This window comes from Paenibacillus caui, from assembly GCF_019904135.1.
Taxonomy (GTDB): Bacteria; Bacillota; Bacilli; order Paenibacillales; family Paenibacillaceae; genus Fontibacillus; species Fontibacillus caui.
The window spans coordinates 115343-230685 of record NZ_JAIOGQ010000002.1; the positions used below are offsets into that span (position 1 = coordinate 115343).

At 50.4% G+C, this 115343-nt stretch carries 105 protein-coding genes (2 of these 105 running past the window's edge); 17 read left to right on the plus strand and 88 right to left on the minus strand.

The annotated features are described in order from the left end of the window. The 4 genes from K7397_RS01725 to K7397_RS22125 all read right to left on the minus strand — a co-directional run. Positions 1-665, minus strand: partial view of a 3D domain-containing protein gene (locus tag K7397_RS01725; protein ID WP_223066216.1) — the 5' portion only. 10 nt of this gene lie to the left of the window's left edge; the window shows 665 of its 675 coding nt (coding positions 1-665); it begins with the start codon at positions 663-665; the stop codon falls past the left edge of the window. A 232-nt stretch (positions 666-897) separates the two neighbouring features. Continuing rightward, on the minus strand, positions 898-1620 hold the full coding sequence (locus K7397_RS01730; RefSeq protein WP_223066217.1) for an amino acid ABC transporter ATP-binding protein: 723 nt from the start codon (positions 1618-1620) through the stop codon (positions 898-900). Further along, positions 1607-2269: an amino acid ABC transporter permease gene (locus K7397_RS22120; RefSeq protein ID WP_223066218.1), complete on the minus strand. Its 663-nt coding sequence runs from the start codon at positions 2267-2269 to the stop codon at positions 1607-1609. Before K7397_RS22120 ends, K7397_RS01730 begins: the two co-directional genes overlap by 14 nt. A gap of 106 nt (positions 2270-2375) precedes the next feature. Further along, positions 2376-3227, minus strand: coding sequence for a transporter substrate-binding domain-containing protein (locus tag K7397_RS22125; protein ID WP_420488740.1), 852 nt, complete (start codon positions 3225-3227; stop codon positions 2376-2378). 232 nt (positions 3228-3459) lie between these two features. Between K7397_RS22125 and K7397_RS01745 the strand changes: the two genes are divergently transcribed. Further along, positions 3460-5205 carry an alpha-glycosidase gene (locus K7397_RS01745; protein WP_223066219.1) on the plus strand — a complete coding sequence of 582 codons (1746 nt, stop codon included), beginning with the start codon at positions 3460-3462 and terminating at the stop codon, positions 5203-5205. 125 nt (positions 5206-5330) lie between these two features. On the opposite strand, the gene glgA is transcribed toward K7397_RS01745, so the two are convergent. Together glgA and glgB are read right to left on the minus strand one after the other, a co-directional pair. Then, positions 5331-6764, minus strand: coding sequence for a glycogen synthase GlgA (glgA, locus tag K7397_RS01750; RefSeq protein WP_223066220.1), 1434 nt, complete (start codon positions 6762-6764; stop codon positions 5331-5333). Positions 6765-6837: 73 nt separating this feature from the next. Further along, positions 6838-8856: a 1,4-alpha-glucan branching protein GlgB gene (gene glgB / locus K7397_RS01755; RefSeq protein ID WP_223066351.1), complete on the minus strand. Its 2019-nt coding sequence runs from the start codon at positions 8854-8856 to the stop codon at positions 6838-6840. A gap of 206 nt (positions 8857-9062) precedes the next feature. Between glgB and K7397_RS01760 the strand changes: the two genes are divergently transcribed. After that, on the plus strand, positions 9063-10283 hold the full coding sequence (locus K7397_RS01760; RefSeq protein ID WP_223066221.1) for a glucose-1-phosphate adenylyltransferase: 1221 nt from the start codon (positions 9063-9065) through the stop codon (positions 10281-10283). Positions 10284-10374: 91 nt separating this feature from the next. Here K7397_RS01760 and K7397_RS01765 read toward each other — a convergent pair whose 3' ends face one another. From K7397_RS01765 to K7397_RS01785, 5 genes are read right to left on the minus strand one after another with little or no spacing between them, the layout of a single operon-like run. Then, complete coding sequence (locus tag K7397_RS01765; protein ID WP_223066222.1) at positions 10375-10911, minus strand: GNAT family N-acetyltransferase; 537 nt, start codon at positions 10909-10911, stop codon at positions 10375-10377. A 50-nt stretch (positions 10912-10961) separates the two neighbouring features. After that, positions 10962-12389 carry a HAMP domain-containing sensor histidine kinase gene (locus tag K7397_RS01770; protein ID WP_223066223.1) on the minus strand — a complete coding sequence of 476 codons (1428 nt, stop codon included), beginning with the start codon at positions 12387-12389 and terminating at the stop codon, positions 10962-10964. Beyond that, on the minus strand, positions 12386-13084 hold the full coding sequence (locus K7397_RS01775) for a response regulator transcription factor (protein ID WP_223066224.1): 699 nt from the start codon (positions 13082-13084) through the stop codon (positions 12386-12388). The genes K7397_RS01770 and K7397_RS01775 overlap by 4 nt, the downstream gene beginning before the upstream one ends. Positions 13085-13108: 24 nt before the next feature. Beyond that, the gene (locus K7397_RS01780; protein ID WP_337926663.1) at positions 13109-14365 is read right to left on the minus strand and encodes a hypothetical protein; all 1257 of its coding nucleotides are present in this window, start codon (positions 14363-14365) and stop codon (positions 13109-13111) included. Positions 14366-14375: 10 nt separating this feature from the next. Then, on the minus strand, positions 14376-15101 hold the full coding sequence (locus K7397_RS01785; protein WP_223066226.1) for a phosphonate ABC transporter ATP-binding protein: 726 nt from the start codon (positions 15099-15101) through the stop codon (positions 14376-14378). A gap of 222 nt (positions 15102-15323) precedes the next feature. Between K7397_RS01785 and K7397_RS01790 the strand changes: the two genes are divergently transcribed. Both K7397_RS01790 and K7397_RS01795 read left to right on the plus strand, forming a co-directional pair. Continuing rightward, the gene (locus K7397_RS01790; protein WP_223066227.1) at positions 15324-16241 is read left to right on the plus strand and encodes a winged helix-turn-helix domain-containing protein; all 918 of its coding nucleotides are present in this window, start codon (positions 15324-15326) and stop codon (positions 16239-16241) included. A 59-nt stretch (positions 16242-16300) separates the two neighbouring features. Continuing rightward, complete coding sequence (locus tag K7397_RS01795; RefSeq protein WP_223066228.1) at positions 16301-17068, plus strand: HAD family hydrolase; 768 nt, start codon at positions 16301-16303, stop codon at positions 17066-17068. A gap of 106 nt (positions 17069-17174) precedes the next feature. Here K7397_RS01795 and K7397_RS01800 read toward each other — a convergent pair whose 3' ends face one another. The 8 genes from K7397_RS01800 to pdhA form a co-directional block, all read right to left on the minus strand. Further along, positions 17175-19421 carry a type IA DNA topoisomerase gene (locus K7397_RS01800; RefSeq protein ID WP_223066229.1) on the minus strand — a complete coding sequence of 749 codons (2247 nt, stop codon included), beginning with the start codon at positions 19419-19421 and terminating at the stop codon, positions 17175-17177. Positions 19422-19739: 318 nt separating this feature from the next. Continuing rightward, a complete protein-coding gene (locus K7397_RS01805) occupies positions 19740-21227 on the minus strand; it encodes a glutamate synthase subunit beta (protein ID WP_223066230.1) in 1488 nt (495 codons plus the stop codon). A gap of 121 nt (positions 21228-21348) precedes the next feature. Beyond that, complete coding sequence (locus K7397_RS01810) at positions 21349-21834, minus strand: dihydrofolate reductase (protein ID WP_223066231.1); 486 nt, start codon at positions 21832-21834, stop codon at positions 21349-21351. Between the two features lie 29 nt (positions 21835-21863). Beyond that, positions 21864-22658, minus strand: a complete 795-nt coding sequence (thyA, locus tag K7397_RS01815) for a thymidylate synthase (RefSeq protein WP_223066232.1) — start codon at positions 22656-22658, stop codon at positions 21864-21866. A gap of 217 nt (positions 22659-22875) precedes the next feature. Then, positions 22876-24291 (minus strand): dihydrolipoyl dehydrogenase, encoded by a 1416-nt coding sequence (lpdA, locus tag K7397_RS01820; RefSeq protein ID WP_223066233.1) that lies wholly within the window; start codon positions 24289-24291, stop codon positions 22876-22878. A 4-nt stretch (positions 24292-24295) separates the two neighbouring features. Then, entirely contained in the window at positions 24296-25915 is a 1620-nt protein-coding gene (locus K7397_RS01825) for a 2-oxo acid dehydrogenase subunit E2 (RefSeq protein WP_223066234.1), read from the minus strand. A 29-nt stretch (positions 25916-25944) separates the two neighbouring features. After that, positions 25945-26925: an alpha-ketoacid dehydrogenase subunit beta gene (locus K7397_RS01830; protein WP_223066235.1), complete on the minus strand. Its 981-nt coding sequence runs from the start codon at positions 26923-26925 to the stop codon at positions 25945-25947. 139 nt (positions 26926-27064) lie between these two features. Continuing rightward, positions 27065-28132, minus strand: coding sequence for a pyruvate dehydrogenase (acetyl-transferring) E1 component subunit alpha (gene pdhA, locus K7397_RS01835; protein ID WP_223066236.1), 1068 nt, complete (start codon positions 28130-28132; stop codon positions 27065-27067). Between the two features lie 253 nt (positions 28133-28385). On the opposite strand from pdhA, the gene K7397_RS01840 reads away from it, so the two are divergent. Next, positions 28386-29126, plus strand: a complete 741-nt coding sequence (locus K7397_RS01840) for an alpha/beta hydrolase (protein ID WP_223066237.1) — start codon at positions 28386-28388, stop codon at positions 29124-29126. Positions 29127-29219: 93 nt separating this feature from the next. Here K7397_RS01840 and K7397_RS01845 read toward each other — a convergent pair whose 3' ends face one another. Beyond that, entirely contained in the window at positions 29220-29861 is a 642-nt protein-coding gene (locus K7397_RS01845) for a trimeric intracellular cation channel family protein (RefSeq protein ID WP_223066238.1), read from the minus strand. Positions 29862-30026: 165 nt separating this feature from the next. Between K7397_RS01845 and K7397_RS01850 the strand changes: the two genes are divergently transcribed. Then, positions 30027-30671, plus strand: a complete 645-nt coding sequence (locus K7397_RS01850) for a thiamine diphosphokinase (RefSeq protein ID WP_223066239.1) — start codon at positions 30027-30029, stop codon at positions 30669-30671. 278 nt (positions 30672-30949) lie between these two features. Then, on the plus strand, positions 30950-31468 hold the full coding sequence (locus tag K7397_RS01855; RefSeq protein ID WP_420488742.1) for a C40 family peptidase: 519 nt from the start codon (positions 30950-30952) through the stop codon (positions 31466-31468). 81 nt (positions 31469-31549) lie between these two features. Here the strand turns inward: K7397_RS01855 and K7397_RS21960 are convergent, their stop codons facing one another. The 19 genes from K7397_RS21960 to metH form a co-directional block, all read right to left on the minus strand. Beyond that, a complete protein-coding gene (locus K7397_RS21960; RefSeq protein WP_223066241.1) occupies positions 31550-32245 on the minus strand; it encodes a winged helix-turn-helix domain-containing protein in 696 nt (231 codons plus the stop codon). Between the two features lie 255 nt (positions 32246-32500). Beyond that, on the minus strand, positions 32501-34051 hold the full coding sequence (locus tag K7397_RS01865; protein ID WP_223066242.1) for an ABC-F family ATP-binding cassette domain-containing protein: 1551 nt from the start codon (positions 34049-34051) through the stop codon (positions 32501-32503). A gap of 182 nt (positions 34052-34233) precedes the next feature. Continuing rightward, positions 34234-35223 (minus strand): hypothetical protein, encoded by a 990-nt coding sequence (locus tag K7397_RS01870; protein WP_223066243.1) that lies wholly within the window; start codon positions 35221-35223, stop codon positions 34234-34236. Then, the gene (locus K7397_RS01875; RefSeq protein WP_223066244.1) at positions 35210-35770 is read right to left on the minus strand and encodes a hypothetical protein; all 561 of its coding nucleotides are present in this window, start codon (positions 35768-35770) and stop codon (positions 35210-35212) included. Before K7397_RS01875 ends, K7397_RS01870 begins: the two co-directional genes overlap by 14 nt. 17 nt (positions 35771-35787) lie before the next feature. After that, on the minus strand, positions 35788-36195 hold the full coding sequence (locus K7397_RS01880; protein WP_223066245.1) for a hypothetical protein: 408 nt from the start codon (positions 36193-36195) through the stop codon (positions 35788-35790). A 14-nt stretch (positions 36196-36209) separates the two neighbouring features. Then, entirely contained in the window at positions 36210-36695 is a 486-nt protein-coding gene (locus tag K7397_RS01885) for an ABC transporter permease (protein ID WP_223066246.1), read from the minus strand. Positions 36696-36717: 22 nt separating this feature from the next. Then, positions 36718-38646, minus strand: a complete 1929-nt coding sequence (locus K7397_RS01890) for a hypothetical protein (RefSeq protein WP_223066247.1) — start codon at positions 38644-38646, stop codon at positions 36718-36720. Positions 38647-38776: 130 nt separating this feature from the next. Next, a complete protein-coding gene (locus tag K7397_RS01895) occupies positions 38777-40588 on the minus strand; it encodes an ATPase, T2SS/T4P/T4SS family (RefSeq protein WP_223066248.1) in 1812 nt (603 codons plus the stop codon). Positions 40589-40590: 2 nt separating this feature from the next. Next, the gene (locus K7397_RS01900) at positions 40591-41418 is read right to left on the minus strand and encodes a hypothetical protein (RefSeq protein ID WP_223066249.1); all 828 of its coding nucleotides are present in this window, start codon (positions 41416-41418) and stop codon (positions 40591-40593) included. Further along, on the minus strand, positions 41403-42128 hold the full coding sequence (locus K7397_RS01905) for a hypothetical protein (protein ID WP_223066250.1): 726 nt from the start codon (positions 42126-42128) through the stop codon (positions 41403-41405). The genes K7397_RS01900 and K7397_RS01905 overlap by 16 nt, the downstream gene beginning before the upstream one ends. A gap of 33 nt (positions 42129-42161) precedes the next feature. Beyond that, positions 42162-43094, minus strand: a complete 933-nt coding sequence (locus K7397_RS01910; protein WP_223066251.1) for an SAF domain-containing protein — start codon at positions 43092-43094, stop codon at positions 42162-42164. An 8-nt stretch (positions 43095-43102) separates the two neighbouring features. Further along, complete coding sequence (locus tag K7397_RS01915) at positions 43103-44584, minus strand: serine/threonine-protein kinase (protein ID WP_223066252.1); 1482 nt, start codon at positions 44582-44584, stop codon at positions 43103-43105. A 192-nt stretch (positions 44585-44776) separates the two neighbouring features. Further along, entirely contained in the window at positions 44777-45874 is a 1098-nt protein-coding gene (locus K7397_RS01920; RefSeq protein WP_223066253.1) for an SAM-dependent methyltransferase, read from the minus strand. A 38-nt stretch (positions 45875-45912) separates the two neighbouring features. Next, complete coding sequence (locus tag K7397_RS01925; protein ID WP_223066254.1) at positions 45913-46275, minus strand: cyclic-phosphate processing receiver domain-containing protein; 363 nt, start codon at positions 46273-46275, stop codon at positions 45913-45915. A 39-nt stretch (positions 46276-46314) separates the two neighbouring features. Beyond that, the gene (locus K7397_RS01930; protein WP_223066255.1) at positions 46315-47172 is read right to left on the minus strand and encodes a deoxyribonuclease IV; all 858 of its coding nucleotides are present in this window, start codon (positions 47170-47172) and stop codon (positions 46315-46317) included. After that, complete coding sequence (locus K7397_RS01935) at positions 47162-47977, minus strand: Fpg/Nei family DNA glycosylase (RefSeq protein ID WP_223066256.1); 816 nt, start codon at positions 47975-47977, stop codon at positions 47162-47164. The genes K7397_RS01930 and K7397_RS01935 overlap by 11 nt, the downstream gene beginning before the upstream one ends. A 3-nt stretch (positions 47978-47980) precedes the next feature. Continuing rightward, on the minus strand, positions 47981-48781 hold the full coding sequence (locus K7397_RS01940) for a TIGR01457 family HAD-type hydrolase (protein ID WP_223066257.1): 801 nt from the start codon (positions 48779-48781) through the stop codon (positions 47981-47983). 266 nt (positions 48782-49047) lie between these two features. Beyond that, a complete protein-coding gene (gene rnz, locus K7397_RS01945; RefSeq protein WP_223066258.1) occupies positions 49048-49983 on the minus strand; it encodes a ribonuclease Z in 936 nt (311 codons plus the stop codon). A gap of 82 nt (positions 49984-50065) precedes the next feature. Then, positions 50066-53503 carry a methionine synthase gene (gene metH / locus K7397_RS01950; RefSeq protein WP_223066259.1) on the minus strand — a complete coding sequence of 1146 codons (3438 nt, stop codon included), beginning with the start codon at positions 53501-53503 and terminating at the stop codon, positions 50066-50068. A 191-nt stretch (positions 53504-53694) separates the two neighbouring features. On the opposite strand from metH, the gene K7397_RS01955 reads away from it, so the two are divergent. Then, a complete protein-coding gene (locus tag K7397_RS01955) occupies positions 53695-54237 on the plus strand; it encodes a cupin domain-containing protein (protein WP_223066260.1) in 543 nt (180 codons plus the stop codon). A gap of 103 nt (positions 54238-54340) precedes the next feature. Here the strand turns inward: K7397_RS01955 and K7397_RS01960 are convergent, their stop codons facing one another. The 4 genes from K7397_RS01960 to K7397_RS21795 form a co-directional block, all read right to left on the minus strand. Then, the gene (locus K7397_RS01960) at positions 54341-55135 is read right to left on the minus strand and encodes an HAD family hydrolase (RefSeq protein WP_223066261.1); all 795 of its coding nucleotides are present in this window, start codon (positions 55133-55135) and stop codon (positions 54341-54343) included. A 37-nt stretch (positions 55136-55172) separates the two neighbouring features. Beyond that, positions 55173-55691 carry a hypothetical protein gene (locus K7397_RS01965; RefSeq protein ID WP_223066262.1) on the minus strand — a complete coding sequence of 173 codons (519 nt, stop codon included), beginning with the start codon at positions 55689-55691 and terminating at the stop codon, positions 55173-55175. Positions 55692-55734: 43 nt separating this feature from the next. Next, positions 55735-55911 (minus strand): DUF896 domain-containing protein, encoded by a 177-nt coding sequence (locus K7397_RS01970; protein WP_223066263.1) that lies wholly within the window; start codon positions 55909-55911, stop codon positions 55735-55737. A gap of 123 nt (positions 55912-56034) precedes the next feature. After that, a complete protein-coding gene (locus tag K7397_RS21795) occupies positions 56035-56409 on the minus strand; it encodes a LysM peptidoglycan-binding domain-containing protein (RefSeq protein WP_223066264.1) in 375 nt (124 codons plus the stop codon). Positions 56410-56589: 180 nt separating this feature from the next. Here K7397_RS21795 and lexA point away from each other — a divergent pair, with 180 nt between their 5' ends. Together lexA and K7397_RS01985 are read left to right on the plus strand one after the other, a co-directional pair. Beyond that, on the plus strand, positions 56590-57216 hold the full coding sequence (gene lexA, locus K7397_RS01980) for a transcriptional repressor LexA (protein WP_223066265.1): 627 nt from the start codon (positions 56590-56592) through the stop codon (positions 57214-57216). Between the two features lie 267 nt (positions 57217-57483). Then, complete coding sequence (locus K7397_RS01985) at positions 57484-58323, plus strand: YitT family protein (protein WP_223066352.1); 840 nt, start codon at positions 57484-57486, stop codon at positions 58321-58323. A 189-nt stretch (positions 58324-58512) separates the two neighbouring features. On the opposite strand, the gene glnA is transcribed toward K7397_RS01985, so the two are convergent. The 20 genes from glnA to K7397_RS02085 form a co-directional block, all read right to left on the minus strand. Further along, entirely contained in the window at positions 58513-59841 is a 1329-nt protein-coding gene (glnA, locus tag K7397_RS01990; RefSeq protein ID WP_223066266.1) for a type I glutamate--ammonia ligase, read from the minus strand. 114 nt (positions 59842-59955) lie between these two features. After that, the gene (locus tag K7397_RS01995) at positions 59956-60366 is read right to left on the minus strand and encodes a MerR family transcriptional regulator (RefSeq protein ID WP_223066267.1); all 411 of its coding nucleotides are present in this window, start codon (positions 60364-60366) and stop codon (positions 59956-59958) included. Positions 60367-60450: 84 nt separating this feature from the next. Next, positions 60451-61704, minus strand: coding sequence for a methionine gamma-lyase family protein (locus K7397_RS02000; RefSeq protein ID WP_223066268.1), 1254 nt, complete (start codon positions 61702-61704; stop codon positions 60451-60453). A 90-nt stretch (positions 61705-61794) separates the two neighbouring features. Continuing rightward, entirely contained in the window at positions 61795-63081 is a 1287-nt protein-coding gene (gene hflX / locus K7397_RS02005; RefSeq protein WP_223066269.1) for a GTPase HflX, read from the minus strand. A 44-nt stretch (positions 63082-63125) separates the two neighbouring features. After that, positions 63126-64115: an AAA family ATPase gene (locus K7397_RS02010; RefSeq protein WP_223066270.1), complete on the minus strand. Its 990-nt coding sequence runs from the start codon at positions 64113-64115 to the stop codon at positions 63126-63128. A gap of 165 nt (positions 64116-64280) precedes the next feature. Next, on the minus strand, positions 64281-64949 hold the full coding sequence (locus K7397_RS02015) for a YdcF family protein (RefSeq protein ID WP_223066271.1): 669 nt from the start codon (positions 64947-64949) through the stop codon (positions 64281-64283). Continuing rightward, positions 64946-65518, minus strand: coding sequence for a ribonuclease FAU-1 family protein (locus K7397_RS02020; protein WP_223066272.1), 573 nt, complete (start codon positions 65516-65518; stop codon positions 64946-64948). The genes K7397_RS02015 and K7397_RS02020 overlap by 4 nt, the downstream gene beginning before the upstream one ends. A gap of 158 nt (positions 65519-65676) precedes the next feature. Further along, positions 65677-68277, minus strand: a complete 2601-nt coding sequence (locus tag K7397_RS02025; RefSeq protein WP_223066273.1) for a transglycosylase domain-containing protein — start codon at positions 68275-68277, stop codon at positions 65677-65679. 134 nt (positions 68278-68411) lie between these two features. After that, positions 68412-68645 carry an RNA chaperone Hfq gene (hfq, locus tag K7397_RS02030; RefSeq protein ID WP_223066274.1) on the minus strand — a complete coding sequence of 78 codons (234 nt, stop codon included), beginning with the start codon at positions 68643-68645 and terminating at the stop codon, positions 68412-68414. A gap of 24 nt (positions 68646-68669) precedes the next feature. Then, entirely contained in the window at positions 68670-69653 is a 984-nt protein-coding gene (miaA, locus tag K7397_RS02035) for a tRNA (adenosine(37)-N6)-dimethylallyltransferase MiaA (RefSeq protein ID WP_223066275.1), read from the minus strand. Beyond that, positions 69643-70422: a class I SAM-dependent methyltransferase gene (locus tag K7397_RS02040; protein ID WP_223066276.1), complete on the minus strand. Its 780-nt coding sequence runs from the start codon at positions 70420-70422 to the stop codon at positions 69643-69645. Before K7397_RS02040 ends, miaA begins: the two co-directional genes overlap by 11 nt. Before the next feature lie 15 nt (positions 70423-70437). Beyond that, complete coding sequence (mutL, locus tag K7397_RS02045; protein WP_223066277.1) at positions 70438-72489, minus strand: DNA mismatch repair endonuclease MutL; 2052 nt, start codon at positions 72487-72489, stop codon at positions 70438-70440. Positions 72490-72552: 63 nt separating this feature from the next. Continuing rightward, positions 72553-75375, minus strand: a complete 2823-nt coding sequence (gene mutS, locus K7397_RS02050; protein ID WP_223066278.1) for a DNA mismatch repair protein MutS — start codon at positions 75373-75375, stop codon at positions 72553-72555. 84 nt (positions 75376-75459) lie between these two features. Then, positions 75460-76968, minus strand: coding sequence for a putative amidoligase domain-containing protein (locus K7397_RS02055; RefSeq protein WP_223066279.1), 1509 nt, complete (start codon positions 76966-76968; stop codon positions 75460-75462). 172 nt (positions 76969-77140) lie between these two features. Next, positions 77141-77689: an outer spore coat protein CotE gene (gene cotE / locus K7397_RS02060; protein WP_223066280.1), complete on the minus strand. Its 549-nt coding sequence runs from the start codon at positions 77687-77689 to the stop codon at positions 77141-77143. 83 nt (positions 77690-77772) lie between these two features. Beyond that, the gene (locus K7397_RS02065; RefSeq protein WP_223066281.1) at positions 77773-78753 is read right to left on the minus strand and encodes an aromatic acid exporter family protein; all 981 of its coding nucleotides are present in this window, start codon (positions 78751-78753) and stop codon (positions 77773-77775) included. Between the two features lie 121 nt (positions 78754-78874). Next, on the minus strand, positions 78875-79705 hold the full coding sequence (locus K7397_RS02070; RefSeq protein WP_223066282.1) for an ABC transporter permease: 831 nt from the start codon (positions 79703-79705) through the stop codon (positions 78875-78877). A 20-nt stretch (positions 79706-79725) separates the two neighbouring features. Beyond that, the gene (locus tag K7397_RS02075) at positions 79726-80493 is read right to left on the minus strand and encodes an ABC transporter ATP-binding protein (protein ID WP_223066283.1); all 768 of its coding nucleotides are present in this window, start codon (positions 80491-80493) and stop codon (positions 79726-79728) included. A gap of 26 nt (positions 80494-80519) precedes the next feature. Next, a complete protein-coding gene (locus tag K7397_RS02080; RefSeq protein WP_223066284.1) occupies positions 80520-81518 on the minus strand; it encodes an ABC transporter substrate-binding protein in 999 nt (332 codons plus the stop codon). Between the two features lie 208 nt (positions 81519-81726). Then, a complete protein-coding gene (locus tag K7397_RS02085) occupies positions 81727-83244 on the minus strand; it encodes a carboxypeptidase M32 (RefSeq protein ID WP_223066285.1) in 1518 nt (505 codons plus the stop codon). Between the two features lie 119 nt (positions 83245-83363). Between K7397_RS02085 and K7397_RS02090 the strand changes: the two genes are divergently transcribed. Together K7397_RS02090 and K7397_RS02095 are read left to right on the plus strand one after the other, a co-directional pair. Further along, a complete protein-coding gene (locus K7397_RS02090; RefSeq protein WP_223066286.1) occupies positions 83364-83699 on the plus strand; it encodes an iron-sulfur cluster biosynthesis family protein in 336 nt (111 codons plus the stop codon). Between the two features lie 48 nt (positions 83700-83747). Further along, entirely contained in the window at positions 83748-84323 is a 576-nt protein-coding gene (locus K7397_RS02095; RefSeq protein WP_223066287.1) for a beta-class carbonic anhydrase, read from the plus strand. A 429-nt stretch (positions 84324-84752) separates the two neighbouring features. On the opposite strand, the gene K7397_RS02100 is transcribed toward K7397_RS02095, so the two are convergent. The 4 genes from K7397_RS02100 to K7397_RS02110 are packed head-to-tail and all read right to left on the minus strand — an operon-like array spanning position 84753 to position 88238. Beyond that, complete coding sequence (locus K7397_RS02100) at positions 84753-86048, minus strand: MFS transporter (RefSeq protein ID WP_223066288.1); 1296 nt, start codon at positions 86046-86048, stop codon at positions 84753-84755. 26 nt (positions 86049-86074) lie between these two features. Then, positions 86075-86743 carry an MFS transporter gene (locus tag K7397_RS21250; protein WP_237690596.1) on the minus strand — a complete coding sequence of 223 codons (669 nt, stop codon included), beginning with the start codon at positions 86741-86743 and terminating at the stop codon, positions 86075-86077. Then, entirely contained in the window at positions 86682-87131 is a 450-nt protein-coding gene (locus K7397_RS21255; RefSeq protein WP_237690597.1) for an MFS transporter, read from the minus strand. The genes K7397_RS21250 and K7397_RS21255 overlap by 62 nt, the downstream gene beginning before the upstream one ends. A gap of 42 nt (positions 87132-87173) precedes the next feature. Beyond that, entirely contained in the window at positions 87174-88238 is a 1065-nt protein-coding gene (locus K7397_RS02110) for a pyridoxal phosphate-dependent aminotransferase (protein ID WP_223066289.1), read from the minus strand. A gap of 111 nt (positions 88239-88349) precedes the next feature. Here K7397_RS02110 and K7397_RS02115 point away from each other — a divergent pair, with 111 nt between their 5' ends. Both K7397_RS02115 and K7397_RS02120 read left to right on the plus strand, forming a co-directional pair. Then, positions 88350-88847 (plus strand): LysR substrate-binding domain-containing protein, encoded by a 498-nt coding sequence (locus K7397_RS02115; RefSeq protein WP_223066290.1) that lies wholly within the window; start codon positions 88350-88352, stop codon positions 88845-88847. Positions 88848-88863: 16 nt separating this feature from the next. Next, positions 88864-88998, plus strand: coding sequence for an IS3 family transposase (locus K7397_RS02120; protein ID WP_223066291.1), 135 nt, complete (start codon positions 88864-88866; stop codon positions 88996-88998). 254 nt (positions 88999-89252) lie between these two features. Here the strand turns inward: K7397_RS02120 and K7397_RS02125 are convergent, their stop codons facing one another. Continuing rightward, positions 89253-89597: a winged helix-turn-helix transcriptional regulator gene (locus K7397_RS02125; protein WP_223066292.1), complete on the minus strand. Its 345-nt coding sequence runs from the start codon at positions 89595-89597 to the stop codon at positions 89253-89255. Between the two features lie 168 nt (positions 89598-89765). Here K7397_RS02125 and K7397_RS02130 point away from each other — a divergent pair, with 168 nt between their 5' ends. Continuing rightward, positions 89766-90272, plus strand: a complete 507-nt coding sequence (locus tag K7397_RS02130) for a dihydrofolate reductase family protein (protein WP_223066293.1) — start codon at positions 89766-89768, stop codon at positions 90270-90272. Positions 90273-90441: 169 nt separating this feature from the next. Here the strand turns inward: K7397_RS02130 and K7397_RS02135 are convergent, their stop codons facing one another. Next, complete coding sequence (locus tag K7397_RS02135; RefSeq protein WP_223066294.1) at positions 90442-90636, minus strand: hypothetical protein; 195 nt, start codon at positions 90634-90636, stop codon at positions 90442-90444. Positions 90637-90790: 154 nt separating this feature from the next. Here K7397_RS02135 and K7397_RS02140 point away from each other — a divergent pair, with 154 nt between their 5' ends. Continuing rightward, on the plus strand, positions 90791-92596 hold the full coding sequence (locus tag K7397_RS02140) for an ABC transporter substrate-binding protein (RefSeq protein WP_223066295.1): 1806 nt from the start codon (positions 90791-90793) through the stop codon (positions 92594-92596). Here K7397_RS02140 and K7397_RS02145 read toward each other — a convergent pair. Beyond that, a complete protein-coding gene (locus K7397_RS02145) occupies positions 92553-93317 on the minus strand; it encodes a quinone oxidoreductase family protein (RefSeq protein WP_223066296.1) in 765 nt (254 codons plus the stop codon). The two genes, K7397_RS02140 and K7397_RS02145, sit on opposite strands and share 44 nt — an antisense overlap. 86 nt (positions 93318-93403) lie before the next feature. Further along, entirely contained in the window at positions 93404-94261 is an 858-nt protein-coding gene (locus K7397_RS02150; RefSeq protein ID WP_223066297.1) for a helix-turn-helix transcriptional regulator, read from the minus strand. A gap of 294 nt (positions 94262-94555) precedes the next feature. On the opposite strand from K7397_RS02150, the gene K7397_RS02155 reads away from it, so the two are divergent. Then, positions 94556-95014, plus strand: coding sequence for a GNAT family N-acetyltransferase (locus K7397_RS02155; RefSeq protein WP_223066298.1), 459 nt, complete (start codon positions 94556-94558; stop codon positions 95012-95014). Positions 95015-95083: 69 nt separating this feature from the next. Here the strand turns inward: K7397_RS02155 and K7397_RS02160 are convergent, their stop codons facing one another. The 17 genes from K7397_RS02160 to K7397_RS02240 form a co-directional block, all read right to left on the minus strand. Further along, a complete protein-coding gene (locus K7397_RS02160; protein WP_223066299.1) occupies positions 95084-96895 on the minus strand; it encodes an ABC transporter ATP-binding protein in 1812 nt (603 codons plus the stop codon). Continuing rightward, on the minus strand, positions 96892-98637 hold the full coding sequence (locus tag K7397_RS02165) for an ABC transporter ATP-binding protein (protein WP_223066300.1): 1746 nt from the start codon (positions 98635-98637) through the stop codon (positions 96892-96894). Before K7397_RS02165 ends, K7397_RS02160 begins: the two co-directional genes overlap by 4 nt. A 303-nt stretch (positions 98638-98940) precedes the next feature. After that, a complete protein-coding gene (locus K7397_RS02170) occupies positions 98941-99807 on the minus strand; it encodes a tetratricopeptide repeat protein (RefSeq protein ID WP_223066353.1) in 867 nt (288 codons plus the stop codon). Positions 99808-99839: 32 nt separating this feature from the next. Then, entirely contained in the window at positions 99840-100799 is a 960-nt protein-coding gene (locus tag K7397_RS02175) for an ATP-binding protein (RefSeq protein ID WP_223066301.1), read from the minus strand. A 271-nt stretch (positions 100800-101070) separates the two neighbouring features. Then, on the minus strand, positions 101071-104049 hold the full coding sequence (locus tag K7397_RS02180; protein WP_223066302.1) for an AAA domain-containing protein: 2979 nt from the start codon (positions 104047-104049) through the stop codon (positions 101071-101073). A 664-nt stretch (positions 104050-104713) separates the two neighbouring features. Beyond that, positions 104714-105040: a DUF6092 family protein gene (locus tag K7397_RS02185; protein ID WP_223066303.1), complete on the minus strand. Its 327-nt coding sequence runs from the start codon at positions 105038-105040 to the stop codon at positions 104714-104716. Positions 105041-105109: 69 nt separating this feature from the next. Further along, positions 105110-105541, minus strand: a complete 432-nt coding sequence (locus tag K7397_RS02190) for a nitroreductase family protein (protein WP_237690598.1) — start codon at positions 105539-105541, stop codon at positions 105110-105112. 23 nt (positions 105542-105564) lie between these two features. After that, positions 105565-106425 carry an NADPH-dependent oxidoreductase gene (locus tag K7397_RS02195; RefSeq protein WP_223066304.1) on the minus strand — a complete coding sequence of 287 codons (861 nt, stop codon included), beginning with the start codon at positions 106423-106425 and terminating at the stop codon, positions 105565-105567. Between the two features lie 52 nt (positions 106426-106477). Continuing rightward, a complete protein-coding gene (locus K7397_RS02200; RefSeq protein WP_223066305.1) occupies positions 106478-107431 on the minus strand; it encodes an aminopeptidase in 954 nt (317 codons plus the stop codon). 35 nt (positions 107432-107466) lie between these two features. Further along, positions 107467-108138 (minus strand): AroM family protein, encoded by a 672-nt coding sequence (locus tag K7397_RS02205; protein WP_223066306.1) that lies wholly within the window; start codon positions 108136-108138, stop codon positions 107467-107469. Between the two features lie 67 nt (positions 108139-108205). Beyond that, positions 108206-109150 carry a DUF1177 domain-containing protein gene (locus K7397_RS02210; RefSeq protein ID WP_223066307.1) on the minus strand — a complete coding sequence of 315 codons (945 nt, stop codon included), beginning with the start codon at positions 109148-109150 and terminating at the stop codon, positions 108206-108208. A 51-nt stretch (positions 109151-109201) separates the two neighbouring features. Continuing rightward, positions 109202-110260 (minus strand): S-methyl thiohydantoin desulfurase domain-containing protein, encoded by a 1059-nt coding sequence (locus K7397_RS02215; protein WP_223066308.1) that lies wholly within the window; start codon positions 110258-110260, stop codon positions 109202-109204. A gap of 12 nt (positions 110261-110272) precedes the next feature. Continuing rightward, a complete protein-coding gene (locus K7397_RS02220; RefSeq protein WP_223066309.1) occupies positions 110273-111883 on the minus strand; it encodes an OPT/YSL family transporter in 1611 nt (536 codons plus the stop codon). A 78-nt stretch (positions 111884-111961) separates the two neighbouring features. After that, a complete protein-coding gene (locus K7397_RS02225) occupies positions 111962-112846 on the minus strand; it encodes a DMT family transporter (protein WP_223066310.1) in 885 nt (294 codons plus the stop codon). Positions 112847-112870: 24 nt separating this feature from the next. Beyond that, the gene (locus tag K7397_RS02230; RefSeq protein ID WP_223066311.1) at positions 112871-113518 is read right to left on the minus strand and encodes an aspartate/glutamate racemase family protein; all 648 of its coding nucleotides are present in this window, start codon (positions 113516-113518) and stop codon (positions 112871-112873) included. A 208-nt stretch (positions 113519-113726) separates the two neighbouring features. Continuing rightward, a complete protein-coding gene (locus K7397_RS02235; RefSeq protein WP_223066312.1) occupies positions 113727-115265 on the minus strand; it encodes a PucR family transcriptional regulator in 1539 nt (512 codons plus the stop codon). Positions 115266-115289: 24 nt separating this feature from the next. Further along, positions 115290-115343: the end of a LysR family transcriptional regulator gene (locus tag K7397_RS02240; RefSeq protein ID WP_223066313.1), read on the minus strand. 834 nt of this gene lie beyond the right edge of the window; only the last 54 of its 888 coding nucleotides appear in the window; its start codon lies beyond the right edge, outside the window; it ends in the stop codon at positions 115290-115292.

Below are 115343 nucleotides of genomic sequence, written 5' to 3' on the forward strand. Positions count from 1 at the left end.
ACGTACAATTTGATATCCTGGATGCCGAAGGTGCGGACCTTGCTCGGGGAACCGGGAATGAAAATGTCGATCCGATTTCCTTTAATGGCGCCCCCTTGATCCCTGGCGGTAGCCACAAAGGCATTTTGGGGCAGGCCCGAGAACTGATGTCCCGTTACCAGCACCTTGGTTCCCATAGGGATTACCTTCGGATCAACGGCAATTGTACCGAGCTGAAGCGGATTGCCGAAGTAATCGACAGCTCCCCATTTTCCGTTCTCGCTTGCCGCCGAAGAATAGGCCGTAGCCTTCACATTGATCGTTTTGGAGTAGTTAAATGTCTTGCCCCAGGCTTGTACCACATTGTTATCGCTAAAAACTTTTAGTGAGGAAATATTGGCTAGCGGGGCTGTAGTGCCTGTGCCTGCAGCTTGTCCGGGAATGGTCAGCTTCAGCCCTTCATAAATATTGGTGGGCCGGACGGAAGGATTGGCCTTGACCAACGCATCGACTGACATGCCGTAACGTTTGGACAACAGGTAAAAAGTATCGCCCTCTTTTGCCGTATAATTCGATCCGGCGTATGCCGGCATCGCCTGAAGCGAGACCGAAATGCCGAGCACGAGTGCTGCCGTTGTTCCAATAAATGATTTACGGGCTTTTGCGAAAGTGGAAATCCATGACATGAATATGTAACCTCCTGAGCCTGCGGAACATTGATTCTTATGCCCGCTTTAAGCATGACAATAGAAATATATCACAATTTTGTAACCAATGGATAAGAAATTGTTACCATTTTGAAATAATATGATCAGGTTGTGTATATAATTTATATTATGTAAACTTAAAGCGCACAAAAGACGACCCGACTAGGAAAGTCGGATCGCCCATTTGCGTGCGAATGCTTTTATACGATTTCTACAGCACCTTGCTTAGAAAATCGCGGGTGCGCGCCTGCTGCGGATTCCCAAACAGCTGCTCCGGCGAGCCCTGTTCGATAATTTTGCCCCCGTCCATAAACAGGATCCGGTCGCCCACTTCTTTGGCAAAGCCCATCTCATGGGTGACAATCACCATGGTCATGCCCTTTTCGGCCAGCTTCTTCATCACGTCCAGCACTTCTCCGACCATTTCCGGGTCAAGCGCCGAAGTCGGCTCATCGAAAAGCATCACATGCGGTTCCATAGCCAGCGCTCTTGCGATCGCGATCCGCTGCTTTTGTCCCCCGGACAGCTGGGAAGGATAAGCATCCTTCTTATCTTCCAGTCCAACCGTCTTGAGCAGATCGAGCGCGATTTTCTCTGCCGTGCTCTTGTCCATCTTTTTTACCTTGATGGGAGCCAGTATAATATTCTCCATTACGGATTTATGCGGGAACAAGTTGAAATGCTGAAACACCATCCCCATTTTTTCCCGCGACTTGTTGATGTCGTACTTCTTGTCCGTGATCAGTTGATCTTCGAAGCGGATTTCGCCCGAAGTCGGCACCTCCAGCAGATTCAGACAACGCAGAAAGGTGCTTTTCCCGGAGCCGCTTGGTCCGATCAGCACGACTACTTCTCCTTTGACAATATCCAGATCGATGCCTTTCAGAATTTGCAGCTGACCGAAGCTTTTATTCAAATTTCTAACGTTTATCACGGTTCATCAGCTTCCTTTCAAACACGCCGAGAATTTTGGACAGCATAAATGTCAAAATAAAATACATGATGGCGGCAATCAAATACGGCGTCATGGCGTCATAAGTGATCGTAGTGATGGTATAGGTCTGGTAAATGATTTCGGCGGCACCGATCACATACACAATTGAAGATTCCTTAATGATCGTAATAAACTCGTTGCCAATGGCGGGCAGTACATTTTTCAGCGCTTGAGGAAGAACAATGTATCGCATCGTCATGCCGCTGCCCATACCGAGAGAACGGGCTGCTTCCGTCTGCCCTCTGTCCACTCCCTGTATACCGGCGCGGAATATTTCAGCTAGATAGGCAGAGCTGTTCAGGATCAGCGTGATCGCACCCGATTCGAGTACGCTAAACTCCAAATGGAACTGCGTTGCAAAACCATAGTGTATAATGAGCAGCTGTACCAGCATCGGAGTGCCCCGCAGTATTTCCACCCATGCCGTTCCGATGAATTTCAAAATCCGCCAGCGTGACATTCTGAGCAGCGCGATAAAGATCCCGACTATAAAGCCGCCCAGCACCCCGATGGCCGCCAGCAGCAGCGTATATTGAAGTCCTGACAAAAAATAGCTCCGGTATTCCCAGAACATTTCAAATAATTTCATCCATCAATCATCCCTTTCCGAAAATTATAGTGTATCCGTCCCCTCAAAAAAAACAGAAAATAGCGAGGGTCCGCTATTTTCTGTAAACACAAACCGTTTAACTTAATTATTTCTGTTCTGCAAGCTCATTTGCTTTCTGCACAAACTGATCAATCAAATTGTCCTTTTGAAGCCGTTCCAATGTCGTATTCACCTGGTTCAGCAACTCGGTATTGCCCTTCTTCACGCCGATGACATAACCTTCATCCTCGGTAACCGGCTTCGCAGCCGTAATCGCAAGTCCCTGAACATTTTTAACAAAAGATTCAGCTACAGGCCCTTCGATAATTGCCGCATCGACGCGCCCCGATTTCAGCTGCATAATAATATCCGAGATTTTGGCGAGCTTAGTCAGCTTTGCATCTTTGATTTCTTTAGCCATATCCTCCTGTATAGATCCGGTTTGAACCCCGATCTTCTTGCCTACCAGAGATTCCATCGTCGCGTATTTGTCCTTGTCGCCTTCCAGAACGACGACGGCTTGTTCAGCCTTGTAATAGATATTGGACAGGTCTACTTCCTTGGCCCGTTCAGGCTTTGGGCTTAGCCCGGAGATGACCAGATCCACGCGTCCGCTCTTCAGCTCGTTCAGCAAAGAGGTGAACTGCATATCCTTGATTTCAAGCTCGGCTCCCAAATCCTTGGCGATCTCATTCGCAATATCAACGTCAAAGCCGACAATTTGATCTTTGCCGTCCGCCGACTTGATATGGAACTCATAAGGCGGAAAGTCTGCGCTCATGCCGACAACCAGTTTTTTCGAAGCTGCGCTTTCTTCAGGCGCGCTGCTTGCGCTGGTGCCGGTTTTGCCTCCTGCATTTGCACTCGCACCGCTGTTATTCTTATTTTGACCGCAAGCAGCGAGGAGGCTCACGGAAACAAGCAGGCAAATCGTCAGTAAACTCCATTTTTTCATCATTTGTTTCTCTCCCTGTTGTATATAATAAATTAATTAGCAGCAGGACTAATTATAGGACAAACCGTATAGTTATGCAAAGTGTTTTCAGTAATAATTTTTTCACAAATTCACAAATTAGTGTCATTTTACATTGATTGTTATTAACATGAGCTGGCCAAAGAATCTGAATCTTTTGATTCATTCTGCCCTGCCCATGGTTAATGAATTGCTATACGTTTCTGGAGGTGATCAGATGCAGTTGGAAGCATTTTACCATGTTTCCCGGGATAAATGGGCCTATGCATATGATCCCGAAACCATTCATTTGCGCGTTCAGACCAAACGGGACGATGTGGATCAAGTGCTCGTCTGGACAGGGGACAAATACGACTGGGATGGGACGTTTAAGGAGCTGCCGATGGAAAAAGCGGCTCATGACGACATGTTCGACTATTGGGAAATCGAAGTGCGTCCGGCCTTCAAACGATTGTCCTACCTCTTCAAGCTGATCGACGGCATGAAAACGGTATACGCCAATGACAAGGGGCTTCATGATGATCCCCCGTATCCGCCGGGCGGCAACTATGAATTTGCCTATATCCATGAAATTGATGTTTTTAAAGTGCCGGAATGGGCCAAAGAAGCCGTTTTTTATCAGATTATGCCTGAACGTTTTGCCAATGGGGATCCTTCGAACGATCCAGCAGGGACACAACCCTGGGGCGGAAGACCTGAAATCGATAACTTTTTCGGCGGGGATCTGCAGGGCGTGCTGGATCATTTGGATGATCTGTCGGACCTTGGCATCAACGCCATTTATTTTACCCCTTTATTTACTTCCCCATCCTATCACAAGTACGATACCGTTGATTATAATCATGTCGATCCGCACTTTGGCGACAACCAGCTGCTTCAAAGAGTAGTGCAGGCCTGCCACGAAAGAGGAATCCGCGTCATTCTGGACGCTGTGTTCAACCACTGCAGCGAGCTTTTTCCGCCGTTTCAGGATGTGCTGAAGCATGGGGAACGCTCTCGATATGCCGGATGGTTCCATGTCAACGAGTTTCCTCTGCAGACGAGAAACGGCATTCCAACCTATGATACTTTTGGTTTTTATGCCAATATGCCCAAATTCAATACCGCCCATCCCGAAGTAAAAACATATTTGCTGAGCGTCGCCGAGTACTGGATCAAGGAAGTGCAGCTGGACGGCTGGCGGCTTGATGTCGCCGATGAAATCGACCATCATTTCTGGCGTGATTTCAGAAAAGTCGTCAAGGAGGCCAATCCCGAGGCGTATATCGTGGGCGAGGTTTGGAGCGATTCGCTGACCTGGCTTCAGGGAGATCAGTTCGACTCCGTCATGAACTATCCCTTCTCGGACAAAGTGCTTGAATTCTTTAACGGCGGCATGGACGGCTACAGCTTTGCGAACTCCATGGGAGCCCTGCTCATGCGTTACCCTCACCAGACCAACGAGGTTATTTTCAATATGCTGTGCAGCCATGATACGCCCCGTTTGCTCTACAGGCTGGGCCATGACAAAAGGAAGCTCAAGCTTTCGGTTGTGTTTCTGTTTACGTATATGGGCACGCCTTGCATTTTCTATGGGGATGAGGTCGGACTGACCGGTTACGGCGATCCGGACTGCCGCAAATGCATGGAATGGGATCGGTTCAGACAGGATTGGGAGCTGCATGACTTCTACAAATTAATGATCGCCCTCCGCAAAAAACATGCAGCCCTCCGCAAAGGACGATTTCGTTTCCTGCAGGCCGAGAAGTATGACCCGTGCATTATTTATGAGCGAGCCGACGACAAAATACATTTTACAGTCTGGATGAATAATACAAATGAGCACCAAACGTTATGCCATCCGATCGAGACTGGCGATTGGCGCGACGCCCTGACGGAAGAGCCTGTCTGGCCCTATGACGGAATGATGAATATCGGGCTTGATCCGTTCGGATACCGCATTTTATATCGGATAATCAAATAGAACGCCCTATAAAGCGTAGCCCATCCTTTTGGATGATACTCCTCTTTACCCGAAAAAAAGGGACTGCCCCACCGGAAGATCTATCTTCGTGGGGCAACCCCGTATGTGCTCCCGAATAACCGACATTACCTGTCGGTTATTTTGTTGTAAATCTCTGTGTATTTTCCGGCTGAGACGTTCCAGCTGTAATCTCCGGAAAATGCGTTTTTGGCGACTTTCTTCCAATGCTCGGGAAGATGGTAGAAATGAACGGCCCGGCGCAGCGTATGCAGCAAATCGTGCGCATTGTAATGCGTGAAAGTAAACCCGTTGCCCTCTCCGCTAAACTCGTTATACGCCTTCACCGTATCGTTCAAACCTCCGGTTTCACGGACAATCGGGATGCTGCCATAGCGGAGTGCGAGGAGCTGGCTGATGCCGCATGGTTCAAATTTGGACGGCATCAGGAACATGTCGCTTCCCGCGTAAATACGGCGGGATAAGCCGTCGTCAAACGTAATGATCGCAGCCAGCTTGTGCGGCTGTCGATAAGCCGCTTCCCGGAACCAATGCTCGTAGTGCGGATCGCCGGTTCCCAGAATGACAAACTGAACATCGTTGAAATAAAGCAGCTCATCCAGAATCCGCATGACAAGATCCAGGCCCTTCGGTTCAACCAGCCGCGTCACCATGGAGATAAGCGGCGTATCCGGAGCTTCCGGCAGACCGAGCTCCTTCTGCAATTCGACCTTATTCACGCGCTTTTTGGCCAAATTACTGCGGTAGGTCGTATTCAGCGCTTTATCCGTTGCGGGATTATACAGCTTCGTGTCAATTCCGTTCACGATGCCTGACAGCCGGCCGTTCAGCGAACGAAGCAGGCCGTCCAGTCCATATCCGTAATAAGGCGTCTTTATTTCCTCCGCATAGGTCGGGCTTACGGTTGTAACATGATCGGCATACACAAGTCCCGCTTTCATGTAGCTTACATTTCCGTAATATTCGATGCCGTCAGGCGTGAAATATTCGTTCGGCAGGCCTAGCAGGTCGCCCAGCACCACATAAGGAAAAATCCCTTGATACAGCAAATTATGTACCGTAAACACCGTCTTGATTCCTTGATAAAAGGGGTTATGGCCGTAGTGATGGCGAAGCATCAGCGGAACCGGACCTGTGTGCCAATCGTGGACATGAATAACGTCAGGCCGGAAATCAATCACAGGCAGAATTTCCAGCACCGCGCGGCTGAAAAAGGCAAAGCGCTCGCCGTCATCGCCGTGTCCGTAAATACCGTCACGCCCAAAATAATATTCGTTGTCGATGAAATAGACCGGTATTCCTTCATAGGTCAATTTTTCAATGCCGCAATACTGTTCTCTCCACCCTACATAAGCAGTCGTGGTCGCCAAATGCTCCATGCCTTGTTTGAAAGAATCCGGAATACTCCGGTACTTGGGCATCACGATTCTGATGTCATGCCCTTCCTTCAGCAGCGCTTTTGGCAGCGCGCCGATCACATCTGCCAGCCCCCCTGTTTTGACAAAAGGGCTTCCCTCTGCCGCGGCGAATAAGATGTTCATTCCAAGTCTCCTCCTTTCAAATGGTCCCGAGGCCTTATCTTATGCCTCGTTAAGTATGCTCCATCCTGGTTGATTATCCCTTGGCTGCTCTCGTTTTGTTCATTTGCTTCCGTTTCTTATCTGCCTTCTCCTCGTTGCCGCCAATCTTCCCTTCTGCTCGAGTTCGTCCGGGTCCGGGGCTGCCAGCATTTCTGGGCTGCCGCTTCCAGATCGAGACGCTAAGAGGCGGAAGACAGAGCTCAATGCTGTGTGTCTGGTCGTGCCAGGCGATTTTTTCGGCGCTTAGCGGAGCTTGATTGGGCGATCCGGACCCGCCAAATGCAGTGTCTGCGCTGCTGAACACTTCCTCGTAGCTGCCCGTTTTGGGGACGCCGATCCGGTATCTTTCCCGGGCTGCGGGCTGAAAGTTGATCACGATGAGCAGCGTATCCCCGCTTCTCTTTCCTTTGCGCATGTAGGCAATAACGCTTTGGCCCCCATCATGAGGCGTCAGCCACTGATATCCGTCCATGGAATGGTCGAGCTCCCACAGCGCGTTTTCACGCAAATAAAAATGGTTTAATGCTTTTGTATATGCCAGCATCAGGCGGTGGGAGTCATAGCCAAGCAGAAACCAGTCGAGCTGGTCCTGGTCCTTCCATTCAATAAATTGCCCGAATTCTCCGCCCATGAACAAAAGTTTCTTTCCGGGGGACGTGAGCTGATAAGCAAGAAGAATGCGCAAGCCGGCGAATTTCTCCTCATAACTGCCCGGCATTTTGTCTAGCAGTGATTTTTTCCCGTGTACCACTTCATCATGCGACAGCGGCAGCGTATAATTCTCGGAATAAGCGTATACGATCGGGAAAGTCAGCAGATGATGTTTGGCTGGTCGATCCCTGAACGTCGTTTCTATATACCCCAGCGTATCATTCATCCAGCCCATATTCCATTTATAATTGAAGCCAAGCCCTCCGTCCTCTATGGGACAGGTTACAAGCGGCCAGGCACTGGACTCCTCGGCCATCATGAGGGTATGCGGGTAATATTGGAATACAGTCTGATTCAACTTTCTCAGGAAATCGATCGCCTCGATATTTTCAATACCGCCATATTCATTCAGCCGGTACTGTCCTTCCCTTTTTTCAAAGTCCAGCCTAAGCATGCTTGTAACCGCATCCACACGCAACCCGTCAAAATGATATACATCCAACCAATATATGGCGTTAGAAATCAGAAAAGAACGGACTTCAGGTTTCCCAAAATCGAAGCTGAGCGTCCCCCAGCCCGGTTTATCGGCTTTCAGCGGATCGGCATACTCATAGAGTGGGGTCCCGTCGAACAGTCTAAGCCCGTGGTCGTCTCTTGCAAAATGTCCGGGAACCCAGTCAAGCAGCACCCCAATGCCCTGCTGATGGCAGCAGTCCACGAAATACATCAAATCCGCAGGCTTGCCATACCGGCTTGTCGGCGCAAAATATCCGGTAGCCTGATATCCCCATGACAGGTCATAAGGATGCTCGGTCAGAGGCATAATTTCAATATGGGTGTACCCCATTTCCTTAACGTATGGAATAAGCGCATCCGCCATTTCGCGGTAAGTCAAAAAAGTGCCGTCCTCCTTCTGCTTCCAGGTCCCGAAATGAATTTCGTAAATATTAAGCGGTTTCCGGTAAGGAACCCGGTTTTTTCGCCTCCAGGCCCCGTCGGCCCAGCTGTAACCCGTTATCGGAGCAACGACCGAAGCTGTCGCAGGCCTCACTTCCGCATGAAACGCATAAGGATCGGATTTCAGAAATTTGTTCCCGCACAGATCCGTGATTTCATACTTGTAAAATGTTCCTTGGTCGATTCCTGGAAAAAAACGACTCCAAAAACCCGATTCGGGTATCTTATATAGCGAGTCGTTCTCTCCCCTCCAGCCATTCCAATCCGATGCAATTCCGACATGGATGGCATGCGGTGCCCAAACGGTAAAACGGACGCCACTGCGGCCCTCTTCAACGGTCAAATGAGCTCCGAGCGAACGATAGCTGCGATATAAAGTTCCCTCATGGAACAAATAAATATCTTGTGGTGAAATCGCTGCTGTATGGTTATCTGCTGCTGCCATGTCCGACAATTCATCACATCCAATCTTTAAAAATAAAGAGGATTTACGCCCTTATTACCCCTTCCCGTATCGGTTGAAAAGGAAAAAGACGGGCTGAAATAAAAATTGTAATTTTTCAGTTAATTCCCAATAAAATGGTTTCAACAACAGTATATCTCGTTTATGTATGTACTACACTGACAAATTCAAATTGGGAGGGAAACGACATGAGTAATAAACAATGCATTGCCATGCTGTTGGCTGGAGGGGAAGGCCGCAGGTTATCCCCGCTCACGTCAAACCAAGCAAAACCGGCGGTGCCATTCGGCTGCCGTTACCGGATTATCGATTTTCCTCTCAGTAACTGCGTCAATTCCGGAATCGATACGATCGGCGTATTAACGCAATATGAAGCCGGTTCGCTGCATGAACACATCGGAGACGGGACTGCTTGGGGACTCGGACGCAGCGTGAATGGAGGAATATCTTTACTTCCTTCCAGCAACAGTGGATCTGATGAATATTTGGGAACAGCTGATGCCATTTATAAAAATTTGGACTATATTGACAGCCATAATCCGGAAAATATTCTGATTCTGTCCGGTGATCACATTTACCATATGGACTATCGCGAGATCCTTGATTTCCATACGAAAACGGGCGCACCCGCCACAATTTCCGTCATGCCTGTGCCCTGGGAAGAAGCACATCGCTTCGGCGTCATGGTAACGGATGAGAAGTACCGTATTACGGAATTCGAGGAGAAACCTGAACAACCTCAAAGCAACCTCGCTTCCATGGGCATTTATTTGTTCAAGTGGAGTTATTTGAAGCGGCATTTGCTCGAAGATGCTGTGAATGAACAATCAAGCCATGACTTTGGCAAAGATGTTATTCCCAAGATGCTGGCTGATACGGAACCCATGTATGCCTTTCCTTTCAAAGGCTACTGGAGAGACGTAGGAACGGTCGGAAGCCTTTGGGAAGCTCATATGGATCTTCTCGCCGAGGAAAACGATTGGAAGCTGCACAATGCGTCCTGGCCGATGTACACGAATGAGTGGAGCACCAAGCTCAAGGAGTCTAAGCATAGCACCATTCCGGCCAGAAACTCGATTGTTCATGACAATTGCGCGCTGGAAGGTTATGCCGAACGGTCTGTTATATTTGGTGGTACATCTATCGGACGTTTTGCCAAAATCAAGGACTGCGTCGTCATGCCAAACGCTTCGATCGGACGCAACGTGCTGATTGAATGCGCGATTATCGGCGAAGGCGCCACGATCAAAGACGGGGCAGTCATCAAAGGCTCTCCGGATCAGGTTCTTGTGGTTGTCCCAGGCGAAACCGTACTCGCCAAACCGGTTGTTCGTCCACAGCCAACCCGTTTGCTAAAGGAAGTTTACGACAGCCCTGGAGCGCTTCGTGCGGGCGGAATGTCTTCTTAAATAGCGGCTTTAGGGTAAAAGAGGGTCCTAAGCTAACTTTTATATAAAGCTTAGGACCCTCTTGTCGTTTCTATCATACTTCCTTTTACGCTCATCCACATTCATGATGCTGGTATAAGGTATACAGACTGTTATTCAATTCGGATGAACCGACCCTGCGAAACCCGAGTCCCTGATAATAGCTGTTAAGCTTGTCGTTTGTAGCCCTGCAGTCAAGCCGAAGTCCCTTCTTATCATCAATACGGCTCTTATCGACCGCCCATTTCACGAGCGCTGCTCCTAATCTCTGACTTCGGTAGGGCTGACTCACCGTTAAGCGATGCAAATAGTAAAACCCGTCATCATTCAAAGGGCCCCAATAATCCGGATCGGTGCTTTGAAGCGTGAACATCCCTGCCGGAACTTCTCCGTCAAAAGCTAAATAAAGGCTGCGGACTTTAAAATAAGACAATACTTCCTCCGGTGTGAATTGATCGGGATTCCATTGACGGATACCCGAAGCTATCATCCACTGTGCAGCCTCAACGAGCATGCTGCGGATGATCTCAGCATCCTGCGGCTGCGCCTTCCTCACCCGGAAAGCTTTTCCCGTTTCGGTTCTGATTTCGCTGCTGCCTTGAGTAGTCAAAATCCTTATTCCTCCTGTCCATACATTTATGTCGTTCTCTCTCTACGCAATTACTGCTTGCTCATGCTGTCTTCGATTTCTTCCTGCAAAAGCGGAAGAGATACGGTTACCGTTGTGCCGGAACCCAGTTCGCTGTCAATGTCCATTGTCCCTTGATGAAGTTCAACCAGTTGCTGGGTAATAGCGAGACCAAGCCCTGTTCCACCGCCCTGATGATTGACCTGGAAGAAGCGGTCCTTTACCTTGCGCAAATTTTCTTCGCTGATACCGATCCCGGTATCTTTTACGGAGACGACCGCACTCTTCTCGGTCTGCTCGACATTCAAATAAATCAAGGCGTTTTCATGCGAAAATTTAATCGCGTTGTCCACAATATTGAGGAAAACCTGTTTTAATCGGTTCGGATCGGCCGGTATCATTAAAGGCTGCTCTACCTGCCCCTCCAGCTTTAGTTGAATCTGCTTTTGTTCGGCCTTTGCCCAAACATTGAGCATAATTTCCTGAAGCAGTTCAACAATATTGACATGACTGATTACAAGCTTCATTTCATTTTGCTGCAGCTTGGAGAAATCCAGCATTTCCTCTACAAGACCGATCAGCCTGTCGGTTTCTTTCGAGATAATTTTCATGCCGATCTCGGTTTCTTCCGGGTCAAAGCCGCCGGAGGTCAGCGTTTCGCTCCATCCTTTGATACCGGTAAGCGGAGTCCGCAGCTCGTGAGAAATCGAAGAGATGAAATCATCCTTGATCTGGTTGCTCCGGACAATCTCCAGAGCCATGAAATTCAGTGTGGCAGCAAGTTCACCAAGCTCGTATGCATAATCGCCTTTGACCCTTACATTGAAATTCCCCTTCGCCATCTGCGAGGAGACAGCCTGGATATTATTGATTGGCTTCACGATCGAATTGGCGAGCCCCATACTGAACAGCAGCACCACGGCGAGCACGATGACTCCGACAACGATTGAAAGCAGCGTGATATTCAGCAGCTTTTCGTTCACCAGCTCAAGTGATGTGATATACCTGATAATGTATTTGTTCTCTCCGTTGACTTTAAGCGGGCTTGAAACCGCCATGACCAATTCTCCGGTTCCGGGCTGCCTGCCGATCCATTTACTGATGTTCCCCGCCTTTGCCTGCAGAAAATCACTTGTCTGCACAGGCTTGTCAACTTGAAAATCCGTACTGTTGATCAGGACAACCCCATCGCTGCTTAATATCTCTACCTCCGTATTCACCAGCTTAAAAGTCTGGATCATATCAGGGAGATAACTGAGTTCGTCTTCATCGCTTTGCTTCACATACTTCTGAAAATAGTCCGAGGCCCAGGCTGCGTAATTCTCCAGATGGGTGCTGATGCTGTTGTAGTAATAAGAACGAATGGCAAACATGAAAATAACTTCAACCAATAGCAGTGTCATAAACACTACGATAAAATAATGTAATACAATTTGGCGGCCAATCCCTTTCTTGATCATTGACCCTCGCCTTTCCATTTATAGCCGTGTCCCCAAACCGTTTGAAGATACACAGGCTCGGAAGGATTGGTCTCAATTTTCTGACGCAGACGGCGAATGTTCACATCCACGATTTTGGGATCCCCCATATAATCTTTGCCCCATACATGATCCAGCAGAACATCCCGGCTCAGCGGCGTGTTCTCCTGCTCCAGAAAATATTGGATGAGCGAAAATTCAGTCGGAGTGAGCTCTACCAACTGCCCGTTCTTCTTGAACTGCTTCGTGATCAGATCCAGGGAGAAAGGACCGGAGGTGAATGAGACCTTTGCGCTGCTCTCCCGGTACACGTTTACCCTGCGCAGCAGTGAATGGATTCTGGCAATCAGCTCTGTCGGGCTGAACGGCTTGCTGACGTGATCGTCGGCTCCCACGGACAAGGCGTAGACCTTGTCCTGTTCCTGGACCTTGGCGGTCAGAAAAATAATGCCGATCCGTTCGTTGGTTTCCCGTACCCGCCGGCACACTTCAAACCCGTCAATCCCCGGAACCATAACATCGAGCAGCGCGATGTCGATGTCAGGGACGGAAGTAAGCTTGCTCAGCGCTTCATTTCCGTCGGCTGCTTCCAAGACTTCAAAGCCGTTGCGCTTCAGGTTAATTACAATAAAACTGCGAATCGATTCTTCATCTTCCAAAATCAATACTTTGCTCACAGATACAAACCTTCCTCTCTAACCCTATTGTTCATCCGAACCAATCTTGAATCCGCTGCCCGTAGCCCGGTATCCAATGACTTTGTCGCTTGTCCGCTCAAGGAGCTTCCAGTCCTGTTTGCTTCGATCCCACTGGGCAAGCGTAAAATATTTAACTTCCAATACGGTCTGCCCATTGTCAATCCGTATAAATTTCAGATATTGGTTCTTCACGGATTTTGCGTCGATCGTTATTTTGCCAATCAGTTCTGCTGGAATTCTGATTCCCAAATATTCTTGCCATACAGGCTTCTCATTATTGTCACATTGATAATAGGTATAGAACCATGGGATATCTTCCGGAGAGAAGCCTTCCCATCCGGATGGCTTTTGCAGCAGACCGTATTCGAGTATGCCATCCCCGTTGACATCTCCGCTTGCAATCAGCTCATCTTTGAACGTCTGGTCCTGTCCAAGGATCTGGACCAGTTTGCCCTCCTTCATGGTAACAGCAAGGGTATAAGCGGCATTGCCTGCTTGCGACAGGGACGCATCCAGCATCACTCCTTGTTCCCCGTCAGCAGTTATCTTTCCTGTAACCATATTATAATAGCCATTGATGTTGGAATCGAGTTCCAGCTTGTCCAATTGCTCAAACGATTTCCCGTCATACTGGTATGTCGTAATGTTGGAAGCGTCATTTTTCTTGAAATAGACGACCGTTAAATCGTTTTTCTCATCGGCGTTCAAATCATTGATGGCATAATAGCTATACGGCAGCTCCACCAGAATCTTCTCCAGCTTCCCACCTGAAAACGAGTAAACAGAAAGGCCTTTTTGAACTTGCTGCTCCCCGTTGGAATAACCTGCAATAATGTCAATTTTGCCGTCATGGGTCAAATCCGCAAGCTGAAGAGACTCGAGCACCTGGCCTTCTCCATCAATCTTGGCTTCAGGAACCCAGGTTTTCCCCTTGTTCTCAAAAATAACGCCGTGAATCGGCACCGGATCGTCGGGAGTTTCATAGAATACCAGCGCTTCGTTGATCCCGTCGTTATCAAAATCCTGCACACGGATCAGACTGGCCGTTCCATTGTCGTTCGGACGAATCGGAGTACCGCCGCTCGGCAGCTGTGCCAAATATAAATTAACTACGCTTCTCAAAGATTCTTTATCCAGCGAAAGCTGAGGGGTCTTCATCGATGCCTTTGGATCGAAATCCAGATCACATCCGCTAAGGACGAGCATCAGAAGACATCCAATCAGAATGCCCAGCCTATGTTTGCCTTTCAATACAATCACTCTCTTCATGCTATATGGACTTTTTCTCAGCTGTTGTTAATCTTCTGCCCTTCACATCCAGAATGAGCCGACCGTCGTTCACGCCCCATATTCTCGTGCACCAGCGTTCCGCAAGCTCGACCGGGAGTACGACGATGACCGTCTTCCCCTGCTGTTCGCAAACGGATTTCAGCACCGAAAGCACTTTATCCGATGAATGCGGGTCCAGTCCCACTACCGGTTCATCGGCAGCCAAGACCGACGCCCCGTGCACCAGAGCCGTACAAATGGCGACGCGCTGCTTCTCCCCGCCGCTGAGCTTGCCGGCAGGCACTTTGGCCTTGTCCAGCAGCCCTAACTTCTCAAGTTCATCCATGGCTCCCATATAATCGTCCGAACGAACCATCCCTGTCATCCGCCGCCACCACGGCGTTTGACCGACCTGTCCGATCAGCACATTCTTATGAGCCGTCTTGTTCGGATAAAGCTGGGGATTTTGCTCCAGATAAGCGAATTTGGATTTATACTTCATAGGGGCGGATCCGCCTCCTGAAATGAGCGTATCTCCATTTGCCAAATAATCGCCTTCATTCCACCGCGTACGCAAGGATAGGCACCGTAGCAAGGTACTTTTGCCGCTTCCGCTAGGCCCAACGACACCGATCATTTCCCCTTCTCCAAACAACGCGTCAATGCCGCTGAGCACAGGCTTTCCATCGGACGTTATCCGTTTGGTCAGACCTACAACTTTATACATGGGCTTTTCTCCTTTTGACAAGCCGTAATTCTCTTACCTTTAGTGTAGGGGAAACGGCCTCTAAAATCCAGCGGACAAATTCGGCTTACCCGTTTCATCTTTGTTACTTTTCAAAAAGATGATAAACTGGAATGATTCAAACCTAAACATTATAGTAGACAATCTTTCACCGAACGAGCCATAATGGGAAAGAAGCAATGATTTTGCGGGGGGTACAATTACATGTCCTATAACGTTAAAGTGGACGTTTCTCCAATATACGAATTTCTAAGCAGTTTCATGATTTACACAACCCGCAGTTGGACCAGCAGTCTGGACCTAGGCGCCGAATGGCTGGCTCAAACACGGGAAAAGCTGCCTGAGAAGGAAGCAGCTCTGATTGACCGGGCCGCAGCCTGGCCTTTTGACGATTATGACATTCTTTTTGCCTTGGCGATCCGGCGGAGACCGAAAATGCGGGTGACTCACTTTCTCAAGCAATTGCAAAATGCTACAGCCGAAGCGCTGCATGCAAGCATCGCCGACTTTTTGCCGGCACTTACCACAGGGGCTGTCGAGCTTGTGCGAAGCCGTTATTTTCCGCTGCTTCATATTTGGTATGAGCGCTACTTTCAGTACATTGAACCCGAGCACGAGCTTTACCTGCGCGAGGATGTTTTTGAGAAAAAAACGCTGCAAAACAAGATGGATCCGCAGGGCCTGATCGAGCTCGCTACAAGCGGCATTATCGTCGGCGACCATTTGTCCGTAAAAGAAGTGGTCCTTTTGCCAACCCTTCATTTGAGGCCTTTAAATACATACTGCTTTTACAACCAAACCTTGATGATTCAATACCCGATTGACTTTCCGGAGAAAGACGAGCAGCCGCCAAACGTCCTGCTCAGACTGACGCGAGCTTTGGCCGATCCTGAACGCTTGAAGCTGCTTCGTTTTATAGCCAGCGGCGGTCCGCGATCGCTCGAAGAAATCAGACAGGGCATGCCGGAATCGGGAGACGAGCTGACCAGCGATCTTATGATGCTACGGGTTGCCGGATTGCTGCGCATCCATTTGGAGAAGAACCGGCAGGAAAAGTACAGCCTGCGCGAAGACGGAGCTGCGGAGCTGCAAATTTTTCTTGAATCCTATATTCAGGTATAATGGATTCCGAAGCGAGACGCCAAATTAGAAAGACAGGGAGTTAAAAAGGAGTGGCTTCTATGAAGAACAAACCTGTTTTGCGGCAGCATGTTATTTTTGATCTTGATGACACGCTTATATATTGCAACAAATACTTTGAAATGGTTCTGGACCAGTTCACGGAACTGCTTCAGGATATGTTTGGACCGGAGCGGATCAAACCTTCCGAAATTCGCGCGAAACAGATCGAAATCGATGTAGCGGGCGTGCATCAGATCGGCTTCGCCAGCCATCATTTTCCGCAATCGCTCGTTGAAACGTACCGCTATTTCGCGCGGCTGCTTGACCATCCGGCAAGTAAAATCGAAGAAGCCCGGCTGGTCAAACTGGGCCTTAGCGTCTACGATCATACTGTCGAGCCTTATCCCGGCATGGTTGAAACGCTCGAAATCCTTAAGAAACAAGGGCATGAGCTTTATCTTTATACCGGCGGAGAAACCCGGATCCAGCAGCGAAAGATTGACCAGATGAGGCTTTCCGAGTATTTCGATGACCGGATCTATATCCGCCAGCACAAAAATGTTCAAGCCCTCGAGGAAATTATCGGGATGCACCAATTTAACCGAAGCCTGACCTGGATGATCGGAAACAGTTTGCGTACCGACATTGAACCCGCTCTAACAGCCGGCATTAACAGCATTTACATTAAGCGGCCGGACGAATGGGCCTATAATCTGATCGAACTGCAGCAAAAAACGAACATGATCATGTATACCACCACTTCCCTGGAGGAAGTCCCGAGCATTATCGCCGAAAGCATTGCCTTGAAACATCAACGGACCCTGTAACAGGGTCCGTTTGTCATTTGTCATTTTGTCATTGTTCCATCTTAATTTCTCAATGTCCACCTGCGTTCTCCGCTGTGGGCATGCTGGCTGTATCCCAGCGGTTCACCTATTCCTTCCTCACTATGCCCAGTCGCCCGCTATCCGGCTCGGCCAGAACGATTCTCGCTTTGTAATCGCCGGAGTCGTCCTTGAACGACAGAAGCTGGGTCTCCCCTTTTTGCAGCAATGAGGCGAGCATGGGGCGAGATATTTTTTTACCGGCAAATTCCTTCCAGATCACAAAACCGCAGCCCTGTCGAAAATGGGTGCAGCCGTAACCTTTCCGCCCTTCGATCAGCTGGCCGCCGCAGCCCTCGCGCGGGCATGTCCCGAGAATTTCCCGTTCTCCGCTTGCCAATTTTGAAGATGTGCTGCCTCCGGAAGGTCCGTTCCCTTCGGAACGGGTTCCCCGCTTTCCAGCGGAACTACGCTCTCCGCCGGAGCGGGTTCGGGAGGATTGCTTCGCTTTGCCTTCAAACAGCGAGGCATCGGCTTTCTTCTGCGAGCGCACCTTCTCGACAATCGAGATTGTAAATTTTCTTACGTTCTCCATAAACTTTTCCGCAGCCGCTTCCCCTTTGGAGATTTGATGCAGCCTGCGTTCCCACTGCCCCGTCATTTCAGGCGAGGTCAGCAGCTCTACGCCGGCATGCCGGATCAACTCCACCGCCGTCCGCCCTTTTTGGGTCACGGTGATTCTTTTACCCTGCATCGTGATGTAGCCGACCTTCTTGAGACGTTCAATCGTAGCCGCCCTGGTCGCCGGCGTTCCAAGCCCGGCATCCTTCATGGCTTCCCTGAGCTCATCATTCTCAAGCTGTTTGCCGGCGCTCTCCATCGCTTTGAGCAGGGTGCCTTCCGTGAACGCTTTTGGCGGTTTGGTCGCCTTCTCTTTCACTTCAGCCTCCCTGCACTGAACCATACGATCCGGATCGACCGCGAAAGGCTCGCTGACAAGCTCTTCCTCTTCCTCGTCTTCTTTTTTCTTGCCTTTTCCGTTTTTGGTGCCTGATTCTTCGCCCTGGCAAACCTTCCAACCGGGAGAAAGCAATTCCTTGACATTAGTTTTGAAGGTTTCCCCTTCCACTTCTGTGAGAACGGTATGCTGTTTATACTCCGCAGGCGGATAGAAGTGGGACAGGAACCGCCTGATCACCAGATCGTAAATTTGCTGCTCGTCTTTGCTGAGCGCAGCAGAGCGCTTGAGCGTCGGCAAAATGGCATGGTGATCCTCGACCCGTTCCGGATTGCAAACCGCTTTGTTGTTTTTGTGAACCCGGCCTGCTTCGGCTCCGTCCGCCAAATCCTTGTAAGGCGTTGATTTAAGCATGTGCAATGCCTTATGCATGCCGTCGATATTTTGCTCCGTCACATAGTTTGAACTTGTGCGCGGATACGTAATCACCTTGTGCCGCTCATACAATGCCTGGGCGATATCGAGCGTCTTTTTGGCCGAATAGCCGAATTTCGCATTGGCTTCGCGCTGCAGCAGCGTTAAATCGTACAATCTGAACGGATATTCTTTCGTATCCTTAATATCATACTGGGTGATGCGTCCGGGTTTATTTCTCACCTTATCCGCGATGGCTGCCGCTTTATCCGCTTCCGTCAATCCTTCGCCCTGCCAGGTGCCGCTGTAAGAACGGTCCTCACTAGCAAACAGCGCCTTGATTTCGTAAAAAGTCTGGGAATCGAACGCTTCGATTTCCTTCTGACGGTCATAAATGAGCGCCAGTACGGGGGTCTGGACTCTGCCCACCGAAAGCAGCTCCCGGTGCTTCGTTGTAAAAGCGCGGGAAGCGTTCATCCCGACCAGCCAGTCGGCTTCGCTCCTGGCCCTTGCCGCAAGCGTCAAGTTGTCGAATTCGGCGCTGTCGTGTAAGTAGCTGAAGCCTCTGGCAATGCTCTCCGAGGTCAGATCGGAAATCCATAACCGCTGCACGGGCTGTTTGAGCTTCAGCTGCTGCTGAATGAGCGCAAATATGTACTGTCCCTCTCTCCCGGCATCGCAGGCATTGACGATCCGTTCGCATCGTCTCGCGAGTTCCCCGATCGTCTTAAGCTGATCTTTCGTCTTCGGGTTCGGTACAATCCGAAACTGCTCGGGCAGAATCGGCAAATCCGCAAAATTCCATTTCTTGTACTTGGGATCATAGGCATCCGGCTCGGCAAGCTCCAGAAGATGCCCAATTGCCCACGTAATAATATATTGGTCGCCCTCGAGATAGACCCGGTTGTTCTTGGCCCGCGGTTCAATCACTTTGCCAATAGTCCGTCCCATGTCCGGCTTCTCTGCGATCACAAGTGTCTTCAAACCCCATTCCCCTCTCTTGCTTCACACAGAAAGGACCTCCGCTTGCCCTGGTGACCCGCGGAAGTCCTTTCCCTAACCATTGACTCTATTATACCATAATTTTGATTAAACTGCTTTTGCCGCAGCTTGTCCATAGTCACAGGTAATGAGTGTCGCTATAGGCCCAAGCGGGATGGAAAGCAAAAAACAGTTTAAACGGCTGCGTTTTGGTGCCTCCGCCAAGCCCGCATTGATCAATGCTAATATAATGAAAAAAAGCCTGCACCCCCAATAGGAAGAGGTACAGGCTTGCTTGCAAAATGATTTCGTTTAACACACTTAAACGAGAACCGTAGCGCCCATCAAATATTTATCGACTTCGCGTGCCGCTTCGCGTCCTTCGTTAATCGCCCAGACAACAAGGCTCTGTCCGCGGCGCATATCTCCTGCCGTAAACACCTTGTCTACGCTCGTCTTGAACTTGCCATATCCGGCTTTGACATTGGATCTGCGGTCCGTTTCAAGCCCCAGCTCGTTCACGATCGTGTGCTCAGGACCGTCAAAACCGATAGCGATCAGCGCCAGCTGCGCCGGGAAGACCTTCTCCGTACCCGGGATCGGCTTATAAATCTTGCGGCCCGTTTCATCCACAATACGTTCAATTTGAACCGTGTGCAGTTCTTTCAGGTTGCCGTTCTCATCGCCGACAAATTTCGTCGTCATGATGGAAAATTCACGCGGATCCTTGCCGAATACCGCTTTAGCTTCCTGATGCGCGTAATCCAGCGTATATACGTTCGGGAACTGCGGCCAAGGGTTACTGATCGGATCGCGCTCCAGCGGCGCCTTGGTATGCGTGCCGAACTGGGTAACGCTGCGGCAGCCGTGACGCAAAGCCGTGGCTACGCAGTCAGAGCCTGTGTCGCCGCCGCCGATGACAATAACGTCCTTGTCCTTGGCCGACAGGTATTCACCATTCTCCAGATTGCTGTCCAGATAGCTCTTGATGGTTCCGTTCAGATAAGGCATGGCGTATTCAACGCCGCTGAGTTCACTGCCTTCGATGTTGAATTCGCGCGGCTTTGTAGCCCCGCCGCACAATACAACCGCATCAAATTCGTCTACCAGCTGCCGGGCCGGAATATCTTTGCCGATCTCGGTATTGGTTACAAAAGTAATGCCCTCCGCTTCAAGCAGTTTGACACGGCGCTCTACAATCTTTTTATCCAGCTTCATGTTCGGAATACCGTAAGTGAGCAATCCTCCTACACGGTCCGCACGTTCGTATACGGTCACAAGATGGCCCGCTTTGTTCAGCTGCGCCGCACAGGCAAGTCCTGCCGGACCGGAGCCGACAACCGCTACTCTACGGCCGGTCCGCGAAGCCGGAGGTTCAGGAACGACCCAGCCTTCTTCAAAGCCCTTCTCGATAATGGCTTCTTCAATGGTCTTGATCGTTACAGGCTGTCCAATCAAGCCTACGGTACAAGAACCCTCACACGGAGCAGGACAAATACGGCCCGTAAACTCCGGAAAGTTGTTGGTCTTGTGCAGACGGTCAAGCGCCTCTTTCCACAATCCCCGATAAACCAGGTTGTTCCATTCCGGAATCAGGTTATGCACCGGGCAACCCGAGGTTCCGCCCGTCATATCAATACCAGTATGACAATACGGCGTGCCGCAATCCATACAACGGGCTCCCTGCGAGCGCAGTTCTTCTTCCGACATATGCTTATGAAACTCTTCCCAATCCTTGACCCGCTCTCCCGGATCCCGATCTGCCGGAAGCTGGCGTTTAATTTCCATAAAACCCGTAGGTGTAGACATAACCATTCCCCCAGTTCTGCTTACTTGTCCTCTCACGCGTATGTTTCAAATAGTGTAACACCGCCTGTGAGACCAAATTAATGGATTTTTCCAATAAATATTTGCACTATACTACATATTACTATGAACGAACATAGGTTAGAAAGCGGTAATTATATGGATTTTTCTCATCCCGGATGCCTTGCCGCTCCTCCACAAGCTTAAAATCGCCCAAATCCAAATCGGTTAAACGGACATCTCCTTCAATGAATTCATCGATCACGGTAACGAGCAAGCGATCCGCCAAAGGCAGGAAATACGCGAAAATTTCAGCTCCGCCAATGACCATCAGCTCTTCATGCCCGCCTAATTTCACGGCGTCTTCGAAGGAATTCAGTACTTTTGCGCCTTCCGCCTTGAACGCTTTATCGCGGGTAAGCACAACATTTATACGATTTGGCAGTGGTTTCGAGCCCATGGACTCCCACGTTTTGCGTCCCATCAAAACGGTTTTCCCCGTCGTTTGCGCCTTGAAAAAGGCCATATCGGCAGGCAGCCGCCAGGGCAGCCGGTTGTCGCGTCCAATCACACCGCCTTCAGCCATTGCCCAGATTAAAGTAATGCTCAACGATTCCATCCTCCTATGCGAATGCTCGATTAAATGGCAACAGGTGCTTTGATTCCGGGATGGTGCTTATAATTCACAAACTCGAAATCCTCGAACTTGTAGTCAAAAATCGATGCCGGTTTCCGTTTGATGACAAGCGTTGGCAGGTCGAACGGCTCACGTTCAAGCTGCGTTCTCACCTGCTCAAGGTGGTTGGAATAGATGTGCACGTCGCCTCCGGACCAGATAAAATCGCCGACCTCCAAATCACATTGCTGGGCAACCATATGCGCAAGTAAAGCATAGCTCGCAATATTAAAAGGCAAACCGAGGAAACTATCGACCGAGCGCATCGTTAACATACAGGACAGCTTCCCGTCTGCTACGTAGAACTGAAACACGAAATGGCAGGGAGGGAGCTTCATTTGATCCACCTCGGCCACATTCCAAGCGCTGACCAAATGCCGCCTGGAATCGGGATTATTCCGGATCGATTCGATGACATTTGAAATTTGATCAATCTTTCTTCCGTCCGGCGCTTCCCATGAGCGCCATTGCGAACCGTAAACCGGTCCCAGATCCCCGTTCTCATCCGCCCATTCATCCCAAATGGAAACTCCGTTCTCTTTCAAATAAGATATGTTGGTATCACCTTTCAGGAACCACAGCAATTCATGAACAACCGACTTCAAATGAATTCGCTTGGTGGTTACAAGAGGGAAGCCCTTGCTCAAATCAAAGCGCAGCTGCCGGCCAAACACTGAAATCGTTCCCGTTCCGGTGCGGTCTCCTTTCGCGGTCCCATGATCCAGTATATCTTGCAGTAAATCCAGATAAGCTTTCATTGCTTGTGATTGCACCTCATCCATGCAGCTCATGGCTAAATCCATAGAATGCTGTATATTTAACGTCTATTATATCATCTTACGTCAGGTTTAGGGATTGAAATCCTTTATCGCCCCTAAAAAAAGGAGTGAGAACACCAGCGTTCTCACTCCTTCTTGTATAAATGCTCATAAATGCCTTAAGCGGAAGAAAAAAGCTTTACCGCCCTTGACGGGATTAGCGGGACAATACGTGGATCGGATGGCCTTCGACCAGCTCAGCTGTTTCCATCACAATCTCGCCCAGCGTTGGATGAGCGTGGATTGTCAAGGAAATGTCATCCAGCGTTGCACCCATCTCAACGGCAAGACCAAGCTCAGCGATCAGGTTGGAAGCTTCGATACCCACTACTTGGGCGCCGATTACCACGTCGTTGTCAGCGTTAGCTACCAATTTGATAAAGCCGTCAGGCTGATTCAGGGACAAAGCGCGTCCGTTGCCTGCAAACGGGAATTTGCCGGCTTTTACTTTGATGCCCTTGTCTTTGGCTTCTTTTTCCGTATAGCCTACGCTGGCGCATTCCGGATCCGTGAAGCAGACTGCAGGAATCGCTTTGTAATCAACCACGGAAGGAAGTCCCGAAATCGCTTCGGCAGCCACTTTGCCCTCGTATGAAGCTTTGTGAGCAAGAGCAGGACCGGCAACAACGTCACCGATGGCAAAGATATTCGGGTTCGTTGTGCGGCCTTGATGATCAACCTTGATCAGACCGCGTTCGCCCACTTCAACGCCTGCAAGTTCAAGGCCCAAATCTCCATCCGTGTTTGGACGGCGGCCAACGGTAACAAGCAGGTAATCCGCCTTAATTTCTTTTGCTTCACCGTTAACGGAGTACTTCACTGTAACTTCCTTGTCGTTCTGCTCAGCGCTTTCCGCCTTGGCATTGGTAATGATCTCGATGTTGGTTTTAGCCATGTTCTTCGCAACGAGGCGAGTCATATCTTTGTCAAAACCAGGCAGGATGCTGTCCATGCCCTCGATGATCGTTACTTTTGTGCCGAATTTGGAGTACATTTGGCCAAGCTCGGCGCCGATGTAACCGCCGCCGATCAGCACAAGACTCTTAGGAATTTCAGGCAGCTCCAGCGCCTCGGTCGAGGACAGAATGCGTCCGCCGAACGGGAAAGGCTTCAGCTCGATCGGACGGGAGCCCGTGGCGATAATGCAATGCTTAAAACGATAACGAGGAGACTCGTGATCGTTGAAGCAGCGCGCTTCATTTTCATTGATGAACATGCACTCGCCGTTGAATATTTCAACTTTGTTGCCTTTCAGCAGGCCGGCAACACCGCCGGTCAGCTTCTTGACAACACTGTTCTTGAACTCTTGTGTTTTGCTGAAATCGACTTTCACGTTTTCAGCCGTTACGCCAAACGCGCTGCCATGCTGTGCGGACTCATATTGATGAGCGGCCGAGATCAACGCTTTGGAAGGAATACAGCCGCGGTTCAAACATACGCCGCCGACTTCGGATTTATCGACAATCAGTACCTTTTGTCCCAGCTGAGCGGCGCGAATAGCCGCTACATAACCGCCGGGACCTGCACCGATGACTAATGTATCAATATCAAGAGAAGCGTCTCCTACTACCATTACATTACACCTCCATAACAAGCAGCTCAGGATTTGCGAGCAGCTGTTTAATGTAGTTCATGAAGTTTTGAGCCGTTGCGCCGTCAATCAGACGATGGTCGAAGCTCAAGGACAAAGCCATCACAGGAGCGGCAACGACTTCACCGTTTTTGATAACCGGTTTTTCGGAAATGCGTCCGGTACCCAGAATGGCAACTTCCGGATAATTGATGATTGGAGTAAAGAACATACCTCCGGCAGAACCGATGTTGGTAATGGAGATTGTGCTGCCCTTCATCTCGTTCGGAGACAGCTTGCCGTCACGGCCGCGTGCGGCCAGGTCGCGAATGGCGTCAGCAATCATCCAGATGCTCTTGCGGTCTGCATCCTTGATAACCGGAACGATCAAACCGTTGTCTGTATCGGTGGCGATACCGATGTTGTAGTATTTTTTATAAACAATTTCGTTGTTCACTTCGTCGATCGATGCGTTCAGGGCCGGGAATTGACGTGAAGCAGCCACCAGAGCTTTAACGATAAATGGAAGATAAGTAACCTTGATGCCTTTCTTCTCGGCGACAGGTTTCATGCGGGTACGGAACGCTACCAGCTCGGTTACGTCAACTTCGTCCATGATCGTAACGTGCGGAGCTGTGTAAGCGGATTTGACCATCGCATTCGAAATCGCTTTGCGGATGCCTTTGAACGGCACGCGTTCTTCTTCGCCGCCTACTGCTATTGGTTTTGCTTCTGCCGCTGCAGGGGCTGCCGCTTTTGCTTCTGCTTTAGGTGCTGCAGCAGCCGCAGGCGCTGCAGGTGCTGCGGTGGCGCCGCCTTTCTTGAAGGCTTCAACGTCTTCCTTCGTGATTTTGCCGGCTTTGCCGGATCCTTTTACAAGCGAGAGGTCGACGCCTTGTTCACGCGCAAATTTCCGAACGCCCGGAGTAGCCAAAATTTCAGCATTTGGCGCACCTGGCACCGCTGCGGCAGCCGTATTTGCTCCGCCTTTTGCCGCATCAGCTTCCTGACCGGCGGCTTGCTGAGGAGCCGATTCCTGCTCAGGAACGTCGCCTTCCGCGTCGATTACAGCAACTACATCCCCTACGCGGAATACAGCGCCGTCTTTACCGAACACTTCCAGGACCGTACCGTTCACCGGACATGGAACTTCGACAACCGCTTTATCGTTTTGAACTTCCATGATGATATCTTCGTCGGTTACTTTGTCGCCCGGCTTGATATGCATTTTGATAATTTCGCCTTCATGCAGACCTTCGCCAAGTTCCGGGAAGCGGTATTCAAACTTCGATGAAGCGGCTGCAGCAGGTGCAGGTGCAGGCGCTGCAGGAGCGGCATTTTGAGCGCTAGCCGGTTCAGGGGCAGACTCCTGCTCCGGAAGATCGCCTTCCGCATCGATTACGGCAACAACGTCGCCTACGCGGAACACGGCGCCGTCCTTGCCGAACACCTCTTGAACCACGCCGTTCACCGGACATGGAACTTCGACAACCGCCTTGTCGTTTTGAACTTCCATAATAATATCTTCGTCGGTTACTTTATCGCCCGGCTTGATATGCATTTTGATGATTTCGCCTTCATGCAGACCTTCCCCCAGCTCGGGGAAGCGGTATTCAAATTTTGCCACCTGGAAGACCTCCTCTGGAATGATTTCGATTAAAATTCAATTACTTTGTTAACTGCTGCCACAATACGGGCCGGAGTCGGAAGCCATGTGTCTTCGATTTGCGCGAACGGATAAACGGTATCCGGAGGCGTTACGCGAAGAACTGGCGCTTCGAGGTGAAGAATGGCTTTTTCATTGATTTGTGCGATGACTTCTGCGGCGATACCGGCAGATTTCTGCGCTTCCTGCACAACAATCGCCCGGTTTGTCTTCTTGACGGAAGCCACGATTGTGTCAATGTCAAGCGGCACAAGCGTACGCAGGTCGATGACTTCGGCTTTGATGCCTTTTGTTTTTTCAAGTTCGTCCGCTGCTTTGATCGCCGTATGAACCATAAGTCCGTAAGCGATAATCGTTACATCCGAACCTTCGCGAACCACTTTGGCTTTTCCCAGTTCAACCGTATAGTCCCCTTCTGGAACCTCTTCCCGGAAAGCATGATACAAATTGAGGTGTTCCATGAAAAATACAGGGTCGTTATCACGGATCGCGGAAATCATCAATCCCTTGGCGTCATATGGATTGGAAGGGATAACCAGTTTGATGCCCGGAGTTTGGGCGATCAAGCCTTCCAGCGCATCGGTATGAAGTTCGGCTGCTTTAACGCCGCCGCCAAACGGTGTACGGAACACGATCGGCGCGTTGTAACGTCCGCCGGAACGGTAGCGCAGACGGGCCGCTTGAACCAGCATTTGGTCCAAAGCTTCGAAAATAAAGCCGACGAACTGAATTTCGGCAACCGGACGGAAACCTTGAATGCCAAGACCTACGGCAAGACCGCCGATAGCGGACTCAGCCAGCGGAGTATCGAATACTCTCTCTTCACCAAATTGTTTCTGCAGCCCTTCGGTTGCGCGGAACACGCCGCCGACATGGCCCACGTCTTCCCCGAAGACGACAACGTTCGAGTCGCGTTCCAATTCCACGCGCAGCGCGTCGCGAATCGCTTCTTTCATATTCATTTGTGCCATTGCTATTACTCCTCCTTAACAATTTCCTGTTCACTAAATGCCATTTATACGATCATCCCGCTTTAGACCCCGGCAACCTGTCCATTATGTAGAAGGCTGCAAATCAAGTTCCCTCCGCGGGTGTGCAAGCCCAATTTTATTATTGAAAATCCGCTTTTTGCTCTTCCAGATGTTTAGGTGTGGACTCGAACATGCTGTCGATCAGACCCGGCACCGTCATTTTCTCGGTCTGTTCCGCCTTTTTGATCTGCTCGTTCACTTTCGCTTTCGCTTCATCTTTCACGCGCTGCGTATCTTCTTCGGTCCAGAGACCTTTCTTCTCCAGGTACTTGGCAAGACGGTTGATCGGATCCTTCTCGCTCCATTGTCCCTCTTCTTCTTTCGTACGGTATTTGGTCGTGTCGTCAGAAAGGGAGTGTGGACGGAAACGGTAAGTTACGGCTTCGATCAGGGTAGCGCCCTCGCCGTTGCGGCCGCGTTCGGCAGCTTCTTGTACGGCTTTGATTACGGCAAGCACATCCATGCCGTCAACTTTAACGCCTTTGATGCCGGCAGCAACCGCTTTATGAGCGATCGACAGCGCAGCCGTTTGTTTGGCAAAAGGAGTGGTGATCGCATACCCGTTATTTTGCACAAAGAAAATAACCGGCAGCTTGAATGCTCCAGCATAGTTCAAACCTTCGTAGAAATCGCCTTCGGAAGATCCGCCGTCACCGGTATAGGTGATCGCTACATGTTTTTGTTTCTTCAGTTTGAAGCCCATCGCAATACCCATAGCGTGAAGAATTTGAGCACCGATAATGATTTGAGGCATAAGCACGTTAACGCCTTCAGGGATTTGACCGCCATGCTGATGGCCACGGGAATACAGGAAAGCTTGATAGAGCGGGAGACCATGCCATACAATCTGCGGCATATCACGATAGCCCGGACAAATGAAATCGTCTTTCTCCAGTGCGAATTCACTGCCGACCATTGTCGCTTCTTGTCCGGATACAGGTGCGTAGAAACCGAGACGCCCTTGACGGCCAAGGTTGATCGCCCGTTCGTCCCAAGTCCGGGTAAATACCATACGGTACATAATTTCTTTCAGTTGATCATCAGTAAGGTCGGGAAGCTTATCTGGATTAATAATTTCACCGTCCGGAGAGAGCACCGACAAAGCCTCGACTTCCTCCGTATATACTTCATAAGGAACCTTGCTCATTTTTTTCACCTCGACAAAAAATTTGAATATCATGTTCCGCTGTTATAGAATTATTATACATCTGTTACATCACTTTAGTCAAAGGATATACTACAAAATGTATTCATAATGTTGTTTTGTATGTATAACAGGGAATTAACAATTGTATAACAGTGGTGATAATTGTCACACTAAGAAAGCGTGTTCACCCACCATGCATAATCTTAACTGATCACGCAGGCAATTGCAAAAACAAAAGGGAGAGTGACCGACCATGACGGATTCCCGTTATTTAAAACGGACTGTCGTCAAACACGAGATTGAAAGCAAATACTTGAACGAAACGCGGCGGCTTCGCATCTATCTTCCCCCAGGCTATAACGAACTCCTGAGCTATCCGGTTGTCTACTGCCAGGACGGTGAAGAGTTTTTTAATTTCGGCCGGATTGCCACACATGCGAACCGACTCATTCTGGATGAAGACATCGAACCCTTCATTATAGTTGGAGTAGAAGTGAATACCAAAGTAAGAACGCAGGAGTACGCTCCATTCGGCAGCCGTTTCGAGGCGTATGTCTCCTGTTTTACTGAAGAAATTATTCCCTATGTGGAAAACAATTATCCGGTCCGCCGTTCGCCTGAGGAACGGATTTTGGCCGGCGATTCGCTTGGCGGCTCCGTGTCCCTGCACATTGCGCTTAAGCGCAAAGATTTGTTCTCCAAAATCATTACCCTCTCCGGTGCTTTTTATATCCCGAGCCAGGAGATTATTGCCCAAGAAACGAATCTTGGGTCCCTCAGTCTTTATATGGTGGTCGGGCTGCAGGAGCGGGAATATCAAACGGATACCGGAATCTATGATTTTGTGGAACTGAACCGCAAGACTAAAGAACTGCTGGAGAAACGCGGCGCTAAAGTCGTCTATTTCGAAAAAGTCGGCCAGCATTTGTGGGGCTTTTGGCAGCAGGAGCTCCCTGCGGCGCTCAGTTATTTTCTCGGTTCATCCGGTTCATAACTAGAGGCCCTATGAATCGGCGCTGCAGGCGCGTCAAAAAAAGGGAGTCCCGCCGAACCGGCAGGCCTCCCTTCAATTATTTTGCAAGCTATATCAAATATCGACTCTCCCGGTTTTCCCGGCCAGCGTTTTATCCTTCAAAGAGCGTCTCGGCAGCTTCCAGCGGAAATGCACGGACAGCATGCGCGATACGACAATCAACGCGAACAGAACGATCAGTTCCAGCCTCGATTCGGACCAGCCAAGTCCGACGGCGAACCCGGCAATCATCGCCCAAACGGCGTAAATTTCATCTCGAAGCACCAGAGGTTTGCGGCCTGCGAGCAGATCGCGGACAATTCCCCCGCCTACTCCGGTCAGCACCGCAGCAACGACGACTGCGCTGACAGGATGGTTCATTTTTACCGCATAAAGCGCCCCTTGTACGGCAAATGCAGCGAGCCCTATCGCATCAAACCAGGCTTCCGCCCTTTTCCAGTGATTGATCCAGGAAACAGGCACAATGAAAGCTGCCGCGACCGACAAGACGGCCAGCAGCATAAGCGGCCCCTGGGTCCATATGGTGGTAACCGGAACTCCAATCAGCACGTTACGGATAATTCCGCCCCCGAACGCTGTAGCAAGTCCCAGCACGAGCACTCCAAGCACATCATACTCTTCCTCCATCGCAACCAGCGCTCCCGAAACCGCAAAAGCAATCGTGCCGATGATGCTGAAAATACCAAATAACTCCATCCCCGCTTTTCCGTTCCTCTCTGCTTAATCTCACATATGACGTTAACATTGTAGCTTTTCCACACCAAATTGTGCAACAAAAATTTCTGTTCTATACTATTTCTGTTCTATACTATGGTAATTACATAAAATCAGCGCAAAGACATACGGCAAGGAGAGGTGCAAATGACATCTTCAAATCGAGTTCTCATTTTTGCAGGGGGCAATATCGCCTCCGGATTCAAAGAATATATCAGGCCCGGCGATTATTTGATTGGAGCAGACTTCGGGGCTTTCTTTCTGGTGGATCACGGGATCATTCCGGATATTGCGATAGGTGACTTTGACTCTGTATCGCCGCAGCAGCTGCAGCGAATTCAGGAGGTATGCGGCAGCGTAACCATCGTGGATCCGATTGACAAAGATCAGACCGATACTGAGCTCGCTTTCGATATTGCGCTCGACAGGAGGCCGGATGAAATTATGATGTTTGGCGTTCTCGGCAGCCGTTGCGATCACTCTTTCGCCAACATCCAAATGATGCTTCGCGCCCTTCAACATCAAATACCCAGCTCAATCCGGGATGAGAACAACTATATTACGTTGACCGGATCATCCGCCTGCATAGAGAAAGGCGACTTCACCTATGTCTCGCTAATTCCAATGACGCCGGAAGTGACGGGAATTACCATCGAAGGCTTCCTGTATCCGCTTGACAACGCTTCAATCCGAATGGGACAATCGGTCGGGATCAGCAACAAGCTGATCGCTGAACGGGGAACAATCCAAATTGAAAGCGGGCTGCTTTTAATTGTTCAGAGCAAAGATTAGCAACAAACAGGTTACACTTTTGTAATCATCGTGATTTCTGAGTTGAAGATGGATTAAAGCCGAAAATCCTTGATACATAAGGGTTTTCGGCTTTTTTAGCACCAAGTCCTATACTATAATTATTAATTTTTTGTAAATTTTAATCGAATTTTAATAAAGCGGCTTAAATGCTTGCTATATCAGTATTTTTCCTAGGTATGGATAAATTTAGGTTGTTTCAAACCTGTTATACTTCAGTCAAGCCCAAGAAAAAAAATTCAGGAGGTAACATATAGATGATTAAAATTCAAGGACTCTTCAAGAAGGTAGTAACAGTTAGCCTTTGCGCTTCCATTGGCTTAACCGGCTTGCTGACTGTTGGACAAGCTGAAGTTCATGCAGCAACCGCAACGGATGCTGTCAGCGTAAGTGCTTCCAAAGGTCAACAAATTGTAGATCTCGGCAAAAGATTTATGGGTACGCCTTACAAATTCGGCGCTTCAACCAAAACAACCAAAGTTTTTGACTGCTCCTCTTTTATGAAATATATATATAAAGAATACGGCATTAAATTGCCGCGTACTTCCGCCGCACAATCCAAAGTCGGCAAAGCGGTATCGAAATCAAACCTTCGCGTTGGCGACCTTGTGTTCTTCTCAAGCGGCAGCCGCGCAAACGGTAAAAATGTAACCCATGTCGGCATATATGCGGGCGACGGAAAAGTTTTGCACACTTACGGCAGCCCAGGTGTAACGATTTCCGACATGAAATCTGGCCACTGGAAGAAAACCTACCTGAAAGCGCGCCGCGTTCTTTAAGATTTTTAATGATCAGATAAAGAAAAGGACCCTGCGGTTATCCCGGTCATCAAGCTGATTTGTGGTCCTACGGCTGGCGGGCTACTGCAGCATGTAACCGGCTCCCCGGACCGTGTGAATCAGCTTGCGCTGATGCCCCGCATCCAGTTTGGAGCGGATATGCTTGATATAAACATCAACTACGTTCGTATTAACCGAGAAATCATAGCCCCACACTTCTTGTAATATGGTTTCCCGGGTGCATATCTCATGACGGTGCCGCGTCAGGTAAAGCAGCAGATCGTATTCTTTGGGGGTTAGACTGATTTCGTCTTCCCCCCGGAATACTTTCTGCTTTTTTGTTTCAATTCGAAGATCCTCATAATAGATATAACTGCGCTCATGATGCTCCATTCGATGGAACAAGCCAACAAGGTTCTCGATGCGGGCGATCAATTCTTTGATCGGCACCGTCTTGCTTACATAGTCATTGGCCCCTGCCGAAAAAGCCTCCAGTAGCTGCTGCGTCGAAAGCCTTCCGGAAGCTGCGATAACCGGATAGGGCAGAAGTTCCTCTTTCCGGCCGAAACGAATCAACGAAGCTATTTCTTCTTGTCCCCTTTGTTCGATATCAATAAGCAACAGCTCGGGAGGCTCAAATCCGGCTCCAGCTTTCCATTGCTCCAACTGTGCATCCGGAAACCGGTTAATATGAAAGCCAGCTTCCTTAAGCCGTTCTTCCGTTTGATCCGCATACCCCTTGTCCTGCCCATCCACCATCACAATCCATTTTTTCACAGCCTTTCGTTCACCCCGGATGCCGCCTCTAGCGCTAAATGTCCTTTTTAGTTTGCGAAAGGCTGTGGAAAATCATACGCCTGAAGGGTCAGAATAAGAGTCGAGGATAAACGGCCCGCTTTTTCAATTTGGAAAATATCGCATTTAGCCCTTCATTCAATATCCATTCCAGAAAAAAAGCAGGCTCAGGATTACGCTCCTGACCTGCCTTCTGTCAATTCCAAGATGCTTTGGTAAAGTTATTTAATGCTTTAGTCATACCTTCATGGACCACTGCTCGACATCCCATACCTTTGTTACCCAATCTTCGTAAAAGTCGGGTTCATGGCTGACCAGAAGAACGGTCCCCTTAAATTCTTTGAGGGCGCGCTTCAGCTCGTCTTTAGCTGCCACATCCAAATGGTTCGTCGGTTCGTCAAACAAAATCCAGTTCGTCTCGCGCATCATCAGCTTGCACAGACGGACCTTCGCCTGCTCTCCGCCACTGAGGGCGCTGAGCTGCCGCGTAATGTGCTCGTTCTTCAGTCCGCAACGGGCCAAATGCGCCCGTACCTCATGTTGGTTCAAATGCGGAAATTCATTCCATACGTCATCGATCGGCGTCATATGTCCCGGACGAACCTCCTGTTCGAAGTAAGCCGGATACAGAAAATCCCCCAGATACGTCTTGCCGCTTACCGACGGAATCTTGCCTAAAATCGTTTTGAGCAGCGTCGATTTACCGACCCCGTTACAGCCGACAATCGCAATCTTCTCGCCCCGTTCAATCGTCATCGTCATCTTCGGCAGAAGAGCGTGGTCATAGCCGATCTCGAAGTCTACGCCCTCGAAAACCGTTTTGCCGCTTGCTCTAGCTTCTTTAAAGCCAAAGACCGGTTTGGCGGCTTCTTCGGGTTTGTCGATTCTATCCAGACGGTTAAGCTGCTTCTCACGGCTCTTCGCCCGTCCGGATGTTGAAGCACGGGCTTTGTTGCGCTGAATGAAATCCTCCTGCTTTTTGATGAACTCCTGTTGCTTTTCATAGGCGCCAATATGTTGATTTTTACTGATTTCAGCCATTTCCAGAAACTTTTCATAGTTCCCTGTGTAGCGGGTCAGCTTGGCGAACTCCAGATGATAAATCACGTTGACCACCTTGTTCATAAACTCCGTATCATGAGAGATCAGGATGAAAGCATACGGATAGTCCTGCAAATAGTTCGTCAGCCACTGGATATGCTCTACGTCCAGATAGTTGGTAGGCTCGTCAAGGAGCAGAACCGTTGGTTTCTCAAGCAGCAGCTTGGCCAGCAGCACTTTGGTCCGCTGCCCCCCGCTAAGGGCGGCAACATCCCGTTCGAGACCGATTGCTGAAAGCCCCAGCCCGTTCGCCATCTCCTCTACCTTGACATCAATCAGATAGAAATCGCCGATTTCAAGCTGTTCCTGAATGTCGCCCATCTGGGTTAACAGCTCTTCAAGCTCTTCCGGAGACGCATCCGCCATTTTTTCCGTAATAGCCATCATTTCCTGCTCCAGCTCCAAAAGCGGAAGAAAGGCGTCCTTCAGCACTTCGCGCACCGTTTTTCCCGGTGTCAGCTTGGTATGCTGATCGAGATAACCGTAGCGAATCCTCGGCGTCCACTCCACCTTGCCGCTGTCCTTCAACAGTTTGCCGGTCAAAATATTCATAAGCGTCGACTTTCCGACGCCGTTCGCGCCAACCAATCCAACATGCTCGCCAGCCAGCAGCCGGAAGGATACATCTTTAAATAAAGTCCGTTCCCCAAAATTGTGAGTGACGTTCTCTACAGTCAGTAAACTCATAGTAAGTGCTAAACTCCTATCGCTGGAATAATGAATGCCGCTCTTTAAAATTCGGTATATCTAAGCATTCAAGTATTTATTCTAGCACATGAGAAGCCTGTTTCGAAATACCAACTAGAAATTAACTTTCCGGTATCGGATCACAAAATATTAGCAAAGCACATTGCCTTGCCTTATCCCCGTTATCCTCCCTCATTCGTACACTTCGCCTCGAAATATCCTTTGGCTGCCGCGTCCCGTTCACTTGCAAAGGTCTCCTCCGTACGGTAAAGGCTTCCGCATGGCGCTCTGTAGTAATACTTGATCCCTGTTGCCTCATCCACTCCGCCCAGAACAGGATATCGTTTGAGCAGCCTACCCCCGCCCATAGCGAAATTGTTGTAATACCGGTCGCCAATCGGAATCCCCTGTAAAAAAACGATCATCCCGGCATCGTCAAGGGTATTGTTCCAATCTTCGCCGGAAATAAGCGGAAGTGTAAATGTATAAGTAATGCCAATCCTGGAGGTATATTGGTTATGTTTTGAAATGACTGCTTCCAGATCGCGTTCAATGGAAGTTACGATCGTCGTCCTCCGAAGCGAGTCAAGCAGTTCGGTATCTCCTAGCAACTCATCGCTGCTGAAAGCTGCTATTTCTTCGCTTCGGCCATGGAGGAAAAGTCCCGCCGTCCTGTCAAACATCGTCAATCGGTTGTCCAGAGTGAACGATAACACGTTTCCGGATGCATCCTGGTATGCATAAGGCTTTTTAGGAAACCAGGCATGTTTGCTTTCTGCCTCCCCGTTCGGCCCGGTCAAATCCTGAACCCCGTATATGGAGTAACCATCGTAGTCTATGACAACAACCGCCGGTATATAATCAAGCAGCGCAAGCTGGCCCGCCGGATCGTCTTCAACATGAAAGTTAACATAAAGTGTATGCAGCATCGCTTCCAGACCGGCTTGCTTGTCAACGCGGAAAAACTTGCTCGAAGCGTATCCTGCCTCATATGAAGGCAGTTCGTTCACATTCAGCATGCTGGCGCCGTCCATTGCAGAGGTTCGAAGAGCCGCATTGTAGCGCTGTTCCAAGATTAGCGTTTCCATCCGGTTATCCGCCCTTAACGAAGACGCCCAAAAAAACGGTCCCGCTATAAGCACAAACACAATCGCCCACTCAGTAATCTTCATTTAGCACCATTCCTCCGTAAATGAGCGGAACCTGTATCTCTTTCAGCCCGTTCCCGTACAGGAACCGGTTTAATATTGAAGAAGCTGTGCTTTCTGCGGGCGTAACCCGAACGTCAAAATAATCGCCGGCCGATAACAGGTATTTCCGATCCTGAATTTGATCAGGCGCGGCAGTCTGGTTGGAGGCAGGAAACAAGGCCTCCATAATCGTGTTATTGTAATAAGCGTCATACTGTACGCTGTATTGTCCCAGAAAGGTGGACGAATCAGCCGGATCGCCGTATTCCGGGTGATATTTTTTATGCCGGTGCTCCATTTCAATTTCGTATCCGCTAAAATATGCTCCTAGCTCCGATTCGAATTCCGAGTACATTTCAGGTGTAATATACCCCTTATTGCGAACGGCATCGACAAACTGTTCGATTTGTCTGTATGAGGTAAGCAGAGCAACGTCATCCTGGCGCTTCGCGGTTTGCATCGAGGGAAAGAAATACAATAACAATACTGCAAGCAGAGCGGCAGTTACCTTCGATAGTATATTGGACACTGTACCACCCCTGGTTGTTATTCCTTCCGGAAATTACGGAACCGAATCTTCTTGATTTGACCGGAGGCATCAAATTCGAATGCGGCTGAATATATTTCAGCAGGATCTATTTCTGTAACAGGAACGATTAGATCAGGGTCCGGATCCAAACCGGGAGACGGCAGAACTGTGCCGTTTACCTCAACCGACAGGTTCTCGCGGGACGAATTTCTCCACATAAAAATAACCTGCGAACCGCTGTAAAATTCATCTTTGACGTCTAATGCTTTCGGATAAACGCTCCTCGCCATATTGGAGTGAGTGTTTAACGCCCCCTCAGCGGCTCCATCCGCTATGTCCATACCTTGGAAAGTTAAAGCCAACGCAGTAATGAACAGGGACAAAGACGCTGCCGTCCAGAGCATATGCTTCACATTATTTAACATCACAGTTCCTCATCTTACCGAACCGAGGTTTGGGTAAATAACAGTCCGCGAACAACATTGGAACTGTCTTTCACGACTTCGGCTTTAAACTTGCCGCTTGGGTTGACATATTCACTGCTGGCTTCGTTCCAGGTGTTTCCGATCTGGCCGCTGCTTTCGGTAATGACGGAGCCGTATTCCTGACTTGTGGAATCGCCGACATACAGTACGGATCCGTACCACTCTCCTACCGTATTTTTCCCCGTTTTCACCTGGATGCCAAACTGCCCTTTCCCTTTGTACTTGCGAAGAGCATTGGTAACCTGAGAACCGCTGATCGTCGTTTCGTCATAAACCGTAAATGAAGCCTGTGCCAATTCAGTTTGGATATCCGAAAAATTGTTCTGGGCCGTTTTGGTCGCCTCCTGTGCCGAAATAAATAAAATGACGACAATCGTAATGAGTGCAATCGTCAGAAAAATACCGGCAGCTACCTTTAATGCAGTTGATGCGTTATTCATAATCCAATCCTTCCTTTCCCGTCTACAATTTTTGAATTTGTTCGTAATAAACGGTCAGCTGGCTGAAGCTCATCCAGATCAGCGGTATGACCAAATACATGAAAACAAGGGCATACATCGGGGTAAAGCCAATCGTTTTGCCTAAATTGGCTTTCATATCAAGCGTCTTCTCGTAATCCAGCCGTCTCTGCTCGAAATAATAGCCCATTTCGCTTTCCACATCGTCAAAAGCTTTGCTTACCGCTATCTTGCTCTCGGCAAGCAAAAGCTTGTCCGCTAGGCGCTGAAATTCCGGCAGCGAAACCTCTTCCTTCATCCCGGTCAGGGCGGCCTCCGGTCCGTGTTCATAATGCAAAATGCATTTTTCAATTGGCGTTTTGAAAATAACCGCAAAGGAATACAACCACTCCATGATTTCTTCTACCGACATCCGCTCCATTTCCCGAAGGATTGAAATCAGCGTATAAAACTGGTAGATTTCATGCTTCATGTCCATCAGGCGAACTCTTCTTTGAAAGAGAAGCAGCCAGTATGGAGCATAATAGGCAACCTTAGCTAATAGCAAGGCGATGAGCACTTCCCACCACTGCAGCACTTCCGAATTCCATCTGTCCAGCTTTCCGGCAATCCGGTTGACAGACTCCGCAAGGCGCTCCCTGGACAAGGGTTCTGTATGATTGTCAGCGGCGACCAGTTCGGCTATTGCTTCATATCTCGCCTTATCCGACATCCTCAATTGCTCCATAATTTTTCTGTCATCAGCCGCTTGGCCGGCAGCTTCTTTCTTTTCCTCAGCAGTCATGGAGCCGAACATCATCTGCGAAGTTGCAGCATGATGCAAAATATGAGCTTTTTCCATGCCGTGCAAAAAAATAAATAGGGAGAGCGCTACGGCGAAGCTCGTCGCAAAATAGACCAGTCTCCTTACATAAAACCATTCCACCCTCATCCGGCAATGGGTATCCTTTAAAAGCTCGGTGGTCCGGATATAAGCCTGCGAGTTTTTAGAGGGCAGAAACGGAATGACGAGTTTGCGAAAATAGCGGTGTTCATACAGACGCTTCTCCCAATTGCCGGCCCCCGGTTTTACAGCCGTTAGTTCTTCCTCGGTTTTTATTTTCTGAAGCAAGACATAGCAGACCAGTATGATCAAATAAATGCATATTTTCGTAACCATCCCGAACTTCCCGCCGTAGAAAACATCCATTAGCGGAAAGTTGTTTCTTGCCCATCTCTCAATCGGTTTCGTAAAAAACACCGGGACAAGCGCGATCACGTGCAACCCTTTCAGCAAATAGTCCAGCTTGGCCAATAGCAGCAGCTCGAGATGAATTTCCTTGCTAAGCCCGGAAAGAGCTTTTAAAAAAGCTGATCCACCGGCGCTCACTTTATCGCCGTACTCCATGATCAGATACGAAATGCCGGCGAATGACTTCAAAAACCTGCCCGGCGACGTTTCGTAATAGGATTCAAGGCTTTGCTGCGGCTTTGGAGAGCACAACGCTTCGTATATTTTGTAACCGTGAGCCGACACTTCCTTTCCCGCTTCCTCAGATGCTTCGAGGATAGATTCTTCTACGATGCCATGACGGTGATAGGCATGTCTGACACCTGCAAAAAGATCGACCGTCTGCTGCAGCAGCTTTCGCTGAAGCTTGCCCACATAAGCGTCCAGCGCCAATCCATTGATCACGGCTGCCGACAGAATTAAGGTCAATAAATAAAGAGCATCCGGATTCATGAGGAACAAAACTGTTATCGTAAAGAAAAATAACGAAAGCAAAACATAAACAGAGCCTGCCGTTCGAAGTCTAAGCGTATATTCATCGTTGTCCGGGATGGCGCTCAGCCTGCTCCGCACCTTGAGCGTGTAGAAGCGGAGGAGCGGTATGTTTAGAAACAGCCGGTATGACCGCTGTAAATGAACAGACAGCGCCTGCTTTAAGCTCATTTTTTTCCTTTTAGCCAAAACGCCCTGGGCCGGATTATCAACACCTGAACGTCTGGCTGACAGAAGGATTAAGAGGAAGATTAGAATAAAACCGCAAATACTGACAGCCGCTAGCCAGTAGAGTATCAGTTTAAGCTCCAATTCGCTCCCCCCAGTAGGTGTATAAAAATCGGCCGAATTGCTCGGCATCCTCTGGACGCATCTCCCGTTGCATGTCCAGTTGGACTTGCAGCGAAAGAGGTTCGGCGATTTCATATTTCCCGCCCTTATACACAACAATATCCCTCGCAGTGTAGCCTTGCGCCATTTCGGGAAGCGGAAGGCATTCCGTAATCCGCTCCACATAACGGTTACCGTCCATGTCATGCCGCAAGTGGACATCGAAGTTTACGGCTCTGACAACCTGCTTCTCGGCAATTCCCTCGTCCCGAAACATGCCGGATTTCAGCAGCGAGTTCCGTAAAGAAAAAATGAGATCGGCAAAGGTTTTGGCATGGTGTGTAAATACGGTAAACAAGCTGGCAACCTGCGACATTTGAATCATCCAGGCAGCGACTTCGTCAGTGGCCACCTCTCCCAAAATATTGACGCTCCCATCGGTCTTCTTTTGCAAATCCAGCCCTTTCTGTCCGGAAATATAATCCGTTTCGCGAAAGCTTAATATATTGCGCTGAGGATAGAGCCTTCTTAAGTGAAGCTCAAACGACATTTCCTGAATGCGAAGCGTATAGGAAGCGTAAATATGCTTGATCATGGCCATCAGCAGCGTCGTCTTTCCCGCTCCCTGTGAGCCTGTAATCGCCGTAATCCGGCTTCCTTTCATTAAAAACTGAAGCAGACCGATCACAAGCTCTGCTCCTTCGCCGGTAATAAGCTGCTCAAGCGTAGCGTTCTTGACATCAAATTTACGGACAAAAAACGCCCAGCTTTCGGCAAACGGAGGCCTGACCACAACGACACGCGATCCGTCTTTCATCTCGTTAACTTTATAAGCATTCGCCTCCGAGAGCTGACCTGGAAGGTTGTATTTATAAATGTTCTGACAGACTCGCTTCAGTTCGCCTTCCGAGCCGAACGAAAGAAACGACAGGTGGATCGATTTTCCTCTGTAAAAGATCCAGACGCTGTCCCAGCTTCGATCGGCTGATGCGATGTCGGCCTCGGAGATATCAGGCCAGTTCCCGTAGCCGCTCACTTCCTGCCCGGTGCGGATATCGTCCGGCAAACCGCTCACCCCGCCGCTGACCCCGTCGATGAGCTGATCCCGAATCTCATCAATGACAGAAAAACCTTTATACAACTGATAAACTCGCTGTACCACCAAATCCATTTTCTCTGAATAATCCAATTTGCGGTATTCCATATAAAAGACATGCTCGATATCGTCCTGATCGATCTCGTATCTGAAACTGCCGTCTCCACTGCCTGAAAGTTTGGGGGCATCAAGGCTGTAATGTTCGATCAATACGGCCAGCGCTTTGTCCCCGTACTGCTGTTTGTACAAATAAAGAACGATTTCAAAACGATCCTGGGGCGTTAACCGCTCCCGGTTCTCAAATGGAATAATGTGATCAAGCTCTTCCTTGGTCAGTCCATAGCCTGATTCAAGCAAATCGGAAATATAGGTTTTCACAAACAGCTTGTCGTGAATGTCACCGGACACGCAGCCCTTCAAAGCTTGCCTCAGCCCTGCCCTTTGATTCCTTTTCCGGCGGTATTCCTCTTCCCCAAGCCCATAGTCGTCGAGATGATTTCGGCTCATTTCATGAAGAGCCTGCTTGACATAAGCGATAATCTGTTCCAGTTGATAACGTTCCACGTCCTTCGGATGAATGGACGCTTGTTCCTTTCCGGATGCTCGTTGACGCTTGAATCCTAAATACAGAATAAGGCACGCGGCGATTAGCGCAATTCCTGCCATATTCCAAACCGCATAGCTCATCCTTACGCCCCCTTCTCATCCGATGCTGACCCTGCGCTCTTTGACAATGCCAGACTGTATTTCACAAGCTGCTTAAGTGCCGTTATGAACGGCGCATTCTGCCGGCTTCTTCCAGATGAAGAAAGATTCCGCTGAATAAACGCAGCTGCCTCTGAATTGTTCCAGGCATTCGAGAAGCCTGTATTATAAGGGACTCCCACAATGGGAATGCGGCTTCCGAACATCCGTCTGATATTTCTAACCGACAAAGAGGAAAACGCATCATAATGACTAATCGCAATCATGCAAGGCCTTATTAAAGCCGTTTCCATGCCTTGCAGTCGGCTGAAAAATTGTTCAAGCACCACCCTGTTCTGGCGCAAAACCGCAACGGCCACATCTCCCTCGGCCATCATGGAATCAGCCGTACGCCAGTCTGCTCCCTGTACATAAATCCGCTCATAGCAGCCGGCAGCTGCTCGCCAAATGTTCCGGTAAATCTGCTCCTTCTTCGCACAGTCCATGTCCTCAGAAAGTTCGGATCCGGTAGCCAAATCCAATCGATTACTTATCATCGGAAGCGTGTAGTCCGATATATTGCGACTGTTCAGTCTGCCGCTGGCCGCCAGTCTCGTCAGCGCATCCATGCCTTCATCGGCCAGAGGCAAGTAGCTCGGTCCTACCCTTCGGTTCACAGGAACGATCCCCTGTTCGGCGCCGTCTCCTTTTCTGCCAACATGAAGCAGCAGACACTTCTCCGGGTTGACAAGACTGCTCGTAACGGCCATGGAAAAGGCAATTTCAGCAGAACCGATACAGGATTCTCCGTCATAAATTATGAATTTGCCCATGCCCGCCTCCTTGCACTGCTCCTAAGCAAACTTCTGGTTGTTATGGAATCCTTTTTGGACATCTTCTCAGTCAACAATTTAATGGCTTTCTTGTACTCGCGGGACAGCGGCTTGATTTGCAGCGTCCGGTTGTGCTCGTTCTCCAGTTGAAGACTGTAGTTTCTCTCATCCCAAGGAACTTTGACAGCATGTTCATCCCATTTCACAGGCAAGCGATCAACAACGGTCTTTATGTACTGTTCTTCAATCAGGCTTTCCACATAACGAATAAAGATCATGCCCATCGAAATGCCTTCCAGTCCAGGATATTTGGAGAAAAGCAGCTTGAACCATTCCACGCTGCGCTCGACGGCAAATCGCTCAAAGGTGCTAACCCAGAAAATACCGTTCGCCAAAGCCCACTCCTCTTCACCCAAGAACGTCATTTTCTCCAAGTCATAAATAACATAATCATAGTGCTTAAGCGGCGTTTCCCGCTCCATCATATACTGTTTCAAGGACTCGGCCGAAAAAAATCCGCAAGCAACGTCAAATCCGTAATATTCCGTGATTGGCAGCGACTTGTCGGCCTGCCCGATGGAATATCGGTAGATCTGCCTTTCCGTTCCATCGACCATCAATACTTTCGAGCCGGCCGCAGCCAGCAGTCTGCAGACATAAAGCAGCAAATCATGTTTGTCGCTAACTCCTGTATAGATCCAGCTTTCCATAACCCATTAGCAGCTCCTTCCACGGTTACCCCGTTATTCGTGTCCATCACCGTTTGCATCTTCTGCAGTTTCACTATCCCCTGCAAGTTCGTCTATGCTTGCAGGCCGTGCCGATGCAGCAGCGGCTGCAGCTTGGCTTCTTGCGAAATCAAGCGATCGCTGCGGAGACATTGCGGTTAATCCCTTCTCGAGCAATTCCCTTGAGGACTTATTCAGGAAGGTTTCAGCCTGTTTAACTATATTCGGATCTCTTGCTATCAGCTTCATGACCTGATCGTTTGCCGGATAAGTCGGAATCGCGCCATTCTGCAATCCCGGTTCTACGTAAGTCAAGGCGTAAATGGATGCTTTATGCAAATAAGCGTCCACGATCGCGCTTGAGAGCGACAATATTTCATGTTCATCAAGCGTTACTGTCAGCATCGAATCTGTAAGAGAAAGCACCTTTTTCTTGGACAGCAAAATATAATCTTCACCGGTAGGAAACTGGATCCGGATATCGATTGCATCGCCTTGTTGAAGGGCTACCGGCAGCTGTACAAAGCTCATCTCCCTGTTCCTTAGGTCCCTTGGAGTTGGGGCTTCTCTATAAAGCAGAGACTCCGTTATCAAAGTGTTGGCGTTCAACACAACTTTTGCCGAACTGCCCGTTATGTTTTCTTTGGAGCCTACAAAATTATCGGGTATCGAATCCTTAGGAAGTTCAACCGGCGTCAGATCAGCATCCTGTATCGTTTGTCCGGCCTGAATCGTCGTCTTTGGCACCCAGCCTTTAACCATTAACGATTGCGAAGCTTGCTTTATCCGTGCTATTTCATCGTTGTAATGCTGCACTAAGTCACGTTTGGAATCCTCATAACCGGCATTGTTATAAATCATCAACCCTCCAAGCAGCAGAACGGGTATAGAGGCGCCTGCCATGAATCCATAAATGACTTGCCTTGTGCGCTGCCTTATTCTGAACAAAACATCACTCACTCCCCTAAATGGTTTCTATATCCTTTCAATCCCCATCGCCAGACAAAGGACCTGCGCTGTTTAGGCAAAAGTCCGCTGCACACAAGCTCAGTCCATTGAACGCCCCCTTCGCCGGGAGCAAAAGGATCCGGTTCCACAGGAACTCCATACACTTTGGAGCCTTTCAGCAAGCGAAGAACGGGACGCAGGGACGCCCCCGCTCCAGGTACGGCGTAAACGCGCTGTCGTCCTTCATAGGCGGACAATCGCCTGATGCAGCCCTCCAGATCTTTTCTTCGCCATGGAGCAGCCGGAATAACGACCAGCTGCAAATCCGCTCTAGCGAATTCCTCCAGCCCGTCTTTATCGCTTTCGCATCCTAGATCGATCACAACCAGTCCGCCGCCTCTGCTATATAGATGGAGCAGCTCGGACCTGGTTGGCTTTTTGAGATAGGCCACCTTTCCGATCATGAATTCCTTGCCGGTCTGGACCTGATCCGCTGCCAGCTCCGAAAACAGCGAAACAAAGGACTTGGACTTTGCGCTCCACTCAATGACCGTTGTCTTTGAGAATTTGCCTGCCAAGGAATGCGCAAGCAGCAGCGACAAATGTGTTGCTCCCAGACCGGAGCAGGCTCCAGCCACAGCTATAACGGTTGGCCTCTCTCTGATCGCCGCTCTCCCTGCATGCAGGCTGGAGGTTTTGAGCTTCTCAAGTTCGACCCTGACTTCAAAGGCTGATTGGAAGCGGTCGTCAGGATGATAACTGAGCAGTTTGCGGATGATTCGCATTAATTCTAAAGGCAGATCCTTTCTGACCGGTCGGTTCGGCCTTGCAGTCAACTCGCTGTACTCGCCGCCGGACGCCAAATATAACAGGACGGCGCCTAAAGCATACAAATCCGTTCTGGCATCGCTTTGCTTGCCGGAATACTGTTCCGGCGCGGCAAAACCGACCGTCCCCAGCTTTACCGTATCTTCGGAATGCTGCGGTTTGTAAGCTCTGGCAGTCCCGAAGTCGATAAAGCGCAGCTGTCCATCCGATTCAATCATCATATTGGACGGTTTCAAATCGCGATGAATAATCGGCGGCTCCCGGGTATGCAGATAATGCAGACCGTCGCATACCTGCTCGGCGATTTGAATAAGCTGTTCCCCGGAAACGGATTTCACCCTCCGTATATACTGCTCAAGCGTTATCCCTTCCAAATAATCCATCACAAGATAGATATGGCTCTTATGGTCGGCCGGAAAAAAATCAACGATTCGCGGCAGCCTCGGATGATCCAGGGCGATCAGCATAGCTGTTTCTTCTTCCATCCGGCTGCAGCTCCCTGGCTCTGATAAGGTCTGCTTTATAGCCCAGACTTTCCCTGGCAGCTTTAAATCCCTGGCCAAATACACATGGCTGCTGCCTCCGCTCCCGGCAAGGCTGACAATGCTGTATCTGCTGCCCAGAACGGTACCCGGTTCAAGCAGCTCTGGCATAGCGGACATGTACTTTCATCACTCCTTATGAAACAACAAAAAAGGGAAAGCCTCCGAGCTTGAACACCGCAGATGCGGCATCGAAGCTTGGGATGCTTTCCCTTGTCTTGATTGTATAATTTTGGAATCATTATAAAACGCTGAAACCGAAAATGTAAAGCACTATTTTCAAAAAAATGGGACGGACATTAGTTAACGCCGTTAATATTTAATCATATATAACGTAATTTCGTCGCGGTTGTGAAACAGCTGTTTGGCCTGCACAATTTGCATGCGGGCATCGAGGTACATGGCCGTAATTTCCTTGATTAACGCCATCGGCTTCTTGCTGAGCAGCTTGATGGTTACGACGGCTGTTCCGCCGGGAACAAGACTGTACAGCAGATCAATGACCAGCCTTGCCGTCAATTTGGGACTCCAGCTCATATCACAGACCAGCAAATCGAACTCGTTCGTTTGAAATTTTACGCTATCGGCGTTTTTCCCCAAATAAGTCAGCCTTGGATTGGCCAGTAAGTCAGGGTGCATTTTCGCCGGATCAACAGCGGTTACGGAAAGGCCCCTTTCCAAGAGGAACGAGGTCCAGCCCCCGGGGGCCGCTCCGATATCAAGCGCCCGGCTGAAACCCGCAAAATCAATGCCAAACGTACGTTCAGCCTCAAGCAGTTTGAATTTCGCCCTCGATATCTGTCCTTCCTCCCGCTGAAAGCGCACCGCTCCCCCGTTCCAGTCCGATAAATTTTGCTCCGGCTTCGAAATGCCTGCATAAATGCATGGGCCACCGGCAAAGACGGAAAGTATGTAATCGGCATCACGAACGACAAATTGAACGGAGTCCTCCGCCCAGCTGCCTTCGATCTTTTCCTTAAGCTCAAGTGCGCTGCCGCTCCATATGCTGTCTGAACCTTTCCGAACCTGAACCGTCACGGCTGCACGTGTATCCGGGCAGCGAAGCCTTAATTCCTCTTCCGCAAATTGCACCAGTGCTTGAACAGCCGATTCCGCCGGTTCTTCCTCTCCCGCTTCAGCCGGGAATTGCCACTCTGCAGGGAACATATGCCGCAGAAAAATTGGGGGCTCCCCCATCAATTTTGCGATGATCTCGTTGGCAAAGCCGGGCAGGCTCGCCAAAAAAACCTCTCCAGGTACAAGCACCTGGCTCTTGACGGATCCGAAGATTCTTCGGAGTTCCTCCTGCGCATAGGGCGCAAAACCGTGATTTGCCGTGCACATAAAGCGCGTTACGGCTTCCGTTTTCATTTGCTCCTGATCGATCGGGCGTTGTAATTGCTCATCCATCTTCTATTCGTGTCCTCCTGCCGCAAAAACCTTATGCTTTAGCTGTTTTTCTTGTTCTTTAGACGGTTGTATTCCGCCTCAATCTGATCAAGCCGTGCAAACGGAATCGGGCATTTATGCAGCACAACATCATCCGGCTTGCTGGAATATAATATTTCGTACATGCTGTTCAGGCCGTACAGGCTTGAAGTATGCAAAAAAATTTCTTTTGCGTACAAGCCCTCATTGACCATGGCGGCTACGACTTCCGTGCCTGACATGCCTTCAGGCCCCATGTCGTAATCGAGCGATAAAATATCAACTTCCATCTCCCTAAGGATATCCAGGCATTCCTGCCCAGTGCGCGTAAGCACAAAACCAACTGGACAACGGCGCATATCATCCATATATAAGTGAATCAATTCCGTTCTTCCCTTCCCTCGCTTATTGCTGACCTGTATTCAGCTCCCCAATTCGCTTACCAGGCATATATCCTCTCTGTAGGTCCCGTCAGCTCCAGCTTCCGTCTCCATAATCAGCGGCTTGCCCTCGAGTTCCTTCATCCGCACCAGACTGCCAAGCCCATCAGCTCCAATATAGCCCAGGCCGACTCTGGCATGCCGGTCCTTGCGGCTGCCAGCCGGGTACACGGAGTCATTCAGATGGATGCACTCCACATAATCCCAAAAGCCAAGCTCTCTGGATTTATGGATGAAGTTGGAATCCCCGGCGCCCGTCCAAACTCCCGCAGCAAAAGCATGACAGGTGTCGAAGCAGAACCCGATCTGCTCCGGTTTGCTGCAGAGCTTTCGAACCTGAAGCATTTCCTCCATGGTTATTCCCATACTCCCATGATTTCCAGCCTGGTTTTCCAGAAGCAGCTTTGCCTGGCCGTTCCAGTAAGACAGGATCTCATTAATACATTGTATAACATTTTTGTAACCTTGTAAGGGGTTTCTTTGCTTGTTTATTCCAAAATGAACAATTATACCCAAAGAACCGCACGCTTCCGCGATTTCGAGATCGTTCCTTAACGATGCAACCGTTTTGGCAAACTGCACCGGCTCGTCTTCGGCATTTACGGCAAGATTGCCGGGATAAGGGGTATGCGCCACCGACAATAAGCCATTTTCGGCACAAAGCGCTTTGCATGCTGCCGCGTCCCGCTCATTCCAAGTCTTGACCACCAGGCTGCGGGGGTTTTTCGGAAAATATTGAAACGACTTCGCCCCCTGGACCAGCGCTTCTCTCGCTGCTCCCGTAAAGCCATTACGGATGCTGTAATGAGCTCCGGCACGAATATCCGATTTATTTGCCATGTTGACAATTCGGACAATAGTATACTTTGCGGGAGGAAATAACCGTTCTAAGGATGGGCTGGCCGCAAGTAACGCACGCCTTCCCCTCACGGTCATATACTTTGCACAAATCGCCAAAGCCTCCGGTCAACGAATCGTCAGCCGTCAGGGGCTGCTCCATATATCCTCCGTGCTCTGCGGCATCAGTCAGCACCTGCCGCACTGCCTGGTACAAGCCCGCCAAATCCTCTTCCGTAAGGTCCTGCAGCTTGACATCAGGACGAAGGCCCGCAGCAAAAGCAATTTCATCTGCATAGCAATTGCCGATGCCTGAAGCAATATTCTGATTGACAAGCGCAGTTTTGAGCGTGCCCCTGCGGCTTACGAACAGCTTAATGAATTTCGTTTCGTCCATTTTGCGGTCAAGCAGCTCAGGCCCGATTCCCGCCAGCGCCTCTTCGGTTTGCTTCGCGCTCAGCAAATGCAAATACCCAAGCCTTAATCCTATGAAATATAGGGTCTTGTCCTCAAATTCGATTTCAACCTGGGTCGTCCGGTTCGGCTTGTCCTCATCTGTCCCGAAATAGAGCATTCCGCCGAGCATCAGATGCAGAAGCAGCCTGCCCCCATTGTCAAGATGAAAGATCAAATACTTCGCCCTGCGTTCGATAAAAATGATTTTGCGGCCCACAAGCTCGTTCTTAAAATCCTGCGGGTCCATATTGATTGATTTCTCACGACCGACCTTGACCCCACTGATCGTCCGATCCAGAACAAGCTGTGAAAGCAGCTTTTTGTAATTCTCCATTTCCGGCAGTTCCGGCATTGCTCATCTTTCCTTTCCGGTTATCCATAACATCAGCTCTTGAAGATCCGAACATATGACATCAGGAACAATTCCTGTCTTTTCTTTATAGTGTTCCAAATTCTGCTCCGTTGTAACACCTGTCAGCGTTAAAATCGTCCCGCAGCCTGCGTGGGCCCCGGCCGAAATATCCGTAAGCATGTTATCTCCGATAACGGCTACCTGGTCTGCGGCTAAGCCCAGTCGTTCGATCGCCTGAAGCATGAGAATCGACTCCGGCTTGCCGATCGTAATCGGCACGACACCGGTTGCCGCCTGAATCGCGGCAGAGAGCGTCCCGGCCCCTGGCATCAGCCCATTCGACCCCGGCAGCAGCAAATCCGGATTGGTCAGAATATAAGTGGCTCCTGCGGCTATCCAGCCGGCCGCCTTTCTAAGCGTCTCATAGTTAAAATGGCGATCGATCCCTTGTACCACATAATCCGGATCCTGTTCAGTTATCCTAAGGCCTGCTTCCTCGAGCGCGCTGACGAGCCCCGTTTCACCGATCACCGCAACTGTGGCGCCGGGATCTTTGTCTGCCAAATACCGGGCTGCGCCGACTGCGGAAGTGCATACCTGCTCCTCTTTTGCCGGAATGCCCATCTCTACAAGACTTCGAGCCACATCGCCCGGTGTCCTGGACGAGTTGTTTGTCACAAACAGAAACGGAATACCTTGCTTGTTCATTTCCGCAATCAATTGATCCGCGCCGGGAACCATCCGTGAACCGTGGTACATCGTACCATCCAGATCTATTAAAAATGCTTTCCATGCAAGCGCCATTTCGTTCACTTCCTTTGTTTCACGAGGCATATGTATAAATTTAAAATTGCGCCACGCAGCACTTCTATTATTGTAGTCAAAAATCCGTAAGGTTGGCAAATTTACATACCTCTCAGTTCCACCATTTCCCGGGTCTCCTTGCATACAATCGTAAATCAATAGCGAAAACAAGTCGAACGTTCCCGAAGAATGCTGCTGCGTGGCGTGGTTTCAGCAAAAAATTTTGAAAGGGCATGTCATTTCCTGCGCTTTCCCGGAAAATAATTTTACGATTCCCCGTGCTTATGAACCGGAAATAGCACATGCTCGACTGCCAGCTTTGAATTTGGAAAAACGGCCTCCGCTTCCAATAGCAGTGGGCTGAGCTGCACCTCATCTTTGTAGCGGGAGCTGAAGTGCGTCAGAATCATTTCATGGGCTCCCGCTTCTTTTGCCGTTTCGGCAGCCTGGACTGCCGTGCTGTGATGATAGTCATAAGCTATTTTCCTCAGCTCGTGCAGAAAAGTCGACTCATGCACCAGGACGTCCGCATCTCTGGCCAATTCCACCGCAGCTTTACAGGGGCGGGTATCGCCGAGAATCGTAACGATCCGCCCTCGCTTGGGTTTCCCCACCACATCTGACGAGCGGACGACCGTTCCCTGTTCCGTGACGATATTTTCGCCCCGCTTCAGCTTGCCGTAAAGAGGTCCCGGCTTGATCCCGTGCCGGTCCAGCAGTTCAAAGTCCAGCCTTCCCGGCCGGTCCTTTTCTATGATCCGGTAGCCGTAGCTGTCGATCCGGTGATCCAGCAGCGCTGCCTCCACGCGGAAGGTATCGTCCTCAAAGAGCACCCCGCCGCTGTGTTCATGGATGTTCAGCTCATAGTTCACACGCGACTCACTGATACCTAGTGTCACGTCCACAAACTTTTTAAGTCCTTTGGGGCCGTACAAAGAAAGCGGCGTATCCCCTCCCTGATAGGCGCGGCTGGACAGAAGACCAGGTAGTCCGAAAAGATGGTCCCCGTGCAAATGAGTGATAAATATGTTCTCCAGCTTGCTGAGACGAAGCGGAGAACGCAGCACCTGATGCTGCGTCCCCTCTCCGCAATCGAACAGCCAGAAAGATCGTCTTTCTTCCAGGAGACGAAGCGCCAGCGAGGTAACGTTTCTTTGCAGTGAAGGAACCCCCGCATTCGTTCCCATAAAATAAAGCTCCATGTTCTGCCACTCCTTTTATCGTAGTGATCGGCAATCAGCAAAAATCCTCCGCTCTTTCCGGAGGATTTGCAAAGGGCTTTGATTAGGCTTTATCCACATTAAAATATTGGGCTTCCGGATGACTGAACACCATGGCGGAAACCGAAGCTTCCGGCTCCATCATAAAACCATCGGTCAGCTCTACTCCAATATCCTGAGGTTTAAGCAGATCGAACAACGGCTCCTGCATCTCCAGATCTGGACAAGCAGGGTAACCGAAGGATACGCGAATCCCTTGATAGCGGGCTCCATGCCGCTGCTTCATAGTCATATCCTGCGGATCGGGGAAACCCCATGTATCCCGTATCATATGATGTACGCGCTCGGCCAGGCCTTCCGCCATTTCAAGAGCGGTCGACTGCAGCACATGCGAACGCAAATAGTCTCCCTGGAGCTTCCATTTCTCGGACAGCTCGCGTATTCCCTTCCCTGCCGTTACAACCATAAACCCGACATAATCCATAATGCCGCTCTCCACCGATTTCAAGTAGTCGGCCAGGCACAGATAAGGCTCCACCTTTTGACGCGGAAAAGAGAACGTTTTAAGCACTTTCGAAGAATCGGCTGGGTCATAAATGAGAATATCGTTGCCCCGGGATTGCGCCGGGAAGAAACGGTACATCGCGTTGGTCTCTATAATCCCGTTCGTCACCGCCTCGGACATGATCTGGTCAACGGTTTCTTTCAGCTCTACAGCTTTCGGATTTCCTGCCGCCAGGAGCTGTTCCACGCTCCCTTTAAGACCCAGATGATGGCCGAGCAGCATCTGCATATTCACATAGGGAATGATGTGGTTGATCGGATAATTCCGAAGGATATGCCGATCCAGATCCGGCGGAATGTACACCGGGGCATCCGTCGATATTTTGGAGCGAACCGCACGGGTCAGTTCCGGCAGCGGAGCTTCGGCCGGTTTCTCGCTGTCGCTGGCCATCTCGGCTTCCTGCTCGAGTTTGATCTTCTCGCGAGTTGCCGGGTCCATCAGCTTGTTGGCCAGATCCAGACCTTCCATGGCGTCTTTCGCATATACGACCAAACCATCGTACTCGGGACGGATTCTGTTCTTTGTAAACTTACGGGTTAGTGCAGCACCGCCCACCAGTATTGGAACGTCAATCCCGGCACTGCGCAAATCCTGAGCAGTCGTAACCATCTGCTGTGCGGATTTTACGAGCAGACCGGAGAGGCCGATCGCATCGGCTTTTTCTTCTCTATAGGCTTCAATAATACGTTCCGGTGGTACTTTTATACCCAAATTTACAATTTGGTAACCGTTATTGGACAAGATGATCTCGACCAGGTTTTTGCCGATGTCGTGCACATCGCCTTTAACCGTAGCCAGCAGTATTTTGCCCTTGACGGAGCTTTCATTTTTCTCCATGAACGGCTCCAGATAAGCGACGGAGGCTTTCATAACTTCAGCGCTTTGAAGAACTTCGGCAACGATCAGTTCGTTGTTGTTAAATAGCCGTCCAACCTCTTCCATGCCCGCCATAAGCGGACCATTAATAATCTCCAGCGCGGAATAACGTCCAAGCGCTTCCTCCAAATCCGGAATCAGCCCTTCTTTTGTTCCTTCCACAACATAGGAGGCGAGACGCTCTTCCAGCGGCAAGTTAACAGCCTTCTCTTTCTTCTCTACCTTCTTGTTGCGGAAAGCGGCTACGAAAGCGGCCAACGTTTCATCATTCGTATTGTAAATCAGTTCTTCCGCGAGCTTGCGCTCTTCCTCGGGGATGGACGCGTAGCGTTCAAGCTTCTCTGTATTCACGATCGCGTAGTCCAGCCCAGCTTTTGTACACTCATACAAAAATACCGAGTTCAGCACCTCGCGCCCTGCTTCCGGGAGGCCAAACGATACGTTGCTTATGCCCAGAATGGTCTGGCAAGAAGGCAGCGCTTCTTTAATAAGACGAATGCCGTCAACGGTTTCCTTCGCCGAGCCGATATATTGCTCGTCACCGGTGCCCACCGGAAACACAAGCGGGTCAAAAATTAGGTCCTCGGACTTCAGCCCATACTTGTTCACAAGCAGATCATGCGAGCGAACCGCAACGTCCAGCTTATCCTTGCTTGAGATGGCTTGCCCGCGCTCGTCAATCGTGCCGACAACGACAGCCGCTCCATATTTATGAATAAGCGGAGTCACATTCTCAAATTTTTCTTCACCATCTTCAAGATTAATGGAGTTAATAATCGATTTGCCCTGGCAGTATTTAAGGGCCAAATCAATTACCGCAGGATCGGTCGTATCGATCATCAGCGGAACCTTGACTTTTTTGACGACAAGCTCCAAAAATTTACGTACATCATCCGCTTCATCACGGTCCGGATCCTGTACGCAGACATCGATAACCTGGGCTCCGTTCTTCACCTGCGCTCTGGCAATTTCCGACGCCTCTTCATATTTACCTTCTACAATCAGGCGTTTAAATTTACGCGAACCGAGAACGTTCGTTCTTTCCCCCACCATATAGGGCCGGTTGGCATCCTCAATATATACAGGCTCAATTCCCGATACTGCCGGAGGATGTTCACCCTGAAGCGGACGCGGAGCAAAAGCGGATAGAGCCTCGGCAATGGCCTGAATATGCTCCGGTGTCGTTCCGCAGCAACCCCCGGCAATGTTGAGCCAGCCTTGCTCAGCGAACGCTGTTATCTTTTTGGCCAAAGAGTCCGGCGACTCATGGTAGTGGCCGTTCTCGTCCGGCAGTCCCGCATTGGGATAGCAGCTTACCGCCGTCGTTGACATTTCGGATAAGGTGCGAATGTGATCGCGCATGAACTCCGGCCCGGTCGCACAGTTCAGCCCAACCGAGATCGGATTTAAATGCTCCAGCGATATATAGAAGGACTCGATATTTTGCCCGGCAAGCGTTGTGCCCATCGGTTCAATCGTGCCGGAGATCATTAAGGGCAAAGTGATGCCCGTTTTCTCAAAGGCTTGTCTGATCCCAATGCTGCCCGCCTTGACATTCAGCGTATCCTGAGATGTTTCGAGCAGCAGCGCATCAACTCCGGCTTCAATCAGTGCAGCAGCCTGCTCTTCGTAGCTTTCGATCAGCTCGTCAAACGTAACTCCCCCGGTTACGGATAGCGTCTTGGTTGTTGGCCCAAGCGCTCCGGCAACATACCGCGGATGTTCAGCCGTCGTGTATTTCGCCGCTGCATCTACTGCCAGCTTCGCTGCAGCCAGGTTCAGTTCTCTTGCTTTTTCCGGTATATCATATTCGGCAAGCACGACGGAAGTCGCACCAAATGTATTGGTTTCAATGATATCTGCGCCCGCTTCAAAGTACTGTTCATGGATCCGGGAAATGACATCTGGTCTGGTCAGCACCAGAATTTCATTACAGCCTTCCAGCTGTTCTCCGCCAAAATCATCGGCAGTCAAGTTTTCCTGCTGAATCATCGTACCCATGGCGCCATCGAGAATTAATATTTTTTCGTTTAATCGTTCTTTCAGACTCGGTTTAATCAATCCCATGTCCCTCCCGTCAGACGTTAACATTTAGTTTAGCAGAACGACCCGCATTAGAAAAGAAATTTCACTGTAACGATTTAAAACAAAAATGCTATAAATAGCATTTCAATATTATAAAAACTGGGTCGACATCCCGTGGCTAATCCTATATAATCCTAACTATAATGATATGAAAGCGGGGTAATCCTATGGCTCAAATCAGAATTAGAAATACGAACGAATGGGTAACCGGAGAAGAAAATGTCCGTAATTTCTTGAACAAATATGAGGTTATTTACGAGCATTGGAATACGGATAAACTTCCGGAAGAACTGAAAGAAAATTTCTCGCTGACTGACGAACAAAAACAGACCATCCTGAAGACGTTTGACGCAGAAATTCAGGATCTTGTGGCACGGCGCGGTTACCGCACATGGGACGTTATTACGTTATCCGAAGCAACACCTAACATTGAGGAGCTGCTGGCTAAATTTGAGAAAACCCACACGCACACGGAAGACGAAATCCGCGCGATCATTTCCGGTTCCGGCATATTTATTATAAAAGGCGATGACGCGACAGGATATTTTGACATCGTGCTTGAAGCCGGTGATTTGATCTCCGTTCCTGAAAACACCGTGCATTTCTTCACCCTCACCGATGAACGCAAAGTCGTAGCTGTGCGGCTGTTCATTGAAGAAAACGGCTGGATTGCTTATCCTTATGAAGATCCTAACTTTCAGAAGGCATAGAAGTTAACTGGCGAGGACGGCAATGCCGTCTTTCTTTTTTTTAAAAAGCCGACCCACCCGTCCTAACTGGACAGGCAGGCCGGCTTTTCGTTAACCCAACAAATCAGACCCTGCTGTTCAAGATATCGTGCAATTCCGACAAATGCTTGATTTCGTAATCCGGTACAATTTCATCGTTCCGGCTTTTGCCGTCACGGTTGATCCAAACTGCGGTAATACCCGCACCAAGTGCGCCCTTGATGTCCGTTGTCAGCTTATCGCCGACCATGATGGTCTGCTCTGGTGACGTATGAAGCAAGCTTAACGCATGCTCAAAAATCGAAACATCCGGCTTTCCTTTACCAAACGAGCCGGACACGATGATTTCATCAAAATAAGGAGCAAGCTTCGGCACTCCGTCGAGCTTCTCCCGTTGAAGAGCGGGACAACCGTTGGTCAGGAGCAGCAATTTGACTTTGCCCTTCAGTTCATCCAGAATTTGAAACGTTTCTTCATATATATAAGGTCTTGCCCGTCGTTCTGCAGCAAACTGATCGCTCAGCTTGGAAGCAAGCTCTTTATTGTCCACGCCGCATGCGAGCAGCCCCAGGTGCCAGGATTCCTTCCTGTATACGGGCGCAAGCTGTTCGAGTTTACGGAACTCCGGCTGATGCCCGGCGTTAAAATTGGCCCATAGCCCCTCAAAAGGATTGATGCCAATCAATTTTGTAAAAGGAAAAGTCTCGTAGGATTCGTATAATTCACGCGCTTCCTTACGAACCGATTCCTCCAGCTTTACAGGATCCACACCCGTCAAATCCGACGCATTCTTGCAAACTGCTTCAAAAGCTTCGCGAACGCTCCGCTCATCCCATAGCAGCGTATCATCCAAATCAAAGCAAACGGCTTCTATTTTCATGATCCCCATCCCCCTGTTTATCTATAACCTAAGATGCTTATTTCTTTTCGAGTTCGATGCCATGGGTTGCGGCAAACTGTTGCAGGGTTGCTCCCATTTCTTCCGTATTGAAAAAATTCCGGGTCCGCGAAAATGTCCAATTGGGCTCCTTGGTTTTCGCTACGATCGTAATTGCATTTTTTGACCATTTGATCTTGGCGATCGCACCCGAATCCAAGCTTCGGTCCCGGTTGAATTTTGAAGTAAACAGCTTGTTCTTGTGTATGCGCAAATAAGGCTTTCTCAGAAATACTACGACGCCCAATACGAAATATAGAGCCACAGTAACCACATAGAGAGTATAGTTGACATCTCCGCCGTCGCTAACTATGCCCAATACCCCATAGAGGACACCAAGCAGGACGAGAAATGCGGGCAGCAGTACATTGCGTCCTTTATAAATAACGCCCTCTCCTCTGCTGCCTAATGCTCCCGCCGGTTTGATGCCCTTATTCTTTTGATCAAGCTGAAGCTTTCTTCTGTTCTTCTCTACTTTTCTTTCGAACGATCTGGACATTCGCTTGCTTCCTCCCTAAACAGTCTTGCCGGAACGATTTCGGCTATTTATCGTCAACAATTTCAATGGATTCCAGCTGCCTGCGGAAGTTTCTACGGATGTTTCCAAGATATATTTCACGAAGCTTCGCGCGCTCCAGCTTCTCTTCTTCCGTTAAGCCTTCAGCTTTGTGTTTTCGTGCCAATTCGTTTATTCGTTGCACCAAGCTATCGATATCCATATGCTCCTCCTTCATTCAAGGCATTACACTTTACTTTGACATGTCAAAAAGAGCTTGTCAAGGCGAAAGCACAAGCCCGAAAGCTCTTCCTTATATATGAAGTCAAAAAGATTGCATTATGATTCATCGCTTATCCAGATCCGGGAGCTTAAGCACATCTCCAACTGAAATCTCGCTTCCTTCCAGCCCGTTAACTGACTTCAGTATACGAACATATTTTCTCGTATCCATTTCTGCAGGTTTATAGGTAACCGCGATATCCCACAACGTGTCGCCGGGAGTAATGACAACCGTTTCGAGGACGGAGTTGTCATTCGAAGAAATCGTTGCAGCAAAGGCACTGATAAAACCGGTGCAGGTTAAAGTCAACACAACAACAATAAGCAGGGTTCTGAAGAAGTGCTTACGATGCGGGATCATTCTTAAACGTTGAAAATTGGAAACAGGGACTGCGGATTGCGTATTATAGATACTTTTATATGTACTGTACTTTAGCACAACAACCACTCCCAAACATTTGTTCTTGTCTGGGAATACTATAACACGAACATGTGTTTTGTTCAATAGATTTTCAGAACAATTGTTCCCTTTTTATTATCGATTTAGAACTCATGTTTGTACGAACGGCAGTTCTGTGTTATAATTTTTCCAAACGTTACTAAATGGGGTTGATGATAGATGTCGAAGGTTTCCAGCCGGCAGCAGGCTATATTAGAATTTATACGTAATGAGGTCCGGATGAAGGGCTATCCTCCTTCCGTCCGGGAAATCGGCGAAGCCGTCGGACTAGCTTCCAGCTCAACGGTCCACGGACATTTGGATCGTCTTGAGAAGAAGGGACTGATTCGCCGGGACCCTACGAAGCCTCGGGCAATCGAACTTCTTGGGCAGGAAGAATCCGAGGACATCCATATGTTTGCACATACCGTTACTAGAGTACCTGTTGTCGGTATGGTAACTGCAGGCGTGCCGATAACGGCCACAGAGAATATTGAGGATTATTTCCCGCTTCCCAATCACTACGTCGCTGATAAAGAAGTATTTATGCTTGCCGTTGTCGGCAAAAGCATGATTGAAGCAGGCATTTACGATGGCGATTATGTCATTGTCCGCCAGCAGCAAACCGCCGAGAATGGCGATATCGTCGTTGCCATGACCGAGGATGACGAGGCGACTGTGAAAACTTTTTATAAAGAAAGAGATCATATCCGACTTCAACCGGAGAATCCGGCATTTGAACCGCTTCGTTTGAAGCATGTTACCATTCTGGGCAAAGTCATCGGGCTGTTCAGAGACTTTCATTGATTGAGCATCTGCGTTTTACAATTGACAAATTTGAACATAATGTATAATAAAGGCAGCAATACTCCCCGATCTTATGGAGAACAGCTGCCTTTTTCTTTTGTTAGTTTTTTGGAGCCAATTTATGCAATTCATATAGTGATTTTTTTCATAGTATGCTATATTGATAAAAAAGATAATTATGTGTGATAATTATTTTTTATTGTTTCCTGATAAAATGAACAAAAGGATGTATGCTCTTTGAACCTGCAAGATTACCCCTCCTATTTAATGAAAAAATCCAAGACGCTGAAACCGGCACAAGAAGTGGCGGTCATTATTGTTTCGGCGCTTCTCGTGGCGATCGGACTCAATTTGTTTCTGGTCCCTCATCAATTGTTGTCTGGCGGCGTGGCCGGGGTCGCCTCTATCATCGGCTATCTTACAGGCTGGAACATTTCCCTCATTTATTTTATTCTGAATGTTCCGCTCATTATTTGGGGCTGGAAAGCGGTCGGCAGAAGATACATTGTATACAGCTGCATTTCGGTCCTGTTCACAACCTGGTTTATGGCTATCATTCCTGTCGTTAATGTCACCCGCGACCCCACGCTTGGGGCTGTAGCAGGCGGCATTATCTCGGCGGTGGGCATCGGCTTTTCCCTTCGCGTGGGAGGTTCAACCGGCGGTTTTGATATTGTCGGCTCCATTGTAACCCGCAGACATGATGTTCCCATGGGAAATATCTTGTTCTTCCTGAACGGACTTGTCATTGTCGTGCTCGGTTTCTATAAAAACTGGGATCTTGCCCTTTATTCCATGCTATCCACCTACGTGAAAGGCAAAGTCGTCGACATGATTCATGTCGGGCATATCAAGGTTACCTGTTTTATTGTCACTAAGGATAAAGAGAAAATGCTGTGCCAGCTTCGAAAGCTTCATCACGGCATTACGTGTATGGAATCACAGGGCGGTTATAGCGAACAAGGCAATTACACGCTCATGACCGTAACGACCCGGTATGAATATGCCGCTGTCCGAAAAACGGTGATCGAAACCGATCCTCATGCTTTCATGAATGTCGTGCAATCCACCGAAATTGTCGGCCGTTTCGTCAAACCGGCGAAATAGGCCAATAGACGTACATAACAAATCCCGGAAGAGAGCTTCCGGGATTTGTTTTTGCCAAGAATTGTCCTGCGTCCTGAAATCTGCATTTTCCGTAATTCCCCACTGGATCACTGTACATATTATGCCCGCAAAAATGCCTAAAAATAAAGAATAACCCCTGAAGCCTGACGCCCCAAGGGTTTGTCCTCTTTAATACAGTGTCAAATACTGATCACGTTCCCACTGATGCACTTGCGTACGGAACATGTCCCATTCAATTTCCTTCAGTTCATAGAAATGCGTTGCGGCATGCTCACCGAGCGCGCTGACGACAACCTGGCTGCGAATTAATTCGCTGAGCGCTTCCTTCATATCGGATGGCAGACTCGGGATGCCTTCTTCCAAACGTTCTTCCTCGGACATTACATAAATGTTGCGGTCGATTGGAGCTGGAAGACGGAGTTCATTATTGATTCCGTCCAAGCCGGCTTTCAGCATAACCGCAAGCGCCAGATACGGGTTCGCGGCAGGGTCCGGATTTCGGACTTCAATGCGCGTGCTCAGGCCGCGGGAAGCCGGAATCCGGATCATCGGACTGCGGTTGCTCGCAGACCAAGCCACATAGCAAGGCGCTTCATAACCCGGAACGAGCCGTTTGTAAGAGTTGACCGTCGGGTTCAAAATAGCGGCCAAAGGACGAGCGTGCTTCAAAATGCCCGCCATATAATGCCGTGCAATATCACTCAATCCCAGGAGATCATTTTCGTCATAAAACGCATTTTCTTCGCCCCGGAACAAGGACTGATGGCAGTGCATGCCGGATCCGTTAACCCCAAACAGAGGCTTCGGCATGAAGGTTGCATGCAGGCCGTGCTGACGCGCAACCGTCTTCACAACGAGCTTGAACGTCTGGATTTGGTCGGCTGCTTGGAGTGCGTTTGCATATTTGAAGTCAATTTCGTGCTGCCCCGGAGCCACTTCGTGGTGGGAAGCTTCAATTTCAAAGCCCATTTCTTCAAGAGTAAGCACGATTTCACGGCGGCAGTTCTCGCCCAGATCCGTAGGAGCCAGATCAAAGTATCCGCCCTGATCATTCAGCTCAAGCGTCGGATCGCCCTTCTCATCCGTTTTAAACAGGAAAAATTCCGGCTCCGGACCGACATTCATAGAGGTAAAGCCAAGCTCTTCTGCTTCTTTCAGTGCACGCTTCAAAATGCCGCGCGGATCTCCCGGGAACGGTGTGCCGTCAGGCATATAGACATCACAAATAAGACGTGCAACACGATCCTCGGTAACCCAAGGAAAGATCACCCAAGTGCTCAAATCCGGGTACAAATACATATCGGATTCTTCAATCCGGACGTAGCCTTCAATCGAAGAGCCGTCAAACATCATTTTATTATCCAGCGCTTTCTCCAACTGGCTCACCGGGATTTCGACGTTCTTGACTGTCCCGAGCAAGTCCGTAAATTGAAGGCGAATAAAGCGAACATTCTCTTCTGCGGCAATGCGCAAAATATCCTCTTTTGTGTAACTCACTAAACCCTCTCCCTTTCTGGTCTTTAATGCATGGCAATGGAAACGCTCTCTGTCATTCGCTAGGCATGACATGACGTTTCCCCAGGCTGTCATTAACGGGCAGCAGGATCCCGATTATGACTTAAAAAAACGGGATAATTCCCCTTGGATCAGGGAGACCTGTCCAGGTCTTCTCCCGGTTACCAACTGTTGCTTCAACATTCTGTATAATTGAGAATCAGTCAGTTCTTTGCGCTTCTCCTCGGTGTCGTCTGTAAGAACCGTTGCCTCTTGCGATTCCTTGGCAACCGGATTCATCACTTGCTTAATACCCGCGATATTTACACCTTTATCGATCAATGCTTTGATTTCCAGCAAACGCTCAACGTCATTAAAAGAGAACAAACGCTGATTCCCGGAAGTTCGGGCAGGAACGATCAACTGGTGCTGCTCATAATAGCGAATCTGGCGGGCCGATAAATCAGTAAGTTTCATCACAATACCGATTGGGAATAAGGCCATATTTCTACGTATTTCGTCACCCATCGCTCTCAACCTTCCAATAATGTTTTTTCTGATTTTCATTTTATGTTACGTTGTCTTACATGTCAAGCCAGAAGCAGGTAAACATTATAGTAGATTGATGTCTTTCATATGTTCAAGAGAAGACAAGATGGCGTATTTCACATGCGAATACGTAAGTCCGCCCTGCATGTAGGCAATGTATGGCTTCCGGATCGGAGCGTCCGCGCTTAATTCGAGACTGCCGCCCTGAATGAAAGTGCCGGCCGCCATAATGACCGGGTTCTCATATCCCGGCATATCCCATGGCTCCGGTACAACGTGGCCGTCAACCGCGGACGCCCGCTGCACCCCCTGGACGAATGAAATCAGGTGATCCGCAGAATGGAAAGAAATGGCCTGGATCAAATCCGTTCTCGGCTCATTCCAGCGCGGTTTTGTGGCGAATCCGGCTTGTTCAAATACAGCTGAAGCCAAAATGCTGCCCTTGAGAGCCTGTCCAACAATGGTCGGTGCAAGGAACAACCCCTGGTAAATGCCCCGGGTCGTCCCGAGCATTGCGCCGACTTCGCCCCCGATTCCCGGAGCCGTCAGTCGGTAGGCGGCAAGCTCGACGTACGCTCTTTTTCCGCAAATATACCCCCCGGTTTCCGCCAGACCGCCGCCTGGATTTTTAATCAGGGAGCCTGCAATCAAATCCGCCCCGACCTGCGTCGGCTCCCGTTCTTCCGTAAATTCCCCGTAGCAGTTGTCAACAAACACGATGATATCGGGCTTGATCGCCTTTACGCGTTGAATCATTTCCCCGATCTGCGCTACCGTAAAAGAGCTTCTCCAGTCATAACCCCTCGAACGCTGAATGCCTATCACTTTCGTCTCCGGAGTAATTCCGGCTTCTACGGCGTTCCAATCCACGCTGCCGTCCTCAAGCAACGCAGCTTCCTTGTAGCCGATCCCGAAGTCGGCCAGCGAGCCGGTACCGTCTCCTGGCTTGCCAATAACCTTATGGAGTGTATCATAAGGCCTTCCTGTTATGTAGAACAGCTCGTCCCCCGGCCGGAGAACACCGAACAAAGCGGTTGCAATCGTGTGGGTTCCAGATGCAAAATGGGGGCGTACCAGCGCCATTTCCGCTCCAAAAACATCGGCGTAGACCAGGTCAAGCACTTCACGGCCCCTGTCATTATAAGCATAGCCTGTGGAGCCCGAAAAATGGTAATCGCTTACCTTTTGTTGCTGGAATGCTTCAATCACCTTCCATTGATTGTGATCCACAATGCGGTCTATTTCCCGCATGGCACTTTCAGTCAAACTTTCTGCTTCTTTAAGCATTGCTAAGGTTTCTTTCGAAAAATCGGCCATCTTTACTATGTCTCTCCCTCTCAGATGATGATCTGCCGCAGCGCGCTAACGCGGCAGACCTTTAATGTCATAATAATGTCAGATTCTTTATCACTTCACAGTATAACCTTCTAAAAGATGTTTCTGTTTGTCGTAATCCCCTCGATTCAAGCTGACCTGATAAAGGATATAATCCTCGTCCGTTTGCTGCTTCTCCACTTTGCCCACACGATGCACCAGCGCGCTCAGTTCACCGCGGGATGCCGGAATGCGAAAGGTCAAAGTTTCTCCTGTCAGATGCTGCTGAATCGCTTCGACCACGTTATGAAGGTCCTGTTCATCATAAGCGCTGATCAGCAGGCTCGTGTCGGTCAAAGGCAGCATTTCCAGCTGCCCGGGTCCACAGAGATCCTTTTTATTGTAGAGAACGATTTGAGACTTATCCCCGGCTCCCAGCTCGCTCAAAATATTGCTGACCACTTCCATCTGTTCATCCCGGTTGTCCGACGATGCATCCACGACATGCAGGATTAGATCTGCCTCATTCACTTCTTCCAGCGTAGCGCGGAAGGACGCGACCAGATCATGCGGAAGATTCTGAATGAAACCGACCGTATCGGTCAGCACAATCTCTTTGCCGCTTGGAAGAACCAGATTCCGGGTTGTCGGATCCAAAGTGGCAAACAGTTGATTTTCGATATAAACGTCAGCTTCGGTCAGCTGCTTAAGCAGAGTCGACTTCCCCGCATTCGTGTACCCGACAAGAGCGGCCTGCACCACTCCCGTTTCTTTGCGGCGCATCCGGTGCAGCTTCCGGTGCCTCGTGACCTCGTCAAGCTGGCGTTTCAGATCGCCGATCCGGCCCCGGATATGACGGCGATCCGTCTCCAGCTTGGTCTCCCCCGGCCCCCTTGTGCCGATGCCGCCGCCAAGACGGGACAGATTTTTCCCGTGCCCCGACAATCTTGGCAGCAGATAGGAAAGCTGTGCAAGCTCCACCTGAATAATGCCTTCCCTCGACTTGGCGCGCTGCGCAAAAATATCCAGGATGAGCTGGGTGCGGTCAATGATTTTGACATCAAGGCTCTCTTCCAGATTGCGAACCTGCGCGCCCGACAGCTCCTGATCGAAGATAGCGGTGTTAGAACCACTTGCTTCGATCAGTGTCCTAAGTTCTTCGACTTTGCCCTTTCCGAGGAAAAAGCGGGAATCCGGGGTGTCCCTGTTTTGAACCATTTGCGCCATCACCTCAACGCCCGCAGTCTCGGCGAGATTCACCAGCTCCCGCAGCGAATAATCGGTATCGATGCCGCTTCGCTTCACCTCGTCCGTAATGAGACTGACAAGCACCGCCCGGTCCGGCTGATTCAGGTTTGTTTCATATGTCGTTTGCTTCATCAAGCAGAGGCTCCTTCTAGTCATGTTATTCCGTTTGTCCGTGTTCAGGTCGAATTCGGCTTTTTGTCCACCTTCAAATCCTCGGTCCGGATCGTCATCAGCTCCAGCTTGCCCGGAGACGAGCCCCCGTATTGATTGAGCAGCCTCACCGCCTGCTGGCGGATAGAGCGTTCTATAATGTTGCGAACGTAACGGGCATTGCTGAATGCCTGAAGGCTCTCTGCCTTCTCTGCCAGCAAATGCTGCTTTAATTTGAGTATCGCCTGCGGCATCAGGATATAATCGCGTTCTTTTACCATCATTTCGGAAATTTGAATCAGCTGGTCGACGGAATAATCCGGAAAATCAATTTGAATCGGAAAGCGCGAAGGCAGCCCGGGATTGGTGTCCAGAAAAAATTCCATCTCATCGGAATAACCGGCCAAAATCAGGATGAACTGGTTCTTATGATCCTCCATTGCCTTCACAAGCGTGTCGATCGCTTCTTTGCCGAAATCCTTCTCCCCGCCTCTGGCGAGACTATAGGCCTCGTCAATGAACAAAATGCCGCCCATCGCTTTTTTCACAAGCTCCCTTGTTTTCTGGGCGGTATGCCCGATATATTCGCCGACCAGGTCGGCGCGTTCCACTTCGATCAGATGACCTTTGCCGAGCACGCCCATTTTCTGAAAAAGCTTGGCTATAATCCGGGCCACTGTCGTTTTTCCCGTTCCGGGATTGCCTCTGAAAACCATATGAAACACCTGGGCCTCAGACAGCAACCCGGCATCCGTGCGCAGGCGGGCGACCTGCAGGAGGGCAAAAATTTCATACACCAAAGTTTTGATATTGTCCAATCCCACGAGCTGGTCCAATTCCTTGCGAATTTCCTGGAACACGCCCTGCTGCAGCTTGTCGGTAACGGCGGGGGAAGCGTCCGGTTCCGAAACGGTTTGTGAGATTACCGGAGGTTCTGAACTGCGTAATATAACATTGATTTGTCGGGACGGTCTTTCTTCCGAGCGCCCGCTGCCGGCCATGGCACGCCCTTGCATGAAGGCATCACCTCAAAATTTAAAATAACCCCGCAGCTTGACGTGAAAAACTCTGCAGCTTTGGCCCATTGCTTCCGCGGGGATCCCGAAACTAAATAAAATAAGGAGTGGGAAAGCTACTTTTACACTATATTCTAGTGACCCTTACCTTATTAGAAGTTTTAGTTAAGCCCCGGTGAAGACTGCTCCAATTTGCTGTATTCTCCACTTGGTATAGGCAAGCACCTCGCGGGTTTTGTTGTAGCCCTCATTCAGCAGCTCGGAATGCACAAGCGACAGCTTTGGCCAGTCATAATGCAAGGATCTCGCGATCTCCAGCGACCTGCGGCCGTGATAGTCATGAGTGATGATGATCGCTGTTTTCAGTTTCCGCTCTTTCATGATCTTCTGGCTGAACAGTAAATTTTCATAAGTGCTTGTCGCCTTGTCCTCAAGCAGGATGTCATCTCTGGAAATCCCGTGTTCTTCGAGATACCTCGCCATACCTTCGGCTTCTGTAATCGTCGCCCTTCTAGCATCCAGCCCGCCGCTGACAATGATGATACCGAACTTTCCCGTTTTATAATCCGCTACGGCCCGCTCAAGCCTCTCCTCAAGCCCAGGACTCGGCTTATCTTCCCAGAGGGAGGCACCAAGCACGATGCCGACATCGGCCGTCCCGGGCGCCTCGCCGCTCTTCTCGCTCTCCACCTGAAACCATGCGTAGGCAAGCCAGACTACAAGAAGCAGGAGCAGCAAACACGAGCCCTTGATGAAGGGCCTGAGAAACCGCCTTTTTCTCGACACAGATAAGACAGACAACTTAGAAAAATGGGCTTTGCCGTCCAGTTTCATTTCATTCCACCTATCCTGTCAAATCTAAGTGCATCCAGATCAAATCCCTGGCTGCAGTGCTCTAGCGACATCAGAAAATAAGGAAAAGCGTGCGCGTCGATCATTTGAAGCAGCTCTCGTGCGGTATGGGTAGCCAATTCATAATCCTTGAGCGAAATAAGGCGGCGGCTCAAAGCGTCGTCAAGCTCGTCCTGATCGAGCAGAAAGACTTCGCCATTTCGAAGCACCACAATGTCCAGATACAGATCATCAAACCAGGGAACGCCCTGATCGGTCACGCCTTGGTTTTTGCAGACATCAATATACCATTCGATCACTTCGTTTCTGTCATCAAACATGGCGGTAACGATATAATGGGCATTCTTGGGATAATACTGCAGCCACGAATATCCCTTGTCGGCGATACGGAAGGTGTGTCTTCCATAGGTTTTCCAGAGCGGTTCTCTTAGAGCCTGGATGGTATACAGCGTAATATAGCCGGTAAAATATTTATCCTCCACGTACCGCGACGCGAACTTGCGCTGGGTAACGCGCCTCCAGTTGGCACGATCTCCGAATTTTCGTTTCATGGTAAAGACCCTTTCCCACATATTATGTTCAGCTTATCACATTTGGAAGAGAGTCTCAAAAAACGAATCGCTATCCAGAATAAAAAGCAGCACCCTTCCTCTTTGCTTGCGAAAAAGGGTGCTGCTAAGCTTTTTAAGCCATCGTGGTTCGATTGCCGTTACGGTGTTACCGGGACTGCCGAATTATCGATCGTTCCGGTTACGGTTCCGGGGTCAGTAGTGGCGTTTTGCCCCTTTCCGGAATTTCCATTTCCCTGGCCCGGAACCGTTGAGCCATCGCCGTTCGAATTGCCGCCCGGGTTCCCTTGGTTGCCGTTGTTTCCGTTATTGTCTCCGCCTTCAGGAGCGCTTGGGTTTACCGATTCGCCCGGCACCTCGGAATTACCCTCGCCAGGCGGGAAGTCTCCAGGAACGCTTTCGCCCGGCTGATTCACGTCCCCGCTCGGGAACGGCTCTTCCGAAGAAACCGGCGGTTCTACCGCTGCCGGAATATCGACCCGAACCTGGTTAGAGCGCTCGCTTTCCAGTCCGCTTTCGGGGTCGTAATAGGTTACGTAATACTCATACCCCGTGCCAGGAGCTACGCTTACATCCTCCGCATCTGTGGTCATTACGCTCATAAGCAGGCTGAAATCCTGTTCGGTAGAAGCTTTACGGTAAATCCGGTATTCTCCGCCCTGCTTCTCGGCAGCATTCCAGCTAAGGAAAACCGTGCCGGTGGAGTTGCTGTACGATCCCGCAAGTCCAGTAACCGCAGCCGGAAGCTCGGCGGAAGGTTCCGGAGTAGGCTCTGCCAAATGGCTTGGTTTATCGAAATCCTTGACTGGAACTCCTTCAAGAGCCTCAGACATCACCCCGCCGAACAGCGCCGCCGCTTCGCCGCTGCTGCCGTTCAGCAGATGCTTCTTATCCGGATTGTCGTAGCCCATCCAAATCGCAGCCGTCCATTCCGGCGTATAGCCGACAAACCAGGCATCGCGGTTTTTGCTGCTTCTAAGACCTGAAATACCGTGCTGAGTCGTCCCCGTCTTGCCTGCCAAAGGACGGTCGAGCTTCGCTCTTCTCCCTGTGCCGTCCGATACAACGTGCACAAGCATTTCGGTCATATAGTAGGCTGTGTCTTCGCTCAGCACTTTCTTCTGCTCAGGACTTCCGTGCTGATAAACAGCGGAACCTGAATGATCTAGAATTTGTTTGATGGAATAAGCCTCATTATACCGGCCACCATTGGCGAACACGCTGTACGCCTCAGCCATTTCAAGCACATTCGTCCCTTTTGTCATGCCGCCCAGCGCAAGGGCCAAATTGTTATCTTGATCATCCATCGTAATGCCCATCTTCTTGGCGTAAGTCACGCCCGTCTTGACACCGATTTGGTTCAGCAGCCATACGGCCGGAATATTCTCTGATTTCGTAATGGCCTCCGTCATACTAATCGTTTGCGAATAGCCGTGCAAATTTTTCGGACAGTAATTCCCGAAGCACTGCTTCTCATTGCTGAGCCGGGAATCGGCCGTGAATTTGCCGCTGTCCAGCGCAGGAGCATAAGACACGATCGGTTTAAAAGCAGATCCAGGCTGACGCCGGCTGGCGATCCGGCTGAATCCCTTCCGCTCGTAATCCCTTCCGCCGAGCAGCGCCAGGATGCTGCCATTCTCATGATTCATGATGATCATCGATGCCTGTACAGGCTGTTTATCCGCGCTCTTCTCGAAATAATCGTCATTTGCGAACGCCTTCTCGACGGCCTTCTGGGCCTGAACGTCCATTGTCGTATAAATTTTGTACCCGCCGCGGACCAATTCGTCTTCCGTCAACTCGGGCGCAACCCGTTCGGCCTCATCCATCACATAATCGATGAACGCAACGTAGTTCTGTTTGCGGGCCGGAGGCTGATAATCATAAACAACGGCCTTGGCATGGTCCCGCTGCTCGGCTGTAATATACCCCTGCTCATACATCAGGTCCAGCACAACCGCGCGTCTGGCGGTCGAAGCTTCCGGGTTGCGAAGCGGATTGTATTTGGATGGTCCCTTCGGCATAGCGGCAAGAGTGGCCATTTGCCAAACATCCAGTTTGTTCAGATTCGTTATTCCGAAATACTTTTCGGAAGCCGCCTTGATGCCGTAAGTCGTGCCGCCGAAATTGATCCGGTTCAAATACAGCGTCAATATTTCGTCCTTCGTCATATTCCGTTCAAGCGCCATGGCAATGGACATTTCCGTCGCTTTGCGGAAAAATGTCTTGTCCCGCGTCAGGAATATGTTTTTGGCGAGCTGCTGGGTAATCGTGCTGCCGCCTTCGACCATGCTGCGGGCAACGATGTCCTTCACGGCCGCCCGGCCGATCGACCAGATGTCTACCCCGCTGTGCTCATAAAAGCGCTTGTCTTCCGTGGCGACAAAAGCTTCCTTGAGCAGCTTCGGAATGTCCTCGCTATTAACCGGTTCCCGCTTCTCCAGCGAAAGCTCGCCCATGAGCTTTCCGCCTCGATCATACACTTTGGTTGACTCATAAACTTCAAGCTTGTCTTTATTCTCGTTCAGCAATTTTTCACCGTTTACCGTGATAAACAAATACCCGATAATGCCGCAGATCACAGCAATGGCGATTGTAAAAAACGATGTCCATAAAATAAACCTGGCGCTCGGTCTTCTCTTTTTCTTATTGCGGCCATTTGGTTTATCCGGTTTCTTGTCCGGCTTCTTGTTCGGCTTCTTATGGTTTCGTTCCATTCTCGACGGTCTGTTTGTCGGCATTTCTAGAAATGACTCCCTTCGATTAGAACTAGTTGCCCCTGCCAAAGAAAAGAACAACCCTGACAGGTTGCTCTATCCTTCAGCACTATAGTATTAACGTTGGCACAGCAAAAAAAGTTTCAGAGCGGCAGTTATCAGCCCTCTTGATCCTGCATCAGCGATACGTTGCGCTGCGGCTGGAACGTCGAAATGGCGTGCTTGTACACCATTTGCTGGCGTCCGTCACTGTCAATGACAATGGTAAAGTTGTCAAATGCTTTTATCGTACCTCTGATCTGGAATCCGTTGGTCAGAAAGACGGTAACCGGGATGCTCTCTTTGCGTAACTGGTTCAAGAACGTATCTTGGATATTGATGGATTTGTTCATTAGCCGTACCCCCAATAGGTTCAATTAGTGTTTGTAATTATATTCAAGAGGAATCCCGAACTTTCCTGCTATTATAGCACGGATGTCTGCCAAATGGTCTGGAAAGTTTTCACCTCGCGTCACATCGATCCAGTGAATATCCTTCATGTGACGGAACCAAGAAAGCTGCCGCTTGGCGAAACGCCGGGTATCCCGCTTCAATTTCATAATGGCGTCCTCCAGCGGAAGACCGTCCAGCAGGTGCTCGGCTATTTCCTTGTAGCCCAATCCCTGCATGGATACCAAACTTCGTGAACAGCCTCTTTCGAGCAGTGATTTCACTTCCTGAACTAGCCCTTGCTGCACCATTTCGTCAATGCGGGCCTCAATTCGGTTATATAGCAATTGACGGTCCATTGTCAAACCAATAATGCACAGATTGTAAGGAGAGGCTTTCGTTTGGCTCTCCAATTGGCGGGAAAGTGTCGTACCCGTCAGGTGATAGACTTCCAGAGCGCGAATAATTCGCCGCTGGTCATTGGGATGCAGCTTGGCGGCAGTCTCCGGATCAATTTCGGTGAGCTTCGCGTGCAGCGCTTCGGGGCCAAACTGCTCGCTGAAACGCAGTTGCTCTTGCCTGAACGCTTCGTCCGCACCCGCTTCCGTAAATTGAAACTCATAGCATACGGACTCCACGTACAACCCCGTTCCGCCAACAATAAAGGGAATCCGGCCCCTCGACGCAATTTCGGGAATCAGGCTTCTGCACACTTTTTGAAAATAAGCGACGGAAAAAGATTCCTCCGGATCCAGCACATCAATCAGGTGATGGGGGATGCCCTGCATCTCTTCCGGCGTTATTTTGGCTGTTCCGATATCCATGCCGCGATACACCTGCATCGAATCGCCCGATATGATTTCACAGGAACAAGACTTCGCGATTTCGATGCTCAGCCGGGTTTTGCCGACAGCGGTCGGACCGACTAGGACTAGCAAATTGGGCTTGTGTACGCCTCGTTCAGCGGTCAAGATGCATCACTCCGTAGGTTATTTTGCTTCGGCTTCTGGCCGGTGTCTCAAAGCCAAGACGTTCAAACTCCCCGCTGTCCCGTTTCTCTTTAAGCACAACCGTCTTTCGGGCTACCCGTCTCGCTTCGGCTATCGCCTCCTGACGCAGTGGAGCAGCGTTGGCATAAGAGCGCAGCGGCGAAAGCGAAGAGGATTCCAGCGTCGGATCGCGGAACATAGGGTCAAAATAGACGATATCGGCGCTCTTGTCCGGCATGGAGCGAAGACCCTCCAGATGTTCCGTATGCCTCGCCTCAATTCGCTGCAGCGCCTTGTTGAACTCAGGGATGCCGGATTGGTAGGTTTGAAGACCTTCCCTGAGAAGCAGATACAGCGGGAATGAGCTCTCCAGGGCAATGACCTTCCCCTTGCCGCCCGCGCCCAAAGCGAACATGATCGAATCCGCCCCCAAACCTGCCGTGCAGTCGACGATCAGATCCCCTGGAACTGCACAGGCCGCTTCGAGCATCGAATCCTTCTCCCCCTTGAGGAGCCGCTTGGCGCGTACATAGGACATGCTCGGATGAAACTCCATAGGATTTCCCGCAGCGCCCGCCAGCCGCACGCCGTTTTCGAGGATAATCAGAACGTCATTATCTTCATAGCGGGATCTAAGCTCATTCAGGGATCTCCCCGATCTTCGCGCATACGCTGCTCCCGATTCCCTCGCGAGCGCCTGAGCGCGCGCAACGGTGCGGGGGGATTCGTGTTCTCCGGTCGTTATAATCAAAACCTGTTCCTCCGTTTACATCACTCTTTTAAACAATTTCTCCAGATCATAGGCTGAAAAAGACACTACGATCGGCCGTCCGTGCGGACAAGTATAAGGCTGACGACAGGCGGCAAGCCGTTTCAGCAGCGTGCCCGCTTCCTCCGCCGTCAGCTTCTGGTTCGCCTTGATCGAAGCCTTGCAGGAGCAGAGAATCGAGGATTTCTCCCTCAGCTTTGCAAGATCGATCGCTCTTTCGCTTAATACCCATTCGGCCATCTCTTCAATCAGGGAAGCCTCCTCTCCTTTGGGGAACCAGTAAGGAAGGGAGACAACGCGGAACGTCTGGCCGCCGAAGTGCTCCAGCACGGTTCCCACCTTCTCGAACCAGTGCAGCCTTTCTTTCAGCTTTTCGCTCTCCGAAGGGGTGAACTCGATCGTAATCGGCAGCAAAAGCTCCTGGGAAGCTTCCGCAGGCGAACCGAACTTCTCGTAGTAGTACTCGTAGTTCACCCGCTCATGAGCGGCGTGCTGATCGATCAGATACAACCCTGTATCATTGTTGGCGATCAGATAGGTGCCATGATGCTGGCCGATCAGCGTCAGCTCCGGGAATGCCGGCATCGCCGGCTCCTCCGGGGAAGACTCGTACAAGCGGCCGGCTTCGGACGGCGCTTGCGGCTTGCTGTACTTCTCGGCATAGCCGAAGTCAGAAGCTAAGCTCCGGCCGCTTTGACGGGTTGGCGGCGTACTCACGCCTCCGAAACTGCCGCCGAAATCGGCGCTTGGCCTTGCGCCGTATGAATCCACAAAAGCGCTGCGTTCCCTGATCTGAGCCTTCATTTCCGCTTCAGCAAGCCGTGACGCCGAAGGCGATGTCGATCCTGAACGGCTGTCCAAAGGCATATAGGCTGGACCGGCTTCCGGCGTCATACCGGATGTGCCGGATGCCCCGGAGGTGCCGGGCTGGACCGGCTCAGCCGCCTGCGAAACAGAAGCTGCCGCTTCGTCCATGGCTGAAGGAAAATGAAGCTGCTCCTGAATGACGGACGTGCTGCTGCCCCGGCTTACTTTCTGATTGACGACCTTGGGGATCAGCACCTCCTGGGAGAGGCTTTGCTTGACCGCCGCTTCCACAAAGGCGGTCAGTTCGTTCTCCTTGCTGAAACGGACCTCCAGCTTCGAAGGGTGCACATTCACGTCAACCAGCGACGGATGCATCTTCAGCTCCAGTACGACTAGCGGGTAGCGACCGATCGGCAGCAGTGTATGATAAGCGCGCAGGATGGCCTGCTGCAGACCCTGGTTGCGAATATAGCGCCCGTTGACGATGGTGGACATGCCGGCACGGTTGGAACGGGCCAGCTCAGGCCGTCCAATATAGCCGGAGACCGTATAATCCGGGTCTTCCGAAGCTATTTTCAGCATGCCTCTCGCGGCATTGTTGCCGTAAATGCCGGCGATCACCTGCAGCAAATCGCCATTGCCGGGCGTCTGAAGCAGCAGGTTGCCGTTATGCCGAAGCGTGAAGCCGATTTCCGGATGGGCCAGAGCCTGCCGGTACACGACGTCGGAAACATGCCCAAGCTCCGTCTGGATCGTCTTCATATACTTCAGCCTTGCCGGTGTATTGTAAAATAATTCCTTGACCGTAATATCCGTTCCGCGCGGGGACGGCGCATCCTCGGCCGCCTTCAAGGTTCCCCCTTCGATCACCACGTTCCGTCCAAGCCCGTCCTCGCTGCTTGAAGTCAGCAAATGGACCTTCGACACTGCGGCAATACTGGGAAGAGCTTCGCCGCGAAACCCGAGCGTACGGATCTGGTACAGATCGCGGCTGCTGGCCAGCTTGCTGGTCGCATGGCGGTAAAATGCCGTTTCGCAATCTTCCGATTCGATTCCTGAGCCGTTGTCCGTGACCCGGATGATTTCGAGCCCCCCTTCTTCCACGGCGATCTCGATTTTGGTCGCACCGGCGTCAATCGCATTCTCCACCAGCTCCTTGATTACTGACGCAGGACGCTCTACAACTTCGCCTGCGGCGATCTGGTTGGCGATATGCTCGTCCAGCACCTGAATTTTTGCCATAGGTATTCACCCCGCCCCTTGAACTGTCTGCAATCCCTTCTGCATCTTGCATCCTTACAGCAATTATAAATCCTTTGCTTTCATCTTCAACTCATTGAGCAGCCCCATCGCCTGAAGCGGCGTCATGTTCATAATGTCCGCCTGTTTCAGCTGCTTGACCAGGCTGCGCCATTTCCCTTCGTCCCGGGAATGAACCGGCGCCTGCTGCTCGTCTTCATCGGCGAACATCGAGAGCTGCACGACGCCGGCTTTCGCGGATTCGGAGCTGCTTCGCTCGTTTCCATCGCCGGTGGTCCCGGTTCTGCTCGGCTTCGGCAGCTTAATCCTGTCCGCTGCCCGCTCCCGGGCGATTTCATGGCCCGCCTGCAAAGCGACTCCGGCCTCCCGCAAGGCAGCGTCTTCTCCATGCCGATCCAGGGACGCAAAGCCCAAATCCACGCCGTCCCCTCCGCCGTCAGCTTTGCCCGCTGCCGCCTGCCGGCTCGCTCCGGCTCCGGCGGCCGCTTCCAGGCCGCCGAGCAGCCCTTCGGCCCGGTCCGTGATATCGGCCGGAAGCCCGGCAAGCTTGGCGCAATAGATGCCGTAGCTCGTGCTTGCCGCGCCGGGAACCAGCTTCCGCAGAAAGTGTACCTTATCGCCGCTTTCCTGCACTGCCATCGAGTAATTACGCAGATGGGACAGTTCCGCCTCCAGATGGGCAAGCTCGTGAAAATGAGTGGAGACCAGCGCTTTGCAGCCGATCACATTATGTACGTATTCGATCACCGCCTGGGCAATGGCCATCCCTTCGGCTGTCGACGTACCGCGTCCCAACTCGTCGATAATAATCAGGCTTCGCGGTGTGGCCTTCTCGGTCATCACCTGGATATCCGCCATTTCGACCATAAAGGTGCTTTGGCCGCCGATCAGATCGTCGGCCGCGCCAATCCGGGTGAAAATCCGGTCAACCATCGGAATTTCCGCCCGTGCTGCCGGAACAAAGCAGCCGATCTGGGCCATAATGGAAATCAGGGCCACCTGGCGCATATAGGTGCTTTTTCCGGCCATGTTGGGACCTGTTATAAGCAGAATATTCCCGCCGCCTTGTCCAAGGCTTGTCCCGTTCGCGATAAAAGCCGTTCCTTCCATGACCGTCTCCACGACAGGATGGCGGCCTTTCTCCACGATAAAGTCATAGCCGTCCGACAGCACAGGCTTCACAAATCCGGAATCGGCGCTGACCGCTGCCAAAGAACGGTACACATCGATCTCGGCAACTCGTTCGGCCAGGCGCTGCAGACGCGGCGAATTGGCGTTCAGCCGCTCCCTGACCTCGGTAAACAGCGTATATTCAAGATCCAGCATCTTGTCTTCTGCTTCCAGAATAAGCGATTCCTTCTCTTTCAGCTCCGGGGTGACATACCGTTCGGCATTCGCAAGCGTCTGCTTCCGCTCGTATCTGCCTTCCGGCAGCGAAGCAATGTTGGATTTCGTTACTTCAATATAGTAGCCGAACACTTTGTTGTAGCCGACCTTCAGCGATTTGATGCCCGTCGCCGCGCGTTCGGCGGCTTCAAGGTCGGAAATCCACCGTTTGCCGTTCACGGACGCTTCTCTCAGCTCGTCAAGCCGGGCGCTGTAGCCAGGCCGGATTAACCCGCCTTCCCTCAGGGAAACCGGCGGCTCCTCGGCAACCGCTTCCTCGATAAATGCGGCAAGATCGCCGCAGTCGTCCATTTCCGAAGCAATCCGCGATAGCGTTGCCGAGTTCGATCCGGCGCACAGCTCCTTCAGTTCGGGAATTTGCTGCAGTGACAGCTTCAGGGCATTCAGATCCCTGCCGTTCGCCGTTCCGAACGCGATGCGCCCAACCAGCCGCTCAAGGTCGTAAATGCCTTTCAGCTTCTCCCTTAAATCTTCACGGAGCATGTAGCCGCCGAAAAGCTCCTCAACCGCGTCCAGCCGGGCTTCCACCTGCGTACGGGACAGCAGCGGCTTGTCCACCCAGCGTCTGAGCAGGCGCGCGCCCATCGACGTCTCCGTCCGGTCCAACAAATGGAGCAGCGAGCCTTTTTTGGACCGGTCCCGGACCGTTTCAACCAGCTCCAGGTTGCGGCGCGTGAACGGATCGAGAATCATGAACTGCTCAGGTTCATACGCGGATATGCGGCTCAATTGGCCAAGCGAACGCTTCTGGGTTTCGCCGAGATAACCGACCAGCATCGCCACACAGGCCCGGCGTTCAGGTTCAAGGCGAATCCAGGCGGCTTCGCCAAATTGCTTGCGGCCCGCGTCATCCTGCGCTTTCGTACGCGGCGTATACACCACCGGCTTCCCGAGCGGACCCGACTGCTCCCGGATCCATGAGAGCAGCTCGGGATCCCCGATCACTTCGGACGGCGAGTAGATGCCGATCTCATCCCTCAGCCACTCCCGGCTCGACGGGGAAGAGGTCACATGCAGCTCGCCGGTAGACAAGTCGCACGCGGCAAGCGCCGTCATATGATCCAGCTCCGTAACGGCAACCATGTAATTGTTCGTCTTCTCGGCGACCGTCTTCCCTTCCATCACCGTCCCCGGCGTAACAACCCTTACAATCTCCCGCCGGACAACCCCTTTCGCATCCGCCGGGTCTTCCACCTGTTCGCAAATGGCGACCTTGTAGCCTTTCTCAATCAGACGATGAATATAGTTCTCGGCCGAGTGATACGGCACTCCGCACATCGGGATTCGTTCTTCAGCCCCTCCGGCCCGGCCGGTTAATGTAATTTCCAGTTCCTTGGCAGCGAGAATCGCATCGTCAAAAAACATCTCGTAAAAGTCGCCCAAACGGAAGAAAAGAAACGCATCCTCCGCTTCTTCCTTCACGCTTAAGTACTGTTCGATCATCGGTGTATATTTAGCCATAGGACGTAACCTCCATGCCCATTCATAGAATTCTATTATATCAGAAATACCGCACATATGCTCTTATCGGAAGCGGGTCATGCATCAGGGCACGGAAATTTTCCACGCCTCCCTGATATCCGCCGTCTCATCCCACATTTTTCCGCTGCGGATGGCGTCGAACATAGGCGTAAGGTAGGACTCGTATTTGGAAAAGCCGGGCAGATCCGCTACTTCTTCAATGACTTGCAGCGCAAGCCTTCTAATAGCCGGACGGTCCCCCTGGTAGAAAGCCGAAAGCGCCTCATCGTCATTCAGCGGCAGGGAGGACAGCGCAGGTCCCTTATATTCCTCAGCGATCAAAACAGCCAGCGCGACGACGCCTTTGGTCACCACGGGAGAAATGAGAAAGCTCGGCAGCGTCCGGTATTCGAACCCGCCGTAGGCTTGACGGCGGAAATCGCCCAGAAGACCGTAACGCGGCCTTCTCGCCCGGCTGCGGGGATCCTCCAGCGCGGCCACCGGGAGCGCCAGATAGTTGTCCAGGGCGCGCAGAAGCTGGGGCGTCAGCATCACGCCGCTGAAATGCAGGTGGCCTCCGAGCGGCAGACCCGGCTGCGGCATGCCGCCCGCCAGCCAGGCGAGCGCCTTGTCCCCGATCTGCCGGCTCGCCTCGCGCATCGCGGCCATCAGGTGCTGCACCGCCTCGCGGGGCTCGCCCCCCGGCGCAGGCCGCAGCTCGGCCAGCGGATATTTGCGGCGCCCGTTGATCCACACGGCGTCGCACCCCGCCCGCCCCGCTGTGTCCAGAAAGCGTGAGGCGGGCACAATTTTGCCGCGCAACCGGTCATAAAGCAGAAATTCCGGATCCATCCCGATCAGCATCTTGTTAGCCGCAGCCCCGGAAGAAGCGGGAGCAGCTTCCAAAGCCCAGTCCGCCGCGACCCGCCGGACCGATTCGGCAAACAGCCGGGCTGAATTTCCAAGCCCAAGCTCAGGTAGTGGAACAATGCTGGCTACCGCATATCCACTGCCGCAGGATAGAAGGGTCACTTCGCCAAAATCAAGCCCCTGAACATACAGCGCTCTGACAGCCGTTTTTTCCAGTCTGCGAAACATCGGAGACCCCGGCTCCGGCCCCGACACCATCAGGCTGTTTCCGCGCATGTCACTCGCGCTGCCGCCCATGCTGCCGCCGCTCATACGGCTGCTCATCGCGCGTCGCGAAGCCGCCAAGCTGTCTCCAGCGCCCTCTCCTGTCCGGGAGGGGATCTCGGCGATATGAACAGCCTGCAGGCAGAATACGGTTACCGCAAAACACCGGCGATAGCTCCCCTGCCCGTCTGCTTCGCGGTGTGATTCAGCAGCTTTAAGTCCCGCCATTCGCAGCCTTTCGGCAACCAAGCGGGCAGATCGGGCCGCAAACGCTGCGGCTCCGCCGTTCATGCAGAGCGGAGCCGCTCCTTCAGGCAGCGGCCAGCTCCCGGCCCCGGCCCATGCCCCTTTCGAGTCTATTGATCCGTGCAGGGGCTCTCCAAGACGTCTTGTTAAGTTGCTGAGATTGTCGTCGCTTCCTGCGAACAGATACAGCGGATATTTACGGGTCTGATCCATCGTCCGCGTCTCCTTTTCATGGACGGCATCTGTGTTTCGCGAGAAATTTAAAAAGCATAAAGCGGCAGCCTATACTTCCCTTATTTTTCAAAAAAAAGAGGGCATCCGCCCTCTCCGCCGCCGCCGCAGCTGCATAACATACACTAATTCTTCGAGGATATGCGCTTCAAGCTTACAGGTCGTCATCCAGAAGATCCGGATCCAGATCGTCATAATCGCCGTCGTCTCCGCCAAAATCGAAATCCTTGTCTTCAAAGCCATCCCCGCCAGGAATGACAAGAACGTTCAATTTGGTTTCGGCAACCAGTTCGACTGCGAATTCGCGTTCAACGCGGATAATGACATTGCCGCTTCCGGATACCGTTGCTTCAACGGTACTCGGTTCCTGCGTCGCTTCCGCTGATACTTCGACGGTTGAAGAACGGTGTCTTCCGTCGAGGTAGGAGAGCGGAACGTTCTCTACATAAGAAATTTTTTCTTTGGCGACGGCTGTCTGCGAATTTTTGTCATAGGAATACCAGATGTTGACATCGTAAGTACCCACAACCTCAACTCCGTCTCCCGCAGCTACCGCTTCGTATTGGTGGTTGATAATCCAGGCCCCCAGTATACTCGACGGATTGTGAGGCGGAGTCACGGTATGTGTTACGGTAGAGAACTTACGACCTTTGCCGCAGATCGCTTTCGTAATAATCTCTCTACTTTGATATTTTGATGGCATTTTCGAACCTCCTCCATACAATCATTCAATTCATTTGTATGCAGGACATTGGCCTAGGGTGACAACTATTTTGCCGGGGGAACTTATTTTCCGCCGGACAGGGCTCCCTGGGTCTGGTTCGCTTGCGGCTTTTTATCCTTCTTCGATATGTTCAGATACATACCAAGCTCGCGGCACAGCTGCAAAATAGCCGCACGGCTCTCAAATTCCTCCCTTGAGACCGGCAGATCCATCTTTTTGAAATCCTCCTCAAGTTCCTTGAGCAGCTTTTCCGTTTTTCCGGTATAGATTTCTTTCCGCACGTCTTCGCTCAGCTGGACAAACAATGCAGCCGCCAGCTCTGTATGAGGCATTTTCCGGTATACCTGGGAAATCAGGTCCACCATGCTCTCAATCCGTTCCAGATGCTGTTTTCGCATAACGAAATAGACGTTCCACGATTCGTTCGGGTAGATGACCTGGTTCTCAAGCGCACGTTTGGCGATGGTCAAACCTTTATCGATTTGCTCCGAAGCCTGGAGCAGCTCTTTACCATCCCACACAATTTCCGGATTGCGGAGCGTTTCGGCAATGTGCTGAAAAATCCCCGCAAACAGAGAGTCTACCTCGTAGCGAATCCAGGCCAGCCTTCCTTCCTCCTTCGGCATGTAGACAAGATTGACCAGCATCGCCGAGCCAAGCCCGATCATCAGCAGCAAAATCTGGTTGCCCAATGTCTGCAAGCTGATGTCTTCGCCGCCGAATACGCGAAAAACAACGACGGAGCTCGTCACAATACCTTCTTTGAAATGCGCTTTGGCAATCAGCGGGAAGGCTATCAGAATATACAACACGAGTACCCAGATATGAAATCCGAACAAATAAAACAAAGTAAAAGAAAGCGCCAGACCGAGGAGCGAAGCGAAGAACCTCGCAGATACCGATTTGATGCTTCTTTTCCTCGTGACATCCACGCCAAGAATGGCCAGCAGGCCCGCAGACAACGCTCCGTTAATACCGGCAGTATCCGCAATCAGAATGGCAAGCAGCGTAGCTATAGCGGTCTTGATGACCCGAAAACCCATAAAATCCCTTCTATCCTTTCGAAAAATTCATAGTTAGTCTTATCCTACCTGATTTTTCCGCTCTTCTCAATTGTCCGGCCCAACCTTGTCCATTCTTCCGGCAAAAAAATAGAGAAGAAGCTCACCGCCTCTTCACCAGGACGTGCTCCAAATAAACAACCAGTTGATACATCACTGTTGCCACGATGGCAATAATGACCAGACTTGCAAACACAAGCGTAAAGTTGAACACCTGGAAACCGTAAATGATCAAATAGCCGAGCCCGATTTTGGCTACAAGAAATTCCCCGACAATGACGCCGACCCAGGAGAGCCCCACGTTGACTTTTAATGTGGATACGATCGCCGGGAACGCGGCCGGGAGCATGACTTTGGCAAAAATATCTCTTTTTCCGCCGCCAAACGTTCGAATCACTTTAATATAATTCGCGTCCGTTTCTTTGAAACTCGTATAAACAACCAGAGTCGTTGTGATCACGGTAATCGACAGGGTGGTCGCCACAATCGCCGTAAATCCGCCGCCAAACAGCACGATAAAGATCGGACCTAGCGCGACCTTCGGCATGCTGTTGAATACGACCATGTAAGGATCCAGCACTTTGGACAAAAAAGGCGACCACCAGATGAGCACGGCAAGCAGCGTACCTGCTATGGTGCCAAGCAGAAATCCGACTGCCGTCTCCATGACCGTCATGCCAAGATGCGGCCACAGGTCGCCGCTCCAGGCATCCCTGCCGATCTGGCTGAACACTTTGGACGGGTAGCTGAAGATCAAAACGTCGATCCAGCGCAAACGGCCGGCCAGTTCCCACAGGCCGATCAGGACGATCAGAATAAGCGCTTGTACGCCATGGACCAAAAGACTTACCCTTTTTTTGCGCCGCCGGACATTCGCATATTCTCGCTGCACCCAGGATATGGACGAATCTGCAGCATAGGATTTATTTATCATTCGCTGTTCCTCCTCCTTTCTTATGCTTCGAGCTCCTTCCAGACCTGATGGAACAATTCGGCGAACCCCTCCTGATCTCTGGCATAAAAAGGCGCCGTCTCCCTGATGTCCTGCGGAATTTCAAAGGTTCTGCGGATCCGGCCCGGCTTCGAGGCGAGTACGATGACCCGGTCGCTGACCGCAATCGCTTCGCTCAGATCATGCGTCACCAAAACGGCCGTTTTCTTCCGTTCGCGAAGGGTATCCACAATCAAATCTTCAAGCTGCAGCTTGGTCTGATAATCCAGGGCGGAAAAAGGCTCATCGAGAAGCAGCACCCCCGGATCCGTCGCAAGCGTCCGCACCAGCGCCACACGCTGGCGCATGCCGCCGGACAGCTGATGCGGATAAAGGTTCTCCGTCCCATCAAGTCCCATGCCGTCCAGCAGGTCCTTCACCTTGGAAATCCGCTCCTCGTTCAGCTGCCCGGTCAGCTCCAGACCAATGAGCGCATTGCCCATGATCGTTCTCCACGGAAACAGGTAGTCATGCTGGAGCATATAGCCAACTGTTTGGGACGCTTTGCGAAGAGGGAGGCCGCTAACCAGCACTTCTCCTTTCGACGGCTTAAGCAGACCGGCCATCACGGATAGAAGCGTGGTTTTTCCGCAACCGCTCGGGCCAACCAGACTGACAAATTCGCCCGGCATCACCTTCAGGTTCATCTTTTCGAGTGCCAATGTTGCTTCCCGGTCCGTCACATAAACATGGCTGACGTCACGCAATTCAATAACGGGTGCTGCCTTCATTTCCTCACGCTCCTTCCGGATGTCGCCTACTTGCCTGCGCCGGCTGCCGATTCGGCAAATGACAGGTCGACGACCTTGCCCATGTCAACCCTTTGCTTCAGTTCCCCTGCGCTTTCCATGACATCCTGCAAATTGTTCCACTGCTCTTCGGAGATCGCCGGCGTTTCCGCATAGGTTCCCTGTTCCTTGTACCGTTTGACCGCGCTCGTAATGATGTCCATATCGGTATCCTTGAAATACGGGGAGATCGTTTGGGCGATTTCCTCAGGCGAATGCTCCTGGACCCACTTTTGCGCTTTAAAGAGCGCATTTGTGAACTTCTGAATGTCCTTCGTGTTGCTCTTGATGAAGCTTTGCTTCGCCATGAACACCGTATAAGGCAGCTTTCCGCTTTCCGTGCCGAATGAGGCGACTACATGGCCTTTTCCTTCTTTTTCAAAAATAGAGGCCTGCGGTTCGAACAGCTGCACATATTGTCCTGTTCCGGAAGCAAAAGCTGCGGTAATGTTCGCAAAATCGATATTCTGGATCAACTGCAAATCTGCATGCGGATCTATGCCGTGTTTCTTCAGCGTAAACTCGCCAGCCATCTGCGGCATGCCGCCTTTTCTCTGGCCCAGAAAAGTGTTCCCCTTAAGCTGGGACCAATCGAAGGTTCCCGAATCCTCACGGGCGACAAGGAAGGTTCCGTCCGTTTGAGTCAGCCCGGCAAAATCAATGACCGGGTCCTCGGCGCCCTGCTGGTACACGTAAATGGATGTCTCCGCGCCAACGAGGGCGACGTTGATTTGCCCGGCCAGCAGCGCTGTCATCGTTTTGTCTCCCCCTGCCGTTGTTTGCAGTTCTACATCCAGCCCCTCTTCCTTGAAAAATCCTTTCTCCAAAGCGACATACTGCGGAGCGTAGAACACCGAACGGGTTACCTCTCCGATCTTGATGTGATGGTCTTTGGCGCCGCAGCCGCTCAGAAGAATTCCTGCAAACAGCAGCGCGGCTATCGCGGCTGCAATGCGCGGCTTCTTCATTTCCATCCCTCCAAAAGTGATATTTTTCTCCGGTCTTAATTCACTGTATGCGGCAAACGTCCAAAAGGTTAAGTCTGAAGGGAGAGCGGGTCAGAAGCTCGTGCGATGATTGGCGGCGCTTTGCCTGTGCCCATGAAAAAAGACCGGACACTAAACGCAAACAGCGCAAGTATCCGGTCTTGAACCCGATGATTCGATTTAATTGATTTTAGAGGTTATAGATTGCTTTGTACTTCTTCTCCAGATAATCCGCCAAGTAATCCGGGTTCAGTTCCTCTCCCGTAATTTCCTTGATCAGCTCGGCCGGCTTGCGGCTCTTGCCGTAGCGGTATATTTTGGCGATCAGCCATTCGCGGATCTTGGCAAATTCCCCTTTGGACACGAGTTCATCAAACTCCGGAATTTCTTTCTTGATCGCAAACGCGAACTGGGCCGCATACATGTTGCCGAGCGAATAGGACGGAAAATAACCGAAGCCGCCGCCGGACCAGTGAACATCCTGAAGCACGCCCACTCCGTCGTTCGGAGGCACAATGCCGAGATACTGCTCGTATTTTTCGTTCCACACCCGCGGGAGGTCCTTCACGGAAAGGCCCTCGTCAAACAACTGCTTCTCGATTTCATAACGGATGATAATGTGCAGGTTATAAGTCAGTTCGTCGGCTTCTGTACGGATCAGCGAATTTTCCACCTTGTTCACCGCACGGTAGAACTGGTCCAGGCTGACATTTTTTAGTTGCTCCGGAAAGTACTGCTGCAGATCCCCGTAGTAATGTTCCCAGAAGCCCCGGCTGCGTCCGATCATATTTTCCCAGAAACGGGACTGGGATTCGTGAATCCCCATCGATGTTCCTTGCGCCAGAGGTGTTCCGTACAGCACCTTATCCAGGTTTTGCTCGTAAAGGGCATGTCCGCCCTCGTGCAAGCAACTGAACAAAGAGTTTGTTACATCATCCAGAACAAAGTTGGTGGTAATCCGCACATCTCCGGGATTCAGTCCAGTCGCAAACGGATGCACGCTTTCATCCAGCCGTCCCGCTTCAAAGTTGTAGCCCATCTGCTGCAGCAGGAACAGACCGAATTTCCTCTGTCCATCCTTCTCGTAATTTTGCTTCAGGAACGCCGTATCCGGCTTGTTCGGAGACGCCTGAATCGCTTCGACTAGCGGCACCAGGCGTTCTTTCAGACGACCAAACACTTCATCCAGCTTCTCCGACGTCAGATCCGGCTCATACATATGCAGCAGCGTATCGTAACGGGTTGCGCGCGGTCCCCAGTAGTCGATGATTTCCTGAGTCTTCTCTACGATTTGGGTCAGATAAGGCTCAAATCCTTCGAAATCGGCGTTTTTCTTGGCGTCTTCCCACAGCGTTTCGGCATGCGCCGTCAGCACCGTATAGGCCTGGTACTTGTCCGCCGGAATTTTGCTGCTGCGGTCATACTCCTCCTGGACATCCAGCACCGTTCTGCGGTCGATGTCGTCCAGTTGTTCCAGCACCCCGGGCTTGTTCAGAACGGCAAGCAGTCCCGCCATCTCTTCGGAGGTAGCGAGCTTGAACGCTTCCGTAGACAATAGACCCAGTGTTTCTGCGCGGGTCTCCGCTCCCTTGCGGGGAGCTCCCGTCCGAAGATCCCATCCCATGAGTCCAACGGCTTCGTAATAGCTTTTTATTTTCTTGTTCAGCGCCCGGAATTGCTCGAGCTTGTCCTTCAATTGCTGGTCCATTTCCGTCGTTCACCTCACTGGTATATTTCACTTCCCCTCTTGATGATACTTTTTACAAACTTTATAATCAACTGTTGAAGCGTGATCTAGATCACAGACAAAGGAGATGCCTTACAGCCATGAAAATAACCTTGGATCAGGCAGCCGCAGCTACCTTGTCGCGCCGTTTGGGTGATGCGGACGGGGAAGTCAGGCTTGTTTTTGATATGGAAGGCTGCGGGTGCGGCATAAACGGCATTCCCGCGCTCCAAATCGTAGACCGGCACTGCCGCGATGATGTAAAAATCGATTCCGACGCTTTTTCCTTCTGGATTCATCAGGGGCATGCGATTTTCTTTGAAGAGGAGCTTATGCTGAAAGGCGAGCCTCCGCTGGACAGCTTTCGCCTTTCCAGTCCGTCACAGATTTACAAGTCCAACATCAAGCTGAGTGATCTGCGCTCATTGGGAAGGTAACCTTATATCTGAAAAAGAATAATATAACCGTATAGGAGTGAATGTCGCATGAGCAACGTGAGAACGATACTGGAGTTCAACAAGCAATTTGTCGCTGACAAAGAGTATGAAGCCTATGTAACGGACAAGTTTCCTGAGAAAAAACTGGCCATCGTCACCTGTATGGACACCCGGTTGGTGGAGCTGCTGCCTAAAGCGATGAACCTGCGTAATGGAGACGTCAAAATCATCAAAACCGCGGGCGCGATTATTTCGCATCCGTTCGGCAGCGTCATGCGCAGCGTCCTTGTCGCCATTTATGAGCTGAGGGCGCAGGAAGTCATTGTCGTCGGCCACACCGGCTGCGGTATGGCAGCACTAAATGCGGACAACATGATCGCTACCATTAAGGACCGCGGGATTTCCGATCAGGTGATAGATACGCTGGAGAATTCCGGCATCAAACTGCACAATTGGCTGCACGGATTCAGCACCGAGCGGGAAGGAGTTATGGAGACCGTCAGCATCATCAAGAACCACCCGCTGTTCCCCGCAGGCGTTCCCGTGCATGGCATGATTATTGATTCAACGACCGGGGAGCTGGAGCTTGTCGTGGACGGGGCTTTGGAGCCGCAGGAGTCTTAAATTTTATCGTAAAAAAACAAGCGGATCGAATCGCAGCCTGGAAGCTGGCGATTCGATCCGCTTGTTTTATGTTGTGCACTTCCAGATGTGCGTCACGGCTCAGAATCCGCTAGCTGCTCCGTGATCAAGAAGCAGATGCCTGGAAATCGGCGATTTCCTTCCACATCAACGGCGGGTTGGAATACATGGGGAAATGACCGCAGTCTGGAATCTCTGTCAGGCGCACGCCCTGGGCCTGAATATGGGTCAGATAAGAAAGTGAAGCGTACTGTTCGCCGTACATGAACATTCTAGGGCAAGGGAGGCGCAGGCTGGCTGCATATAGGGCGCTCCTTTACTCTCAAGTTAACGGTAATGCGAACTACATCCACCCTGAACCCATTGATACCAATTGTGGATGTGTTGATTTACAAAGGATTTAAAAGCCCCCTAACTTCTCTCTATTTGAGAGATTTTAGAAGACTCGCCCATACGCAAGTAGACGATTAAGCTTATGACGATGCAGGCAGCAACATAGAAATAGAAGAGCGATTCAAGATTAATGCTCTTAAACCATAATGCGATGAACTCAGCCGTGCCTCCGAAAATTGCGACGGTTAATCCGTAAGGGAGCCCGACACCAATAGCGCGAACTTCCGTTGGGAAAAGTTCAGCTTTTACGATGGCATTGATGGAAGTGTAACCGGTCACAATGATTAAACCTGTCATCATAAGCAAGAAAGCACCGACCGAGTTCTTCATATGCTCCATCGCGAAGAATAGCGGTACCGTCAGCAATGTACCGAGGATTCCGAAGCTGATCAATAGCGGCCGCCGCCCAATCCGGTCGGACAGCATACCAGCCAGCGGCTGAAGGAGGATAAAGACGAGCAGGGCTATAAAATTAATCTCGCTTACTACTTCTTTTGGGAGTCCTACCGTGTTCACCATAAATTTCTGTAAATAAGTTGTGTAACTATAAAAAGCGACAGTCCCCCCCATCGTTAGCCCAACAACAGTCAGCACTGCCTTGGGGTGCTTCAGCAGAGCCCGTATTGTCCCGGCGTTCGCCCGGCTTTCAGGACTCATCTTTGAAAACTGCTCGGATTCCTCCATCGTGCGGCGCAGCCATAATACGGCGAGTGCCCCCATTGCTCCGATGATGAAGGGGATTCGCCAGCCCCAGGCCTTCATATCCGGTTCGCTGAGCGTTTGTTGAAGAATGATCTGAACCCCAAGTGCAACGAGCTGTCCGGCAATCAGTGTGACATACTGGAAGCTTGAATAGAAGCCGCGGCGTCCACTGCTGGCGATTTCGGACAAATAGGTAGCCGAGGTGCCATATTCTCCGCCTAGCGATAACCCTTGAAGCAGACGGGCAAGAACGAGAATTATTGGAGCAAGCACGCCAATCGTATCGTAACTCGGGGTACAGGCGATGATCAAAGAACCACCGGCCATTATGGATATGGAAAGCGTTAACGCGGCACGACGTCCATGACGATCGGCGTAGCGGCCCATCAGCAAACTCCCGATCGGACGCATCAGGAAGCCTACAGCGAAAATCGCAGCTGTGTTTAGCAGTTGGCTGGTCGGGTCCCCTTTTGGAAAAAACTTGGCCGAGAAATACACTGCAAAAGCCGTATAAACGTACCAATCGTACCATTCGATCAGATTGCCAACTGAGCCTTTGAAGATGTTAGCTGTGATGCTTCGCTTTTGAGCACGTTCAACCGACTGAATCATTGTGTGATCTTCCTCCTGAATATTTGTTATACATGCACTTGATTAGATCGAACAGGATGATTTCGTTTTCCCCCAAGAAAATAGTTACTGCTGAGTGCCAATAAAATAAACCCTACCGTCGAAATCACGACACCGGACCAATTAAAATGCCTACACAGGATTCCAGGAATCCACGCTCCCAAGCTTCCTCCCAAATAAAAGAAGCACTGGTACAAGGAAGTAGCCGCACCCTTGGAGTGAGTTACAACATCCGTAATATAGGCAGTGGCTGAAGATTGGAAACAAAATTGGCCTAGGGTCAATATGGATGCACCAATAATGAGCGTATAAGGAGACGGAATCAGCGTGACCAATATCCCTGATGCTCCCACCAGATGTCCAACAGCCATCGTTCCTCTTCTGCCAAATCGGCCCGAGACCATTCCGGTAATGAGCGACGACACAATGCCCCAAATATACGTAAGATATAGAAGTGACGTTTGGGTAACCGTATAATGAAAGGGCGGACCGCTGGCATAAAAAGGCAAATAGTTAAAGAATCCGACAAAAGCGAAAAAATGAGAAAATCCAATAAAGAAAGTCGAAAGCAGAGGCAGATTTTTGAAATGAGCCGTGAAGTTCTGCTTGCCGCTTTTAACTTGCCCAGTCGATTCCGATATGAAGAAATAGATCAGTAGACTGACCAGAGTCGTCATAACGGTTGTTACGAAAAAAAACGATTCCCAATTGAAGTGGTCGGTGATAAATCCGCATAAGAATCGTCGTGACACCGGTAATCAAGGTTCCCTGAAAAAATCGAAGTACAAGCAGCCAACCAAACGAATGTGTAAAAAATAAGGCCAGGCTGGGTATGATCAGAAGAAGATTTGATACTAATATCACTTTTTTTCGATCCCATTTATCGGAAAAAATAGCCAAAAATATCGATGAGAGTACAATGCCGAATATGGTTAGTGAAATCGATAAACTAGCCATCGACATGGAAATAGCAAATTCCCGCATAAACAGCGGAAGAATCGGTTGTGGACCGTAGATAATAATAAAAGCATTGGTCACGGAAAGAAAAATAATGAGCAATCTCATGAAAAAAGACACTTCCTTAATTTGGGCTAATAAATACTCTTATCAGGACTTAAACGCCTTCTCGATCCGTACCAATGCATCCGACAATAAGTCGTCGGCTTCAGCGCAAGACATACGAATGTGCTTCGTATATTGGGGGCCGAACGCTTCCCCCGGCGTCACAACCACACCCGCTTCATTCAGCAGATAGTCTGTAAGCTGATAGGAGTCATAATCGCGGAAATGAATTTCAGGAAACACATAGAAGGCGCCTTCGGGCATCGGGCATTTCACGCCGGGAATCTTGTTTAACGCTTCGGCCACATTCTTCAAGCGACCTTCATACTTGCTGTTCATCTTCAAAACGTCTTCCTCAGCATCCTTCAATGCAGCAATACCGGCTTGTTGGACGAAAGCGGCGGTACAGGTCATGATATGCTGCTGCGCTTTCAAAGCAGATGCAAACAGATCTTTGGGCAGCGCCAGGTAGCCGAGCCGCCAGCCTGTCATCGCATAACCTTTTGAAAAGCTTTGGACCGTAATCGTCCGTTCCGTGAGGCCCTGAACGCTGGCAACACAAACGAATGGATGATCTCCGAACACGAGTTTGTCATATACCTCGTCCGAAATCACGATCAAGTTGTTTGCACTTGCCACATCGCTCAGTTCACCGATTTCTTCTTTTGTTAGCACCCTGCCCGTTGGATTATTGGGCGTATTGACAATAACAGCTTTGGTCCGCGGCGTGCAGGCACCCTCAATAAGATTTCGGGTCAACTTGAAATTATCGTTTTGATCCAGGTGGACGAATACTGCGCGCCCTCCAACCATTGAGATTAGCGGCTCATAGCTGACCCATGAAGGATTCACCACAATAACTTCATCGCCCGGGTTTACGGCGGTCATAAAAGCGATTTTACCGCCTGGAGTGACAATGATTTGGGAAGCGTCATACTCGGCCCCGTCTATGCTGGCAAGCTTCCTCGCAATCTCACTGCGAAGCTCCGGAATGCCTGCGCTATTAACATAGTGGGTCATTCCCGATTTCATCGCTGCTTCCGCTGCTTCCACAATGTTTGGGGGCGTGTCGAAATCCGGCTCCCCGCCTCCCAGGTTAATTATATCCATCCCCTGTTGTCTTAATGCTGCTGCCTTATCGCGGAAGAGGGCAAAGAACATTATCCTTAACTTCCAGCGGGCAAGAGTTTTTATTGCTCGCCAGAAGATGGGAGGAACTTATTGTACCAATTGTTGGAACGCGGGGACATTGACGTTGCTTTTGCCAATTTGGAACAGCCTATGCCTAATATGCTTGTTAAAAAATTCCTTAGCGAACCAATGATTGTTATAAGCAAAGGAAAATTACCCGCTCTGGGCAATGCGTTAATCGATCAAGAGTTAGATACGTCAAATCAATTGTTTTTCGAATGGAACCCATCATTTCGAGCTTGGTATGATAGGTGGATTGGGGAGAGAGAGAACCCATCCATCCGTTTAGACGCCGCTTCACTAATGGATACCTTTATGGATAGCCCTGAAAAATGGGCGATTGTTCCGATGTCTCTGGCACACAGATTTAAAAAATCTGGTGAATTCTATCTGTATCATTTGGAATCCCCTCCACCTGAACGGGTTTGTTATCAAATTCAGCCACGGAACCCCAGGTCGAGTGCTGTAGAAAGTCTGCGAATATTAGATTCATGTATAAATGCTGTCATGCATTCAAGCAATAGTTAATAAAGACGGAGAAGCTTTGGAGAAGCACCAAAACTTTGCAAGCGCTAAGCGCATGGTTGGAGAATATATGGCCTTTTACAATGAGAGACGATTCCAGAAAAAACTCGGCGACCTGTCACCGGTAGAATACCGGCAGCAGATCGCCGCTTAACATCTTTTTTCATACTGTCTACTTGACGGAGGGACGAGCAAGGACGTTCTTGATTATATCCGTGATAGTCCAGTCTCTTCGCTGTTCCCAACCGAAATACTTTCGATATTGATTCCATGATCAACTGATCCAATGTAGTTCCACTATGAACCATAGGATATACATTCTCTTCTTTCGGTACAACAAATTCAACAAGTACAGGTCCAGGTGTTTCCAGAGCTTCTTGCCAAATACGAAATATAAGGCCTTGCTTCTTAATTTGCGTCCGCAGCGCGTCCCACTTTTTCAGGACACAGATTCTCCTGAGCCCATTCGTTCATAGCGGAAAATATCGGTTGGAGCCGGCGCCCCCGTTCGGTAAGCTCATACTCGACGTGAAGCGGCACCTCGGAGAAAATCGTACGAGTAACGATTCCCTTCTCTTCTAACATTCGTAAGCGTTCGGTCAGAGTCTTTGGGCTGATGGGATGCAGCGAGCGCCGCAATTCCCCGAACCGGCGAATACCGTTAAATAGGTCGCGCAATAGGAGAAGCGTCCATTTGCCTTCCAGAATCTCCAGAAGTGGGATGATGGCAGCGGGACATGCCGGGTCGATCAATTTAATTACCTCCATGGTTCATTTTATGAAACTACTGCACTTTTATGTAACTACTTTTCAAATGTACCACTCTCGACTACTCTTGTGAAGAGGAGACGCTTCACGATGATCAGGATGCACAATTAGAAGCGAAAGGAATTCATTTCACAAATTTGGAGGGTACAACCAATGAAAACGATACTATGGGCAACTTTATCCGCTAATGGAAACTATGCGCAGTCCACTGACGAGAATCCACCCAAGAAAGAAGCGCTGAACGATTTTGCAATGCAAGCCAAAGCAGCGGGCAATTTCATTGTCGGCCGTCGAACGTTCGAAAGCATGCGTGGAAACGGCGGCGGTTCTTTTTCCGACTTGGATATTGTAGTCATTTCGGCAAGTGTGAAAGACATACCTGGCGTCAAGGTTGTGGAGTCTCCGCAAGAAGCGCTGGGCTACCTACAGGCAAAAGGGCATACAACCGCTCTCATCTCGGGTGGTGCAGCCGTACACAATGCTTTCCTGAGCCGAGGACTTGTTGACGAGGTAATTTTCAATGTTGCTCCGGTGCTGGAGGGGAAGGGCCTCAATCTTGTCATTGACCAAGACCACTACCAATTCAAGGATGTACATTTGCTCGACTCCAAGCTCCTTGGCGGCGGCGTTGTTCAACTTCACTACTTCATCGGTCGATAAAGTGTTCAAGCGCATTACTTAAATCTGCAATCTGTTAAATAAACGGATCAACGCGTAAAAGGGGCAATCCTTGTAGTCATCAAAGACTAAGGGACGGCCCCTAGGGTTTGCGTCATCATTGTGTCCGTTTTTCTTTTACCGTTTAAGCTGGCTAACCTCTAATACGAAATTATTTAAAAGACTCTTTCTGTAACACAAGTGCGACTATCCCGATAAGCCCGGTTACCCAGGGTTTCTTTTTTTTCGGGATGCGGTCCGTCATCATCTGTTCTCTGCATGGATCCGCGACCCTACGGTCAAGACCTTTGAATTGATGGAACGTTCGCAGCTCCATTTCCATTCTGTACAGTTCTTCGAATCTCATTTAAGCCCTTCCCCTTTCTCTTCTCCTAAAAACCCGGTGCGATCTTTGTTACCATTATCTGCTTTAAAAGCAGGAAGAAAAAGAGTACACTATTGAAAGTGTATTTCCCCTTTTAATACGGGTTCCTTGAATATTGAGTCCAGGGAGGTATTCCATGCTTACTGCTGAACGCTATATCACGCTTTTGAATCATTTTGTCGGTCCGGCGGCGGGAGAAGAAGATGAATATGAAGTGGCGCTTAAAGAGTTGTCGGGGGTCTTTCACTGTACTGAGCGGAATGTCAAGCTGATCATCCGCAAGCTTCAGGAGGAGAGTTTAATTCTCTGGCTTCCCGGCCGCGGCCGGGGAAACCGTTCACGCTTGAAGTTTATGGTGAAACGCGAGCATTTCCTGCTGGAATTTGCCAAGCGGCTGTGGCAAAAAGGGGAATATCAGTCGGCGTTTGAGTTCCTGCATCAGTTTGAGGAGGATAAGTCGATACTGGATCAGTTCATCCAGTGGCTAAACGGCCAATTCGGTGTGGAGAAACTGACGGCGGATTCAAAGGGCAAGGATGTGTTCCGGCTTCCGGTATACCGCACCCCTATGTCACTGGATCCCTCGCAGATCTACTTTGGCTTTGACTCGCACCTTGTACGGCAATTATATGACCGGCTCGTCGAGTACGATTCCGAACAGGAAGAGGTTGTGCCGATGTTAGCGCATTATTGGGAATGCAATTCCTTCGGGACCGAATGGACTTTTTATTTGCATAAAGGAATCAGGTTCCATCACGGAAAGGTGCTAACAGCAGAAGATGTTGTATTCACACTGGAAAGGCTTAAAAGCGGCACAATGAACCGATGGCTGGTAGCGACGATGGATCGTGCGGAGGCGGTGGATGACCGAACTGTGAAAATCTATCTTCGCCAGCCGAATTGGCTGTTTCTCCGCCTGATGTGTTCTTCCTGCGCTTCCATTGTGCCCTCCGATTTGGCCGGACAGGAAGATAGCGGCTACTGGAACAGGCCGAGCGGCACCGGCCCTTTCCAACTGGTGAACTGGTCCAGCAGCCGGATTGAGCTGGCGGTCAATGAACGCTATTTTCATGGCAGGCCTTATTTGGATGAAGTCCAGCTGATCTTTATGCCGGACAATATCCCGAATGGTTCCAAATTGAACTGGGAGCAATTAGTCACGAGCGACTCCCGTATTCCCGCCAAAGCCGAAAGCGACTGGCAGCGGATTGAAACGTTAAGCAACGGCTGCAGTCTGATTTCCTGGAATCGGAATAAGGAAGGGCCGCAGCAGTCCTTTTCCTTCCGTCAGGCCGTCAATCTTGTGATCAATCGTTCCAGAATGATCGAGCATTCGGGGCAACCGGGATACCCTGCCCGCAGTTTTTTGCCGCAGGAAGAAATGGGTTTGGGTATGCAATGGCACGATCCGGAGGCCGCAAGACAACTTCTGGATCAGTCGGGCTATGATGGTGCCCCTATCCTGCTCGTGGCCAGCGATACGTCGCACAAGGATGCGGAATGGATCAAGCAGCAATGCGCCTCCATCGGAATCCCTGTAAATATCAGATATGTAGGAAAAAGCGCATTGTCCCGGGTGGAGACGGCCCAGGAGGCTGACGCGCTGCTGATGTGCCTTGTTTTTGTGGACGATGAGATTTGCGAGTTGGAAGCTTTTCTCCAAGAGAACAGCACGATTTATCAGCATCTGGATCAAGGGCTTCGTACATGGGTTTTCCGCCTCGTGGATGAAGTGCTTGCGACTCCGTCCAAAAAGAAGCGGCGCGCGCTGCTGCAGCAAATGGAGTACCGCCTGACCGATGAAGCCCAGGTGCTGTTCCTCGTGCACCAGAAAATAAACACTTATGTGCATCCATCCGTTCGAGGGCTGGTCATAAACAATCTGGGCTGGATGGATTTTAAAGATATTTGGCTGACCGGGCAGAGCGATAGAACGATATAATATTACGCGTAAAATAAGCGGGACGAAGCAGCTCCTGACTAAGAGTACGCATGTCTCCGCCCACCGGATCCAGTACGGCATCAATTCCCCGAGGGCCGGTCAGCTTCCGGATCGGCTCGATGAAATCGGACCGGAGAAACAGCTCGTCATAACCTAGAGAAGCGGCCAGTTTCGTTTTCTCCGGGCTGCCTACGGTGCCAAACACTTTGCCAGCTCCAAAATGCCTGGCCATCTGGCCCAAGAAGCTGCCGAGCCCGCCTGCGGCCGCATGGACTAGAATGTTATCCCCTTTTTGCATGTTTATTACATTTCGGATTGTCATATATGCCGTCGAAAGATTGACGATTGCGGCCGCAGCGGCAGCCATATCGATTTCCTTTCCCAGTTGGTCCAGAGGCACCGTAAGCTCCGGTCTCACCTGGGCTACGGACGCATATCCGCCCAGATCCAGCAGCGTCATCGAGGCCACTGGCTGTCCGACATGGAAGCCTTCAACTCCTTCCCCAATTTCCCTCACATATCCTGATACTTCGAGCCCCGGAACAACCGGCAACGGCAGAACGGACTGCAAGTCCCCTCGCCGCAGCAGCACATCCACATAGCCTACACCGGCATAAGCAACATCTATGGTAAGCATGCCAGGAGCCGGCTTTGGATCCGGAAGCTCACTCACTTCAAGTTCTGCGGCCTCACAAGGCCGATCAATCACAACAGCTTTCATGGAAAATACCTCCCTGGTTTGATTTCGAACTCATTATAATCAAGCTCCAGGGAGGCAACCACAGTATGTTTATACTGGTAACCGGATTACCAGTCTACGGTCTTATCACCCGCCGACTCTATAATCCTCTTTATTTTCCGCTCCGTATCCGTGCCCGATATTGGCGTATATACGCAGCAATGAAGTTCCGCGTTGCCGTTCAGACTGGCAAAGGAGTTGATTTCAAAAGAAAGTTCCCTCGCCAGTGGACGGTTGATGATGAACTTACTCGCCTTTTTCAGCTGAATATCATGCAGCCGCCATAAATAGTCGAATTCCGCGGATTCCACGCTTAAACGTTCGACTGTTTCCCCAAACCAGGAGTCACCCGAATGCCGATCGAAATTCGAGCGGAAGACAGCTACAGAATATTTCGCGAACTCCTCCCAATTTGCCATATGGCTGCGATAATAGGGGTTCACAAACAATAGCCGGATCATGACACGTTCGTGATCGGGCATAGACGGAAAGTCTGCGATAATCTCGGAAGCAGCCCGGTTCCACGCGAGCACTTCCGTTCTGTCATTGCTGATGAATGCAGGGTATGTCAATTGGTCGATAATGTTTTGCCACTCGGGCTTTACGGTGTCTAAACCAGGCTTCGCAGCAGGCTTCTCCGGATTCGATAACCGGTTCAAATGCAGCCGCTCATCCGGAGACAATTGCAAAGCTCTGCCGATACTATCAAGGACCTCCTTGGAAGCCGTTACGTCCCGCCCTTGCTCCAGCCATGTGTAATAGGTGGCGCTAACCCCGGCCAGTATGGCTACCTCTTCTCTCCGCAGCCCCGGGGTTCTTCTCCGGCCGTAGGAACCCTGGATGCCAACCTGCTCAGGTTGAAGGCGTTCCCTGCGGGACTTCAGGAATTCACCCAGAACCTTTAATCTGCTACTATCCGTAGACATGCCAATCCTCCCCTCAAACCTCAGGTATCATGTGCTCATTATAACATTGGCACTCTGGACAAATCATGTTAGAACATTAAATCTGGTTCTGCGTCTTAATATGGGAATCCTCAAGCGATAATGTCTCCCAAACGTTCATAACATCTGTGGGCTCAATCAAACCTTCTTTTTATAGACTAATAACGAAAGTTCTACCTATATTCAATTTTACTCTGGAGGAAAAAGTGCCCATCTAGTAAATTGCTATTAAAGGTTAATGTTGTCTATTACGTTATGAAAAGTGGCCGCAATGACATGTCAATTCGATTAGTACCCGTTACGCGCGATAACTGGCTTGAAGCGCTTAAGCTGCAAATCAAGGAAGAACAGAAAGATTTCGTTCCAGGCGTTGCCGTTTCCTTGGCAATGGTTTATATAAAACCTGACGGCGACCAAGTGAATTATTTACCCTTCGCCATCTACGACGGCAACCGGATGGTTGGATTTATCATGCATGCCTACGAGGAGCATACCTCGGACATGTATTGGATTAACGGTTTCCTGATTGACGCGAAAGACCAAGGGAAAGGGTACGGAACAACAGCTCTGCTTCAAATGATTCAATATATCAAGAACCGTTTTTCCGGGTGTAAGGAAATTCGGCTTACCGTCCACAAAAATAACGACAATGCCAAAAAGCTGTATTCCTCACTTGGCTTTTTGGATACAGGAGAGATTTGGGGAGAGGAACAGGTTTTCAAACTCCCCGTATAAGAAAAGGCGCGTCTCTCCAGCAAGCGGGAGCCGCGCCATACCTAATACTGTTCCAATCATCCAATCCCTTTAAACCATGCCAGTCTTGACCTCATCCCCTGCCGCGGCCTCTCGATCGGCAGAAGATTCCTCTCCATGTCCATTCCATAACAGCTGCATTTCGACGCTTGTTGCGAGCAGCTCGGACAAGCTGCCTTCCGCTTCGATCCGGCCGTCCTTCATGACGATGATATGGTCTGCCTGGGCGAGAGCTGCTCTACGGTGAGATACCGCGATGCAGGTAACGTTACGCTCCTTGAACAGTCCCTCCCATACCAGCTGCTCGGTCTCCACATCCAGCGCGCTGGATAGATCGTCAAAGATAAACAGATCCGCCCCTGTCATGATCATTCGCGCAGTGGCTGCGCGCTGAATCTGTCCGCCCGACAACATGACGCCTCTCGGACCCACAAACGTTTCCAGCCCTTGATCCAAATCTTCAACATCCTTGTCCATGACCGCCAGACGAATGGCTCTTTCCAAGTCTTCATCGGCATGCTCTTTCTTACCTTGGACGATATTTTCTCTTAATGTATCGCTGAACAACCGGGGAACCTGCGGTGTATAAGCCGCTCTTGGCGGTACCAAAAAGGCTGCAGGATCAACCTTGCGGCCGTTCCAGCGTATCGTTCCGTCCTGTTTCGGAAGCAGTCCGAGCAGCGTCCGCACCAGTGTCGATTTCCCGGAGCCGATTCGGCCTGTGATCACGAGAAACTTGCCCCGCTCCAAACGAAAGCTGATATCCGAAATCCCGTTATTGGAATTCGGGTATTTGTACGTTAAATTACTCACTTCAAGATCTCTCAGCTGCTCCTTTGGATCTCTTGGCATTGTCGGCAATTCCGGCGGCTCAGCGTTAAGGTAAGTTTCCCTGGATTCAATGATTCGATCTTCTTCACCAGGCTGGAACAGGGTTCGCATCCGGTCAAAGGACACTTTGAGGCGCTTGTGCTGAAATACCATATAGCCAAATAAAGAAATACTGAAGCCGATATTCGCCAAATACGTCGTAAACAGGGCAAAATCCCCCACGGTAAACTGCCCGGCTTTCATCTGCACAGCACACATCAGAAGGATAAGGCCTGTACAGATGCTGAGCACATGCTGATTCAGCGATCTCATCCACTGCTTGAACAGATTATCTTTGAGCGCTGCTTGACGGCGCGCTTCATTCAGCTTCGTAAACCGCTCATGAACATGATCTTCCGCCTGCCCGAGCTTCAAGGCTTGAACCGCGCCAAAGGTTTCCGCAATAAAGCTGGTAATGCGTCCGGTGGCTTCACGATTTTGCTGTCCATAGCGCCGGGCGCGGCCACCTGATAAATTGTTAAGCAGCGTTACAATAACTAGGGGCAAAATCGCAACCAGCGTAATTTTCCAGTTGATCTTCGCCATAATGACAATCGAAACAAGCGCAAAAACGAGCCGACCCCAGAAATCCACCCACGATTCCACATAATCGACAACCTCATTCACATCATCGCGAAAGCGGCTCATAGCCTCCCCCGGAGAGGCCGGCAGATTTCGCCCAGGCCAGCGCATGATGCCTGCCAGCATATTCGTACGCAGAATGGCCTCAATATGATAAATATAGGTTATCCATTGGTAAAATGCCCCAAAAAACGTCCCTACCCTCACGACCCTCACTGCAGCTATGAAGATAAGAGGGACAGCCAGCCACAGATAATCGTTTGAACTTGCCGTTGCGCGGTTAAAAAACCACTGCATCCCGATCCCGATCGCCAGCGGCAAGGAGTGAAAGATACACCACAACAGGCCGTTAATCAAAAATAATGAGGGCCTGAAACGGAACAGACGATTTATAAAACCAGCTACAGTCATGCCATTTCCTCCTCTCTGCCTGTAATCAGCAGCCGGGCATAATGAGAAGCCGGGTCTTGCGCCAGTGCCTCCCGTTCACCAAATTCCAGGATTCGGCCGTCACCCAGCACCATGATTTTGTCTACCTGCTCCAGCGTAGACAGCCGGTGTGCAATAATAATTCCCGTGCAGCGGCTCATGAGCTGATCCACAGCAGCCTGAAGCATCGCTTCCGTTGCGGCATCCAGGCGCGATGACGGCTCATCCAGGATCACCAAGCTCGGCTGCGTCAGAAAGACCCGGGTCAAAGCAAATAGCTGAGCTTCCCCCGCAGACAGCGACGCGCCGCCTGTTGTCAGATGGGTATCTAGTCCATCCGGCTGGGCGTCGATCCATTGGCGCAGTCCCAGCCGCTCCGTCGTTTCCAGAATGAACGCGCCCGATACCCCGTCGTTAAACAGCGTCAAATTATCACGCAGCGTTCCGTCGAACAGTTGGACATCTTGCGTAACCATGCCAACCCGGCGATAAAGCGCCGGGAGCTTCAGCTTAGTGATATCTGTGCCGCCTACGCGAATAACCCCGCTGTCGATGTTGTACAGGCGAAGCAAAACACGGCTTAGACTGGATTTCCCGCTGCCGGTACGTCCGATAATGCCAAGTCGTTCCCCCGGCTTAACCGTAAACGTAATGTCTTTCAACACCGGCTTATCCTCGTTATAGCTGAAACCTACTCCCTCAAATTCCAGACCCAGCGCTCCCTCCGGAAGCTGCTCTTGCTCCCCGTCCACAATCTCGCTTCGATTCGACAACAATTCCCTGGAACGGAGCATGCCGGATTTCGCTTTTTGAAACTCCTGAACCTGGTCACCCAGCATTTCGATCGGGTCATTCAGCATCTGTGTGTACTGATAAATGAGAAACAGCGTCCCCAAGCTGATCTCGCCGATCAAATAATAACGAACCCCTAATAACAATACGGCGGTCACCGCGAGGGCAAACAAGATGACAGTTGTGTTCCAGGGAACGACCCGAAGCATCCACGCTTTCCTTCCTTTCAGAAACACGGCGCGCATCAGGCGATAAAACCGGTTCATCACATACGGCACATTGCCGTTGGCCTGCACATCCTCGATCCCCGCAATGCGCTCCTCGATCAGACCGAACAGAGAAGCGCTGGCTTCACGCTCATGTTTTGACGAATTGACGCCCAGATTTCGGATGAAGACCATAAAGAAAATGGACACCAGCGTAAATACCGTCATCACGATGGCGATCGGCAGGTTCACCCTAAACATAAATCCGAGAATCCCTGCCAGCAGAACAAAACTCCCGATGACCTGCACGATAAACATCGCAAAAAAGTTCGAAATGTTGGTCACGTCGCCGTCGATGCGCTCGATCATTTCACCCGGCGTCTTCACATTATGGAATCGCATATCGAGACGCAAGCAATGCTTCAGCAGGTCGCCGCGAAGCTGGTTCGTTGCCCGCCAGGAAATGTCGTTCCCAAGATAACTGACGGCAACCGTAATGAGCTGATTAAATACAGCCACAACCAGAAAGATGCCAGCGAGCGTCATCAGACTGGACAACCCTCCGCCGCCAGCAGCCGTGTCAATAAACTGCTTTACCACTTGTGGATTAAGCAGCTGCAGTCCTGTAGAGGTCAGCAGCAGAATGAATAGAATCAGCAGCCGTCCTTTGACAGGCTTTAAATACCGCAGCAGCCATAGCATCGATAATTTCTCTTTTTTGGGCATACCGCCCACCCCCATATGTAAGCAAAAATTGCTGGAAATTTACCACCGGCCAATTGATCCGGAACCGGTGATCAGTGCATCATTACCAGTTTACACGAAATCCAGGAACTTCCAAGTGAAAAAACTTATATAATTTCTACTAATTTCTCTGCAAGCCTGAGAAAGACACTAACTTAAGTGTTAGTGCCTTCGGCTAAGGGTTTGGTTTTCTATTATGTAATGAGCGGTATCCCTCGAAAAGGTCGTTCAAAAGTTGAAATGATCAGGGTCTTAGTCCCCCTCATCGATAGCGCTTCTGTATCTTCACGAACCTCTTCGTCTCCAGCCAAACACCCGTACGTGCACAATCCCTTTGGTTCCCCAATGAACCAGTACATATAGAAAAATAAAGAGGAGAATGAGCGGTTTGAACAGTAACCATGCGAACATCCAAACGATAAAAATCTGCCACGGCTTCCATTTCCCAAAAAATTTCTTTGGCCATAAAAAGATGCGGAACACCGGCACGTTGTGCTGCAGCGCCTCCAAATATTCATCCTGGAACTGCTTGTTTTCGGGATTTAACCGAACCGCGCTGCGCATATATGTCTCCCTAAGTTTATAGTCAGCCCGTTGTTCTGCCGCCCAGGCCAAATATAATAGCACGAACGGCATTTCGGCACCATGCTGAATCGCCAGACTGTCTAATCGGCTCGACTCCGCTATGTTGCCCATCAGCGCTTCCGTATAACTGAGCGCAGCCAAGTAAAGCGGGGATTCCGGACTCCGCTCGAGCGCCTGCAGCAGCTGATCCCTTGACTCTTTGTATCTCGCCTTTTTGTTCAATTTATTTGCTTTCAGAAAATAATAATGAGCCTCATAAGGGTCCACCCGCATCGCTTCCTGCAGTGCTTCGTAAAACGCCTTATCCTTATCCGTTTCATAGTAGACACAAACACGCACATACCAGGCCAGCTCATGTTCCGGCTCCCGCATAAGCGCTTCGCTGCTCCAATGCAGCGCCTTCTCATATTCATTCATGAGCAAATATATTTGTGATATGATCGCAAAGACGTCCGGATCCTCAGGTTCCTCCCGCAGCAATCGCTCCGCTTCTACGAGAGCTTCCTTGTATCTTTTCCACTCAATGAGCTGATACACCCCTGCATAGGCTGCTTGATTGGAGACCATTTCCACCGTAGACACCTCCCCGTCTGTTGCCGCTACTTGAGTCCATGCTTCTTGACATAATCAAGTACGATCTGGTAATCCCGGTTCACATCGCTGAAAGTAGCGTAGTTTTTCGCCGTCGAGAACCAATCCAGTGTTGTTGCTTTTCGGGACTTCGCGGCTTTCCTCAGATCATCATGAGTGATCGGCTCAATTTCCCCGGTTTCGATCATACGCTCCATGGCAGATTCTACAGCATCGCTCACCACCTGCTCTAAATCGGCACCGGAAAAAAACTTCGTCTCCGCCGCAATCTTCGCTAGATTTATAGGCTCCACCGGCTTACCGGAGAGCTTAAGCCCAAGAATCGTCTGGCGTTCCGCTTCCTCTGGCGGCGGTACGAACACAAGATGGTTGAAGCGGCCAGGACGCCGCAATGCGGAATCGAGATACCAAGGGGTATTGGTCGCACCGATTACAAACACGTTGTTGTTCTCAGCCTGCAGCCCGTCAAGTTCCAGCAGCAGCTGGTTGACTAGCATCCGGTCGTGATGCTGATGCATCTGATGACGGCTTCCGCCCATGGCGTCCAGCTCGTCAATAAAAATGACGCACGGCTTGCTCTCCCGAGCCTTCTCAAAAATATCATGCAGATTGTGTTCGCTCTGCCCCACGTACATAGAGAGAATGGCTTGAAGCTCAATGTGCATGAAATTGGCTTCGATCTCCCCCGCTACCGCCCGGGCCAGGAACGTTTTGCCGCACCCCGGCGGTCCGAACAGCAGAAGACTGCCTCCGGCTTCTTTTCCGTATGCAGCGAATAATTCGGGTTGTTTCAGCGGCAGGATGAAGTTCATCCTGATCTTCTTCTTCACGTCCTCTAAACCGCCAACATCAGCAAACGTGACCTTCGGTTTTTCAGATTCGATAAGCGATCCATTATCTTTATTGAAATGAATAAGCTTCAGATTTTTGCGTCTTTGCTCCGCCAGCTCGTCATGATGATCGGACATCCTCTTCTCCCCCCATTGTTTGGTGAGATTATTTTACCATATTATCGGGAAGTGACTTCCAATAAAAATATTGACAGAACGGCCTTTAATGCTATGATAGGGTGAATCTGGAGGCTTTACATCATGAAAACGGTAAAAGGAAGGTTACTATGAACTTGTCTTCATTATCAAGCCTCATTGAGCCGCTGGATTTAAGAAGCTGCCTGATAAGCCGGCAAGTCCGAAATGTTTATCAAATTCTTCTCCAAATTTCTTTAATTTAATTGTCACGCTAGCTCTCCTCCCTTACTTTTAATTGATTTTCCTTTTTAGAAAACAAAAATTTAGCCAGAATACCGGATGGCTCTTGATTCGATTGACTAAAAATTTTCAAATTTCCAAACACCAAAAAACTGTCTTTCGCACGAGACACTGCAACATTTAACATGTTTTCACCTTTATCAAAAAAGAAGCTGCTATCATTTGCTCCATAGACAGGAGAAAAGATCACGATCTGCCGTTCAGCCCCTTGAAGCGCATGAACGGTTCCAGCCGTTATTTCTCCTAAACCTGCTCTCTTCAACTGGTACTGCAATTCGTTTTTCTGCGCAGTAAAAGGAGTAACAATACCAAAAAGATCACTGATAGTCAGTGGTTTCTCGCCTTTAAGGACCCGAGGAGCATTATAGTAATTCAACAACTTGTCCTGATTTTTCTGAATCCATTCCACAATTGCTTGTGCTTCAATCGGATTGCAACGGCTTCCAGTTTTCATAATTGGATTGCCTTGAATATGGGCATAACCCATATGCGGCAGTGGAAAGTTTTTGACTGGAGGCCGGAGTGGTTGCAGTTTCCCTTTATAAGCCAGTTCATTGCAATATTGAATGATTTCCGGTACACATCTTCGGTGTTCAGATAAAAACATTCCACGACAGTCTTCGTAACGTTGATAACGGCTTGCACGCTGAGCAATACGCATCACAGATCCCGAAGAAGCGCAGATTCCTTTATCTGAAATCTTCTTGTAAGCTTCCTCACTTATCGCATTGGTAACTTTACAATCGTAAAGGTTAGCAATATCAATACTTCGAGTGATATTCCATACCGGTTCTATTTGCAAAACATCACCTACGATGAGCGATTTTTTCGCCAACGAAAAGGTCGGTGCCGCGACTTCCGGTGAAACTTGTCCAGCTTCATCAATAATAAGCAAATCAATGGCTTCATAAAGTGGTCCATTGCCTGTTTTAAAATAATTCGGCGTCATATGGAGAGTAGATACCAGACAAGGCGTTAGCTTGGAGTATCTTCTCCATTTTGCCAAATGCGCAGATTCAGAATAGTAATCTCTATTTTGCCGTGGTTGTTTAGTTTTCATCTCAATTAACCACCGTGCTTCCCAATAATGGGTCGCCAGTTTAAGCGCGTTAAAACGCAATGTCTTGTCCAGTTCCTCTGTAAGTGAGGTGTCATATTTCAAATCGACATTCAAATATGGGTATAATGCATACCATTGTTCCCAAGCAGAAAATATTTTGCACCAAAGCACTTGATCTTGATGTACGGATTGCAGCCGTTCTTCTGTTTTCTTAATTTCAACAACAATCTGTTGCAATCTATTCTGAAATTCTGTTTCGATAAGCTTAAAGCTGCTTAAATCTTCATCGGCCATCTCTATATTAGATTCATGAAAAAAAGCTGCATTATGCAAATACATTTTTGTTCGGACACTACCAATAAAAAGTAGCCATTTCATCCAAAACGGAACGGATTTACTCCACTTCTTAAATAACAACAACAGTTTACCCTTAAAAGCTTTTTGCTGCTCCAATTTCTGTTCTAGCTCGTCGATGAGTTGTTCCAAATTAAATGTTCCATATTTCTCTTCAAGGCGAGTTCTCATTTGCACCAGTTGTCCGAACTGCTTGGTTCCTTTATCAATTTCAGATAGAGTCTCCAGTAGCCGCCGATGGAGTTCATCTAAAGCCACGGATAGATCTTGAGTATCCAGCTTAGCATAAACCTTGAATTTATCCAGGAAAAAGGCTTCCTTCTCTTCCAACTTCGAGACTTCTTCCATCTGCTGAGGAAAATGTCCTTCATATGTATCGGTTATCTGATACTTTTTTGTGTATTCAGCCTGCTCTTTGCGCGATAAAGACTTCGGTAAATAGAGTCCATAACTCTTAATACCGGGAATCCAGCGGTCAAACAAAGAAGAGTCCGAATAAGGTATTTCTTTTTCCATTACCTGCCCAAAACTGTCAATAACGTTCGTGACCGCCTGATTGTTTGTTGAAGCCGCTACAATAATTGGAGGCTCACCCCCCGCCGCAGCGCTCGTGACCCACATCGTGCTAACAATACTTTGCAGCAGCGTTGTTTTCCCTGTACCAGGCGGGCCGTTCACTCCCAGTATGTCTCCATGTTGCATATTTATAAAATGATTCATCGTCTCACGTTGAGAGGGAGAGATCGCAAATTCATTACTCATCTGCCCTGTGTGAGATATTGACAGATTGATCTGCTCTTGCTTTGACAGCAATGAAAGCAGTGGCGCATCCTCCAAGCACGCATATCTTTTCAATAAGGCGGGATAATCCTGTTCTTTCTTCTTCAAAAGCTCGTCATAAACCAATAAAATATGCCGGGCCATCACAGAGGTTTCACAAGTGACCAAAGCCTGCTCAGTCTGCCTATATTCAGGGAGTTCGAAATTCTCAAGCGGCTTGGTAGTAACATATTCGAACAGCCTAAGCGCATATTTCCAGAAATCAATCCAATTTTCTTGTTGCTCTTTATGTTGGGTCAAAAACTCATCTAGTCGATTAACACTGCCAATGGAATAAGTATCCGAATCCGATACGACCGGATCTAAGTGATCACGTGGAATCCAGGGAAAACCTCTTCCCGGAGTCAACCTGCCCTCCGAACTTAATTCAGCAGGAATGCACAAAGGAAACAGAACCTTGGGCAAACCGCCTTTTTCAACCCCATGTTCAAACTTTACATTCATAATTACAGGAATTATGGTGACTTGTATATTTTCCTGTATTTGATCTTGACCAGGGTTTTTCTTTTCATTCAATTTCGCTACCTGCTCTAGCAGAATCTTTGTGTGCTTTGAATTTAAATCGCCTTTCTTTAATTCATCTATGGTTACTTTAATTCCATTTTCAGCCGCTTTTTTGGGGTCTACTGTCATCTTAGCCGCATCTGCTAGACTGGACCTCCAATATTGCAGCATAGTCTTTAATTTTTGATCCATAATATGTATTCCCTCCGTGGCTTTGAGAGCAAACAGCTCAAATCAATCAGTGTGCAGTTAACCTAAGATCATTCGATTTAATCCCCCTAACCCCATTATAGCTGATGTCCCTCCATAAATCTTCCAGCTTCTTCTAACACACAACAAGTATATATAGTTACCGCCTGTAACCCCGCTCCAGAGTTAGGAGCAGCGGTCAAGCGCTCTCCTTGAGGGCTGCTCCTAACTCTCGAATTCTCTTAAAGGCGGAAGGGTTACGAAACTATCTTTTGGGTTCTACCCATCCAGTAGAGCGAAACCTAACGGACAGGGCGTATCCTTCCTCACTTCACAGCTTATTCCGAACCCTACTTGTAGAAAAGATACTGAGACCCGCCCGAATTTCTCGGCTTCCTTTGGGTATAGTGCAAAACAATTTGAGTGGCAATCCGTACAATTCCGACTTCGATAATGACGAAGCTGAATCTCATACCTGCTTTCCGTTTTTGCGTAAAGAACTCTTACCCTGAAGCGATTCGAGTTGTGACGACCTAGGCAATGATATACCGGAAGTTTTCAATATACGTTTCTTTCTTTTTGCTCCACTCGCCGTAAATGGTCGTAGAAGCTATACATCATGAATTTGCATCAGTCGTTCTTCCTTCTGTGCTGCGTATGACCCGGACTAAGCTTTGCTCGCGCTCTCCTCCAGCGTTACCCGTACCAGCTGAAGAATCGCTTGATCCAAAGCGGCGGCGAAGCTATCCGGATCCGTCATCGCCAGCGGACGATGCTCCCGGATCACGGTCATCGCCTCGCTTACCGTTTCGTCCTGAATGCCTGCGGCATGCATAAGGACGAGCACTTTTTCCAGGGTGTCAACAAGTCGCATCGGCCCGTAGCTGAGCGGCTCGCGATACAGCGCACGCGCGCTGGTCAGCACATATCCCGCAACATCCAGCATGCGTTCGCGCAGTTCCTCTTTGGAGAGGCTATTTGCCATACTGCTCATATGAAATCATCTCCCGCTTCGGCTTTGACGTTTTTGGCCGGGGCGGCTGATCCGCAAACCCGAGGCTGATCAGCAGCTCCGGCTTATCTCATCCGGCAGACCGACGATCTCGGCGATCGACCTTTGATGGAACGAACGTGCGGGACAACTGGCGACCCCGAGCGACTGCGCAGTAAGCATAATATGAGAAGCCGCAACGCCCATATTGACAAAACGAAGCACTTCCTCGCTGTCGATGCCTCCCCGTGCCAACGCTTCCTTCGGATTAGAGCATAATACGATGATTGCCGCCGGAGTGCCCGACAGCCCCTGGGCAAACCGTTTAATGGTCCGAATGCGTGCTGCGTCCTGGACAATGACTACATGCGATTCCTGCGAATTACTCGCTGATGGACTATGAAAGAAGGCTTCCTCGATCGCTTCCAGAATAACCGGCTCAAGCGGTTGATCCGCAAACGAGCGGGTGCTGCGCCTCGTCTTGATCGCTTCCAATACCTCCATGCTGTTTCCCTCCGATGCTGCTTTTATCGCAATGAAAAACCTCTTCGCTCCAGCACCTCGCGCAAATTTTCCCGCAGGCTGGATGAAGCGGCGATCGTCTCCGGCCGGGTGCAGCGCCTTGCCGTGTGCTCGCACCACCCGTAATCCAGTTCAGCGCTTTCCGGCTCTCCGGCAATGGAGACGCGGCGGCCATCGTACGTGCGTCGCGAAATCATCTCCGCGTCGTACGCAGCCAGATCCTCATCCAAGCCGGCGGCCGAATATTGTTCCTCATGAACGGTAATTCGCTCCGGAAGCCGCGGCTTCCCCCCTCTGCGGACGCCCTTCCGCTCGTAACCGACCGACAGTCCCACTAAGGCGTACACCCCTTCGGGCAATCCGAGCTCTTCCGCCATCTCGGCGGGATGATTGCGGACGGACCCGACCGGAACCGCGCCTAGTCTTAAGGATTCGGCGGCTACCAGCGCGTTTTGCATGGCCAGCGCAGCATCAACGGATGCTAGTAGAAACATCTCCAGCGTATCCGCCTTGAACGAATGGCCCTGACGCTCCGTAATGTATTTCAAGCGGTAAATATCCGCGCAGAACACGAGCATCACAGGCGAATCGCAGATGAATGCCTGATTGCCGGACAGCTCGGATATCCGCCGTTTTCTCCGCTCATCCCTTACGACAATAATGCTGTAAGCCTGCAAGTTCGAGGAAGTAGGCGCGCTCCTGGCGGCGGTCAAGATCGATTTCAGCGCAGCCTCCGGCAGCTGCGTGCTTTGAAAGCCTCGTACGGATTCATGCTGCGTCAACACTTCGATCACTGGATTAAGCGCGAAAGCGGGCAACCTTATCCCTTCCAGTTCCAGGCGGCTGCGAACCAGCTTGCGGTCCATGCTTCATCCCCTCCCTTGTGGACAAAAGCTGCAAAGAGCTAGGGCAACAGGCTCACTTCTCAAGCAGCTCGCCTTTCTCCATAATGAGCTTGTCGTCCAAATAGACGTCCGGCTTGCCAACGACGCAGTCTATATGAACGCCGGCTGCGACGACTCCGCCGAACGTATTGTTGCTGCCGAAGGCGACATGAATGGTGCCGTACACCTTCTCGTCCTCCAGGACGACGCCCGTAATTCGGGCCTTGTCGTTCGTGCCGATGCCGAATTCGCCCAGCTGTCTTCCGTCGCCTTCGCCGAGCATCCGCAGCAGCTTGTCCGCTTCTTCGCCGCCTTCGGCGCTGACCAGGCGTCCTTGCTCAATCGTCAGCACTATAGGCGTGGATAGCTTGCCGATTCCGGCAATCGAACCGTCAATCCGGATTTGTCCCGATGCAGAGCCTTCGACCGGAGCGATGTAAGCTTCGCCTGACGGCAGATTTCCCGATTGCCCCGGCTCCAGATACATCCCGGTGCTCGGCACCCCGGCTCGGCCATCAATGGAAAATTCGAGCGAATAGCCGTCTTTCTCGATCCGTACCTTGCTGCTGTGCGTCAGCAGTTCCGTTACCTTCTCCGTCAGCGCTTTGACCTGCGTATAGTCAGCGGCAATGGCGCCTTCGAGAAACATGTCCTCGGTAATCCCCGGCATGGTGGCCAGTCTTGCACCGGCTGCGGCCGCTTGCTTGCGGGCATGCGTATGAGTAAGCGAATGCTTCGTAATGCACACGACGACCTGCGCGCCGGCCATCGCCGCTGCGACCGCAGCCGACGGTTCTTCGCCGGATTTGCCGCGCTCCTTCATCACCATCAGCATCGCTTCCGCGCCTAGGCTCTTGCCCGCTTCGTAGAGCGACTCCGCAAGTTCCTTCCTCGTATCGTCGGTAACGACGACGAACGTCTCTCCCGCTGTCAGTCCGAGGCAGCCTGTCAGCGTATTTTGGCCAATTTCAACGAGTCTATCATTCATTTCTATAACTTCCTTTCATTTCGGGCTACTTCCATTTATATCATTTCCGACACGAGTTTCGCCATAATAGCATTCGACAAAATGACCGGCAAGCCCGATGCTTCGGCGACAAGCGCTCTTGCTTTCTCCGTATAACCCATGCAATCCAGCAAAATAATATCCACTTTGTCCTTCAGCTCGCCTGCAGCCTTCCCAAAATTCCGCTCATCGAAAACATAGGGTGAAGCGACGGCAAAATCCGGCTGAAGCCCATGCGGCAAAAATTTGGGTTTCAGGTTTTCCTTTTGCTCAATCAGCGGCACAATGACGCCAAGCTTTCTGCTTCCCACCATCGCTTTGACGGCGGGCGGAATAATGTGGTCAGGCTCGATCAAATAGGACGTCCGGGTTTGCAAACCCGGAAAAACGCCCGTGCAGAGCAGCAAAATTTGCTGGATGCCGTTCTCTTCCATTTCGTAAATTTTGTCTTGCAAAATCGGTTGAATTTTGGAACGTCCCATCACGGCGGACTCCCCGGTTGTTAGCCTTGAAGTCAAGGTGTAGTCATTCTCTTTCGGCCTCAAATGAGTCTCGATATATGATTTCGTGAATCCGTCCAGCACGCCGGCTTGAACTATCTCCACCCCTTCCGGGAGATATTTCTCCACAATTGGCGCAACATCTGTACGCGGCGCCTGTCCGATGGTAATCATCCCTAATTTTTTCATACCTTTATCCTCCCCCAAATATTATGACTCCATATGGAAAAGAGAGGAGGGTTTCCCCTCCCCTTCGTTACTTGCCGTCTACGTTGCCAGCCGTTTGCAAAACCTTCATGGAGCCGTAAAGCTTCGAGATCAGCTCGAATTCGGCTTTATCGTAGAAGGAGCATGTCCCGGTTGTAAACTCTTTCGCCACTTCAACCGCAAACCGGACCGCTGCAGCGATGTCCACTTCGTGGCTGGCCCCCGTACCGCAGCCCGGAACGACGGATTGCGCCGTAACCGCAACTCCGACCACAGGCGCGGACGTAGCCACGGCCGGCTGCAGGATGGAGTTGATATGGTACAAATCGTTGCCGTACGGCGTAATGTCCTGCGTCGTAACCGGGAACGTAACAGGCAGCAGACCTGAAGTCATCTCCATAATGCGCAGCAAATCTTCGCTGACCCGCAAAATATAGCCCTCTTTTACGGTAGGGGAGATGGCAATGCCCTTATGGTTGATGACGCGGTTGCCTTTCGTCGTATCGATTGAAAGGATCGCCTCCATCTCAGGGATCACCTCGTGCGTGTTCATCACGCCGATTTCGACCGGAGAATCCATGAAGTCTACCGGTTCATGCGGACGTGTCGGCGCATCCGGACAAATGTGAGTCGTCACGATCACGTCGCCTTTGAGCGAATCGCCTTTCGTCTGCATATCAGCCAGCTTAAGCGCCGAAGCAACCGCAGCGACCGCTCCATCCGCGTCGGATACCATGCCGGTTCGGCTCGGACGCGCGCCGATTCCGCCGAGGCGTCCGACAATGCCGAATGTCGGCGCGCTGCCGCCATTCGATTTGCCTTCGGTGCCCGGGATGACGATTTTAATAAAATCGGTGCCGCCTTTCTTGCCTGTCACTTTCTGAACTGTAACAGAGACATTGGGAAAGGTGCTAAACAGCTCTCGTACCCGTTCTCCGGTCACATATGCGTCATCCAGTGCGTCCAGCACGATTAAAGTTTGTTTGAGTGTCATTATGTCTATACCTCCGCTTGTCAATCTGTAAATCCGAGTCTATCTCGCAATTTAGAAAATATAGTCCAGCACCGGTTTCTTAATGATGTCTTCGACCGGCTGCATCAATTTTTTATTGCTCATCGTGCTGCTGAGCAGCAAATTGGCTCTCGGCACGACGATGACAGCGAGCTGCTGTCCGTTCTCCAGCGCTGCCGTAACAACGGGTCTTGCCGTCTTGGCGTCAAGCGTCATGATCAGATCCGGAAAGGTAGCAAGGCGCTCGCCGTCTTTCTCCAGCGTCATATACTCGTTCCAGAATGTCATCTCATAACCGCCCACTCGAACGGTTCCGACATCGAAGCCGCCTGTCGTCTCAAGCTGAAAATCCGTCACCTTGCCAGCCGCTACAACCTGGCCTCCGAGCTTCGCAACGACAGCGTCGATGGCGGCTTCACCTTTCGAGCCGAGCAGCGCTTCACCGACTTCAATAGCCTGTGTAATGGCGCCTGGCGCTCCATTCGCTTTCGCATAGGCTGCAGAAACGGGATTCCGCGCCACCGCCACCAGACCTCCGGCTTCAACGGATGCCTTGCGGATCATCGAAGCCGCTCTGCCCAGCGATCCGGAAATGCTGAACTCTATATAACGATCGTCTTTTCCGCCATTAGCGGTCTGATGTGAAACGTAGTCTTTCACTTCCGTCAAATTTAAAGCGCCCATCGTTCCAGTAGGGTGAGCTCGTCCATTGCAGGCGAAGTCTAGGAGCGGAATACCTGTAATTACGGATTGCAGCCAGCCGTTTACCGTTGTGCCGGCCCCGTTCTCATTCGTATGAATTGCCGAGATCGGCTTGTTCAGCTGACGGGACAGAATTTCCAGCGACCTTGCGTAGTGAATTGGACTCACAAACTTGTCCTTCGCTCCGGGAGCACCGACAAGCGATACGGTCACAAATGAATCGTCATCTGCAAATTCATCTATCGAGCGAAGCTCGGGCTGACCCATTTCGAGCGCCAAGCGGCCGAGCTGAAGACCTTCTTCAATCCAGCCTCCGCCGCCCCCGCCCAAAACGGCACCGCCAAAGACGGCATGTTCCATCATTTTCATATCGAGTTTTATGCGTGCCACTGGGAGCTGCACCTACTTTCTCAGTTTGAACATCGAGTTAAAGAAACTGAACAATGCATCCCCGGCGATAAATCCGGCGGCCAGAATGCTCATCGGCGTCTCGGCTTCCTTGCCTTTCAGCTTCGTCACGACAATCCGGATGAGGAGACCGGCGAGGACAGCCCAGCAAGCATTCGGCGTCGCGATCAGCAAGCCGGTGGCGAGCATAACCCCAATCTGGCGCTTGGCTCCGCCGATCAACTGGATAATCGCACCCGGGATCGCCCACAGCAGCAGCTTCAATGCGACATCGGACGAAGTTCCGGCTTGAATCGTCGATGCATAAACCTTGTCGATCGGAGGAACGAGATTTTGCGCGAAATACGAATGATAAGTCAGTGTCACGACAACGACCGCTACACCAAAGGCAATCATGCCCGTCATGTATTGCTGTTTTCTGCCTTTCAGTTCGTATTCGGCATCTTCGCCATGACCGCGCAGGATGTAACCGGTTTTCAGGTCATACCCCATATCCGCAAACGCTGGACCCGTAGCCGCGCTGAATCCGGCCAGAAGGGCAAGCGCTACCGGCGGGAAGCCGATCAGCATACCGAACAGCAGGGTGATGAAGGCAACGGCAAAGGCCGGGAACCATCCGGAATGCATCGCCGCAATACCGACGATAAGTTCATGCACGAACGCGGCGAAAGCGGCAAAAATAATGAATCCAATAAACATGCCCAGCGACATCTTCGTAATCAAACCGCCGATGACGGCAATTATCAAGGCAATGACCAAGTAAGCGACAAATCCGAGCCCGAGCGTCCGTCTGGCTTCGCCATCCTGGCGGGTGTACTGAGCGGCATCCGCGCTCTTTTCTTCTTTCTTCGGGCGTTTAAAGATAAGGACAGCGGCCTGAACCAAAGCGACGATACCTGCTCCGATCATCACGCCATGTGCGATATAATGCGAACTGACGTCAATATCGAACCACGGAATCGAATACTGGCGAATCAGAAGGCCGATGCCGAACATGCTCAGCGCCCAAATGTTGCCGATGAACGCAACGCCGAAAGCGGACATGGAGATATGAAAATAAGAACCGATAAGACCGATCAACGTTCCGACGCCGAGCAGCCCGGCGCGTTTGCCGCCTTTATCGCCGGCAATGATCGATTCAGCGGTAGCTACCCCCGGCGCCCAGGTGCCGGATGCGGGAAACAGCTTGGAGTCAAACAATTTATACAGCAGCAGCGCATCGACGAACATCGCGAGCGCCGCGCCGATCAGCATCGGAGCGATCAGCTTTGTTTCTCCCATGATAAACGGGATGCCGATCGGAATGAACAAACTGTTGGCCGCACCGAAGGTTGCCGCAGATATGGAAGTCTGTACAAGATTTTGACGATGTATTGATTTATATTTTCTTAAGATCGCAATAGGGATTCTTGCAATCAGCATTGCCACAAGCGCACCGATAATGGATGTATTCGGCGTTACGCCAAGTGTGGTCACGATCTGAATCCCAATAATGGCGCCGAGAACTCCGGTAATGATATTAAGGATCAACCCGAACGGTTCGAAAATGCTCGGATGTCTTTTCTTTTCACCGGCTTGAACGGCTTCATTCTTCAATTCATTCATGGATATACCCCCTAATTAGTTTGATGTTGCAGGATTTCCATCATTCGCTATGCGAGTCGCTTTCGGAAGTCGTTATCGTTAATGTGATTTCGCAAAATGTTCATTATTAAGCTGTTCTTTTTGGGAAGTGGCTATGAATACTCCGATTAGCACAAGAGCGGCCCCAAAAACTTGCTGAACCCTGATCGGATGGTCAAATACGGTAAAATCCAGCAGCATCGTCATGATGGGCTGCAGATTGAGCATAATAGCCGATCTTGCCGCTCCTATCGTCTCCATTCCTTTGTTCCATAGAACGCTTGCCAGTCCTTGCGCCACTATAACCGAAATAAAGGCAAACCCCCACATCCGGAGCGAATGGCTCCAATCGACTCGCACCATCCCCAGAACGAACGGATCGAACACGATGGCGCTCAGCAGAAAGCTGTACGCGGTTATCATGAAGGGTGTCATTGTGGCCGAAAGCAAACGAACCAAAATCATGTTGCAGGCGAAGGTAAAGACAGCCCCAACGATGTACAAATCCCCTGCGCTGACCCTGACCCCAGTCACACCTAAAGCTCCGAACAGGCCGATCAATGCTATTACGCTTCCTATCATCATCCGCCAGGTAATCTTTTCCTTGAGGAAAAGAGCGGCCAGACCGGCAGTCATTAGCGGAGCAAGCGTAAATATCAAGGATGCGTTTGTCGCTGTCGTTCGTTTCAGCCCTGTGTACAAGAAAATCTGATTGGCGATCAGCCCTATGAATGCTGTAACAAGGAGCAGCCATAATTGCCGGCCAGTCACCTTAACGAAGGCTTTTCTCCAAAACGCAACGAGGATGAACAGAACAGATACGACTGTCAAACTGAACGCCGATAGAAAAAAAGGAGGATACACGGTGAGCAGGATTTGGCGTGCAATATAATTCAATGACCAAATCGAAATACATAGGAAACATAAGGAATACGCCTTACCCAATGAGAACCTTCCTTTGCATGCCGGTCAGATTGCAGCAAGCTGTTTATAATAATTCGCAGCCATTAAGCCTTCCGCTTCCACGGCATCAATGACCGGAATCTGCAGCTCCTTGCGGATCACATCTGCAAAATCAATGGTCGTAAACCCGGTGCAAGCGAACACGATCGCTTTAGCGCCTTGCCCCACCAGCGACCGCGCCCCTTCCAGCGCTTTCTCGCGTCCTGCGTCTGTCAGCAAATCCGTCGTGTTGGTGACGCCTTCCGGACGATTGTACCCGACGATCAGGTCTCCTAATAAACGGGTCATTACGGGAGAGACTCCTTCAGTTATTCCCATAAGTCCAACCGGTTCTCCAAGCGCAAGCGCGACGAGTGAGGCCGAGCTGCCCGCTCCGATAACGGGAACCTGGACACGGCTACGGAGCTCCTGGACTCCCGGATCGGCCGCGCAGCTGACAATGAGCACGCGGCATCCTTCCAGTTCCATCTGGACGCCGAGCTCCACAATTTTGGGAACGGCCATCTCCTCCGTCTCGTCACTATAGATGCCAAGAGGTTGATCCGGGATGCTGCGGCTCAGGACAGCTACATCGTAAAGGCCGCTGATCTTTCTTCCATGCTGCTGGACGATCTCTTCATCCTTTGCGGTAAATACGCGAATCAGCCCTATCAAAGCCCATCACCCTTTCGTTTCGGCCTTTTTTCTTGTCAGAATATCTGACACTATAACGGCAAACCCCCCTTTCTTTTCGTGTTTATTTATTTTGTTGTCAAAATTTATTACATAGATTGTATTCTTTTTTGAGTTATGTCAACAATGTACTGGCTTAACAAAACTATAAACGGCCTATTGTGCTGCGAACACAATAGGCCGTAAATAATTAGTTGTTTATCAAATAATATGCAGTACACAGATACAGTTCAAACCGGCTCAAGGCGCTTCCCAAATCAAGATTGGCAATCGCTTTGATGCGATCCATCCGGTAATTAACCGAATTGCGGTGAATGTAAAGACGGTTCGCTGTTTCATTCAGACTGCCTCCGCTCGCCAAATAGTGATAGAGCGTCAGCACATAATTCGTTCCGTTCGCTTTGTCATGCTCAGCCAGCCTGCCGATCTTTTCCTTAACGAACACGGCCAGCCGGGTACCCTCCGCCAAATCGAGCAGCAATTCAAGCATTTCAACTTCGCTGTACTTGAACAGCTGCCGGTCGTTATTTAATTTGTAGCCGATCGACACCGCCGTCCTGGCTTCGTTATAGCTCCGATGAGTTTCGAACAGCGAGCAGGACTTGCCGATTCCAATCCGAAGTGATTTCCACCGCTTGAGTTGCTCGCTCAAAGCATCGCTCCAGGTTGACGACGTTGGACCGCCATGGTACTGACCTTCCGAATTCACCGAGCGAACGGAGGGTAAAAATAACACAAGTCTTCCCGCATGTATCTGTATCTGGGGACGGACTTTTCGGACCGCCGATTCCTTCATTACGAAGTCATTAAGCTTTGGAACGATCGAGGATTCATAGTCGACAAAAGGCTGATCCGCTTCAATAACGGCAACTTCCCACGACCAGTCCGGAGCAAGGCCCAGCTGGCGGCCTCTGGACTCCGTCACCTGTTCATCGGTGGCCGCGTTCAGGATCAGTTCCTCGAAGAACGTTCCCCTCAGCCTTCGTTCGGTGTCATCCGCTATTTTGTTCCGCATCATTTCCAGTGAGAAAACAAGCCGCGCCTGTTCAATCAGCATCAGCTCCAGCTCGTCCAGTTCCTGCTTCTCGACAACGAATTTCCCGAGTATCTTATTGTCTACATTAACTTCCCACTGACGGTTCGCCTTGGATGGATGAAAGGGATTGCCCTGCGGCGAAGAAGCCAGCACCTCCCCAGCCTTATCGACAATCCAGATCGGGGTTTTGATCAGCTCCGATACGTTATCGGCAACGACCTGAATCCCCTTGTTGTTCAATACAAGCCCGGTCAGCGCCTTGTATACTTCTTCAGACCGCCTCAACAGTGCAGCCTGCCTGCTTAAAATTTGCTCCATAACGTTGTAAGTAATATCGATATAGGGCATTCCGGCCGGGAGCTGGATGATGGGAATATGGAGCAAATTGCTTTTGTCGATCATTTCCTGCGGAATTTGGGGGATGAACCGCTCAGGCTTGATCGCGACCCCCGCTCCATTCACCTGAGCGAGCTGGTCAATCAGATCGGCCAGAAGGGACGGTTCGTTCCGGGTCGAATAGCCTGTCGTCAAAATCATCTCGCCTTCCCGCAGCCAACCGCGGATATCGGGAACTTCCCAGATATCGATATACTGCACGATACGGTCCAAACCCTGCTCTCCGCTCACCAGTCTCGCATGTTCCATAACGGGAAGCTCAAGCATTTCCCTTACCGTCAAACCTTTTAGATTCATGATGTTAGTTCACCTACTGTTCTGTTATAAGGTCGTGGTTTTGTTTTTGTATAACTCAAGCATAGCCTGAATGAATTC

Coding starts and splice junctions, on each gene's coding strand:
- K7397_RS22120 (WP_223066218.1), bottom strand. CDS start 2,269: ATGAAATTATTTGAAATGTTCTGGGAATACCGGAGCTATTTTTTGTCA.
- K7397_RS22125 (WP_420488740.1), bottom strand. CDS start 3,227: ATGATGAAAAAATGGAGTTTACTGACGATTTGCCTGCTTGTTTCCGTG.
- K7397_RS01745 (WP_223066219.1), top strand. CDS start 3,460: ATGCAGTTGGAAGCATTTTACCATGTTTCCCGGGATAAATGGGCCTAT.
- glgA (WP_223066220.1), bottom strand. CDS start 6,764: ATGAACATCTTATTCGCCGCGGCAGAGGGAAGCCCTTTTGTCAAAACA.
- glgB (WP_223066351.1), bottom strand. CDS start 8,856: ATGGCAGCAGCAGATAACCATACAGCAGCGATTTCACCACAAGATATT.
- K7397_RS01760 (WP_223066221.1), top strand. CDS start 9,063: ATGAGTAATAAACAATGCATTGCCATGCTGTTGGCTGGAGGGGAAGGC.
- K7397_RS01770 (WP_223066223.1), bottom strand. CDS start 12,389: ATGATCAAGAAAGGGATTGGCCGCCAAATTGTATTACATTATTTTATC.
- K7397_RS01785 (WP_223066226.1), bottom strand. CDS start 15,101: ATGTATAAAGTTGTAGGTCTGACCAAACGGATAACGTCCGATGGAAAG.
- K7397_RS01790 (WP_223066227.1), top strand. CDS start 15,324: ATGTCCTATAACGTTAAAGTGGACGTTTCTCCAATATACGAATTTCTA.
- K7397_RS01795 (WP_223066228.1), top strand. CDS start 16,301: ATGAAGAACAAACCTGTTTTGCGGCAGCATGTTATTTTTGATCTTGAT.
- K7397_RS01805 (WP_223066230.1), bottom strand. CDS start 21,227: ATGTCTACACCTACGGGTTTTATGGAAATTAAACGCCAGCTTCCGGCA.
- thyA (WP_223066232.1), bottom strand. CDS start 22,658: ATGAAAGCTTATCTGGATTTACTGCAAGATATACTGGATCATGGGACC.
- lpdA (WP_223066233.1), bottom strand. CDS start 24,291: ATGGTAGTAGGAGACGCTTCTCTTGATATTGATACATTAGTCATCGGT.
- K7397_RS01830 (WP_223066235.1), bottom strand. CDS start 26,925: ATGGCACAAATGAATATGAAAGAAGCGATTCGCGACGCGCTGCGCGTG.
- pdhA (WP_223066236.1), bottom strand. CDS start 28,132: ATGAGCAAGGTTCCTTATGAAGTATATACGGAGGAAGTCGAGGCTTTG.
- K7397_RS01840 (WP_223066237.1), top strand. CDS start 28,386: ATGACGGATTCCCGTTATTTAAAACGGACTGTCGTCAAACACGAGATT.
- K7397_RS01845 (WP_223066238.1), bottom strand. CDS start 29,861: ATGGAGTTATTTGGTATTTTCAGCATCATCGGCACGATTGCTTTTGCG.
- K7397_RS01850 (WP_223066239.1), top strand. CDS start 30,027: ATGACATCTTCAAATCGAGTTCTCATTTTTGCAGGGGGCAATATCGCC.
- K7397_RS01865 (WP_223066242.1), bottom strand. CDS start 34,051: ATGAGTTTACTGACTGTAGAGAACGTCACTCACAATTTTGGGGAACGG.
- K7397_RS01870 (WP_223066243.1), bottom strand. CDS start 35,223: ATGAAGATTACTGAGTGGGCGATTGTGTTTGTGCTTATAGCGGGACCG.
- K7397_RS01880 (WP_223066245.1), bottom strand. CDS start 36,195: ATGTTAAATAATGTGAAGCATATGCTCTGGACGGCAGCGTCTTTGTCC.
- K7397_RS01885 (WP_223066246.1), bottom strand. CDS start 36,695: ATGAATAACGCATCAACTGCATTAAAGGTAGCTGCCGGTATTTTTCTG.
- K7397_RS01890 (WP_223066247.1), bottom strand. CDS start 38,646: ATGAGCTTAAAGCAGGCGCTGTCTGTTCATTTACAGCGGTCATACCGG.
- K7397_RS01895 (WP_223066248.1), bottom strand. CDS start 40,588: ATGAGCTATGCGGTTTGGAATATGGCAGGAATTGCGCTAATCGCCGCG.
- K7397_RS01900 (WP_223066249.1), bottom strand. CDS start 41,418: ATGGGCAAATTCATAATTTATGACGGAGAATCCTGTATCGGTTCTGCT.
- K7397_RS01905 (WP_223066250.1), bottom strand. CDS start 42,128: ATGGAAAGCTGGATCTATACAGGAGTTAGCGACAAACATGATTTGCTG.
- K7397_RS01915 (WP_223066252.1), bottom strand. CDS start 44,584: ATGTCCGCTATGCCAGAGCTGCTTGAACCGGGTACCGTTCTGGGCAGC.
- K7397_RS01920 (WP_223066253.1), bottom strand. CDS start 45,874: ATGGATGAGCAATTACAACGCCCGATCGATCAGGAGCAAATGAAAACG.
- K7397_RS01930 (WP_223066255.1), bottom strand. CDS start 47,172: ATGGCAAATAAATCGGATATTCGTGCCGGAGCTCATTACAGCATCCGT.
- K7397_RS01935 (WP_223066256.1), bottom strand. CDS start 47,977: ATGCCGGAACTGCCGGAAATGGAGAATTACAAAAAGCTGCTTTCACAG.
- K7397_RS01940 (WP_223066257.1), bottom strand. CDS start 48,781: ATGGCGCTTGCATGGAAAGCATTTTTAATAGATCTGGATGGTACGATG.
- rnz (WP_223066258.1), bottom strand. CDS start 49,983: ATGGAGCTTTATTTTATGGGAACGAATGCGGGGGTTCCTTCACTGCAA.
- K7397_RS01955 (WP_223066260.1), top strand. CDS start 53,695: ATGGCTCAAATCAGAATTAGAAATACGAACGAATGGGTAACCGGAGAA.
- K7397_RS01960 (WP_223066261.1), bottom strand. CDS start 55,135: ATGAAAATAGAAGCCGTTTGCTTTGATTTGGATGATACGCTGCTATGG.
- K7397_RS01965 (WP_223066262.1), bottom strand. CDS start 55,691: ATGTCCAGATCGTTCGAAAGAAAAGTAGAGAAGAACAGAAGAAAGCTT.
- K7397_RS01970 (WP_223066263.1), bottom strand. CDS start 55,911: ATGGATATCGATAGCTTGGTGCAACGAATAAACGAATTGGCACGAAAA.
- lexA (WP_223066265.1), top strand. CDS start 56,590: ATGTCGAAGGTTTCCAGCCGGCAGCAGGCTATATTAGAATTTATACGT.
- K7397_RS01985 (WP_223066352.1), top strand. CDS start 57,484: ATGAAAAAATCCAAGACGCTGAAACCGGCACAAGAAGTGGCGGTCATT.
- K7397_RS01995 (WP_223066267.1), bottom strand. CDS start 60,366: ATGGGTGACGAAATACGTAGAAATATGGCCTTATTCCCAATCGGTATT.
- K7397_RS02000 (WP_223066268.1), bottom strand. CDS start 61,704: ATGGCCGATTTTTCGAAAGAAACCTTAGCAATGCTTAAAGAAGCAGAA.
- hflX (WP_223066269.1), bottom strand. CDS start 63,081: ATGAAGCAAACGACATATGAAACAAACCTGAATCAGCCGGACCGGGCG.
- K7397_RS02010 (WP_223066270.1), bottom strand. CDS start 64,115: ATGCAAGGGCGTGCCATGGCCGGCAGCGGGCGCTCGGAAGAAAGACCG.
- K7397_RS02015 (WP_223066271.1), bottom strand. CDS start 64,949: ATGAAACTGGACGGCAAAGCCCATTTTTCTAAGTTGTCTGTCTTATCT.
- K7397_RS02020 (WP_223066272.1), bottom strand. CDS start 65,518: ATGAAACGAAAATTCGGAGATCGTGCCAACTGGAGGCGCGTTACCCAG.
- K7397_RS02025 (WP_223066273.1), bottom strand. CDS start 68,277: ATGCCGACAAACAGACCGTCGAGAATGGAACGAAACCATAAGAAGCCG.
- hfq (WP_223066274.1), bottom strand. CDS start 68,645: ATGAACAAATCCATCAATATCCAAGATACGTTCTTGAACCAGTTACGC.
- mutL (WP_223066277.1), bottom strand. CDS start 72,489: ATGGCAAAAATTCAGGTGCTGGACGAGCATATCGCCAACCAGATCGCC.
- mutS (WP_223066278.1), bottom strand. CDS start 75,375: ATGGCTAAATATACACCGATGATCGAACAGTACTTAAGCGTGAAGGAA.
- K7397_RS02055 (WP_223066279.1), bottom strand. CDS start 76,968: ATGGATCAGACCCGTAAATATCCGCTGTATCTGTTCGCAGGAAGCGAC.
- cotE (WP_223066280.1), bottom strand. CDS start 77,689: ATGCCATCAAAATATCAAAGTAGAGAGATTATTACGAAAGCGATCTGC.
- K7397_RS02065 (WP_223066281.1), bottom strand. CDS start 78,753: ATGGGTTTTCGGGTCATCAAGACCGCTATAGCTACGCTGCTTGCCATT.
- K7397_RS02070 (WP_223066282.1), bottom strand. CDS start 79,705: ATGATAAATAAATCCTATGCTGCAGATTCGTCCATATCCTGGGTGCAG.
- K7397_RS02075 (WP_223066283.1), bottom strand. CDS start 80,493: ATGAAGGCAGCACCCGTTATTGAATTGCGTGACGTCAGCCATGTTTAT.
- K7397_RS02080 (WP_223066284.1), bottom strand. CDS start 81,518: ATGAAGAAGCCGCGCATTGCAGCCGCGATAGCCGCGCTGCTGTTTGCA.
- K7397_RS02085 (WP_223066285.1), bottom strand. CDS start 83,244: ATGGACCAGCAATTGAAGGACAAGCTCGAGCAATTCCGGGCGCTGAAC.
- K7397_RS02090 (WP_223066286.1), top strand. CDS start 83,364: ATGAAAATAACCTTGGATCAGGCAGCCGCAGCTACCTTGTCGCGCCGT.
- K7397_RS02095 (WP_223066287.1), top strand. CDS start 83,748: ATGAGCAACGTGAGAACGATACTGGAGTTCAACAAGCAATTTGTCGCT.
- K7397_RS02100 (WP_223066288.1), bottom strand. CDS start 86,048: ATGATTCAGTCGGTTGAACGTGCTCAAAAGCGAAGCATCACAGCTAAC.
- K7397_RS21250 (WP_237690596.1), bottom strand. CDS start 86,743: ATGACGACTCTGGTCAGTCTACTGATCTATTTCTTCATATCGGAATCG.
- K7397_RS21255 (WP_237690597.1), bottom strand. CDS start 87,131: ATGAGATTGCTCATTATTTTTCTTTCCGTGACCAATGCTTTTATTATT.
- K7397_RS02110 (WP_223066289.1), bottom strand. CDS start 88,238: ATGGATATAATTAACCTGGGAGGCGGGGAGCCGGATTTCGACACGCCC.
- K7397_RS02130 (WP_223066293.1), top strand. CDS start 89,766: ATGAAAACGATACTATGGGCAACTTTATCCGCTAATGGAAACTATGCG.
- K7397_RS02135 (WP_223066294.1), bottom strand. CDS start 90,636: ATGAGATTCGAAGAACTGTACAGAATGGAAATGGAGCTGCGAACGTTC.
- K7397_RS02140 (WP_223066295.1), top strand. CDS start 90,791: ATGCTTACTGCTGAACGCTATATCACGCTTTTGAATCATTTTGTCGGT.
- K7397_RS02145 (WP_223066296.1), bottom strand. CDS start 93,317: ATGAAAGCTGTTGTGATTGATCGGCCTTGTGAGGCCGCAGAACTTGAA.
- K7397_RS02150 (WP_223066297.1), bottom strand. CDS start 94,261: ATGTCTACGGATAGTAGCAGATTAAAGGTTCTGGGTGAATTCCTGAAG.
- K7397_RS02155 (WP_223066298.1), top strand. CDS start 94,556: ATGTCAATTCGATTAGTACCCGTTACGCGCGATAACTGGCTTGAAGCG.
- K7397_RS02160 (WP_223066299.1), bottom strand. CDS start 96,895: ATGACTGTAGCTGGTTTTATAAATCGTCTGTTCCGTTTCAGGCCCTCA.
- K7397_RS02165 (WP_223066300.1), bottom strand. CDS start 98,637: ATGCCCAAAAAAGAGAAATTATCGATGCTATGGCTGCTGCGGTATTTA.
- K7397_RS02170 (WP_223066353.1), bottom strand. CDS start 99,807: ATGGTCTCCAATCAAGCAGCCTATGCAGGGGTGTATCAGCTCATTGAG.
- K7397_RS02175 (WP_223066301.1), bottom strand. CDS start 100,799: ATGTCCGATCATCATGACGAGCTGGCGGAGCAAAGACGCAAAAATCTG.
- K7397_RS02180 (WP_223066302.1), bottom strand. CDS start 104,049: ATGGATCAAAAATTAAAGACTATGCTGCAATATTGGAGGTCCAGTCTA.
- K7397_RS02185 (WP_223066303.1), bottom strand. CDS start 105,040: ATGAGCAGTATGGCAAATAGCCTCTCCAAAGAGGAACTGCGCGAACGC.
- K7397_RS02190 (WP_237690598.1), bottom strand. CDS start 105,541: ATGGAGGTATTGGAAGCGATCAAGACGAGGCGCAGCACCCGCTCGTTT.
- K7397_RS02195 (WP_223066304.1), bottom strand. CDS start 106,425: ATGGACCGCAAGCTGGTTCGCAGCCGCCTGGAACTGGAAGGGATAAGG.
- K7397_RS02200 (WP_223066305.1), bottom strand. CDS start 107,431: ATGAATGATAGACTCGTTGAAATTGGCCAAAATACGCTGACAGGCTGC.
- K7397_RS02205 (WP_223066306.1), bottom strand. CDS start 108,138: ATGAAAAAATTAGGGATGATTACCATCGGACAGGCGCCGCGTACAGAT.
- K7397_RS02210 (WP_223066307.1), bottom strand. CDS start 109,150: ATGACACTCAAACAAACTTTAATCGTGCTGGACGCACTGGATGACGCA.
- K7397_RS02220 (WP_223066309.1), bottom strand. CDS start 111,883: ATGAATGAATTGAAGAATGAAGCCGTTCAAGCCGGTGAAAAGAAAAGA.
- K7397_RS02235 (WP_223066312.1), bottom strand. CDS start 115,265: ATGAATCTAAAAGGTTTGACGGTAAGGGAAATGCTTGAGCTTCCCGTT.